Source organism: Vibrio ostreae (assembly GCF_019226825.1).
GTDB classification, from domain to species: Bacteria; Pseudomonadota; Gammaproteobacteria; order Enterobacterales; family Vibrionaceae; genus Vibrio; species Vibrio ostreae.
This window is the reverse complement of record NZ_CP076642.1, coordinates 230,262-345,604: the sequence shown is the minus strand read 5'-3', so window position 1 is coordinate 345,604 and position 115,343 is coordinate 230,262. Positions and strand designations below refer to the sequence as shown.

109 protein-coding genes, 1 tRNA gene and 4 pseudogenes (1 of these 114 only partly in view) are annotated in these 115,343 nt (G+C 49.3%); 50 read left to right on the top strand and 64 right to left on the bottom strand.

The window, feature by feature from the left end; translation table 11 throughout:
* Window positions 1–1,193, top strand: the 3' portion of a protein-coding gene (locus KNV97_RS01595) for a diguanylate cyclase (RefSeq protein WP_218561945.1). 631 nt of this gene lie to the left of the window's left edge; only the last 1,193 of its 1,824 coding nucleotides appear in the window; its start codon lies off the left edge, out of view; the stop codon is at window positions 1,191–1,193.
* Between the two features lie 81 nt (window positions 1,194–1,274).
* On the opposite strand, the gene KNV97_RS01590 is transcribed toward KNV97_RS01595, so the two are convergent.
* The 3 genes from KNV97_RS01590 to KNV97_RS01580 form a co-directional block, all read right to left on the bottom strand.
* A complete protein-coding gene (locus KNV97_RS01590) occupies window positions 1,275–2,069 on the bottom strand; it encodes an EAL domain-containing protein (protein WP_218561944.1) in 795 nt (264 codons plus the stop codon).
* Window positions 2,070–2,328: 259 nt separating this feature from the next.
* Window positions 2,329–3,117, bottom strand: coding sequence for a lipase family protein (locus tag KNV97_RS01585; RefSeq protein WP_218561943.1), 789 nt, complete (start codon window positions 3,115–3,117; stop codon window positions 2,329–2,331).
* A 172-nt stretch (window positions 3,118–3,289) separates the two neighbouring features.
* Entirely contained in the window at window positions 3,290–3,925 is a 636-nt protein-coding gene (locus tag KNV97_RS01580) for a hypothetical protein (RefSeq protein WP_136485723.1), read from the bottom strand.
* Window positions 3,926–4,508: 583 nt separating this feature from the next.
* Here KNV97_RS01580 and KNV97_RS01575 point away from each other — a divergent pair.
* Window positions 4,509–5,048 (top strand): cytochrome b, encoded by a 540-nt coding sequence (locus tag KNV97_RS01575; RefSeq protein WP_218561942.1) that lies wholly within the window; start codon window positions 4,509–4,511, stop codon window positions 5,046–5,048.
* On the top strand, window positions 5,045–5,614 hold the full coding sequence (locus tag KNV97_RS01570) for a YceI family protein (RefSeq protein WP_136485727.1): 570 nt from the start codon (window positions 5,045–5,047) through the stop codon (window positions 5,612–5,614). Before KNV97_RS01575 ends, KNV97_RS01570 begins: the two co-directional genes overlap by 4 nt.
* A gap of 238 nt (window positions 5,615–5,852) precedes the next feature.
* On the opposite strand, the gene focA is transcribed toward KNV97_RS01570, so the two are convergent.
* Window positions 5,853–7,307 carry a formate transporter FocA gene (gene focA, locus KNV97_RS01565; RefSeq protein ID WP_218561941.1) on the bottom strand — a complete coding sequence of 485 codons (1,455 nt, stop codon included), beginning with the start codon at window positions 7,305–7,307 and terminating at the stop codon, window positions 5,853–5,855.
* A gap of 222 nt (window positions 7,308–7,529) precedes the next feature.
* On the opposite strand from focA, the gene KNV97_RS01560 reads away from it, so the two are divergent.
* Together KNV97_RS01560 and KNV97_RS01555 are read left to right on the top strand one after the other, a co-directional pair.
* The gene (locus KNV97_RS01560) at window positions 7,530–8,435 is read left to right on the top strand and encodes a LysR substrate-binding domain-containing protein (RefSeq protein ID WP_136485732.1); all 906 of its coding nucleotides are present in this window, start codon (window positions 7,530–7,532) and stop codon (window positions 8,433–8,435) included.
* A gap of 204 nt (window positions 8,436–8,639) precedes the next feature.
* Window positions 8,640–9,122: a DUF1097 domain-containing protein gene (locus KNV97_RS01555; RefSeq protein WP_218561940.1), complete on the top strand. Its 483-nt coding sequence runs from the start codon at window positions 8,640–8,642 to the stop codon at window positions 9,120–9,122.
* Between the two features lie 17 nt (window positions 9,123–9,139).
* Here the strand turns inward: KNV97_RS01555 and KNV97_RS01550 are convergent, their stop codons facing one another.
* Window positions 9,140–10,771 (bottom strand): ATP-dependent endonuclease, encoded by a 1,632-nt coding sequence (locus tag KNV97_RS01550; RefSeq protein ID WP_218561939.1) that lies wholly within the window; start codon window positions 10,769–10,771, stop codon window positions 9,140–9,142.
* Between the two features lie 334 nt (window positions 10,772–11,105).
* Here KNV97_RS01550 and KNV97_RS01545 point away from each other — a divergent pair, with 334 nt between their 5' ends.
* Together KNV97_RS01545 and KNV97_RS01540 are read left to right on the top strand one after the other, a co-directional pair.
* Window positions 11,106–12,842 carry a bifunctional metallophosphatase/5'-nucleotidase gene (locus tag KNV97_RS01545; protein WP_218561938.1) on the top strand — a complete coding sequence of 579 codons (1,737 nt, stop codon included), beginning with the start codon at window positions 11,106–11,108 and terminating at the stop codon, window positions 12,840–12,842.
* Between the two features lie 538 nt (window positions 12,843–13,380).
* Window positions 13,381–13,611, top strand: a complete 231-nt coding sequence (locus KNV97_RS01540) for a hypothetical protein (protein WP_218561937.1) — start codon at window positions 13,381–13,383, stop codon at window positions 13,609–13,611.
* A gap of 131 nt (window positions 13,612–13,742) precedes the next feature.
* Here the strand turns inward: KNV97_RS01540 and KNV97_RS01535 are convergent, their stop codons facing one another.
* A complete protein-coding gene (locus tag KNV97_RS01535) occupies window positions 13,743–14,306 on the bottom strand; it encodes a PhnA domain-containing protein (RefSeq protein ID WP_168797023.1) in 564 nt (187 codons plus the stop codon).
* A gap of 137 nt (window positions 14,307–14,443) precedes the next feature.
* Window positions 14,444–15,238: a M48 family metallopeptidase gene (locus KNV97_RS01530; protein ID WP_136485742.1), complete on the bottom strand. Its 795-nt coding sequence runs from the start codon at window positions 15,236–15,238 to the stop codon at window positions 14,444–14,446.
* Between the two features lie 194 nt (window positions 15,239–15,432).
* Between KNV97_RS01530 and KNV97_RS01525 the strand changes: the two genes are divergently transcribed.
* From KNV97_RS01525 to KNV97_RS01510, 4 genes are all read left to right on the top strand, one after another.
* Complete coding sequence (locus KNV97_RS01525; protein ID WP_136485744.1) at window positions 15,433–15,885, top strand: hotdog fold thioesterase; 453 nt, start codon at window positions 15,433–15,435, stop codon at window positions 15,883–15,885.
* The gene (locus KNV97_RS01520; protein WP_136485746.1) at window positions 15,886–16,119 is read left to right on the top strand and encodes a DUF3389 domain-containing protein; all 234 of its coding nucleotides are present in this window, start codon (window positions 15,886–15,888) and stop codon (window positions 16,117–16,119) included.
* 74 nt (window positions 16,120–16,193) lie between these two features.
* Window positions 16,194–17,885, top strand: coding sequence for an SgrR family transcriptional regulator (locus tag KNV97_RS01515; protein WP_218561936.1), 1,692 nt, complete (start codon window positions 16,194–16,196; stop codon window positions 17,883–17,885).
* A 1-nt stretch (window position 17,886) separates the two neighbouring features.
* Entirely contained in the window at window positions 17,887–18,138 is a 252-nt protein-coding gene (locus tag KNV97_RS01510) for a hypothetical protein (RefSeq protein WP_136485750.1), read from the top strand.
* Between the two features lie 391 nt (window positions 18,139–18,529).
* Here the strand turns inward: KNV97_RS01510 and KNV97_RS01505 are convergent, their stop codons facing one another.
* Complete coding sequence (locus KNV97_RS01505) at window positions 18,530–20,611, bottom strand: TonB-dependent hemoglobin/transferrin/lactoferrin family receptor (protein WP_218561935.1); 2,082 nt, start codon at window positions 20,609–20,611, stop codon at window positions 18,530–18,532.
* A 251-nt stretch (window positions 20,612–20,862) separates the two neighbouring features.
* On the opposite strand from KNV97_RS01505, the gene KNV97_RS01500 reads away from it, so the two are divergent.
* On the top strand, window positions 20,863–21,750 hold the full coding sequence (locus KNV97_RS01500; protein WP_136485755.1) for a LysR family transcriptional regulator: 888 nt from the start codon (window positions 20,863–20,865) through the stop codon (window positions 21,748–21,750).
* Between the two features lie 52 nt (window positions 21,751–21,802).
* Here KNV97_RS01500 and KNV97_RS01495 read toward each other — a convergent pair whose 3' ends face one another.
* Window positions 21,803–24,517 carry a bifunctional acetate--CoA ligase family protein/GNAT family N-acetyltransferase gene (locus tag KNV97_RS01495; protein ID WP_218561934.1) on the bottom strand — a complete coding sequence of 905 codons (2,715 nt, stop codon included), beginning with the start codon at window positions 24,515–24,517 and terminating at the stop codon, window positions 21,803–21,805.
* A gap of 222 nt (window positions 24,518–24,739) precedes the next feature.
* On the opposite strand from KNV97_RS01495, the gene KNV97_RS01490 reads away from it, so the two are divergent.
* Both KNV97_RS01490 and KNV97_RS01485 read left to right on the top strand, forming a co-directional pair.
* Window positions 24,740–25,324 (top strand): SPOR domain-containing protein, encoded by a 585-nt coding sequence (locus KNV97_RS01490; protein WP_218561933.1) that lies wholly within the window; start codon window positions 24,740–24,742, stop codon window positions 25,322–25,324.
* A 161-nt stretch (window positions 25,325–25,485) separates the two neighbouring features.
* Window positions 25,486–26,491, top strand: a pseudogene (locus KNV97_RS01485) (D-alanine--D-alanine ligase).
* Here KNV97_RS01485 and KNV97_RS01480 read toward each other — a convergent pair.
* On the bottom strand, window positions 26,492–27,460 hold the full coding sequence (locus KNV97_RS01480; RefSeq protein ID WP_136485763.1) for a tyrosine-type recombinase/integrase: 969 nt from the start codon (window positions 27,458–27,460) through the stop codon (window positions 26,492–26,494).
* Between the two features lie 101 nt (window positions 27,461–27,561).
* Between KNV97_RS01480 and KNV97_RS01475 the strand changes: the two genes are divergently transcribed.
* The 3 genes and pseudogenes from KNV97_RS01475 to KNV97_RS01460 form a co-directional block, all read left to right on the top strand.
* Window positions 27,562–27,936 (top strand): DUF3319 domain-containing protein, encoded by a 375-nt coding sequence (locus KNV97_RS01475; RefSeq protein WP_218561932.1) that lies wholly within the window; start codon window positions 27,562–27,564, stop codon window positions 27,934–27,936.
* 9 nt (window positions 27,937–27,945) lie between these two features.
* Window positions 27,946–28,257, top strand: coding sequence for a stress response translation initiation inhibitor YciH (gene yciH, locus KNV97_RS01470; RefSeq protein ID WP_136485767.1), 312 nt, complete (start codon window positions 27,946–27,948; stop codon window positions 28,255–28,257).
* A gap of 661 nt (window positions 28,258–28,918) precedes the next feature.
* Window positions 28,919–29,212: pseudogene (locus tag KNV97_RS01460) on the top strand (phage protein); the annotation flags it as partial.
* A gap of 65 nt (window positions 29,213–29,277) precedes the next feature.
* On the opposite strand, the gene KNV97_RS01455 reads toward KNV97_RS01460, so the two are convergent.
* A complete protein-coding gene (locus KNV97_RS01455) occupies window positions 29,278–29,526 on the bottom strand; it encodes a hypothetical protein (RefSeq protein WP_218561931.1) in 249 nt (82 codons plus the stop codon).
* Between the two features lie 914 nt (window positions 29,527–30,440).
* Here KNV97_RS01455 and KNV97_RS01450 point away from each other — a divergent pair.
* Window positions 30,441–31,166 carry a BUD32 family EKC/KEOPS complex subunit gene (locus KNV97_RS01450; RefSeq protein ID WP_218561930.1) on the top strand — a complete coding sequence of 242 codons (726 nt, stop codon included), beginning with the start codon at window positions 30,441–30,443 and terminating at the stop codon, window positions 31,164–31,166.
* A 511-nt stretch (window positions 31,167–31,677) separates the two neighbouring features.
* On the opposite strand, the gene KNV97_RS01445 is transcribed toward KNV97_RS01450, so the two are convergent.
* The 9 genes from KNV97_RS01445 to KNV97_RS01405 form a co-directional block, all read right to left on the bottom strand.
* On the bottom strand, window positions 31,678–31,839 hold the full coding sequence (locus KNV97_RS01445; protein ID WP_136485773.1) for a YoaH family protein: 162 nt from the start codon (window positions 31,837–31,839) through the stop codon (window positions 31,678–31,680).
* A 43-nt stretch (window positions 31,840–31,882) separates the two neighbouring features.
* Window positions 31,883–33,052 carry a conjugal transfer protein TraF gene (locus tag KNV97_RS01440; RefSeq protein ID WP_218561929.1) on the bottom strand — a complete coding sequence of 390 codons (1,170 nt, stop codon included), beginning with the start codon at window positions 33,050–33,052 and terminating at the stop codon, window positions 31,883–31,885.
* A 61-nt stretch (window positions 33,053–33,113) separates the two neighbouring features.
* Window positions 33,114–33,992, bottom strand: coding sequence for a DUF2861 family protein (locus KNV97_RS01435; protein ID WP_136485777.1), 879 nt, complete (start codon window positions 33,990–33,992; stop codon window positions 33,114–33,116).
* Window positions 33,993–33,994: 2 nt separating this feature from the next.
* Entirely contained in the window at window positions 33,995–34,654 is a 660-nt protein-coding gene (gene vxrB, locus KNV97_RS01430; protein WP_136485779.1) for a response regulator transcription factor VxrB, read from the bottom strand.
* A complete protein-coding gene (gene vxrA, locus KNV97_RS01425; protein WP_218561928.1) occupies window positions 34,629–36,104 on the bottom strand; it encodes a sensor histidine kinase VxrA in 1,476 nt (491 codons plus the stop codon). The genes vxrB and vxrA overlap by 26 nt, the downstream gene beginning before the upstream one ends.
* Before the next feature lie 148 nt (window positions 36,105–36,252).
* Window positions 36,253–37,629 (bottom strand): Re/Si-specific NAD(P)(+) transhydrogenase subunit beta, encoded by a 1,377-nt coding sequence (gene pntB, locus KNV97_RS01420; RefSeq protein ID WP_218561927.1) that lies wholly within the window; start codon window positions 37,627–37,629, stop codon window positions 36,253–36,255.
* 11 nt (window positions 37,630–37,640) lie between these two features.
* On the bottom strand, window positions 37,641–39,188 hold the full coding sequence (locus KNV97_RS01415; RefSeq protein WP_218561926.1) for a Re/Si-specific NAD(P)(+) transhydrogenase subunit alpha: 1,548 nt from the start codon (window positions 39,186–39,188) through the stop codon (window positions 37,641–37,643).
* Between the two features lie 294 nt (window positions 39,189–39,482).
* Complete coding sequence (locus KNV97_RS01410; RefSeq protein WP_136485787.1) at window positions 39,483–39,761, bottom strand: HlyU family transcriptional regulator; 279 nt, start codon at window positions 39,759–39,761, stop codon at window positions 39,483–39,485.
* 144 nt (window positions 39,762–39,905) lie between these two features.
* A complete protein-coding gene (locus tag KNV97_RS01405; protein WP_136485789.1) occupies window positions 39,906–40,277 on the bottom strand; it encodes a late competence development ComFB family protein in 372 nt (123 codons plus the stop codon).
* Window positions 40,278–40,503: 226 nt separating this feature from the next.
* Here KNV97_RS01405 and KNV97_RS01400 point away from each other — a divergent pair, with 226 nt between their 5' ends.
* A complete protein-coding gene (locus KNV97_RS01400; protein ID WP_136485792.1) occupies window positions 40,504–41,760 on the top strand; it encodes a GGDEF domain-containing protein in 1,257 nt (418 codons plus the stop codon).
* Here KNV97_RS01400 and KNV97_RS01395 read toward each other — a convergent pair.
* Entirely contained in the window at window positions 41,751–42,701 is a 951-nt protein-coding gene (locus KNV97_RS01395) for a Solitary outer membrane autotransporter beta-barrel domain (protein WP_218561925.1), read from the bottom strand. The two genes, KNV97_RS01400 and KNV97_RS01395, sit on opposite strands and share 10 nt — an antisense overlap.
* A 258-nt stretch (window positions 42,702–42,959) precedes the next feature.
* Between KNV97_RS01395 and KNV97_RS01390 the strand changes: the two genes are divergently transcribed.
* Window positions 42,960–44,408, top strand: coding sequence for a sensor domain-containing diguanylate cyclase (locus KNV97_RS01390; RefSeq protein WP_218561924.1), 1,449 nt, complete (start codon window positions 42,960–42,962; stop codon window positions 44,406–44,408).
* Window positions 44,409–44,571: 163 nt separating this feature from the next.
* Here KNV97_RS01390 and KNV97_RS01385 read toward each other — a convergent pair.
* A pseudogene (locus KNV97_RS01385) lies at window positions 44,572–45,434 on the bottom strand (DUF5718 family protein).
* 20 nt (window positions 45,435–45,454) lie between these two features.
* Window positions 45,455–46,096 carry a TetR/AcrR family transcriptional regulator gene (locus tag KNV97_RS01380; RefSeq protein WP_136485798.1) on the bottom strand — a complete coding sequence of 214 codons (642 nt, stop codon included), beginning with the start codon at window positions 46,094–46,096 and terminating at the stop codon, window positions 45,455–45,457.
* Window positions 46,097–46,629: 533 nt separating this feature from the next.
* Here KNV97_RS01380 and KNV97_RS01375 point away from each other — a divergent pair.
* The 10 genes from KNV97_RS01375 (at window position 46,630) to KNV97_RS01330 (ending at window position 55,671) form a co-directional block, all read left to right on the top strand.
* A complete protein-coding gene (locus tag KNV97_RS01375; protein ID WP_256611757.1) occupies window positions 46,630–46,851 on the top strand; it encodes a hypothetical protein in 222 nt (73 codons plus the stop codon).
* Window positions 46,852–46,951: 100 nt separating this feature from the next.
* Window positions 46,952–48,427: a xanthine dehydrogenase small subunit gene (gene xdhA, locus KNV97_RS01370; RefSeq protein WP_218561923.1), complete on the top strand. Its 1,476-nt coding sequence runs from the start codon at window positions 46,952–46,954 to the stop codon at window positions 48,425–48,427.
* The gene (xdhB, locus tag KNV97_RS01365) at window positions 48,420–50,903 is read left to right on the top strand and encodes a xanthine dehydrogenase molybdopterin binding subunit (protein ID WP_218561922.1); all 2,484 of its coding nucleotides are present in this window, start codon (window positions 48,420–48,422) and stop codon (window positions 50,901–50,903) included. Before xdhA ends, xdhB begins: the two co-directional genes overlap by 8 nt.
* The gene (gene xdhC, locus KNV97_RS01360) at window positions 50,887–51,768 is read left to right on the top strand and encodes a xanthine dehydrogenase accessory protein XdhC (protein WP_218561921.1); all 882 of its coding nucleotides are present in this window, start codon (window positions 50,887–50,889) and stop codon (window positions 51,766–51,768) included. The genes xdhB and xdhC overlap by 17 nt, the downstream gene beginning before the upstream one ends.
* The gene (locus KNV97_RS01355) at window positions 51,765–52,274 is read left to right on the top strand and encodes a 2-oxo-4-hydroxy-4-carboxy-5-ureidoimidazoline decarboxylase (protein ID WP_218561920.1); all 510 of its coding nucleotides are present in this window, start codon (window positions 51,765–51,767) and stop codon (window positions 52,272–52,274) included. Before xdhC ends, KNV97_RS01355 begins: the two co-directional genes overlap by 4 nt.
* Window positions 52,271–52,618 carry a hydroxyisourate hydrolase gene (uraH, locus tag KNV97_RS01350; protein WP_136485808.1) on the top strand — a complete coding sequence of 116 codons (348 nt, stop codon included), beginning with the start codon at window positions 52,271–52,273 and terminating at the stop codon, window positions 52,616–52,618. Before KNV97_RS01355 ends, uraH begins: the two co-directional genes overlap by 4 nt.
* Window position 52,619: 1 nt before the next feature.
* Window positions 52,620–53,930, top strand: coding sequence for a guanine deaminase (gene guaD, locus KNV97_RS01345; RefSeq protein WP_136485810.1), 1,311 nt, complete (start codon window positions 52,620–52,622; stop codon window positions 53,928–53,930).
* Window positions 53,931–53,933: 3 nt separating this feature from the next.
* Complete coding sequence (locus KNV97_RS01340; RefSeq protein ID WP_218561919.1) at window positions 53,934–54,128, top strand: urate hydroxylase PuuD; 195 nt, start codon at window positions 53,934–53,936, stop codon at window positions 54,126–54,128.
* Window positions 54,062–55,183: a urate hydroxylase PuuD gene (locus KNV97_RS01335; RefSeq protein WP_218561918.1), complete on the top strand. Its 1,122-nt coding sequence runs from the start codon at window positions 54,062–54,064 to the stop codon at window positions 55,181–55,183. Before KNV97_RS01340 ends, KNV97_RS01335 begins: the two co-directional genes overlap by 67 nt.
* A 209-nt stretch (window positions 55,184–55,392) precedes the next feature.
* Window positions 55,393–55,671 carry an EF-hand domain-containing protein gene (locus KNV97_RS01330; protein WP_136485813.1) on the top strand — a complete coding sequence of 93 codons (279 nt, stop codon included), beginning with the start codon at window positions 55,393–55,395 and terminating at the stop codon, window positions 55,669–55,671.
* 142 nt (window positions 55,672–55,813) lie between these two features.
* Here KNV97_RS01330 and KNV97_RS01325 read toward each other — a convergent pair whose 3' ends face one another.
* The 11 genes and pseudogenes from KNV97_RS01325 to KNV97_RS01275 form a co-directional block, all read right to left on the bottom strand.
* A complete protein-coding gene (locus tag KNV97_RS01325; protein ID WP_240798186.1) occupies window positions 55,814–57,028 on the bottom strand; it encodes an allantoate amidohydrolase in 1,215 nt (404 codons plus the stop codon).
* Between the two features lie 45 nt (window positions 57,029–57,073).
* Window positions 57,074–58,306 carry a pyridoxal-phosphate-dependent aminotransferase family protein gene (locus KNV97_RS01320; RefSeq protein WP_136485818.1) on the bottom strand — a complete coding sequence of 411 codons (1,233 nt, stop codon included), beginning with the start codon at window positions 58,304–58,306 and terminating at the stop codon, window positions 57,074–57,076.
* Window position 58,307: 1 nt separating this feature from the next.
* The gene (locus KNV97_RS01315; protein ID WP_218561917.1) at window positions 58,308–59,873 is read right to left on the bottom strand and encodes a gamma-glutamyltransferase family protein; all 1,566 of its coding nucleotides are present in this window, start codon (window positions 59,871–59,873) and stop codon (window positions 58,308–58,310) included.
* Window positions 59,870–61,054: an amidase gene (locus KNV97_RS01310; protein WP_218561916.1), complete on the bottom strand. Its 1,185-nt coding sequence runs from the start codon at window positions 61,052–61,054 to the stop codon at window positions 59,870–59,872. The genes KNV97_RS01315 and KNV97_RS01310 overlap by 4 nt, the downstream gene beginning before the upstream one ends.
* A gap of 67 nt (window positions 61,055–61,121) precedes the next feature.
* Window positions 61,122–62,120 carry a bile acid:sodium symporter family protein gene (locus KNV97_RS01305; RefSeq protein ID WP_136485824.1) on the bottom strand — a complete coding sequence of 333 codons (999 nt, stop codon included), beginning with the start codon at window positions 62,118–62,120 and terminating at the stop codon, window positions 61,122–61,124.
* A gap of 52 nt (window positions 62,121–62,172) precedes the next feature.
* Window positions 62,173–62,988 (bottom strand): MurR/RpiR family transcriptional regulator, encoded by an 816-nt coding sequence (locus KNV97_RS01300; RefSeq protein WP_136485826.1) that lies wholly within the window; start codon window positions 62,986–62,988, stop codon window positions 62,173–62,175.
* Window positions 62,989–63,017: 29 nt separating this feature from the next.
* The gene (locus KNV97_RS01295; protein ID WP_218561915.1) at window positions 63,018–63,746 is read right to left on the bottom strand and encodes an amino acid ABC transporter ATP-binding protein; all 729 of its coding nucleotides are present in this window, start codon (window positions 63,744–63,746) and stop codon (window positions 63,018–63,020) included.
* On the bottom strand, window positions 63,733–64,383 hold the full coding sequence (locus tag KNV97_RS01290) for an amino acid ABC transporter permease (RefSeq protein ID WP_136485830.1): 651 nt from the start codon (window positions 64,381–64,383) through the stop codon (window positions 63,733–63,735). The genes KNV97_RS01295 and KNV97_RS01290 overlap by 14 nt, the downstream gene beginning before the upstream one ends.
* Window positions 64,384–64,395: 12 nt before the next feature.
* Window positions 64,396–65,064 (bottom strand): amino acid ABC transporter permease, encoded by a 669-nt coding sequence (locus KNV97_RS01285; protein WP_218561914.1) that lies wholly within the window; start codon window positions 65,062–65,064, stop codon window positions 64,396–64,398.
* Window positions 65,065–65,097: 33 nt separating this feature from the next.
* Window positions 65,098–65,889, bottom strand: a complete 792-nt coding sequence (locus KNV97_RS01280) for a transporter substrate-binding domain-containing protein (protein WP_218561913.1) — start codon at window positions 65,887–65,889, stop codon at window positions 65,098–65,100.
* 272 nt (window positions 65,890–66,161) lie between these two features.
* Window positions 66,162–67,503, bottom strand: a pseudogene (locus KNV97_RS01275) (NCS1 family nucleobase:cation symporter-1).
* 378 nt (window positions 67,504–67,881) lie between these two features.
* Between KNV97_RS01275 and KNV97_RS01270 the strand changes: the two are divergent.
* From KNV97_RS01270 to KNV97_RS01240, 7 genes are all read left to right on the top strand, one after another.
* Window positions 67,882–68,553, top strand: a complete 672-nt coding sequence (locus tag KNV97_RS01270; protein ID WP_218561912.1) for a GntR family transcriptional regulator — start codon at window positions 67,882–67,884, stop codon at window positions 68,551–68,553.
* 3 nt (window positions 68,554–68,556) lie between these two features.
* Complete coding sequence (locus tag KNV97_RS01265; protein ID WP_136485841.1) at window positions 68,557–69,288, top strand: aspartate/glutamate racemase family protein; 732 nt, start codon at window positions 68,557–68,559, stop codon at window positions 69,286–69,288.
* 21 nt (window positions 69,289–69,309) lie between these two features.
* Window positions 69,310–70,239: an allantoinase PuuE gene (puuE, locus tag KNV97_RS01260; RefSeq protein ID WP_136485843.1), complete on the top strand. Its 930-nt coding sequence runs from the start codon at window positions 69,310–69,312 to the stop codon at window positions 70,237–70,239.
* A gap of 440 nt (window positions 70,240–70,679) precedes the next feature.
* Window positions 70,680–72,086, top strand: a complete 1,407-nt coding sequence (locus tag KNV97_RS01255) for a uracil-xanthine permease family protein (protein WP_136485845.1) — start codon at window positions 70,680–70,682, stop codon at window positions 72,084–72,086.
* Between the two features lie 343 nt (window positions 72,087–72,429).
* Window positions 72,430–74,169 (top strand): ABC transporter ATP-binding protein, encoded by a 1,740-nt coding sequence (locus tag KNV97_RS01250; RefSeq protein ID WP_136485847.1) that lies wholly within the window; start codon window positions 72,430–72,432, stop codon window positions 74,167–74,169.
* Entirely contained in the window at window positions 74,166–75,962 is a 1,797-nt protein-coding gene (locus KNV97_RS01245; protein WP_218561911.1) for an ABC transporter ATP-binding protein, read from the top strand. Before KNV97_RS01250 ends, KNV97_RS01245 begins: the two co-directional genes overlap by 4 nt.
* A 228-nt stretch (window positions 75,963–76,190) precedes the next feature.
* A complete protein-coding gene (locus KNV97_RS01240; protein ID WP_218561910.1) occupies window positions 76,191–76,670 on the top strand; it encodes a peptide-methionine (S)-S-oxide reductase in 480 nt (159 codons plus the stop codon).
* Between the two features lie 220 nt (window positions 76,671–76,890).
* On the opposite strand, the gene cbiB is transcribed toward KNV97_RS01240, so the two are convergent.
* Together cbiB and KNV97_RS01230 are read right to left on the bottom strand one after the other, a co-directional pair.
* Window positions 76,891–77,859 (bottom strand): adenosylcobinamide-phosphate synthase CbiB, encoded by a 969-nt coding sequence (gene cbiB, locus KNV97_RS01235; protein WP_218561909.1) that lies wholly within the window; start codon window positions 77,857–77,859, stop codon window positions 76,891–76,893.
* Window positions 77,856–79,238, bottom strand: a complete 1,383-nt coding sequence (locus KNV97_RS01230; protein WP_218561908.1) for a cobyrinate a,c-diamide synthase — start codon at window positions 79,236–79,238, stop codon at window positions 77,856–77,858. Before KNV97_RS01230 ends, cbiB begins: the two co-directional genes overlap by 4 nt.
* Before the next feature lie 320 nt (window positions 79,239–79,558).
* On the opposite strand from KNV97_RS01230, the gene cobD reads away from it, so the two are divergent.
* From cobD to KNV97_RS01215, 3 genes are all read left to right on the top strand, one after another.
* Entirely contained in the window at window positions 79,559–80,638 is a 1,080-nt protein-coding gene (cobD, locus tag KNV97_RS01225) for a threonine-phosphate decarboxylase CobD (RefSeq protein ID WP_218561907.1), read from the top strand.
* Window positions 80,631–81,494: a GHMP family kinase ATP-binding protein gene (locus KNV97_RS01220; RefSeq protein ID WP_218561906.1), complete on the top strand. Its 864-nt coding sequence runs from the start codon at window positions 80,631–80,633 to the stop codon at window positions 81,492–81,494. The genes cobD and KNV97_RS01220 overlap by 8 nt, the downstream gene beginning before the upstream one ends.
* Window positions 81,495–81,606: 112 nt before the next feature.
* A complete protein-coding gene (locus KNV97_RS01215) occupies window positions 81,607–83,229 on the top strand; it encodes a PAS domain-containing sensor histidine kinase (protein WP_218561905.1) in 1,623 nt (540 codons plus the stop codon).
* A gap of 47 nt (window positions 83,230–83,276) precedes the next feature.
* On the opposite strand, the gene KNV97_RS01210 is transcribed toward KNV97_RS01215, so the two are convergent.
* Both KNV97_RS01210 and KNV97_RS01205 read right to left on the bottom strand, forming a co-directional pair.
* Window positions 83,277–83,714, bottom strand: a complete 438-nt coding sequence (locus tag KNV97_RS01210) for a response regulator (protein WP_136485864.1) — start codon at window positions 83,712–83,714, stop codon at window positions 83,277–83,279.
* A gap of 423 nt (window positions 83,715–84,137) precedes the next feature.
* A tRNA-Gly gene (locus KNV97_RS01205) sits at window positions 84,138–84,212 on the bottom strand.
* Window positions 84,213–84,629: 417 nt separating this feature from the next.
* Here KNV97_RS01205 and KNV97_RS01200 point away from each other — a divergent pair.
* The 3 genes from KNV97_RS01200 to KNV97_RS01190 all read left to right on the top strand — a co-directional run bounded on the left by KNV97_RS01200 (window position 84,630) and on the right by KNV97_RS01190 (window position 88,903).
* Window positions 84,630–86,240: a VRR-NUC domain-containing protein gene (locus KNV97_RS01200; protein ID WP_218561904.1), complete on the top strand. Its 1,611-nt coding sequence runs from the start codon at window positions 84,630–84,632 to the stop codon at window positions 86,238–86,240.
* A 72-nt stretch (window positions 86,241–86,312) separates the two neighbouring features.
* A complete protein-coding gene (locus tag KNV97_RS01195; protein ID WP_136485868.1) occupies window positions 86,313–88,676 on the top strand; it encodes a fatty acid cis/trans isomerase in 2,364 nt (787 codons plus the stop codon).
* Between the two features lie 38 nt (window positions 88,677–88,714).
* Window positions 88,715–88,903 (top strand): hypothetical protein, encoded by a 189-nt coding sequence (locus KNV97_RS01190; RefSeq protein ID WP_136485871.1) that lies wholly within the window; start codon window positions 88,715–88,717, stop codon window positions 88,901–88,903.
* Window positions 88,904–89,154: 251 nt separating this feature from the next.
* On the opposite strand, the gene KNV97_RS01185 is transcribed toward KNV97_RS01190, so the two are convergent.
* Window positions 89,155–90,123, bottom strand: a complete 969-nt coding sequence (locus KNV97_RS01185) for a GGDEF domain-containing response regulator (RefSeq protein ID WP_218561903.1) — start codon at window positions 90,121–90,123, stop codon at window positions 89,155–89,157.
* 138 nt (window positions 90,124–90,261) lie between these two features.
* Between KNV97_RS01185 and KNV97_RS01180 the strand changes: the two genes are divergently transcribed.
* Window positions 90,262–90,699, top strand: a complete 438-nt coding sequence (locus tag KNV97_RS01180) for a DUF3069 domain-containing protein (RefSeq protein WP_136485875.1) — start codon at window positions 90,262–90,264, stop codon at window positions 90,697–90,699.
* A gap of 272 nt (window positions 90,700–90,971) precedes the next feature.
* A complete protein-coding gene (glpD, locus tag KNV97_RS01175; RefSeq protein WP_218562109.1) occupies window positions 90,972–92,519 on the top strand; it encodes a glycerol-3-phosphate dehydrogenase in 1,548 nt (515 codons plus the stop codon).
* A 195-nt stretch (window positions 92,520–92,714) separates the two neighbouring features.
* On the opposite strand, the gene KNV97_RS01170 is transcribed toward glpD, so the two are convergent.
* Complete coding sequence (locus KNV97_RS01170; protein ID WP_136485877.1) at window positions 92,715–93,176, bottom strand: HPP family protein; 462 nt, start codon at window positions 93,174–93,176, stop codon at window positions 92,715–92,717.
* A 127-nt stretch (window positions 93,177–93,303) separates the two neighbouring features.
* Here KNV97_RS01170 and KNV97_RS01165 point away from each other — a divergent pair, with 127 nt between their 5' ends.
* Entirely contained in the window at window positions 93,304–93,867 is a 564-nt protein-coding gene (locus KNV97_RS01165; RefSeq protein ID WP_136485879.1) for a TetR/AcrR family transcriptional regulator, read from the top strand.
* 52 nt (window positions 93,868–93,919) lie between these two features.
* Here the strand turns inward: KNV97_RS01165 and KNV97_RS01160 are convergent, their stop codons facing one another.
* The 9 genes from KNV97_RS01160 to KNV97_RS01120 all read right to left on the bottom strand — a co-directional run bounded on the left by KNV97_RS01160 (window position 93,920) and on the right by KNV97_RS01120 (window position 98,535).
* Window positions 93,920–94,459, bottom strand: coding sequence for a cysteine hydrolase family protein (locus tag KNV97_RS01160; RefSeq protein WP_136485881.1), 540 nt, complete (start codon window positions 94,457–94,459; stop codon window positions 93,920–93,922).
* 92 nt (window positions 94,460–94,551) lie between these two features.
* Window positions 94,552–95,136 carry a DJ-1/PfpI family protein gene (locus tag KNV97_RS01155; protein ID WP_218561902.1) on the bottom strand — a complete coding sequence of 195 codons (585 nt, stop codon included), beginning with the start codon at window positions 95,134–95,136 and terminating at the stop codon, window positions 94,552–94,554.
* Between the two features lie 13 nt (window positions 95,137–95,149).
* Window positions 95,150–95,617, bottom strand: coding sequence for an OsmC family protein (locus KNV97_RS01150; RefSeq protein ID WP_136485886.1), 468 nt, complete (start codon window positions 95,615–95,617; stop codon window positions 95,150–95,152).
* Window positions 95,618–95,705: 88 nt separating this feature from the next.
* Window positions 95,706–96,110: an NUDIX hydrolase gene (locus tag KNV97_RS01145; RefSeq protein ID WP_218561901.1), complete on the bottom strand. Its 405-nt coding sequence runs from the start codon at window positions 96,108–96,110 to the stop codon at window positions 95,706–95,708.
* Between the two features lie 44 nt (window positions 96,111–96,154).
* Window positions 96,155–96,505 (bottom strand): GlpM family protein, encoded by a 351-nt coding sequence (locus KNV97_RS01140; RefSeq protein ID WP_218561900.1) that lies wholly within the window; start codon window positions 96,503–96,505, stop codon window positions 96,155–96,157.
* A 126-nt stretch (window positions 96,506–96,631) separates the two neighbouring features.
* Window positions 96,632–97,006: a hypothetical protein gene (locus KNV97_RS01135; RefSeq protein ID WP_256611739.1), complete on the bottom strand. Its 375-nt coding sequence runs from the start codon at window positions 97,004–97,006 to the stop codon at window positions 96,632–96,634.
* Between the two features lie 58 nt (window positions 97,007–97,064).
* The gene (locus KNV97_RS01130; protein ID WP_218561899.1) at window positions 97,065–97,442 is read right to left on the bottom strand and encodes a SpoIIAA family protein; all 378 of its coding nucleotides are present in this window, start codon (window positions 97,440–97,442) and stop codon (window positions 97,065–97,067) included.
* Between the two features lie 29 nt (window positions 97,443–97,471).
* On the bottom strand, window positions 97,472–97,954 hold the full coding sequence (locus KNV97_RS01125) for a YbaK/EbsC family protein (RefSeq protein WP_218561898.1): 483 nt from the start codon (window positions 97,952–97,954) through the stop codon (window positions 97,472–97,474).
* 173 nt (window positions 97,955–98,127) lie between these two features.
* Window positions 98,128–98,535 carry a VOC family protein gene (locus KNV97_RS01120; RefSeq protein WP_136485896.1) on the bottom strand — a complete coding sequence of 136 codons (408 nt, stop codon included), beginning with the start codon at window positions 98,533–98,535 and terminating at the stop codon, window positions 98,128–98,130.
* Window positions 98,536–98,804: 269 nt separating this feature from the next.
* Between KNV97_RS01120 and KNV97_RS01115 the strand changes: the two genes are divergently transcribed.
* The gene (locus KNV97_RS01115) at window positions 98,805–99,491 is read left to right on the top strand and encodes a tRNA (adenine(22)-N(1))-methyltransferase (RefSeq protein ID WP_218561897.1); all 687 of its coding nucleotides are present in this window, start codon (window positions 98,805–98,807) and stop codon (window positions 99,489–99,491) included.
* A gap of 30 nt (window positions 99,492–99,521) precedes the next feature.
* Here the strand turns inward: KNV97_RS01115 and KNV97_RS01110 are convergent, their stop codons facing one another.
* From KNV97_RS01110 to KNV97_RS01090, 5 genes are all read right to left on the bottom strand, one after another.
* Entirely contained in the window at window positions 99,522–99,983 is a 462-nt protein-coding gene (locus KNV97_RS01110) for a GNAT family N-acetyltransferase (RefSeq protein WP_218561896.1), read from the bottom strand.
* A gap of 151 nt (window positions 99,984–100,134) precedes the next feature.
* Window positions 100,135–100,677 (bottom strand): hydrolase, encoded by a 543-nt coding sequence (locus KNV97_RS01105; protein WP_218561895.1) that lies wholly within the window; start codon window positions 100,675–100,677, stop codon window positions 100,135–100,137.
* Between the two features lie 53 nt (window positions 100,678–100,730).
* Complete coding sequence (locus KNV97_RS01100) at window positions 100,731–101,207, bottom strand: HAD family hydrolase (protein WP_136485905.1); 477 nt, start codon at window positions 101,205–101,207, stop codon at window positions 100,731–100,733.
* Window positions 101,208–101,313: 106 nt separating this feature from the next.
* Complete coding sequence (locus KNV97_RS01095; RefSeq protein WP_136485907.1) at window positions 101,314–101,850, bottom strand: DUF924 family protein; 537 nt, start codon at window positions 101,848–101,850, stop codon at window positions 101,314–101,316.
* Window positions 101,851–101,911: 61 nt separating this feature from the next.
* Window positions 101,912–102,397: a GNAT family N-acetyltransferase gene (locus KNV97_RS01090; protein ID WP_136485909.1), complete on the bottom strand. Its 486-nt coding sequence runs from the start codon at window positions 102,395–102,397 to the stop codon at window positions 101,912–101,914.
* Window positions 102,398–102,911: 514 nt separating this feature from the next.
* Here KNV97_RS01090 and KNV97_RS01085 point away from each other — a divergent pair.
* Window positions 102,912–103,385 carry a peroxiredoxin gene (locus KNV97_RS01085; RefSeq protein ID WP_136485911.1) on the top strand — a complete coding sequence of 158 codons (474 nt, stop codon included), beginning with the start codon at window positions 102,912–102,914 and terminating at the stop codon, window positions 103,383–103,385.
* Between the two features lie 102 nt (window positions 103,386–103,487).
* On the opposite strand, the gene KNV97_RS01080 is transcribed toward KNV97_RS01085, so the two are convergent.
* Window positions 103,488–103,883, bottom strand: coding sequence for a GFA family protein (locus tag KNV97_RS01080; protein WP_136485913.1), 396 nt, complete (start codon window positions 103,881–103,883; stop codon window positions 103,488–103,490).
* Window positions 103,884–103,958: 75 nt separating this feature from the next.
* Window positions 103,959–104,372 (bottom strand): GFA family protein, encoded by a 414-nt coding sequence (locus tag KNV97_RS01075; RefSeq protein WP_218561894.1) that lies wholly within the window; start codon window positions 104,370–104,372, stop codon window positions 103,959–103,961.
* A 237-nt stretch (window positions 104,373–104,609) separates the two neighbouring features.
* Between KNV97_RS01075 and KNV97_RS01070 the strand changes: the two genes are divergently transcribed.
* On the top strand, window positions 104,610–104,792 hold the full coding sequence (locus tag KNV97_RS01070) for a hypothetical protein (protein WP_136485917.1): 183 nt from the start codon (window positions 104,610–104,612) through the stop codon (window positions 104,790–104,792).
* A gap of 343 nt (window positions 104,793–105,135) precedes the next feature.
* Here the strand turns inward: KNV97_RS01070 and KNV97_RS01065 are convergent, their stop codons facing one another.
* From KNV97_RS01065 to thrS, 7 genes are all read right to left on the bottom strand, one after another.
* Window positions 105,136–105,369 (bottom strand): hypothetical protein, encoded by a 234-nt coding sequence (locus KNV97_RS01065; protein ID WP_168797022.1) that lies wholly within the window; start codon window positions 105,367–105,369, stop codon window positions 105,136–105,138.
* A gap of 303 nt (window positions 105,370–105,672) precedes the next feature.
* Window positions 105,673–106,392 (bottom strand): 2'-5' RNA ligase family protein, encoded by a 720-nt coding sequence (locus KNV97_RS01060; RefSeq protein ID WP_256611730.1) that lies wholly within the window; start codon window positions 106,390–106,392, stop codon window positions 105,673–105,675.
* A gap of 61 nt (window positions 106,393–106,453) precedes the next feature.
* A complete protein-coding gene (locus KNV97_RS01055) occupies window positions 106,454–106,678 on the bottom strand; it encodes a VF530 family protein (protein ID WP_136485920.1) in 225 nt (74 codons plus the stop codon).
* Window positions 106,679–106,791: 113 nt separating this feature from the next.
* Entirely contained in the window at window positions 106,792–107,145 is a 354-nt protein-coding gene (gene rplT / locus KNV97_RS01050) for a 50S ribosomal protein L20 (RefSeq protein WP_004401084.1), read from the bottom strand.
* Between the two features lie 41 nt (window positions 107,146–107,186).
* The gene (gene rpmI / locus KNV97_RS01045; RefSeq protein ID WP_005377932.1) at window positions 107,187–107,381 is read right to left on the bottom strand and encodes a 50S ribosomal protein L35; all 195 of its coding nucleotides are present in this window, start codon (window positions 107,379–107,381) and stop codon (window positions 107,187–107,189) included.
* 114 nt (window positions 107,382–107,495) lie between these two features.
* Entirely contained in the window at window positions 107,496–108,047 is a 552-nt protein-coding gene (gene infC / locus KNV97_RS01040) for a translation initiation factor IF-3 (RefSeq protein WP_136485922.1), read from the bottom strand.
* Between the two features lie 3 nt (window positions 108,048–108,050).
* Window positions 108,051–109,979 (bottom strand): threonine--tRNA ligase, encoded by a 1,929-nt coding sequence (gene thrS, locus KNV97_RS01035; RefSeq protein WP_218561893.1) that lies wholly within the window; start codon window positions 109,977–109,979, stop codon window positions 108,051–108,053.
* A 459-nt stretch (window positions 109,980–110,438) separates the two neighbouring features.
* Between thrS and KNV97_RS01030 the strand changes: the two genes are divergently transcribed.
* A complete protein-coding gene (locus KNV97_RS01030; RefSeq protein ID WP_218561892.1) occupies window positions 110,439–112,823 on the top strand; it encodes a putative bifunctional diguanylate cyclase/phosphodiesterase in 2,385 nt (794 codons plus the stop codon).
* Window positions 112,824–113,118: 295 nt separating this feature from the next.
* Here KNV97_RS01030 and KNV97_RS01025 read toward each other — a convergent pair whose 3' ends face one another.
* Window positions 113,119–115,017, bottom strand: a complete 1,899-nt coding sequence (locus KNV97_RS01025) for a DEAD/DEAH box helicase (protein WP_218561891.1) — start codon at window positions 115,015–115,017, stop codon at window positions 113,119–113,121.
* Window positions 115,018–115,343: the final 326 nt, after the last annotated feature.

Sequence of the window (115,343 nt, the reverse complement as noted above, 5' to 3'; positions counted from 1 at the left end):
GTTTTGTCCTGACCTTTGCACTAGCTGCTGCGAGCATGAATGGCATTGCCAATTTGTTGCTGTGGCCGCAAGCCGCGGAAGCAGCAGATAAAGTGCTGCCAACCGGTTTCAGTATTTCCGCGACCCTGGCTGTCATGTTTGCACGTCGCTTTCTCAGTCTGGACAGCTATGCTCCACGTTGGGATAAGCTGTTGCAAGTGGTGACAGTGTTGTGGGGGGGATGTGTGTGTGCCACCATGCTGGTTAACAGCCAGACTGCGATTGAAATCATGTCTGTACAGGCGGTACTAACGACCATCACGCTATTGTCTGCCGGTGTTGCTGCGGTGCGTTTGCATGTTCCGGCGGCCCGGTTATTTGTGCTGGCCTGGAGTCTGCTGCTGGTGGGAACGTCCTTACTTTCTATTCGCAATACCGGTTTGATCCCATCTAACTTTTTCACTGTGTTTAGTATGCAGATTGGCTCTGTGGTTGAGATGCTGTTGCTCTCTTTTGCCTTGGCCGCAAAATTTAACGATATGAAACGACAAAAAGAGCGCGCGCAAGCTGAACTACTGAAAACCCTTACTGAGCAAGAAAAAGTGCTGGAGACCCGGGTCGTGGAACGCACTACAGAACTGGAGCAGGCGAAACGGCAACTGGAAGTGTTTGTGACCCGAGACAGCCTGACCGGTGTACTCAACCGACGGGGCCTGGATCGCTGTTTTGACCAGATGAAACTGCGCTTTAACCGCCCCGGTCATACCATTGCCGTTATGCTGATTGATTTGGATGAATTCAAGCCGGTCAATGACCAGTTCGGGCACCAGGCTGGCGATATACTGCTGCGCGAAATAGCGCAGCGGATGCAAAGCCTGCTCGGGACCACGGTGTGTCTGGGGCGTCTTGGCGGCGATGAGTTTGTGGTTATGATTGACGGAGACGAGATTGAATCACTCGCCGCACTGCAGGTTAAAGGTCGGCAGCTCCTGGAATCGATGGCCCGGCCGGTTTTTGTGGCGCCTGATGTGGAAGTCCAGGTTAAAGCCAGTATTGGTATTTATTACTGTCAAATCGCTAATCATCAGTTTTCGTCTGCTCTGCGAAATGCCGATATGGCGATGTATCAGGTTAAGCATCGCAGCAAAAATGATATTCAGCTAATTAGCGATAACGATGGCGAGGGAATGGTTTTACCTGAGCAAAACGCCTGATTTCTGCTCAGGCATTTTTTGTGTTTCAGCTGGCTTTGTTCACTTACTTAGTGACGGTCGTGTGTCAAGGTATTACGGAGCCTACTGGCCAACAGCAAGTGCAATACGCTGATTGACTGCTTCCGGCAGGCCAAGGTAATACCCCTGATAGCCATAGAGAGCAAGTGCAGTCATTGCCTGAAATTGTTGCTCTGTTTCAATGCCTTCCGCTATGACGATGGCATGATGGTTCCGGGCGGTTTGCACGGCACTCAGCAGTGGCGACTGTATGCCCGCCATATAATCGACCAGTAACTGCCTATCCAGTTTGATAATGTCCGGGTTGAGCAGCTCCACGCGTTCGGCTGTTGATGCATTACAACCAAAATCATCGATCGCTATCTGATATCCGAGATTCGACAGCCATTGAGCGGTAGTTTGTAAACGCTGCTCGTTGTCCGAATCGACTTCAATGAATTCCATCACTATCTGCGAGGGGCTCAGTCCTAATCCCTTTACCTTGTGCGTCAGATCTTTGTGATGCTGCTGTTGCTGAATGGATGAGCCGCTGAGTGGTAAGGTATTCAAAAATAATTTGCCCGATCGGTGTGACGATATAGCGAAGTTGTGGAGGTGCAACATGCGGCTCAGATATTCGATGTTCAATTTATCAGCCAGTGAAACGCGTTCAGAGTGGAAAAACAGATCCGGTCTGAGAGCAGAGCCATCGGGCAGGTAGATTCGTAGCAGAGCTTCGACCCCGATAACCAGATTATGACGGGTCACAATCGGCTGAAAGACGCTTTGTAAAGTGATGTGACGATAATGCGCAATGTAGTGGCCGTCTTCGCAGTAGGACAGGTATTGTTTAAGTGGCGCATCGCTAGGGCTAATCATACTGCTGTTTTTGAATCCTTACTTACTCACGCACGCTTCGTTTTGCCTAGCATAGGGAGGGCTTAGGCGGTTGTTTAGTTTGTGAGTGTCGTTCACTGCTTTTGAACAGTTAATGTTTAATAACTCATCATTAAACAGTTGCTTAGTTGCATTTTTATGAAAATGACACATAAATTGATGAAACGACAGGAGCGCAAGATAGCTACTGTTTGTCAAAGAAATTACTGCTTGTCAAAGAAATCACTGTTTGTCGAAGAAATTACCGCTCGTCGAAGAAATCTTTATTGCGGATATAACGGCTCATTAAATGGTATGAGAACGGGCGGATTAACCACGACACCAGCGAACGGCCGAGGCGGATAAAGGTCGGGGTGTTTTCGTAAATTTTGCCGTTATGCAGCCACAACATCTTGCCGACGTGCCAGTAGTACAAAGGAATCGGCGGTAAAAAAGTGACAATATCGAGGTCGCAGCAAACCCGGTAGGTACGATTGGCCAATTGATAGCGTTGATAGAAACGGTAGCCGCCGATAGCGGGCTGACCAAAGGTGACGATGCGTTTGATCGAGAGCGGATAGCGGGTTTCCAGCATATCCGCCAGAACGCATCCGATGGCGCCACCGGAAGAGTGGCCGGTTATGGTTATCCGTTTGCCTTGCTCTATCAGCGGGATCACATAGCTGAGCAGACGCTCAAATACCGACAGACCGAGTTTATCCTTGTTATAGCCAGGCTGGCTTTCCTGACACATCAAATAATGAAAACCGGCATGGATCGGATAGTTGAGCCCTAAATGGCGGGTGTGTTTTTTCCACATGGCCAGGTTAAGTAACCAGTCTGCGACAGAGTGAGAACCTTTGATGACGACAATCGCTTCTTCATCCCGCTTACTCCACAGCACTCGCATCATGACTTTACCGTGCCGGTTGTAAATGATCCGTTGTCCGTTCGGATCAAACCCATAATTGGTCTGTTTGAACACCCGTGGATAGGCAAGGTTACACAGAACGGCGTAGCGTTCATATTGATAGCGCTTGAGGCTTTTCACTTTGCTTCGGCGATAATGACAGTTCGACTCACTATGCGTGACAAGTGTGAAACTTGTGTGAAAGATGCCACCTCCGGGGCGGCGGTCTCACGGGCAAACCTGACTTCAAAGTAAACAGAATGCTAACAGAAACACGGATACTAATCGTGGCACCTGAGGACGTAACGCACGGTTACGCCCATTGTAGGACTGCATATAGCTGGATATATTTTCTCACCAGTTGCTGATTATTTGAGCGCTTGAGAGGATGACCAAACTTTACGTAACAGGGGCTGATATTGAAATGGTGATCTAAAGCCTGGGTCAGTTGTGATTCGCTCTCATATAAAGTAATGCCCTGCGCGCTGTACTCGTCTATTTCATCGGGCAGTTGACCCGTCCACCAGTGCAGCAGTTCCCGGCTGCGATGGCTGCGGCTTATCCAATGGTCGGTCAACAGCAACAGCAGATCATTTGGCTGAATGGCGAAAGCATACTCCTGTTTCCACTGAATGATGTCGTGCATGAGTTTGTCACGACAGGTTTTTCCTGCGCTGACCATGTGATGAGTCAGAACCCAGACCGTGCCTGCGTCGCTGCTGATGCGGTAGTGATGTGGCTGGTCGGTCTGGAGTACAGACTCAATCGGCGCATAATCACACTGGTGACCGAATTCGGTCAGGGTGCGTGCCAGCCTTCGCGCGAAGGCCAGTCCCAGATGATGCTCACTCATTCCCTGATTGTGAATCGTCGGGTAGTGCTTTTCACACAGCTTTAAACAGTCTGTCTGGAACTCATTGACACTTTGGGTAAGAATGTCCAGTAACAAGTAGTTGTTCTCCTTTACGAAAGCACAGCTAGACTACCACAGTTCCGTATAGTCAATAGTGACAATCCATCACTTCTTGATCTTTTGCCGCTTTATCCATTGTGCTGTAAAGCGTTTGATTAATAATTGACCGACTCGTTGTTATTCCAGATGGGCTATGTGCCATGAGTGAGCCATCCAAAAGCCAACTCTGGTGTCGTAAGGTCAGCTCCCTTAAATCATACTGACGCCTGATAAAGACGCTCACGTCATAACGAAAAATGTGCACACAGAGTTTCACATTATCATTGTTTGTCAGAGTTTGTTACAAATAACCAACCTGGTTTCATCAAAGTAAAGACACATGATACGAATGATGGCGAGGCGATGAAAAAATCAGCGGCAATGAATTAAGTCTATCATTTTGAAATAAAAAGTGATTTCATGGTGTGGTGCGATGGCCCTTTTACTTCAAATAAATTGAACGACTACATCAAAGTACCTGTCTATTCGTGACCCTAATATTCAGAAATACTCTGTTGCGAATATGTTGTAGTTCACTGATTGGGCTATTTTATTCTGATTACCAGTAAAGAGAGACGAAATGAGTACTGAAGTAACCCATTACAACCGAACCTTACAGATAATTCACTGGCTGTCTGCTATCGTCGTGATAGGGATGTTTGCGGCGGGGATCTGGATGGTGGACCTGTCTTACTACAGTACGTGGTATCAGGAAGCCCCACATCTGCACAAATCGGTAGGTATCTTACTGGCGGCCCTGACTATGTTCCGTATTGTCTGGAAAGCAGTGACGCTGTCACCAAAAATAGACGGTGCAGCCTGGGAAAAAGTGTCAGCAAAATTGGCGCATGGCTTTATTTATCTGGACTTAATCGTTCTCTTTGTCTCCGGGTACCTTATTTCGACTGAAGACGGACGCGGTATTGACGTATTCAACTGGTTCTCGGTTCCTGGTGCTGGCGCCCTGTTCGACGGGCAGTCAGATTTGGCCGGGTTAATCCATGTTTATGCAGCTTGGACGCTGATCGGGGTAGCGGTACTACACGCACTGGCAGCATTGAAGCACCATTTTATCAATAAAGATAATACGCTACGCAAAATGATAGGAGCATCAAAATGAAAAAGACGTTATTGGCATCTGGCCTGGCACTGGCTATGGCACTACCATTCGGTGCAAGCGCAGCGGACTACGTGATTGACACGAAAGGCGCTCACGCGTCAATCAACTTCAAAGTCAGCCACCTGGGTTACAGCTTTACTATGGGGCGTTTCAACACATTCAGTGGCGAATTCTCTTACGATCCCGCCAACGTTGAAGCATCAAAAGTGTCGGTAACAGTCGATACGACCAGCTTGGATTCTAACCACGCAGAGCGTGACAAGCACATTCGCAGCGCAGATTTCATTGATGCATCAAAATACTCAACAGCGACATTCACCAGTACCAAAGTGGTTGATAAAGGTGACGGCAAACTGGCTGTAACCGGTGACCTGACTCTGCATGGTCAAACCAAACCAATCACTATCGATGCTGAATTCATCGGTGCGGGTCAAGACCCTTGGGGTGGTGAGCGTGCTGGTTTTGCCGGTACGACACGTCTTGAGTTGAAAGACTTCAACATCGCCGAGATGGGACCAACCACATACGCGGACATGCAACTTTACATCGAAGGTGTGAAGCAGTAATCGTCTGATCACTCAGAGTTGCCATTAAGGTGATTTACGCGTATTTCAAAGCGAGTGACGTGAAATAAAGGCGACTGACGTGAAATAAAGACTAACGCAAATGTAAGATAAAGCCCCTGACGGGGCTTTTTTGTGTAATTTCACACTCATCAAAAAAACTTAAGCTGTCTATCAGCTATTAGTTTAGTAACGATGCGCAGTCTATTAGGCGCGTGCTAACGTTTGCTGTTCGTTAAGGTCATCTTTGCGGGGGGTGATTATGTTTATCTTCAAGTGCGAATGTTTCACTGTAGACCGGACGCAGCGCTGCGAGCACATCGTTGCGCTCCAGAATACCGACAAACTGACCGTTTTCCAGTACTGGCAACATATGGGGTTTACTGACTTTCATGCTTTTGGCGCGTTCTTCGACCGACAGTGAATTAAACTGGGTTGCAATGCCCATATTGGTTGTCGGGAAGAGCTGCTGTTTATCGATACAGAAGAACTCAACCACATCAACCAGTTTGTCGTGAACATCAATAGCAATCACATCGCGAGTCATCAAATCCACTACGGTCTGCTCTGCGCTTGGTAGATAATCCTGACACCAAAGGTCGACCATGATGTCATGGGCTGAAATCACGCCAACCAAGCGGCCATGTTGATCCAGCACCGGCGCGCTGTTCAAATTGTGTCTGACTAACGTTTCAATAGCAGCAGGTGTTGTAACGTCAGTTGTCAGTGTGACTGGTTTGACGTTCATCATCTCTTTAATGGTAGTTTTATGTTTCATAGTAATGGCCTTATCTGACGCGAGTACGGTGGTGTTCGTGATAGTAGCGATAGGAGTGGGAGCAGAATGAGGGCGGCGATAGATAAACCAGTTAGACAAGCCGACTAACACTGCACCGCCGACAATATTGCCCAGAGTCACCGGGATCAGGTTAGCGCTGATGAAGTTGCTAATATTCAGATCCGCATATTGCGCTGAGTCGACGCCCAGATGCTGCCAGAAACTGTCTGGTGCAAAAGCATGGATGGTGATGCCAAGTGGAATCATAAACATGTTAGCGACACAGTGTTCAAAGCCACTGGAGACAAACATGGCAACCGGCATGATTGTCATCACGGCTTTGGTCATCGCATTCGCGGAGCTGAATGTCAGCCAGATAGCGAGACACACTAATAAGTTACAAAGCACACCAAGAGCAAAGGCTTCCAATAGGGTATGGTGCAATTTGTGCTGAGCGATATTGAGCGCATTCAGCCCCCATTGACCATGGTCCATTTGATAAAGTCCGGCAGCGCTGACCAGCAGTAGCAGGAAAGAAGCACCGATAAAGTTACCGATATAAACCTTGCCCCAGATAGAAAGCATTTTCCCAAAACTTATTTGCTTGTTGGCCCAGGAGATACTCGACAACACTGAGCTGGTAAATAATTCACCACCGCAAATCACAATAAGAATCAGGCCCATACTGAAGGCGACTCCGCCGGCCAGCCGGCTCAGTCCCCAACCAGCACCCTCACTGCCGGTGGTGACGGTAATGTAAAACAGAAAGGCCAGGCCGATGAACGCGCCGGCCATCATCGCCAGGCTCAGCGTCATACCACTGGTCTTTTTGGCTTTACTTAGCGCGAATTTTTCTGCCTCAGCCATCATTTCGTATGGCGAAAAATAGTTTTGGTTATCGGAATATGCAGTCGACATCTTAACTCCCTAATACAATCAATATTCAGCGGCAACCTAAGTTACCGTGCCAATAAACCACACACGGAGTGTGCAATAGTGGGGAGAGTAAGGCTCAGGCTAGGTTAGGTAAAATTGATAATTCTCAATACCCTTATAAATTGCACTGATATAGTGATCGCATCAGTGAAGTAAAACTGTTTGCTCATGACTGGAAAGCCATTTAGAGAGATAGGAATATCAATGCGGTACTCATTAAAACAATTAGCAGTATTTGATGCGGTGGCCGACTTCGGCAGTGTCAGTATGGCGGCCGATAAGCTTGCGCTGACGCAATCTGCAACCAGTATGTCGTTGGCTCAGCTTGAAAAAATGCTCGGGCGTCCGCTCTTTGAACGTCAAGGGAAACAGATGGCGCTGACCCACTGGGGAATGTGGCTCAGACCTAAAGCCAAGACGCTGCTGCAAGACGCACAGCGGATTGAAATGGGGTTTTATGATCAGCATTTGTTGAGTGGCGTGATTCGCCTCGGGGCCAGTCAGACTCCGGCTGAACATTTAGTCCCCGATCTCATCAGTATTATTGATAGTGATTTTCCTGAGATTCGGATCGAACTCGGGGTACGAAGAACCCAGGCAGTGATCAGTGGTGTTCTTGATTATCAGTACGATCTGGGCATCATCGAGGGACGTTGTGATGACAACCGTATCCAACAGGAAGTGTGGTGCCGGGACCATCTGATCGTCGTTGCGGCTGCGCATCATCCTTATGCCAAACACTCTGAAGTGAGCCTGGCGCAGCTTGAGCAGGCCAAGTGGGTGTTAAGGGAACCCGGTTCCGGCACCCGGCGAACGTTTGACAGTTGTGTACATAATCTGATGACAGAGCTCAATGTATGGCGTGAGTATGAACATGTACCAGTGCTGAGATCTCTGGTGGCTCAGGGCTCGTATCTCAGTTGTTTGCCGTATCTGGATGTTGAAAAACACATTGAAAGCGGTCACCTGGTCGCACTGAATGTGCCTGAGCTGAAAATGGAGAGAACCTTGTCCTTTGTATGGCGCGCGGATAGGGCGGAGAACCCTCTGGCTGACTGCATCAGACGAGAAGGGTTGCGAATGATGAAAGGGCGTCCTTTGGTGATGTAACCGATGAGATGAGAGCCGAGAGTGACACCGGACGTTAACTTTTCCTGATGGTGTATCGATTGCGTCACACAAAAATAATGAAATAATTTATTGTTACATTATAAGTGTGACAAATGTCTCTTTTGTCCAAAGCGTTTAGCTCTTAGTATTCTGGCTTGATTAACGATGTCACACCCAGCGTGATGTGATTTCTCAGAGGATACTATGAGTACTTTATTTACCATTTCACTGACCACAGGAATCTTATCGGGCATTTGGGGCTGGCTCGCCGTATCACTTGGACTACTGTCCTGGGCAGGCTTTCTGGGTTGTACCAGTTACTTTGCTTCCCCAAAGGAAGGTTTACGTGGTTTGGCTGAGAGCCTGGTGACTAATCTTAGTGGTGTGTTCTGGGCGATGGTGATCATCTATGCGTCAGACTTTCTGAGCCTTGATGTTTTGGGTTACGCTGTCACTGCGCTGATCGCATTCTTTATGTGTATTCAGGCCAAAAAGCAGTGGCTGGCATACATCCCCGGAACATTTATCGGTTCGGCAGCAACATTTGCTGCTCATGGTGAATGGAAAATTGTGATTCCCTCACTGCTGCTCGGTGGCGTCTTCGGTTATCTAATGAAAAGCAGCGGTGTCTGGTTACACCGCCGCGCGCAATACGCATCAGCGCACTCGACTCGTCAGTCAGCCTGAGGCTGTTTTGCTTTACGTTATGTATTCCCGTTTGCCATGGTAATAACCCGTTTTAAGGTCCAGCGCAGTAACACGGGAATACAATCCACGCCGTTCTCCTCACAGTGGGAGACAATAGCCAGCGCCAGATCAGGCTTGGCATGTTTTTTCAGTACTCTGGTAACGACTTTCTTGGCCGGAATTGGATGGTCATGGGGGATTTTCACCATGTCTTTAAAGAAGAATTCGAAACCGTGAGCATAGAGAAAATGCTCAATATCCCGATCCGGTAATTCGGTGAGGCGATGACGTTCCTGGTCATGGCCCAACATCCCCTGAACCGTTGCCGCGTACTTTTTACCGGCGGCATCGCCATCAGTGACGACGTGCCATTCGATACCAAAGGCTTTGGCCACCTTGATTAAAGATTTCAGCCCCGACTGAGCAAACTCAATAATCTGCACACCTTCTGCCGCCAGGTTATAGCCGCATTGGCGCGCCAGTTCGCTGAATAACCATACTTCAGTTTCACCTTCGACCAGCAGCCAGCAACGGGCAAATAATGCGCCGGAGCGATGGAAACGAATGTGAAAGCCGATGCGGCGCAGTTCATCCTGGCCTAAACCTTTGACCGGCATGCTGGTGGCGACGGTGCGGTCGGACTTTCTCACCAGGCGGCGAATCGAATGCAGCGGTACCGAGCCGAGCAGGTCGCCACTGTTCGTGGTGAGGATCTTCTGCATTGGCAGCAGGGCCAGTAAGCTCCACGCGCGGGCGAGGTGTGTCGGGTGCAGACGGCCCTCAGGATCTTCAATGATCAGAATCGGACGCGCAAAACGCCGCAGCTGATGGGGCCCCTTGGCCTGCAGATAGGCGTTCAATAAACCCAGTAGCAGCAAACGAGTCTGGCGGTTTTTGGTTTCATCAACAATTTGAGTCAGATTTTTTTCATTGGTTGGTGTGCCGTAAACCAGGCTTTCCCGCTCTCGGCGCGGATTTTTGCGCCCCTGATCTTTGAAGGAGAAATAGTGCTCTACCAGAGCGTGCATCGCATTGAGGCTACTGCGCATTTCACCTTTATTGACATGACCGGGAATCGCCATCAAACGCCGGCAAGTATTATTGATACGCTTTTCCACCCGGGAGTTTACATCGTGCTTGTTATCAAACGGACGCTCAAACTGACGGGAATCGCGCAGGCGGATGACAGGATGTAAGGTCATCAATTCTTTAGCGAGGTTTTCCGGATGATGAATCGCGATAGGATTGCCATCCAAATCGAGGAATGCGTAGTCAGTGGTAATATTATATTGCACCCGTGAGCCGCTGATGCGATAGATAATCCGGCTCTGGCCCTCCTCATTTTCGCGCCACACCGGTTTGAGACTGCGGTAACGGCCGGCTTTAGGCTCCTTGCGGTCCGAGGCGATAAAACTGAGAATGATCTGGATGTCCTGGGTCTGCGGGTGCGAGATAGAATAGTCGACGTGAAAGTCCTGCAATTCGAACTTATATGGTTCGCCATTGGCTGGCATCATCACCGCAAGTGCGTCGAGCAGCGACGATTTACCCCAGGTATTTTCACCGATCAAAGTGGTAAGGTCATCGAATGTGAGCGATAAACGACGAATGCCACGAAAACCTGATACTTCAATTCGCTCTAAATGCATAGGCTCAACTTCCTTGCTAGATGTTCGTGTTGAGTTCTTTTGTTAAAGAATAAAGGAAAAAGCGTGTTTCGGCCGATGGATACTTCACAAACTCGTTGCAATAGTTAAATAAATGCTTGAAGCAGAATAAAAATTTTCTGTTTTTGTTGCCTAAAACCTATCGATGGTTGTAGTCCTCTGCCTGATTTCCTCCCTGTTTACATCACTTTATACGCGTTAAATGTGATGTACGTCTAAGTGGGTAAGTTTCTTTTCAAAGCCATTTCATAAAAGTCACGTTTCTGTCATGATCACATGGCTAGGATGAAAGAGAGAAAAAAGAGATAAAAATGATATGAATAAAACAAAAGAGATAACGTCCGTCACTCTGGCTCACATCAACGATACCCATTCTTACTTCGAACCAACCTCTCTGCAGCTGACTCTGGAAATCCAGGGTAATAAAATGATGCCTTTCGTCAGTGCGGGCGGTTTTGCCCGCATTGCGACCCGAATTCATCAGTTGCGGGAGGATGCTAAGCGCATGCAACGCAGCTTTTTGTTTGTCCATGCCGGCGACTGTTTTCAGGGTACGCTCTATTTTTCCCTATTCAAAGGCAAAGCCAACGCCGACATGCTCAATGCTCTGAACATTGACGCGATGACCCTCGGCAATCATGAATTGGATATGGGCAACGAACCGGTCGCGCAATTTGCCGAGCGAATCAACTTTCCGTTGCTGGCCGGTAACTGGGATTTATCGGCAGAGCGAGCCAACAAGGCCCATCGTCTGTCTGAGAACCGCAAAGTAAAAGCGTACGATACTGCACGCCGTTGCGCGAACTGGATTACTAAGCCTGCCGGAGATTCCCAGGTTGCACTGTTTGGATTGTCGCTGGATAAAATGGCCGATATCGCCAACCCGGACAGTGATACTCCGTTTGTTGATGCCTTAGAGACTGCGCGGAACACCATTGATGAAATTCATCGTGCTGGCATCAATAAAATTATCCTGGTCAGCCATCTGGGCTATCAGGCCGATAAAGAACTGGCGGCAAAGGTCGATGGCATCAGCCTGATTGTAGGCGGCCACAGTCATGTGTTACAGGGTGACTTTAGTGCGCTGGGATTATCTCGTGAAGAGGCGTATGGTCAGCATATCAATGAGACCTACGTGGTTCAGGCTGGTTTACATGCGCTGTCGCTTGGTCACTGTCATATCGATTTTGATGAGCAGGGTAAGGTGGTCAGTTTTCAGGGGCGTAATGAGCTGTTGTTGGGCCGTCGTCTGTTCCTGGATGCGAGTATGAATGAAGCTGGCAGTGATTCAGCGCACCTTGAAGCCTGCGAATGGGTCAACAACCATCCCAACGTGGTGGTATGTAAAAAAGATCCAGAGGTGCAGGGCATTCTGCTCAACAAATACATTCCCCGCGTACGCGAGTTGCAGAATCAGGTGGTAGCGCAAGCATCACACACGCGCCGCCACGTACGCATTCCTGATGATGAGGGCCCCAGCCAGCTGGCACCCCTGGTGGCGCAATCCTTTGTGCATGCGATGCAAAGCCGCGGATATCCGGTTCAGTTTGCTATCCATAATGCCGGAGGTGTACGTACTTCAATCCTGCCCGGCAAGGTAACAGTGGCAGATATTGCCGGGAAGCTGTTGCCGTTTGCCGTTCCTATCGGGGTCTATCACGTCAGCGGGCAAACCATTGCCGATACGCTGGAAGGGGCGATCAACAATGCGATTAACAACGGCGTCGAAGGAACCGGCTCCGGCAGCTATCCTTATACCTGTCATCTCAAGTTTGATTACGATGCGGAAAAACCGAAAGGCGAGCGCATCAGCCAGCTTAAAATTTTGTTGGGCAGCGAATGGCAAACTGTTGAAGCCCATCAATATTATTGTGGAACGTCGTCCGCTTATACCATGAAAGGCAAAGAGGGCTATGACGCTTTGCTGAACATGAAAGATGAAGGGATAGTGACCAATGTGTCGATGGCCGATGCCTTTATTGAAGTCCTGACTGACTACCCTGATCTACTCAGTCACCATTCGCAGGCGGCGTTGACCAGCAGCTCCCGCTAATGTGGCACACTCTTTGCTCCAGATTATAAGGACTCTGTTTCCAGGTCGACAACGTACCGGAGGAAAGGATGTGGGGTAAAGATTGGTTTGATGCCGCGGTCGTGGCAGCCTGGGTTGGCGTGTGGTCCGTACTTGTCTACGTACTGCCCTTAGCCGGGATATAAGAAAAAGGAGCGCGATTGCGCTCCTTTTTGCTTTCGGACACCGGACGTTATTTAACCGCGCAATATCTGTCAGTATGCAGCTCGTCCAGGTTAGATAGGGTCAAACCATTCTTGTATCAAATTGATATAATTAAGTTGACTAAATCTTATCATTTTTTCATGATTATATCAGTCTGATATAAAGTTGCTAAGGACGTTTAATGGATGAGTAGTTCAGAGCCTTTGAAAATTGCGGAATTTCCGCTTACACCAAAATCAGCAAAACGTATCCTAAGAGACCTGGCGGAAAGTCATACAGCCCGGGTGAAGTTTTCAAACACGCAAGGGAAAGGTTGCTAGAGCGCAAAATCACGATTCAACAGGTTTTGTGTGTTTTGAAAAGTACATCTAATCGTTTTCATGAAGGCCCTTATCAAACCGAAAAAGGTGAAACCTCGATTCCTAAAAACGTCGACGCGACGATGCGGCAACTCTTTTTAGAGTCAATCGATGAAGACAGTAACCTGGGGTTACTGCTGCAAAAACTGGCCGTTGCTGAAGCAGAAGTGATGATGACAGACATTGTACTCGAAGAGCGCGACAATCATTGGTTGAAAGCTTGCTAATGGCTGAAACAGATAAGCTGAATGCGTGACAGCAAAGCGCAAAAAAAAAAAGAGCCTTTGAAAGGCTCTTTTTTGCATTCTGTGAATTTAACGGATTAATCTTCCAAGAACATTAATCTGACCACTCAGACTTATTTCTTACGGCAGTACTCGGCAATGATGAACATTGACTGGCCGTTGACCTTGCCTGAAACGTGCTTAGGATCGTCGCTCAGGCTAATGCCACGAACGACAGTGCCTTGTTTGATCACCATAGAAGAGCCTTTCACCGGCAGGTCTTTGATTACCGTTACGTCGTCACCTTTTTTCAGCTCAACGCCGTTCACATCACGCGGTTTTTCAGCGTCGTCGTCCAGGCCGATTTCTGCCCATTTCTGGGTTTCTTCGTCCAGGTACATCATTTCCAGCAGGTCCTGAGCCCAGCTTTCTGCTGACAAGCGCTTTAGTTGACGCCATGCCAGTACCTGAACCGGCTGCACCTGGCTCCACATGCTGTCATTCAGACAACGCCAGTGGTTTACATCTACTGTCTCTGGCTCTTCAATCTGACCTTTACATGTATCACACAGCATAACCGCGTGATCGACAGTGATTTGAGTATGCGGCGCCACCACGAAAGGAGACAGTGAAGATTGGGCTGCACAAAGTTCACATTTAGATTCGCAGCGCTCAAGTAGTGTTGCTTCAGTAGACATAAGTCCCACCTTATAAATTTTAGTAAGCGCGTATTATCCACGTTACACACAAGAAAGAAAGGGATATTCTGACTTACACTTAAAATCAGTGGGTTATTTACCGATAATTGCTGATAAATAACCCACAATCGCTGTAATTAAGCACTGCCACAGTTAGGACGCGGGGTCGAAAAAGCGGGCATCGACTGGATTTTAGCCGTCAGGTCTTTAATTCGGGTATTGTGTGAAGGGTGGGTAGAGAGCAGTTCAGGCGGTTGACCGCCACCTGAGGCTTTATCCATATTTTTCCACAGTTCAATACTCTGCTTAGGATCAAAACCAGCCTTGGCCATCAATTCCAGGCCTACAATATCGGCTTCAGACTCCTGCGAGCGGCCATAAGGCAGTATTACGCCATATTGCACACCCAGGCCGAGCGCGGCCATGGTTGCTTCTTTATATTGAGCATACTGGGTAGAACCGATCGCAACATCGGTAATTTGCATGCCGACATTGGCTAACTGGGTTTGGGACAGGCGTTCGTTACTATGGTTGGCGAGGACGTGGGAGACTTCATGACCCAGCACGGTCGCCAGTTGATCTTCATTAACTGCGACTTTCAACAGACCGGAATAAACGCCGATCTTACCGCCCGGCAGGGCAAATGCGTTAACTTCATCACTGTTGAATACCACCACTTCCCAGTTATCAAAGCCACTTTGTTTAGGGATCTGGCGGGTAATCGCGTTAGCCACACACTGTACATACGCATTGGTTTTTGCGTCCTGATTAATTGGCACTTCCTGCTTCATCTGGCTAAATGACTGGTCACCCAGGCTGGTCATATCCTGGCTGGAAAAAAGTAGCAGTTGGTTACGCCCGGTTGGTGATGCCGAGCAGGCTGTTAAACCGATAACAGCCAGCGCACAGCAGGCTTTGGTCCATGAACGCATTGGAGTCTCCCGATCAAAACAACACGAATAAAATGTGATAGATTTAAATCCTAACATGACGCAAGAAAAATGGAATGATTTTGCCGGTTTGTCATTATCATTCAGCTCGTTACCATATTTTTTATCGTTAATGTCGCTCGCATGCCTTGCTCCGGGCAGCGCAGACAGCGATTTATCACCGTCAGGAATACTGCATGGAAATTTGGAAAAAGCCGATCAGTCTTGAGATCCTCAATCGCACATCGGCTAATACATTGATTGAACACCTTAATATTGTTTACAGCGAAATCGGCGATAACTTTATCTCGGCCACAATGCCGGTATGCCATTTTACTCACCAGCCGTTAGGCATGTTACATGGCGGGGCATCCGTGGTACTGGCGGAAACTCTGGGTTCGGTTGCGGCAAACTTTTGTGTGGATGATGACTCGTATTGTGTCGGTCTGGATATTAATGCCAACCATATCCGTTCTATGCGTGAAGGGCATGTGACTGGCAAAGCAGAGCCACTGCATTTGGGCGTCTCGACTCAGGTGTGGCAGATTACCATTACGGATCCGCGCGGCCGCCTGGTATGCACCAGTCGTTTGACGATGGCTGTGCAGAAAGCGAAAAACAACAAACAAAAACTAAATAGCGGTGTCTGAATGGTTATTGATTTTAAAAGCGGAAAAATCGTTGTGACGCCCTTTGAACTGGTTGTCCGCCTCAATGGTGAACATCGAGTCACGTTGCAAGCACAAAGCGAGGCTGTACAGCTGATCGGAAAAGGCGCGAATGTTATCTCGGTCAATGGTAGTGAAGCCAAGTGGTCAATCAAGCTGGATAACGAACAGCAATTGCAGCAGATTGCGGCTGAACTAGGGTGTGAAATCCTGTGACACGCCCACTTGTAATATGAGCCTAAAATAAGGAAAATATCTGAACAATATCGATCTAAGAGATTTCCTCCTTTATGAGCAGCCCGCGGTTACGAATCCAGTTTGAAACCCTGTTTGAACACTTCAACGGTCTTGATGCTGAAACCCAGTTAGAGGACGTCACAGAGATTCTGTTCTGTACCCGTCGGAACGCGCGGATAGTGCTCAATAAGATGGAAGAGGCCGGTTGGCTGGAATGGCATCCGGCGGCCGGACGGGGTAAGTTATCGCGCTTGATTTTCAAGCGTAGTCGCTCTGATGTCAGCGAAACGCTGGCCCGCCGTTATCTGGATGAAGGCAAAATTGGTCAGGCTCTCTCTGTACTGGATCAGGATGCGGCTAAGCTGACTCAGGTGATTCAAAGCTACCTTGGCGTTCAGCATCAGGAAGGTTTGCAGGTTGTACGTCTGCCGTATTACCGTCCGCTCTCTATTCTTAACCCCGCCAAACCGATGCGCCGCTCGGAGCAGCACATCGCCCGACAAATTTTCAGTGGCTTAACCCGACTGGATGAAGATGAACAGCTGCAGCCGGATTTAGCTCATACCTGGCAGGCGATCACACCTCTGCAATGGCGTTTTTATTTGCGTCCGGGGGTTCGTTTTCATAACGGCGAACTACTGACTACCGAGGTTGTGAAGCAGAGTCTGTGGGCGCTGCGGTTTGTTAACTTATTTGCTCATATTGACCGGGTTGATTCTCCGGGAGACTGGGTGGTCGACGTGCACCTGCAAAAAGCGGATCATCGTCTGCCGCTGCTGATGGCTGAAGCGTGTGCCAAAATCTTGTTACCCGAAGCAGAACGCCCGGATAATTTCGACCTGATGCCGATTGGCAGCGGGCCTTACAAAGTCGTCGTCAATGACGAGAAACGTTTGGTATTACAGGCTTATGACGGCTATTTCGGATTCCGGCCACTGCTGGACAGAATTGAAGTCTGGGTCATTGATGAAGCGCATTCTTCACTGGTGTTCCCGAGCCTGTCGAATCCAATCAAAACAGCTCGTGGATCGTTTACCGAGGATGTCGAACTCGATCCCGGTTGTACCTATCTGTTGCTTAACCGCAAAAACGGTATCGCTGCGAATGATCAATGGGCGACTTATTTTCAGAATAAACTCAGCACACTGAACCTGTTCCGGCGTCTTCCTGAAGAGAAAGTTGTTGAGCTTGGTGTACTGCCTGCGTACGGGCTGAAACCGGGCTGGTATCATCAGGCTCCGAGCAATAGCAGCATTCAGCCGCCGTCAGCGCACAAAGTCACCGTAGCTTATCATGCCCAGCACCCGATGTTTCCCACCTTGGCACAAGTGATTCGCCAACTGCTTAACGAAGATGGTATTGATGTAGAGTTTATCAAATATGAAGTAACGGTCGCGGAAGTCGAACAGGTGGATATCTGGATAAAAGCCATGGGGATCGCGAACCATCGTGATGACGCGCTAGCCGGCTGGCTGCTCAATTACTCGGATATCGAATACATGAGCCGGGCCGATGACTTTAACAGCTGGTGCGAGCTGGTTGATGAATGGCGAGCAGAGGCGAAGGCGGTATTTCCGGCTAAAGAACTCGGTAAAGCGTTGGTGGAACAGCAGCAAATTGTTCCTATGTTCCACTGTTGGCTCGGTGTGTCGAAAGATCAATGTGGTTCGTTACAAAACGCAAAATGCAATGCGTTAGGCTGGTTTGATTTCAGTCAGGTCTGGGTCAAGCCGGAGTTGGACTGAAATGGCAAAACCACGTAAGAAGTTACCCGAAAAAACCGTCGATATATTCTGCAGTAAATGCCGTACCCAGTTGCTTAAATATCACAAGGGTGGCAAAGGTGCTTTGGTGAAATGCTTTAAAGAGAGGATTAGTCAGGATTTTACTCTGCATGAAGGTATCTGCCCGCAATGTGGCAGTGAATTTGCCCGCTCTACTTTAATTCGAGGTACGCCCGCGCTGAAAATTGCTGGTGGTAAGGTGATGATAAAGTAGCCTTTTTTAGAGTTAAGTGAGTAAAAATTCACAAATACAGCAAAGAAAATATATGTTTTTACCGCTTCCGAAAAGAATTTGATTTTTATCTATAAAAACTGTCATTTTCTGGTTAATAAACTACCATTATGGCGGTGAAATGGTAAACTACGCGCAGTTTATATATTGCTGTTTAAAAATTCTGCCAGGGGGATTCAATGGAACTCGCGTTAATCATTACTTTTATCGTTGCTGCTGTCGTTATGGTCAAAAAAGAGATGGCTGAGAATAAATAATTAACCTATTCGCAATCTTTTTATCCATTTTTGAATAAGTTAAGTTTCTCAAAACGAGTAAAATGTAAAAAGCCAGCTTTCGCTGGCTTTTTTAGTTTAAGTCTTCGTGTACTCAATCAGAACTCGTACTTCGCCGTCAGTGAGAAGTTACGTTTTGGTTGCGTCAGATCTTTATCTTCAGCAGACTGAGCACGAACATCGTTCCAGTGGTAGTACTCTTCATCCGTCAGGTTGAATACACCAGCGCGCAGGGTGAGGTCTTTAATCGGCTTGTAGTAAGCGGTGATATCAACCACAGTAGCGGCTGAAATCGGCTGGTAATCGCCGTTAATATCGCTCTGTTTCTTCTTCGCGGTGTAGTTCACAGTCAGGCTGGTTCCCCAGTCACTGGCGGAATCGTAATTGATACCGGCCACCGCGTTCCAAGGGCTCACGCTGTTAAGCGGGTTACCTTCATCATCTTCACCTTCACTGTATGCGGCAACGATACGGGTGCTGAAGCCCTGAACGGGTAAGAAGCTGTCCCATGATAGTTGGTTAGAGAATTCGATGCCTTTGATTGTTGCTTCGTCGATGTTGATTGACTGATACACCGCATCGCGTGTCGCAAAACTACCGGAAACCAGTTGATTGTCGATGAAGTCATCGTAGTCACTGTAGAATACCGATACTTCGGTGCTGCTGGCATCGGTATTGAACCGCCAGCCCATCTCGTAAGAGAGACTCTTTTCTGATTTCAGATCCGGATTGGGCTTGTTGACATAGCCGAAGGCCGGGTTACCGTAAGAGTAGTACAATTCCTGGAAATCCGGTGCGCGGAATCCCTGGCTGACCTGGGCAAACAAGCGATGTTGTTCAGTCATTTTATAAACGGTGCCCAGACGCGCGGTTACTGCCGAGTCTGAGTACTTGGTATATTCACTGACATCGTTCAGGCTAGGGTTCGCACTGGCGTCACCCGGATTGGTTTCAAATGAATCGTAACGTACGCCTGGAGTGATGATAAAATCATCCAAGGTAATTTCATCCTGAACAAACAGTCCATAGCGGGTTTCGCTCGCTTCTGGAATGTAGAAAATCACCTGGTCAGAACCGACGCTGTTAAACTCTTTGTTGGTATTTTCGATATCTTTATCGCTGAAAGAGGCGCCGTAGACCAAGTAGTGATCGGAACTACCCAGGGCAAAAGACTTATCAAACTGGGCATCCAGCTGAATGCCTTCATCTTTATACAGGTAATCTTTGTGCTGCACATTACCGGTTGAAGAGCTGGTACGGTCAGTGATACCGGTTTCTTCTTTGCTCATCCAGTCCGCTTGCCAGGTGATGCGGTCCGCAATCAGAAAACCTGCATCCCAGATATGCTTAATGCCGATTTGGTACTGTTCGGTTTCGTTCTGGCCGCTGGCATTAGTGTAACCATTATATGCCAACTCTTTCAGGTCATCTTTGTTACGAATAAAGTTGCCTGAGAACTCCAGGCGATGCTCCGGATTGAGTTGATACTGCAGTTTTACCAACAGGTTATTTGCGCTGTGGTCGGTTTCATCCGGGCTACCAAAGTTGTCTTGTTGCTCTCCATCACGGCGAGTGTAGGCAACCAGAGACTCCAGATCGCCGGTTTTATTAGCCAGAGCGATCGACTCGCTGAAGGTTTTGTCCGCGGAGCCGTATTGCAGTTTGGCATAACCACCAAAATGGCGACCTTTGAGTATATCGGCCGGATCTTTGGTTTCGAATGCGACAATACCACCAATTGCATCAGACCCTTGTAAAGAGGAGGCCGCGCCTTTGACAATCTCTACCGATTTGAGCATATCGGTATCCACTTCAACACGCGAAGAGTTTACAAAAGAAGAGCCTGAGTTGAACTGGTTGGCCTGTGACACACCGTCCACAATTACCTTAATACGGTTGCCTTCAATACCACGAATATTGATACTCTGAACACCTTGTCTGGCGTTCGTCTCCAAAGTTACCCCCGGGGTATACTTGAACAGGCTATCGAGATCCGAAACCAGATTCTTTTCAATCTCTTTATCGTCAATCACCGTGACAGACGCGGCGGTATCGGTAATTTGAGTGTTTGTCCGCGTCGCGGATACCACAATTTTTTCTGTTGGGGCATTATCATCTGCATAAGCAGTAGGAGAGAGCGCAAGCAATATAGCAATAGACAATAAGGATCGATTATACATCTGCTTTACCTTGTTATAGTTCATTAACGTTGTCGGCGGCAGAGTTTATTGGATCTAAATAATAATTACTATCATTTGCATTTGTATTATTGCGATTTTTTGTGATCCTCTGCGAATAAATGTATGTTTATTTTGATATTAATCAATTGGTTATAAAGCTAGACTGGCAAGTTGTAAAGTTTTTACTTTATTAACTAAGTGTGACGAAGATCACTGTGAGGTATGCCATTCTGTAATGAGAGGATAATAATTTGCAAAGTCCAATTACGTTAGAGGCGCTCCATATTCTGGATGCCATTGACCGTCGGGGCAGTTTTGCGGCGGCAGCAAATGAGCTCAATCGCGCGCCGAGTTCACTCAGTTACCAGATTCAAAAGCTCGAGCAGGATCTGGATATCATGATCTTTGATCGTTCAGGACACAAAGCCAATTTTACCGATGCGGGTAAGCTGATCCTGGAACGGGGGCGTGGCATTCTGAACGCGACCGAAAAACTGGTCAATGACTCCACTCTGCTGGCGAATGGCTGGGAACTTGATATTACTTTAGCGTTCGACGGCATTATCCCTATTGCTAACTTTTTTCCGCTGGTCGAAGCTCTGGGAAATGTCAGCAAAACGCGGATTCGTCTCCAGGAAGAGATTCTGGCCGGCTGTTGGGAGTCTTTGGCTGACGATCGCGCTGATTTGTTAATTTGTCCACGTATCGAAACTTTGCCACAAGATGTCAAAGCAGAAACGCTGGGCAGTATGGAGATGGTGTGGGTGGCAGCAACCCATCACTATGTGCATAAACGCACTGGTGGGTTTGATGCCGAAGCACGGCAAAAGTACCGCGCTATCGCGATTGCTGACACCGCACGTGACCAGCCGGCAATGAGCGTTAACATTCTGCAAAAGCAGCCCCGTCTTACCGTAACAAACTTTAATGCCAAATGTCAGGCGTTGTTAAGCGGCCTAGGGATCGGCACTATTCCGAAACACGTCGCCGAACCGCTGATTGCCGAAGGTAAGCTGAAGATTATCGAGGGCAGTCCGGAAAGTCATATGGAACTGATTATGGCCTGGCGCCGCAACAAAATTGGTGAAGCCAAATCCTGGTGCATCCAGTATCTCAAAAAGCACTGGTCTCTGGTTTAACCCGAAACATCGTTGAGGTATTGGCGGCATAATGATGACGCAGCCCGGCAGGCTAAATGGCTTGGCGGGCTTCATTTTCTTGCACCGCTTCAAGCTTGAGGACCATATCGGCGGTCCCGTCTTCAAAATGAACGTCCACGGCAAATCCCAATCCTTTTGCCAGCCCTAACATTCCACGGTTGGTTGGCATTGTCATGCCTGACATCTGCAGGGTGCCTTTACTGCGGCAGTAATCGATGATTTTACCCATCAGAATTTTACCCAGGCCTTTCCCCTTAAGATCAGAGCGGATCAGGATCGCAAACTCGGCATCGGTATTTTCCGGGTTAATCAGCGCGCGTGACACGCCGATAATTTCTGGCTTGTCGCCCTGATGAGTCACAGCGACGAAGGCCATTTCCCGGTCATAATCAATCTGAGTCAGATTGGCCAAGGCTTCATGGTTGAATTCGCCGACATCAGAAAAGAAGCGTTTGTAGAGATCTTCCTTGCTGACCTTTTTAATAAACGCGGCATGGTCTGGTTCATCTTCAGGCAGAATAGGGCGTATCGTGACAACGTCACCATCTTTTGCCGTTACTTCTTCCGCCATCTCTGATGGGTAAGGTCGGATAGCCAACCGGCCCTGGGCATCACCCTTAAAGCGCTTGAGCGTTAAATCCGCATCGAGAATAGTAAATTGGCTGCCGTTGACCAAAACTGGATGAATATCCAGTTCGTGTACTTGCGGGCATTCGACCACCATTTGCGAGATTCGGACCAAAAACTCCGACAGACCATCCACATCAATCGGGACGGGCAGTTTTTGCAGCCGTATCTTGCCTCCGCGAATGGCCCGCACAATCAGATAGCGGGCCAGGGTCATATTAAGCGGCGGCAGCGCGGCAGCCGCATCGATCGCCTCATTCCATTCCGAACCGCCCTGGCCGAGCAGAATCACCGGCCCGAAGGTGTTGTCATGTTTGACTTTAATTCGCAGCTCTTCACCACCGGCTAATTTGGCCATGCCCTGAACCAGCAGGCCGTGGATATTAGCCGAAGGATAGGTGAGTTGGGTGCGGTCGAGAATCGCCTGGGCGGCATTGGCCACTTCGGTGCTGTTACGCAGGTTGAGCATGACCCCCTGAACATCGGATTTGTGCGTAATATCCGGAGAACGTAATTTCACCGCGACCGGATACCCTATGGTTTCCGCAATATGAACCGCTTCACTGGCATCGGATGCAATCCAGGTCGGCAAGACGCTGAAATTAAAACATTTGAGCAGGCTGCCAATTTGGTGGGTATCCAGCTCGACCTGATCACTGTCTTGCAGATGCTCGTCAATCCACTGTTTGGCACTGTTCACTTCTGAGACGTGAACGGCTTCTGCTGTGGTGGGCGTTTCCATCAGTTGCTTCTGGTTTCTGCGGTATTCGACCAGGTGCATGAAGGCGACCACCGCGCTTTCCGGAGTCCGGTAAGTGGGGATCCCGGCCTGGGCAAAGATTTGTCGCGCCGGACGGGCGGTTTGTTCTCCGGACCAGTTGGTCAGAATATTAAACCGACGAGAGCGCGGGTGTGATTTGATTACATCCACAATCGCTTGTGCGGTCTGCTCTGACTGAGCAATCGCAGAAGGACTGTGCATGATCAAAATGGCGTCAATGTTGTCGCCATCAAGCACCGCTTTTAATGCATTCACGTAACGCGTGTGGTCACCATCGCCGACGATATCAATCGGATTACTGTGCGACCAGCTTTGTGGCAGGCACTGGTTAAGCTTCTCATACACGTTCTCTTCCAGTTCGGCCAGCTTGCCACCGCGTTCGAGCAGGGTATCAATCGCCATAATCGCAGGCCCGCCACCGTTGGTGATGATCGCCAGGCGTTCACCGCGCAGCGGTACCGAGTGGGTTAAGGTCTCTACAGCCGCGAATAATTCGTGGCTGTTGTTGACCCGCAGCATACCGGAACGCCGAATCGCCGAATCGTAAATGATGTCTAACGTATCATCACCGCCGGTGTGCATTTGCGCCGCCTTACGACCAGCGGCAGTGCGGCCACCTTTGAGGACCAGAATGCGGCGGTTACGCGACGCTGCACGAGCAGCCGAGATGAACCGACGTGCGTCCTGGATGGTGTCGACGTAGAGCAGAATAGCATCAGTGTGTTTGTCCGTACTGAGGCAATCGAGCAAGTCTGAGAATTCAATATCACTGGCGTTGCCGAGGGAGACAAAGGCTGAAAAGCCAATTTGTTTATCGTTCGCCCAATCTAGAATGGTGGTGCACACGGCGGCTGACTGGGAAATGAAAGCAATATTACCTTTCAGGGCGGTAACTGGTGAGAACGAACCGTTAAAATTTATCCATGGCAGAATGAGCCCCAGGCTGTTTGGGCCGAGAATACGCATTCCGGCTCTTTTGGCGATCGACTGGCACTGCTGCTGAATCTCGTTACCTTGCGCATCCAGCGTATGCATATCTGACGAGAGCACAATGACGCAGGACACACCTTTTTCAGCCAGTTGCTGAAAAATAGCCGTGTTGCGTGAAGCGTGTGTACATAGAATCGCAATGTCAGGAACCAGCGGCAAAGCCTCAATCGTTTTATAGGCCAGAACGCCGCACACTGAAGGATAATAAGGCGTAACGGGCATAATCGCACCATCAAAGCCGCCCTGAAGCAGGTTCTTCATCACGATATTGCCGGCCCGGAACGGGCGAACCGATGCACCGATCACGACAACGGATTTCGGTTTCAATAACTGGCTTAAATTATTCATGAATTAGGCTCACACGCGCACAGATGACGTGGATATATCTTAACCAATAACCTATACCTCTGTTACTGTATTTAATCTGGTTGTGATCCTGACAGCATGCGGGTGATGCGACTTTGTGTCATAAATCACAGGATATCGATGATAATTCTACTGCTGCGCTTGATTCTGAGCGCTGCTATCGGCATGATTTAATTACTTTCTACTCAGAGTGTTTAAGATTCCATGAAAAAAATTGCAATAGTCGGCCTGTCAGCGCTACTCGGTGCATGTTCATCGGGGAGCTACATTACAGACGTAACGACCGAAAGTCATACTGAAGAGTACGCTGCCGCACCGGTTTCTCAGCCTGTTGTGTCTGCACAGGGCACCGCACAAGGCGTGACAGAGCAAAATGTTGAAATGAATGTTGTCAGAACGGCTCCGGTTGCCGCGCCAACCAACACAGTTCAGACAAGACCTGCTGCTCAGCAAAAACCAACGGTTTCTATCACACCCCCATCTGCGAAACAGGTGGCGATGAACCCGCGTTACGGGTTCACCATTCAAGTGGTAGCGGTTGGCACTCAGAATAAAGTCGACGAGTTTGCGAATAAACTGCCTGGCAACGGCCAGCCTATCTGGGAAAACTACAAAGTCGTAAACGGCACCAAATGGTATACCGTGCTATTTGGTGATTACGCCACTCGTAAAGAAGCGGAGGCCGCAATCGCAACTCTGCCGGGCGAATTTAAGTCCCTTAAACCGTTCGTGAAGAGCATCGATACGATTAAAAATTCACAGTTCCCGACGCTGAATAAACTGAACTAACTCTGACGAGTCATGATTAAAGGGGCAGGAAGCCCCTTTATTGTTTGTTCTATGACCATTTAAACCATGATTGTGTGAGAAATTCGCAGGAACGGTGTAAGTTGAGCGCGAATTGATTATCATAGCCAGCTAATAATTCCTGATGTCACGGAAAGATTTCAATGACAAAAAACACTATCTTACTGTTGTGTGGCGGTGGCTCTTCTGAACATGAAGTGTCACTTGTTTCTGCAAACTACCTTCAGCAGCAATTAGCTTTGACTGCAGATTTCGATGTTATTCGCGTCGAAATGAAACAAGACGGCTGGTTTACCGACGCCGGTGAGATTGTTTATCTGGATACCAATTCGGCGACACTGAACGGTGAAGCGCTGTCAGTTAAGATCGACTTTGTGGTTCCTTGTATTCACGGCTATCCGGGCGAGACCGGCGATATTCAGTCGATGTTCGAACTGGCCGGAATTCCTTACCTAGGCTGTGGTCCGGAAGCGAGTTCTAACAGCTTCAATAAAATCACCTCCAAACTCTGGTATGACGCGTTAAACATTCCGAACACGCCTTATCTTTTCTTGTCTGAAAACAGTGAGCAGGCGTATCAGGATACATTAGCGGCCTTTCGTCAGTGGGGGAAGTCTGTTTATCAAGGCTGCACGCCAGGGCTCTTCAGTAGGTTGTTACAAGGTCACTAAAGAGCATGAAGTTGCTGATGCTATCCAGAATGCATTTAAGTTTTCTGAACAGGTATTGGTTGAAAAAGCCGTTAAACCACGCGAACTGGAAGTGGCCGCGTATGAGCTGAACGGTGAACTGTTTATCACCAAGCCTGGTGAGATTATCGCACCGGAAGATGTGTTCTACACCTATGAAGAAAAATACAGTGCTTCAAGCCACTCGAGAACTGAAGTTGAAGCACAAAATCTAAGCGATGATCAGCAACAACTGATTCAGGATGTCGCGCGTAAGGTGTTTACCCACATGAAGCTACGTCATTTGTCTCGGATTGATTTCTTCCTGACACCGGAAGGTAACGTGTACCTGAACGAAGTGAATACCTTCCCGGGCATGACACCAATCTCTATGTTCCCGAAAATGCTGGAACATAACGGCCACAAATTTTCAGAATTCCTGGCCGATTGCGTACGCTCATCACTGAGCGCAAAAGCGTAATCAATCCAGCGGCTTAAAGCTGACAAATTTCAGCTTTTCTTGTTCCGCGGTGTTCTTACTCCCTATGTACTGGTAAGGCATCGCGGCACTGAGCCAGCGTCCGAATTCTTGAATATCCCTCGCTTTATACCCTTGTTTTGCCAACTGACGTGCAGCACCAATTCGCGCCGAATGGCCGGAGAATTTCAACTCAGGCTGCTGCAGATATTCGCCAGCATTTCTCAGAATTCTGAAGATAGATGAGTCATCCAAAGCTCCAGCGGAGATATTGCCGTGGCGATCGATAGCACGGAATAACACACCTTGTTGCTGGGGCAGTAATGCCACCCAACGTGATAGCGTCACTTTGGCCTGCGACGATAAAGCATAGGTCGTTTCACCAAACTGAATCGCATAATCATCGCTGTCTTCACTCAGGCAAACCAATTGCTCAAAGCTGAGTTTTTTCAACTCCGACCGCTTCAATGCGCACTCAAACATAACGTGATAAATGGCCAAATCGCGGATAACTCGGGTCGCCGGATTATCATTGAGCAGTTCAAACAGGTCATCCAGGTGATGTTGATCAAAGCTGGCTGCCTGAGTATCGTCACCATGTTTCTCAAGTCGTAATGAGGTGAGTGTCGTTTTTACCTGGCTGGTCGCTGTCGGATCCTTCTGATTAAGCAAGGTATGAATCAGGCTTATTGTGACCGCGTAACGCTTTATCGTGCTGTATTTTCTGGAACGAGCCTCAAACTCAAGGAATTGACGAACAGCCGTCGCAGAAGCAGGAATAGGGCGTACCGAACGAGAAATGCAGAATTCCAGGAAGATATTCCAATCTTTCGTGAATGCCAGTAACGAGTTTGCACTGTACTGGTGCTGAGTCAGCTCATTCAGTTGGTCACGAGTGACTAGGCGACCGAATTCATTAACCTTCTGTTTTACAATGGCTTGATCTGTGATCACAGTTAGATTTTTTTTCATTCTCACGCACTATAACTAACTTGTTTGCCAATAAATATACTTGCTAACACGAAATATACAATTATTATTTAATTAACCGTAACCAAAAGAAAAAGATGCTTATGCCAATAGCGACTTATCGAGGATTTAACCTCCAATCTGCGAACAATTCTACGGAAATATGGCAAGTTAAGATTAAGAACCATCTTTTAACTGGTAACTTAGCCGCGGTAAAAAAGAGCATCGACTGGTGGTGTGAAACCGCTTCGATCATCGACCCGAAAGAGTTCGATTCGGTTGGACGTAAACGGGAAGCTGCTGCCGGAATTCAGGAGAACTTTAACGGATTTGCTCTGAAGAACGACACTGGTGAAGCGAATGGTTGGTATTGTTTTTTCAATGGACGCTTAATTAAAGGCTCAAAAGTTGCCATTCAAAAGCATATCGAGGCATACTTACTCGCTAGACAGCGCGCTGAAGCCCAACAAAAAAAGTAGTAGATTGTTATGACACTTGTATATTCGACAGAAGTCGGCCGAATTCAACAGGAACCAGAGAAAACCGAACGTCCTAAAGGTGATGGTATCGTTCGTATTCACAAAGAAACCAAAGGCCGTAAAGGCAAAGGCGTTTGTATCGTCAAAGGTCTGGACCTGGAAGACGCGCCACTCAAACTTTTGGCAGCGGAACTTAAGAAAGTCTGCGGTTGCGGCGGTTCAGTAAAAGATGGCGACATCGAGATCCAAGGCGACATGCGCGACAAAATTAAAGCGCTGCTGGAAAAGAAAGGTTTTAAGGTCAAATTAGCCGGCGGTTAATCGGCTAATAACCAGGTTGATATCGGCAGATAGCAAAGTAGTTATTAGCTATTTTATGGTAAATACAGTTATGTTCAATAAACCATGCCGTAAACCGCATAAAGCTTTCCACCAGAAAAGAGAGAAGAGTACCTCAGACAGGTACTCTTCTTAATAGCGAATATAATTTAACATAACGTACATAATGCGCACTGTAGTAATTAATCTAAAGAGGTGTAAGCCACCAACATTAGTCCGTCCAAAGCCATTGATAAGATCACCCAGCCAATGAACTTGGTATCGACTGGGATTTCCGAACGCAGTTTGACTCCAGTAAATTTGGCTCTTTCATCGTTTCAACCCATTCATTCATTAACGCGCCAGCTTTGACACCGACACGATGACCGAAGTGTCTATCGAGTGCTGCGCAGAGTTAAGCTAAGTGCATGGCCATCATCGCGGTTAAAGGCCCGAGTTTGTCGTAGAAGATCACCACAGCATCTTCAACTTTGGTGCGGGACGTCAGCTCCTTTCTTAGCACAGTTGTCCGGTTTACCCTGGTTACATTCAATGTACGTTAGCTTATCAAAGTTTCCCTTTGGATTTCATGCGCACTCCAGTTATCTTTACGTGCTTCATCAACATTTGCTGGCGCTGAGCAACCGGTCACCAACGCTGACCCAATGGCTCTGTCGTCATTAATCCCATGGCGGAAAAGCTGCTGATCAAAACGCTGGGTTATCTGCCCAACGACATCTGCTGGTCAGGCTTTCGCATTGACGAACCGCGTGGCGTACTCATCACGCCGACCGGGCGCGAATTCAATCCCAAAGAATTAGCGTCCTTTGCCATCTGGCGCGATGAATACCAACAATTGCTTGAGTTACACGGTCACATTTAATACGCCAAGATTTACCCGACCAAGCCGAACTTACTGCCGTTTCGTAGTGGTCCCCGTATGACCGCCGCACCTTAGATCCCGACTAAATTTAAATAGCAAAAAGCCCGCGTTGTGCGGGCTTTGAATATTCAGCAAGCTAATTAGAGATAACGAGGAATCTTGTTGTCATCTACTTTATCTAACCAGATATCAACTTCTGCAACATCCAGGCTACTAGCCGCGGATTCACCTTCAAAAAAATATGTATGCAGAACGTTCTTTACTTCGTAATAACCAGTGAAAGCTGAATCCGATAATGCAATCCATTCACCTATGCGCGGCACGACGTCAGACTCAAATTGACTAATTGGACTTCCGCTACCATCTATGATGTTTATTGTTTGTTTCATGATTTTTCCTTCTAGGTTGGATTCGCCAACGAGGTTACTCATTACGAGTCTAACTTTTATACCAAAGTTACTAAGCAGCGGGAATAGGAACAATAGTTGGCACATTAGTTTAACCACCTGTTTTTAATGAACTTTTTTGGACGTCAAATTGTTCAATGATTTTCTTTATCCAACCAATATCCGTTTTAAGGGCAATCACCGTGGTGTAACTCGACGTACCCCATTCGACCGGCCTGTTATCACCTGCTCCACCATCTATTTAAACTCTTGACCACTTCCCACAGGCCCAGCAGTACAGGGATGGCCGTACCAATCAGGCCACCATATTGGTCACACTGGCGGTGAGTAAGTCCGGGTGGTCTATGGCTAGTACCGAACTCGATAATGCCATCATTAATCGTCAGCCAGCCGACGCCACTCTAGGATCGTTGCAATCATTACTACAAACGTTTCAGTGTACGAACTAGTTTTGCTATCAAAATCAACTATCTACTACAGTTTTTGCCCAGCTTCGCCGTGCTTGTTTCTGTTTGAAGCTATTAGTCTGGTGCCACTGATATGAAGTCTATTGGGATACTCATGATGATTTCGCAAAGCATGAAATTAGTTATAGTGCACTAGGTATACATTGCTGGTATTCAGTTAAGCACGGTTTGTCACTTTGCGTAGTTCCGCGAAAATACCAAAAGTTTACGGTCGGTTATCACCGATAAGATAGGATGCGACGAGATAAATAAAGGGTTACAGATCGGCTACCTTTGAGTGACTCCGTCACAGATAAGGTTACCCTCAACGAAAGACACTCCAGGTTTTATTCCCCTATTCAAAGTGTTGTGAAATTTTCTTATCTTGCTGCAATTGTACACTGTTTTATAGTTTCACGACTCAACACAAAGTACGTGATCATAAGTAAAATGAAAAAACAAAATTACGTCTATCACTTTCGCTGGGCAGAGCAAACCTTTTGGCTTAAAAAACGCGGTGAGGACAAACGAAACCTTCTCAACCGAACGCTGAGCACTCTGGCACGTGTTAACAAACGTTTTCGCAAGCTGGCATTACATAGTGCCGATACGCCGGAGCAGCGATTCTTACATGAAGTGAAAGCGTATCAATATGCCATGGCGCACCAACTACCGGTCGCCCGACTTCGCTATGTCAATAAATCCTGGTTTATTACCGAAGATGGCGGCTCCCCAATCAATAAAACAGACGCCAATTCGCCTAAGTTACTCTTCCGCCGGGCGATGTGGGCATTAAATGAGATGCATCAAAAGAACTTTATCCACGGCAGGCCGGCAATGCGTGACATTCTGGTCAATCAAAATGGTAAAGTCACGTTTGTCGACCTGGAAGAAGCCCAGATCAGTAGTGACCCGGCGCGAAAAGTTCGAGATGTCGTACTGTTTCTGCTCGACTCATACCGTCTACACAGCGTGAGTCAGCAAACGCGTATGCGCGCCGTAGAAGCCTGGATTGCCGGAAGTAATGAGTCGGTTCGCGCTGAGTTCAAACGTGTCAGCAGAAAATTGAATCGTTATATCTGGCTTGCTCATACTGTCTTGCTGTTCAAGCCCAATCGACTGTCTAAACAGTTGGTGCTGTTGGCGCGCTTTCTTGCTTGCGTCGACCTTAATTAGTCGTCACCAGCGCCATAGCGTCTTGTCGCACCTGAAAACATCCAATGCCATCATCAGGAGCCTGTATACTGAACACATTCAGGCAGGCTCAACATCCCGGATTCACTACCCGTACCGCGTCTATAACCCCGTTGGAAGATTATCTGGTTCTTACACACACTGGTTCTTATTTTACGTTGAATCTGGCTTGCGGGGCGACCTCTGCCGCACGCCAGGATTCAGATTAAACACAACACCTGCCTAAACCCTCTCAATCCCGCTGCGACTTTGCATCTGCCAAGAGTAAGCAATCACACCGTCACGTATCAGCATAAAATACTGGCTTATTTTTTAACCTGAATCCAGGTTGTAATAAAATTACAGGAAACTTTCAGGCGAAGAAACGGGCAGCATTTTACTCTGCGGTAACTTTATGTTTATTAAGGGTTATACTGGGCCAGATCTGAAATGTGGCGGGTAGACACAGTGATGGGGAGTTTTGAAAGGCAAAAAAAAGAGCACGTTACGTGCCCTATTCTTGGTTGTCTGCTTGTTGCTGCTGCTCCTTGCGGATTTGCTGCGCTACGATTTTAATTGCTTCTGCAGTACTGATGCCCTGCGCCATCAACTGCTGAATTTTTTCGACCGCCGCCTGTTGCTCGGCGTGGCTTAAGGTAGGTAAATCATCAAACATAAAAAAGGCTCCTTAATTAAGGAGCCCAACTATAGAGGTTCGTTTAGTAACTCGCAAGGAAGTTTACGTATCCACCCATGGCATTTTCATTGGTGTAGCTGGCACCGATATCAAGCTGGAAGAAATTAAGTGGCGATAAACCAATACCCGCGGTCACCGTCCCTTCACTGCCACTGTATGCCAGGTTCTTGTTATAACCGGCGCGCAATTTTAGCTGACGCATCAAATCGATTTCACCACCGACGCGAATCATCTGGGTGTTATCGGCAAAGTCATCAAAGCGTTTGTCTTCATTCAGATCGTAATCAACACTCAGAGTAACGTAGTCAGCAACGATGCCCGCCCCTACGGTGTATTGCGGACGAATCTGATACGAGTACTGCAGGTTTGGATTACCGGCTACCTGCGAAACCACGCTCCGCGTTTCGATATCACGGCTGATCAGATTGCTGGCAGCCAGACCAATACGGAACGGACCATGAAACCACAGAGCACCAGCATCGATGTTAAACGTAGTTTCGCCACGGCTGTTTTCACGTAAGTCAGAAATATCGTAGTTGTCGATGCCCGCTTCATACACATAAGTGTAGATACGTTGTAATTTCGGGCTGATACCAAACGACATGTGTTGGCCAAGGAAGGTTTGATACTTGGCCAGTGAAATACCGACTTCCGTCACTGCAACCGATACCGCATTAACGGTACTGTTCTGAGCATTCTCAAGGGTACACAAGTCGGTGTTCGCCGGTGTGCTGCAATTGTCAGCAATGTGCGGCGTGGCAAAAGTTTCAGCATAGGCCTTGCCGAACAGGTTCATAGACAGGTACTGGTTCGGAATACCAAAGGCGACGACACCGCCAACGTTGGCATTGACTACATCGCCGTTCACTTCATCCATTTTAGCCTGCAGCTCGGCAGCGCGGGAAGCATCACCGCTGTCGATCAGATCAGAAATGGCATCCATATTATCGACCAGATTGTCCGGGTCGTTGTAGTTGATACCAACGCTGGGAAGAATCATACCGGCATCATCGTTGCGACGATAAATCGCCACAATCGCCGGATTATAGAAAGGAGCTGTCAGGTAGTTTGCCGCCACTACTCCGACACCACCCATCGCATCACCACGCGCTTCAATCGCGTAGTTGGCTGCGAATACGCCCGGAGCTGTCAGAGAGACAGCCAGCGCGAGAAACTTTAATTTAGTATTCATGCCGTTACCCAACCATTGTATCCATTCGGTTATATAACGGCGTATTTTCCATGAACTTTAGTTATTCATCTAGCGAAACGTCATATGTTTTGCTGATAACTTGAGATTGCTCAATAACTATTGGACCTTGCCAGCGATGATGGGTCATCGAAACCGCTAACACATAGCGATCATTGGGCAAGTCTTCCTGCTCCAGTTTGGTCGGATAGTCTGACTCATAGGTCTGTTTCCAGATCTCTTTGTACTTACCATCTTCGTAATCAAACAGGGAGACACCCAGTTTAGGTAGCGGGCAATAGCGGTTCAGCAGCGCATTTTTCTCGACTACCCATTGGTCTTTCGAAGCCCAGCGCACAGTCTGTTTTGCTTGCGGGTGACCGAAAATAATCCACGAGCTCCAGGTTTCTTTATCCGCAGCGGTGATATCCAGACGGTAAAGGCCCATGTTGAGTTTGGTGTTGAGATTGTAACGTTTCAAATACGATTGCGTGCTTGATGTGACACTGTCACGATCGGTTCGGGTAAAGGTACTGTCACTGGAAAGTGGTTTATCGACCCACTGCGTCAGCTTGATGTCGCTGATCGCTTTGGTCACTTTGGCATCAATCAGAACCTGGTACGCATCACGCCCCGGGCTTTGAATATCAATTCTGCGCAGAGTTACTCCCGAAATCCAGTCCGGAAATGCTTTGTTATCTAACCCTTTACCGCAATCGACAGTCAGTGATTGCAGCAATAGTTCATCGAGGTGTGAACGAATGTTTTTGTTGTGATCGAGCTGCCAGACTTCAACCAGAGAAGCGAACATGCTTGCCAGATCGTTGTTGAGCAGGTTTTGATGCGCCTGAGTCAGCGGAGTGCTTTTTTGAAACCACTCCACTGCCTGGGCAGATAAAGGCACGCTGAGCAGCGTGCCAATCAGTAAAGCCGATGATCGCATTGTTATGCTTTCATTTTATATCCGACGCCGCGTAGCGTCTCGATATCCAGGCCAGGTAGTTTCTGACGCAGCTGCAGTACGTGTGTATCCACGGTACGAGTCGTTGGAAAATGGTTGTAGCCCCAAACGTGGTCAAGCAGTTCATCACGAGTGAACACCCGGCCCAGGTTGCTGGCCAAAAACAGCAGCAGATCAAACTCAGTACGTGTCAGAGTCACAGACTCACCGTTAAAAAACACTTCACGCGTTGCTTTATCGATGATCAGATTGTCAGTCACAACTTTGCTGTCATCCATCTCATCGTTATCCGGCAGGCGAAGCTGCGCACGAACGCGGGCAAACAGTTCTGCTTCAGCAAACGGTTTAGTCAGGTAGTCATTCGCACCTGCATCCAGACCGGTTACTTTGTCTTTCACTGTGACCAGTGCGGTCAGAAGAATAACAGGAATATCTTTAATTTCTTTCCAGCCGGCAAGATGCTGAACTGAGTCACCATCCGGAAGCTGTCGATCGAGAATAACCAAATCGGCTTGATCCCAATACTGCTTTACCGCAGCGATCGTTTCTGCATGTAAACAGTCATATCCTGCTTGCTCCAGACTGACCAACAGGCCGTCAGCGAGGTTTTTGTCATCTTCAACAAGAAGCAATGTCTGTTTCACAGGGTATCTCCAATATAAATGTGGTCGGTGGTCCAACGAGGTTCATTGTTCCCCCCATTCTTCCGACCATCGATTCTACTATAGTTAAACCAAGTCCTAAGCCACTTTTACTGACGAAAGGCTTGCGTAAATGACGCCAATCCTTATTGGTGAGCGTTCCCTGGTCCTTAACCTTAATGGTCACAGCATCCGCTCGGGTGATGACTTCCAGCGTCACCGGTGCAACGCCATACTTTACCGCGTTGCGTATTAAATTGTCGACACATGTACCAAGCCAGTACACATTCAGCTTAGCAGCAATGTCCTGGTTGATGATCAGTTCTACCGGTTCGGCGAACTCTTCCTCAACCTTAAATCTTAACCATTCTTCTACGGATGGAACCCAGTCTGTCGCTAGCGGTTTATTATCCGATTGCAGATAATCTTTACTTGCTTCAGCGAGTTGGCGTAAACGACGTGAATCTTCACACAGGCGACGAAACTCATCGTATACAGACTCCGGTAAATGTTCGAATTCACGTCGGAAGCCTTCCACCGTCAAGGACAAACTGGCGATTGGGGTACGCAGTTCGTGAGTCAGGATTTGCAGAATCAACATACGGCTCTTCATATCCTGACGCTTTGAATTCCATCGGTAAACCGACCAACCCATCACCAGCAGGATGTTGGCTATGACCAACACCACCATACTTATACGTAACAGGTCAGAATGGTCCTCAATATTCCAACAGATATTACCACGCTGCACAAAACAGGTGTTTTCCGGTGACGCTATGCTGAAAGAGAGTCCGGCCTTGTCGGCGTTTTCGTTCCAGGTATCGTCATCAAAGACATAGTATTCGTCACCTTTACGCAGCCAAAGTTCCCCATCATCACCAAACATAACGGCGCCGGCAATCAATGCCGAGATGGTGTCTTCGCTCATACTCTGCAAACGGCCCAGTAACGTACCAGCTGCCGCTTTCGGGCGCTCCTGGATATGCATGTATTGAGTCAGCTTGTTCATCAGTTCAGGATGCACTTCTGCATACCGTGACGCATAAGTACCGCCACCAGGATGAATCAATGCACTGCGCCCGAACCAGCGCAATGGTAATTGGGTGCCTTTACACAGTGCCCGGGTAAAGACCAAAGGTTCCGTCACTAAAGGGTTGAGTGGCAGTTTACCTGAGCACGTTCTAGCTAGCTGATACAGCTGCTGGATGTCCCGGATTGGATACGATGATGTTTGCGGCAGCATCGTATCCGGTGTCAGTAACCGGGTTGGATAGTCATTCTGTATTGCACGTATATCGTAAGATACCACCGCGGATTTATAGTCAAACAGCGATATAAACAGATCGATACGCTCAGGTAACGAATCTGCATAAGTCGCTGAGGAGAAAAAAATCCCCAGTAACGCTATGGTATTTAGTATCGCTTTAATCAATTTGAATCTTCGGTAGATCATAGGTTTACAAAACTATATCGTATTATCCGAAAAAGATACATTTACCGTGTTATATTGTTGTCAATAATGCATAGATCACAAACAAAGAAGCCAGCTAAATGCTGGCTTCTCAATTAAATGCGGGATTTTTCCCCGTATGCTGAACGGTTTACAGTGCGCGGGAAATCGCGTCAACGCTCTCTTTTGCGTCACCAAACAACATATGTGTGTTGTCTTTGAAGAACAGCGGATTTTGCACACCGGCGTAACCTGTGTTCATTGAGCGTTTGAATACAATGACGTTTTTCGCATTCCAGACTTCCAGTACCGGCATGCCGGCAATCGGACTGTTCGGATCTTCTTGGGCCGCCGGGTTAACTGTATCGTTAGCACCGATAACCAGTACGGTGTCGGTGTCGCTGAAATCATCGTTGATTTCATCCATTTCCAACACGATGTCATACGGTACTTTGGCTTCTGCCAGCAGTACGTTCATATGACCAGGCAGACGACCCGCAACCGGGTGAATACCAAAGCGAACTTCAACACCCAGTGCGCGCAGTTTTTCGGTAATCTCATGCACCGGATACTGAGCCTGAGCCACCGCCATACCGTACCCCGGTGTGATGATGACTGAGGTTGAGTTTTTCAACATATCCGCCACATCTTCAGCGTTGATTTCCCGGTGCTCACCCTGCTCTTCATCACTGCTGATCACCACATCCTGACCAAAGCCTCCTGCAATGACGCTGATGAACGAGCGGTTCATTGCTTTACACATGATGTAAGACAGAATCGCACCGGAAGAGCCAACCAGGGCACCGGTCACGATCAACAGGTCGTTGGCCAGCATGAAACCTGCCGCGGCTGCCGCCCAACCGGAGTAGGAGTTCAGCATAGAAACCACAACCGGCATATCCGCACCACCGATCGACGCCACCAGATGGTAACCAAATGCAAACGCGATCAGTGTCATCACGATCAGCGCAAACATACTGCCATCAGCATTAACAAACTGAACCATCAGCAGCGCGGAGATAACCACCGCCGCCAGGTTAAGCTTATGTTTGTGCGGCAGGTTGAGCGGAGATGACTTGATCAGGCCACGCAGTTTACCAAATGCAACGATAGAACCGGTAAACGTCACCGCACCGATGAATACACCAAGGAACACTTCAACCAGGTGAATCACATGCTCGGCGTGCGTTGCCGCTTCAGGCGCATCCAGGTAGCTGTTATAGCCAACCAGTACTGCCGCCAAACCTACGAAGCTGTGCAGAATCGCAACCAACTCCGGCATTTCGGTCATTTCCACTTTTTTCGCAAAGTGGATACCGATCGCCCCACCAATCAGCATCGCTATGATGATCCAGACGAAACCTTCTGAACCCGGGCTGAAAATAGTCGCCAACAGCGCTATCGTCATCCCCGCGATACCATAATAGTTACCGTTTTTGGCCGATTCCTGTTTAGACAGCCCGGCCAGACTTAAAATGAAAAACAGAGCAGCAACAATGTAGGCCGCCTGTACTAATCCTGCAGACATTGTGTACTCCCTTAGTTTTTACGAAACATTTCAAGCATACGTTTGGTCACGGTAAAGCCACCAAAGATGTTGATGCTGGCAATTAATACCGCGATAAACGCGAGGAAGGTAACGACTCCGTTACCCTGGCCGATTTGCAGCAGTGCCCCCACCACGATGATGCCTGAAATCGCGTTAGTGACCGACATCAGCGGGGTATGCAAAGCATGGGTCACGTTCCATACCACGTAGTAACCCACCACACATGCCAGAACGAAGACCGTAAAGTGACCCAGGAATGCAGCCGGAGCAACAGAAGCAATCCAGGCAAATACTCCCACGCCAATCACCAGACCAGCCAGCTTTTTCACCGGAGAGACTGGCTCGGGCGCTTTTTTCTCAGCCTTAGGCTGCGCTTTCGGTTTTTGTTGTGGTTGTGCTGAGACTTGAATTGGCGGGGCCGGCCAGGTGATTTTACCGTCTTTGACCACGGTCACGCCACGCACGACCACATCTTCAAAATCGATATTGATGTTGCCGTCTTTTTCTTTACACAACAGCTTCAGCAAGTTAACCAGGTTGGTCGCAAACAGTTGGGAAGATTGAGTAGGCAGACGACCGACCATGTCGGTGTAGCCAATCACTTTGACGCCATTCGGAGTAACAAACACCTGATCTTTGACCGTATATTCACAGTTACCGCCGTTTGCGGCCGCCAGATCGACAATCACACTGCCCGGTTTCATGCTGTCGACCATCTCTTTGGTGACCAGTTTTGGCGCAGGTTTGCCCGGGATCAGCGCAGTGGTAATAATGATGTCGACATCTTTCGCCTGAGCCGCATACAGTTCAGCCGCTTTACGGTTGAAATCATCCGACATCTCTTTGGCGTAACCGTCACCTGAGCCTGAGTTTTCCTGATAATCGACTTCCAGAAACTCAGCACCCATTGACTGAACCTGCTCTTTTACTTCAGGTCGCACGTCGAAGGCGCGCACGATAGCGCCCAGGCTACCTGCCGCACCGATGGCTGCCAAGCCCGCCACACCGGCACCGGCGACGAATACTTTCGCTGGCGGCACTTTACCCGCCGCAGTGATCTGACCGGTAAAGAAACGGCCGAATTCATGCGCCGCTTCTACCACCGCACGATAACCGGCGATATTGGCCATTGAAGAGAGAGCGTCTAATGCTTGAGCGCGAGAAATACGCGGTACGCAATCCATCGCCATAACATTGATGCTTTTCACGGTCAGTTTTTCCATCAGCTCTGCATTTTGTGCAGGCCAGATAAAGCTGACCAGTGTAGCGCCTTCCTTAAGCAAAGCAATTTCATCGACATTGTCGTCGCTAAGCGGTGCATTGACTTTAAGGATAATGTCCGATTGCCAGGCTTCATCTTTAGTCACTACTTTTGCACCGGCAGCTTCGAATGCAGCATCTTCAAAACTTGCCAATTCCCCTGCGTGAGATTCAACGACAACCTCAAAACCTAGCTTGATTAACTGTTCAACCGACGAAGGTGAAGCAGCAACTCGCGTTTCCCCGGCGAGTATTTCCTTTGGTACACCAATTTGCATAGCTTATCCTTGACTATTGGCACAATGAATATTCTTTTTTTATCTAACGACTGACCTAACTTCAAGCTATTTGTTATATAAATACAAAGTGTTATTTCATATAACGTCAGGTATTAAAAAGATGTGATTAACTCTACACCGATAGCAACTTCACCGACAACATGGCAGAGGCGCAACCAGTATAAGCATATCCATCTGTAAACTGGAATTTGCAATGTGCTCAAAAAACAAAAGAGCCACCAGCATATCGACTAATGGCTCTTTTATTTATGATTTTTGTCAATGACTTGAGGGTTAGGAGAAGATATTACCGCTCATTTGATCGATGAACATCTGCGCTTTTTTCAGCATCAGTTCTTTCGCATCTTCTTTACTTGGCAGAACATCGGAACGAATGAAGCGATGGGTTTTCAGTTCACCGTCTATTTCTTTGGTAATCCGACCGGCAATACGATACTGGCCGCCTTCCGCCTGTGGCTCCTGATAAATAAGAAAGCCTTTGTATTCGACAGGCTGGACAACTTCAATTTGGTTCTCTGACTTACCGCCAAACAAACGAGAAAACAATCCCACAATGACTCCTTTGGCTCATGTATTTTGTGATTGATATCGGGGCGAATGAAACACAAGCTCAGACGCAACACAGCTTTGCGGCTCATAGCGGTAATGGCCGACCAGTCTTAATTACCGACTAGCCTTAATTACCTGGCACCCGGCTTAAACATCCGGTTTCGGATGACGCAGAATCGGCTTTTCATACCATTCCAGTTCTGCGTCTTCGTCAAAATGGGTCTGCGTCATCACTACCGGTACATCATCACGGTTTTTACGGCGATCATCAAGGATCATTGATTCAGCAGCTTCGACAGCGGTCTCGGCCCGTTTTTTCAGCGTCAGCAAACGGGTTTCCGGCAACGCAGCGAGAAAGTCAATATCGTGGCGGATATAAATCGGCCTGATTTGGCTCAAAGCCAGGCAGGCCAGGTCAGCCAGTTGTTCTTGAGAATATTGCCGTATGTAATGCTCTTCTGCCAAAACATGGCCCACCAGCACTTCCATATAGTTGTGCACATCAACACTGATTTGCATGTTTCCACTCCTGATCATGAACAATCGTCGCCAAAACGTCCTGATTAATGATTTTCAACTTAACGCGCCTTGTTAAAACACACAAGCACTGCTGATAATTTCGCCTTTAATCTATGCCTTACGCTCGGTTTACGAGATAAGTTTAGCAAAAAGCTTGGAAAATCATTAAATAGAAGTATGCTAACGATCATAATAATTTTTAAACTATCAATAGTCACCTTGTAGCATGACATCGAGTTTAGTTAACTCTTATTGGTTTCGCTTTTTCTTTCCAATCGCATTGCTGTGCGCCCTGTGGCTGGGAATGAACAACGTTATTTTGCTCACCCGCGCCAACTTTGGTATCGCGGGCAGCTTGCCCTACGTGTTATTCATCACCGCCATCGCTATTGCGCAGCTATTCAAACAAAGCCGGATCGGCATGATCGCCAGTGCGATGATGCTTGGTTATTGGATCATCCAGACTCGTTTGCAAACCTCTCTCGATCACGGTTCTGCGCTACTGGAACTCTCCTTGCTGGCCACCCTGCTGCCTGTTGCGTGCCTGCTGGCGTATACCTTCAAGAATACCGGATTAGTCAGTCGTGGCTTTACGCTTTATCTGGCGATATTAGTCATGTTTTTAGGCTGGAGCAGCCTGATCATAACCCAGTATCAAGCTGGAGAATTTAGTCTGGGCGGTGGTGATGGCATCTTGTTTGCCTTGCCGGGCATTTCAAAGCTGCCGTTTATTGTCGTTCTCTATCTTTTGGCACTGACCGGCCTGACCGGAATCTTCGTGCTGACCCGTAACCACCTGATGGACGTGGTTATCTATAGCTCGATCCTACTCGCCAGCAATACCTTTATCTTTTTCCAGGTTCAATTTGTCTCCTGCACCATGTTTTCTCTGGCAGGAATTCTGCTGATCCTGCATCTGCTGTCCGCTAGTCATGAGATGGCGTTTATTGATCGTCTGACTCAACTTCCCGGTCGTCAGGCGCTTGATCTCGATATTCGGCACCTGCGCGGCAATTTTGCTGTCGCGATGATCGATGTGGACCACTTCAAAAAGTTCAATGACACCTATGGGCACGATACTGGCGATGATGTGCTGAAACTGGTTGCCAGTCGCCTGAGTTTAATTCAGAACAAAGCACGAGTATATCGTTACGGCGGCGAGGAGTTTACCGTGGTGTTCAAAGGCAAAAGAGCCCGCGATGCGATGGAGTATCTGGAATTATTGCGCTCCGATATTGCCCAGTATGATTTAGTAGTGCGAAATCTGACTGCTCGCCCGAAAGATGATAAAGACGGCGCAAAACACCGCAAAGGCGCAAAGAGTCAATCCGTCAATGTCACAGTGAGTATTGGCGTGTGTCACAGTGCACAGCAATCCGACCCGTTTGCAGCATTAAAGCTGGCCGACAACGCTCTGTATAAAGCCAAACAATCGGGGCGTAATTGCGTTAAAAGCGCCGAGCCAAAGGTGCATCACTCCTGATTAAAGAACAGAACAATACTGCCGCCTTTAAACGCACTGCCGTAATTAAGCGAAAGACCAACGCCGACATTGTCTATCCAGTCAGTGTCAAAAGGCGGTGTCATCAGCCAACCGAAGGTTGTTTCGTAATAAACCGGTGTCCCCAGTGGATGCCTGATATCTCCGCCGACATCCACACGCCGCAAGCTGGCATAGACGGATTGCACCGAGGGTCCCAGTTGCGAAAAGTCATACACCCCGGTGATGCTGTTGGCACCGTACCATCCTTCCGGATTACCGACATCTCCCTGGTTGGCCTGCCCCCATCCAAAACCGTAAAAATAATGCCAGGCAGAGCTGATATACCAGTGGCCCCAACTTTGCCGCGATTCATATTTCACTCTCACCTGAGGCTCTAAAACCGATGCCCAAGCGCTGGTGTTAAACAGTAAATCATCCAGATAAGGTTGCAACATCCGTCCGGTCGGACTGTGGTAATCGACATGGTTTTCGTAATGCATCAGATGATGTCCAAGACCGGGTTCCAGCGACCAGTGTTGGTCAAACCGGTGCTTAATCCGGTAAGCGGCATAAAAATCAATCACTGTCTGATGAAAATCATCAGCAGGCTCGTCCTGATTAAAGCGCAGGGTTTCATCACTGATCATACCGGATAAGCGCAGCATGACACTATGTTGATCAACCGCATCTTCGTCACTCAACTCCATCCTATACGGCAGCGCAGCAATGGCATAGGTCTTGCGGTTATCTAACGATCCCTCGGTTCCCCAGTTCTCATTCTCAGTATTGAGAATTTCATTTGGGTTAAAATCGCTGATACCAACGCTGAATACGTCACTGTCGCTGAGTACAATACTGGCAGCAAAGTTATTCTCTAGAAATTTTTCCAATTCGGGATAACCGGCATAGGCGGTAACAACATTGGTAAAAAAAAGTACCATATAGTAGGTAACGTAATGCGACAACGCGCGGCTCGGACATGCATGCCTCTTTTTTAACGGGATATGGATAAACTACACCACACGTGGTGAATTGAATAGTAGTACCCAACAAATGACACTGAAACCGGGATGTGGTCACTTATTTCGCAGTACCATCAGCTCACAATGGTGTAATGTTAATTGTGGAAATACACAATAAGATTAATTATGAAAACAAATAACAAGAGCAACAGATTACGATGAAGCCCAGGAGGATATTTGGCTGTTAATCAAGAGGCACTGGCCAAGTTTGGCCCTCTGGTTCGTACCGGTTGGATTCGTCCTTTAATCGTGGCACTGATCTGGCTGTTATTGTGGAGAGCCGCTTCACTGATGGAATATGAACCGCATGCCAGCATCTGGTTTCCACCGGCCGGTGTCACTTTCGCTATTTTCCTGGTGTTGGGCTGGTCTTATCTGCCGGTATTGATCGTCTGTTGTATTGGCTCCACATTTTGGGAAAACAGTCTTTACCAGGCACAGCAGTCAGCGTCGACCCTTATCTCGACTGGCTTATTGTTTGCCGCCATTCACAGCTGTTCCTATTGGGTCGGAGCCACCATACTGAAACGGTCCAGTGAGCGCAGCGGCTATCTGAAGGTTCCGCACCTGATCCTGATTTTCCTTCTGGTCGCCGTATTATCATCAATACTGGCTGCGCTTGGCGGTTCCGCTGCACTCGCACTGACCGGCATTATCTCAAACAACGAAATTGCGTCGTTGTGGGTACCCTGGTGGATTGGCGATTTAATTGGTGTTGTGGTCGTTACACCGATTATCGTGACACTGCTTGGCGGCATTTATCCGGAAGAAGGTCGCTGGCTGACTCAGTATTTTAAACCGCTGATCACCAATGCACCGCTAGGACAATTTCTGCTTAAGCTCGCAACTTCCATGGTCATGTTAACTGTGATTAGCCTGCTGGTTGCCTACTATCCGTCCTCGCATATTGTGTTTACGGTTTTCTTCCTCGGTATCGCCCAGATGTGGATTGTCTTTACCGAAACGGCCACGCGCTCTTTTCTTAGTCTCGCTCTGCTCAGCACCCTGACTGCACTATTGATCGCCTGGCTGGGATTATCCGAGAAAGCCATGGTCTACCAATTCACTATCTATCTGCTGGCGGCAAACACCTACTTTGGCTTATGGGTACCGCATATTCTGGTCGATAATCAGAAACTGCGCCGTTTATCCGAGCAGGACATGTTGACAGAAGTGGAAAGCCGCGGCTATTTCATTCGTAACGCTAAAGAGGAAATCGTACGCGCCAAACGCTACAACCAACCCATTTCTTTGCTGCTGTTTGATGTCGATAATTTCAAAGCGATCAATGATACCTATGGCCACAGCGTCGGTGACAAGGTGTTAACCCATATCGCACGCTTAGTGGATGAAACCATCCGGGCATCCGATAAAGTCGGCCGCTTTGGCGGCGATGAATTTATGGTGTTACTACCGGGTGATGACGAACAGCAAGCTTTGCTGCTGGCAGAACGCCTGCGCCACGTTGTTGCCTGCGCAGATTTCGATGAGCTTGATTACCCTGTCACCTGCAGTTTTGGTATCGCCGAAGTGCACGAGAACGATACGTTCAGCAGCGCATTTGAGCAGGCGGATAACTGTTTGCTGGAAGCCAAACGTGCCGGACGCAACCAGGTTAATGCCTGAGTCACAAGTTAAGCTTAAACCGGAACCGTACAAATATTCTGAGCACTCACGACCTGTCCCCTGAAAACAAACAAGGAGCCTCGATGGCCCCTTGTTACGTGTCGTTGGCTTTACCTGCCAATCATCATCAGATCGTTGCCATCATCCACTGACTGCCATCACATCAGCTCCATGCCTGACAAGTCTGACGCAAGACGATTTGATTTTGCGCCAGCTCTTCAAACTGCCCGCTCTCAATCAGATCTGCAATCTGCTCTGCATCGATGCGGGTTGCATCGTAAAGCACTGCACACAACTCATCGCCATCCAGCAACTGATGCTGCTCGCCATATTCAGTGTAACGTGACGAGCCCAATGAAATGATCATACGTTCTGGATAACCGGCTTCAGCAACCAGTTGACGCAGGTCATGCAGTGCACCTTGATCTCGCTGGGTATTAAACTGACTCATTACCCAGGTAATCAGCTTTTCATAACTGTAGCTGTAGTCTGACAACGAAACGTCTTTACAGCAGGATGCCCATTGACCATCACGATGGTGGAAACTGCAGAAGCGATATTTATCGAGATTGTCGAGTGCGCCAAAACGCTCAAGCGGCCACACTTTTTCGCAATCCCTTTCGAGGCCTGGCCCCAGTTCTTTTTCTCAGCCAGCTTCGTCACTTTGGCGTTGCGGTACGTAACGTCATTGAGCAGAGTCATCGACTCCGGCTCGATACCTATCACCGAATCACCCAGATATTTGATCCGGGCCACCAAAGCAATTTCCGGTTCCATCTGCACTTTGGCAGACGGTTCTTGTGGCAGACGCACCGTATCAAATGAATACGGATTGACCGTCAGGTAGGCTTCGGAAGCGCCGGAGACATAAAATGGGAAAATAGCCTGAGGGCTGCTTGCGTCGATCTGGCCTTGTAAACCATTGGCTTCACCCGTTTGCTGCAGGTGGCCGGCAAAATTTCCTGCGATACCGACCCCAAATAACGGGACTTTCTTATTATTTTTCGGGCTCAATCTGTCCTCCATGAACCTGATGTGTTAATGAGTTACACTGTCACTTGCAACCCGCGTAATACCATGCCGACCAAAAACTCCTGCGCCTGCTCAAACTCTTGCTCAGTCATAGGTGCGCCTTTAATCAACTGAATTTCCGTATCAAAATCGGCATAAAACTGGGTTGCGCCCCAAATCAGAAACAGCAGGTGCAGCGGCTGAATCGGACGAATTAATCCCTGTTTTATCCATGCTTCAATGATGGTCGCCTTACCGGCTGCCCAGTTGACCATCGGGAATTGAATCGCATCAGCAATCACCGGTGCGCCCTGAATGATCTCCTGGGCAAAAATTTTCGATTCCTGCGGATGCGTGCGGCTGTATTGCATTTTCCCGACAATATAATTTCGCAAAACCGTTTCCGGAGGCAAGCTGGCCGCCTCGGCTGAAAACCCATCGTTCCACATGGTGAGAATTTCTTGCAGCAGAGCCTTATACAGCCCTGTTTTAGATTTGAAATAATACAGGATATTCGCTTTGGGTAAATTCACCCGGTCGGCAATCGCTTGTACCGAGGTCCCTTTATAACCATGTTTTACGAATTCATCGGCCGCAGCCTGCAAGATCATTTCCTGATTACGACGTCGGATCTCGCCTGAAATAGATCGTTTTTTCTGTCCCTGTTCCGTATCCAAACCGGCTCCTTATTCATGTGCCTTTTGGTGTAATGCTATGTGACAACGGCGCTGGCCAAAGACAACGACCTCAGTTGCCTCAAACAGCGTATGCCTGAATAGCTAAATTAAGTAACGCTTGGCTACCACTTGTCAAGTGCTGCGCGCCAATCCCGCCCTATATCCCTGTTTTAGAACAAATGCACTGCATTAGTACAGTCGGACTGCCCGTCATATCTGGTATCACTTGTCTGCCCAGCATGATTCTGTTCTGCTTTAGAAAGCGCACCGACATGGTGCAATTGCATACCGCACAGCACTCATTTGGATCAAAACAGTTCAGCGTCCGGTAAAACCGCGCACAGTATCAACATTCAGAACTTGCCGTTATCCCTTATCATTAAAGGGATGAACTGGAAACGAAAAATAATTTTTCAAAATCCAACCACTTGGTCAGGTTTTTGCTTTATCTCAACTTGGATGAGGTGCACATAGAGCAATCTCGCTCGTGACACTGCGCGTCTGCACCCATACTAAAACCAAAAGAGGATTTATTGCAGATCGTCTCTATCAATCCTAATCTTCCAGAAGAGAGCAATAAAGTGATTGAGAGCACCGAACAGAAGATCAAATCCGGAGAAATCGTTCCGTTTACCGGCCTAATGAAGGACAAACAGGGCAAAGAGGTAATCGCAGCGGGTCATTGGTTGACTGACCAAGAACTGGCCGCAGTCAACTGGTACGTTGAAGGTATCGACGCCAAGATTCCAAATTAATTCAACTCAGGCTCGCGTTTCCGGTGGGATTCGGTTCGCGAGCTGTTTTTTGGTTATTAAGTTGACCATTTGGACAAGTTTTAGCAACACAGAGGAAGTTATGTTAGAGCTCATGATTAACAGCGAAGTCGTCAAAGTAGCGTCGGTACAAGCCGATACCATGCTGCTGAATTACCTGCGCGAAGAAAAGCAAATGACAGGCTCTAAAGAGGGTTGTGCCAGCGGCGATTGCGGCGCTTGCACCGTGGTGATGGTGGATCTCGATGACAATCAGAGAATGCGCTATCGCCAGATCAACGCCTGTATTACCCCCATTCATGCACTGCACGGTAAACAAATCATCACCGTGGAGCACCTGAAACAACACGACCAACTGCATCCGGTTCAGCAAATGGTGGTCGATCGTCACGGCTCACAATGCGGTTTTTGCACGCCTGGTATCGTGATGTCGCTGTATGCGCTCTCTAAACAGGAGCAGCCGCCGCACAATCCGAGTGATTTTCTCGCCGGTAACCTGTGCCGCTGCACCGGCTACGGCCCGCTGATTGATGCCGCCAACGCCATTGCCGAGTCTCACATTGACGATCCGCTCAGTCATAACGATGCTGCGGTAAGAACCTGGCTCCATTCAGTCGAATCCGGTAGCGAAGCGTTAAAACTAAATAGCGAAGCGTTAAAACTAGGTAACGAAGCGTTAAAACTGGCCAGCGAAACGGGTTACGCCCGTCCGAAAAACCGGACCGAGCTGGCCGCGGCTATCGCTGCCATGCCGGACGCCAAACTGATTGCCGGTGGCACTGACCTGGCACTGGAAGTCACCCAGCAACACCATCAGCTCAAGCAACTGATCGATCTGTCACAGGTTGATGACCTGCTGACCATCACCCCGACTGACACCGGCTGGCGTATCGGTGCCGCTGTACCGATGAACCAAGTACATGCCTTTTTCAAGCAGCACTACCCGAGTGCCGATGAGGTGATTGAACGTCTCGGCAGCCTGACGATACGTAACCGTGCCACTTTGGGTGGCAGCCTGGGCCACGCGTCCCCGATTGGTGATATCGCCCCGCTGCTGATCAGCCTGCATGGCGAGATTGAAGTCGATGACGGCAAGCACCAAACCCGCTTTGCACCGGAGGCGTACATCACCGGCTATCGTCAGACCGCATTGAAAGCCAACCAATGGATCAGCGCCATTCACCTGCCCCATATGGCCGACAACGAGCGTCATGCGATCTACAAAATCAGCAAACGCTATGAAGACGATATCGCCACCGTCACGCTCGGTCTTAACATGACGTTTGATGAGCAACAAACCGTGACCGGGTGCATCATTTCCGCCGGCGGCGTTGCCGCCAAATCGGTACGCCTGAGTGAGCTGGAAGCGCTGTTTATTGGTCACCCGCTTTCCCAGTCAGTGGTAAAGAAAGCCCAGGACAAAGTGCCTGAGGTGATTCAGCCACTCAGCGACGTGCGCGGCAGCGCGGCGTACCGGGTAAAACTGGTACAAAACCTGCTGCAACGTTTTTATCTCGAGTCCCGACATATCGAAACAAGGCTGGTGCAAGATGCGTAAATTAACTTCTGTTACCACCAACCACACGGCCAGTCCGTCCGTGAAAGCCGATCCGTCAGCGAAAGTCAGTCCAACGGCGACGGTTAGTCAACCGGTAAAACCGGTCAGCCAGGATACAACTGCCAGCCACTCGGTGGTTGGTCACTCATACAAACACGAGAGCGCGAAGAAACAGGTGGCTGGTGAAGCCCTGTTCGTCGATGACTACGTCATACCGCGTGGCTGTCTGCATGCTGCCGTGGTGACCAGTACCATTGCCAAGGGTAAAGTGAAACAGTTGGATCTCTCCGCCGTCTCAGCCGCACCGGGTGTGGTTAAGGTCTTGACCGATGAGAGTATTCCCGGTGAGAAAGACATCGGCACGATTTTAAAAGGCGATCCGCTGCTGACCATTCATAACGAAGTGCGTTATTTCGGTCAGCCGCTGGCCTTGGTACTGGCCACCAGTCATGAACTGGCGTGGCGGGCGGCGCGTTTAGCGCAAATAGAGTACGAAAAAAGTGACACCGTCACCCTAACCCATGCTCAGGCATGCCAAAACCCACCGCTGTTACCAACTCACCAGATGGGTCAGGTGGTCGCCCAGGATGTGTTTAATCAGGCGCCAGTGCATCTCAGTGGCGATATTCACGTTGGCGGCCAGGAACACTTCTATCTCGAAGGTCAGGTCAGTCTGGCTGAACTGACCGAAGATGGCGGGATTTTCCTGCGCACTTCTACCCAAAATCCCACCGAAGTGCAGAAACTGATCGCCGAAGTACTCGCCATCGATTTTAACCGCGTTACGATCGATATGCGCCGCATGGGCGGCGGTTTTGGCGGTAAAGAGAGCCAGGCGGCGCAATGGGCTTGTCTGGCGGCGCTTGGCGCCCATCACACCAAACGAGCAGTGAAAATTCGTCTGCCGCGCAGCATTGATATGACCGCAACCGGAAAACGCCATCCGTTTTATAACCGCTACCAGTTAGCAGCGGATGCCGAAGGCAGACTCATCGCCGCTAATATGGAAGTGAATGGTCTGTGCGGCCACTCCGCCGATCTCTCGGATGCGATTGTCGACCGGGCGATGTTTCACGCCGATAACGCCTACGCCCTTGGTAAGGCTTGTGTCATTGGTCACCGCCTGCAAACTGACATGGTCTCGCATACGGCCTTTCGTGGCTTTGGCGGCCCGCAAGGTATGATGGTAGTAGAAAAAGCATTGCAGGCGCTGGCGCTCAGAGTCGGCAAAGATGCGCTCGATGTGCGCTATACCAACCTTTACAGTGCCGCTCAGCACACCACACCTTACGGTATGGACGTTGAGCAGCATGCCGAGATGCGTGACATCATGCAGCAGCTGGAAAGCAGCAGTGACTACCGCAAACGCCGTGCGGCGATTACACAGTGGAACCAGACCCATCCGGTGCTGAAAAAAGGCCTGGCACTGACGCCGGTCAAGTTTGGTATCTCGTTTACCGCAACGCACCTTAACCAGGCCGGTGCGCTGATCCATGTTTACACCGACGGCACGCTGCAGGTTTCTCACGGCGGTACCGAAATGGGTCAGGGTCTGCATACCAAAGTCCAACAAATTGTGGCGCAGACCTTCGGAATTGAGATAGACAACGTACTGGTGACATCGACCCGGACCGATAAAGTACCGAATACTTCACCAACCGCCGCTTCATCAGGAGCCGACCTGAACGGCATGGCCGCGCACAATGCCGCCATGATCATTAAACAGCGTCTGCTCGAGTTTGCCTGTCAGCATTTTCAGGTCGAACATGCCGACATCATCCAAGGCAAACTGATCGGTATCGAATCGTCACCATTATATGAGCACCCTATTGCCTGGGCAGAGCTGATTCAGATGGCGTACCTGAACCGCGTGTCGCTATCTGCGACCGGATTCTATCAGACACCGAAAATCGGCTATGACCGCAAAACTGCCTCCGGCCGACCATTTTTCTATTTCGCGCTCGGCGCCGCCTGCTCTGAAGTGACTATCGATACCTTAACCGGTGAAATGCGCGTTGATCGCGTCGATATCCTGCACGATGTCGGCAACAGCCTTAACCCGGCTATCGATCGTGGCCAGATTGAAGGCGCGTTTATTCAGGGCCTCGGATGGCTAACCACCGAAGAGCTGGTCTGGGGTGAAGACGGCCGTCTGCTCAGCAACAGTCCGATGAATTACAAGATCCCGACCATCGGTGATTACCCGAAACAGATGCACATCGATCTGTATGACAAAGCGAACCCGGAGCACAGTATTTATCGCTCCAAGGCTGTGGGCGAACCGCCGTTTATGCATGCCATCAGTGTGTGGTGCGCGGTTTACGATGCGGTTGCGTCACTGAGCGGCTATCGCTGTGAGCCACTGCTGCACGCTCCGGCAACCGGTGAAGCGATTCTCACTGCCTGTGAGCATCAACTGCAGTGGCTGAATGAACACAACGCAGCGGAGGACAGTGCCGATGTCGCCAACGAATAACACGTTCTTATCCAGCCCAGACCTCAACTGGCTGAGTGCCTGTCAGCAACTTGAACAGCAGGGCGAAGCGTATTGCATCGCGACCGTAGTCGCCTATGTCGGTTCAGTACCAAGAGCCAGCGGTGCCAAAATGGTGATTACCCGCCACAGCCAGTTTGACACTTTAGGTGGCGGTAATCTGGAATATCAGGTGATTGCGAAAGCGCGTGACAGCCTGAGCACGCATCGCAGCGAACTGATGATCGAGCGCTTTAGCCTTGCCGCGGACCTTAGTCAGTGCTGCGGCGGTGCGGTGCAGGTGATGTTTGAGTTCTTCCACACCTGCACACCGCAAGTGGTGATTTTTGGTGCCGGCCATGTGTGCCAGGCGCTGACCAGCGTACTGGCAGAGTTACCGTGTCACGTAAAAGTGATCGACAGCCGCAGCGAGTGGCTTGAACCACTGCAAAACAAAGGTATTGAAACTGAACTTGCACCGGCTCCGATTGAATGTATCGCGACCCTGCGCGACAACGCTTATGTGCTGATCCTGACTCAGGATCACGCACTGGATTATGACCTGACGCTGCGCGCGCTCGAGCAGCAGCGCTTTGCCTATGTCGGCCTGATTGGATCGCAGGGCAAACGTCAGCGCTTTGAATTTCGCCTCAAAGAGAATCTCAGTCACCCGCAGCTGATTGAGCAGCTTACCTGCCCGATTGGTGTTCCGGATGTGCAGGGCAAACTGCCGATGCAGGTCGCGGTCTCGGTGGCGGCGCAGCTGATACAGAAATTTGCACAACACACCGCCACTGAGCCAGCGGGCGAAGCGCAGTGGAAGCAAGTCAATAGCGCCCGGCAGCAATTAAAGGAGAAGCATGAATGAGTTCAGAAGTGCCGGCTATCGGTTTAAACGGACCTATCGATCTGGACGACCAGCAACTGGCCAGGATTTGTACCAGCCAACGCTGGCAGCAGTATATGAAACAAGCGATGCCGGTGGCCGGTGGCCAGGATTTACTCCGGGCAGCAGAACACGCCTTCGGGCAACTGGAAGAAGCAGACTGGCTGGAAGCGTTTGCCGGCCACCCGATGATCGGCGATCTCGCCAGCCTGGAGAAGAAATACGCACAGGGCAAAGCACTGAGCGAACAGGAGCAAGGTCAGGTCAAACAAGCCTCAGCCGAGGTATTGCAGGAACTGCTGACGCTCAATCAGCACTATCGCGACAAGTTTGGCTTTATCTTCATCGTGTGTGCCAGCAACAAGAGCGCCGACGAGATGCTGGGCCTGCTCAAAGCGCGCATTGACCGTTCGCGCGCGCAAGAGCTGCAACAGGCAGCCACAGAACAACAAAAAATCAGTCATATCAGAATGGAAGTATATTTATGAAGCAACTCAGTTGTCATGTGCTTGATACCGCTAACGGCAGGCCGGCTGCCGGTATTGCCGTCAAACTTTTTACTTTGCAGAGCCCATCAGGCAACGATTCATTCCACCTGGAGTGTCTTGCTGAAGGTGTCACCGACCAGGATGGTCGCGCCAGATTCGGTGATGTCAGCCTGATAGCACAAAATTACACCCTGCGTTTTATGGTTGCGCCTTACTGCCAAGAACAATTCGGTCAGGCTTTCTTCCCGTTCATCGACGTCAATTTCACTGTCAGTGATGAACGCAACCACCATATTCCTCTGCTGCTGTCACCCTTCTCTTATTCCAGCTATCGAGGAAGTTAATATGTCGATTGCGGTACATCGCGGCCGTTTGCTGCACTTTCCAGAGGTGACATTGTCACCAAAAGATCATTACCATTACTGGGAAGATGGCGTTCTGGTGGTAGAAAACGGCCGGATTCGACATGTCGGTGACGCGGCGCAGTTTTTCTCTGTTTCCGCCAATAAAGCCTTGTTGATTCAGGGCAACGTGACTGAGCATCGCGGCCTGTTAATTCCGGGCATGATCGATGCGCACGTGCATTACCCGCAGGTCGAAATGATTGCCAGTTATGGCAAGCAACTGCTGGACTGGCTCAACAGCTACACTTTCCCGGCAGAGCTGCGCTACAGTGACGCGCTCTATGCCACAGTGCAGGCTGACTTTTTTTTGCAGCAGCTGTTTGCGCACGGCACCACCACAGCCAGCGTATTTGCCACCGTGCACCCACAGTCAGTGGATGCCTTTTTTGATGCGGCACAGAAATATGATGCGCGCATGGTGTGCGGCAAGGTTCTGATGGATCGCTTCAGCCCGGACGAACTGCAGGACACGCCGGACTCAGGCTACCGCGACAGCAAGGCTCTGATTGAACGCTGGCACAAACAAGGCCGCGCTTTATATGCGATTACACCACGTTTTGCACCGACCAGCAGCCCGGAACAACTCGCCAAAGCAGGTCAGCTGGCCAAAGAGCACCCGGACACCTTCATTCAGACGCACCTGAGTGAGAATCTCAATGAGGTCGCCTGGGTCAAAGATCTGTACCCGGACAGTGACGATTATCTCGATGTCTATCAGCGCAATAACTTGGTGCGGGAACGGGCTTTGTTCGGTCATGCAATCCATCTTAGTGCGCGCGAGCAACAAGCCCTGGCCAAAAGCGGCGCAGCGGTAGCGTTCTGCCCGTCATCAAATCTGTTTCTCGGCAGCGGGTTACTGCCTTATGAGCAGCTCAAACAGGCGCATATTCCGGTTGCCATCGCCAGTGATGTCGGCGCAGGCACCAGCCTGAGTCTGCTGAAAAACCAGAGTGATGCTTACAAGATTTGTCAGCTGCAAGGCTATAGCCTGGATGCGTTTGAATCTTTATACCTCTGTACACAGGGAGCCGCCGCGGCCATGGGGCTCGAACACCTGATTGGCAACTTTAATATCGGCACTGAAGCCGATTTTGTCGAACTCGATCTTGCTGCATTCCCGATGCTCAAGCAGCGTTTTCTGCGTTGCAATGATTTAGCCGAGCAGCTTTTCGCCCTGATGACCCTGGGCGACGAGCGTACGATCGAGCGAACTTATGTTCATGGAAAATTAGTCTATCAAAAGGATATATAACTTATGTGGCCTCAACTGTACGAATGGTTAGCACTGTTTATCAAATGGTTTCATGTCATCTGCGGTATCGCATGGATTGGCGCCAGCTTTTATTTCACCTGGCTGGATAACAGCCTGGAAACCCCACCCAAATGGAAAAAGACAAAGGCATCAAAGGTGACCTGTGGGCCGTACACGGTGGCGGCTTTTATGAAGTAGCTAAGTACCAGGTCGGCCCGGAAAAAATGCCGGAAAAACTGCACTGGTTTAAATGGGAAGCCTATACCACCTGGCTGACCGGCTCAGCCCTGCTTATCTGGATGTATTACTTCAACGCTCAGGCCTATCTGATTGACCCGCGTGTGATGGAGCTGACCTCGCTGCAGGCGGTCGGTCTGGGTGTCGGCGGCGTTATGCTTGGTGTGGTGGTGTATGAAATTCTGATGCGCTCACCACTGAGCCGCAACACCGTCTTGTTTAGTGGCGCAGTTGTACTATTCGGCGCCCTGTTCTTCTATGGCTTTACTCATCTGTTCAGCGGCCGCGGTGCCTTTATTCATATGGGCGCGCTAATTGGCTCGATCATGGTCAACAATGTGTTCCATAAGATCATTCCTGGTCAGCGTAAAATGGTGGCCCAGGTGGCTGCCGGTGAGCCGGTCGATCCGGCGCCGGGCCTGGAAGGCAAGCGCCGCTCGATTCACAACAACTACTTCACCCTGCCGGTGATCTTTCTGATGATCAGTAATCACTACCCGATGATTTACCAGCACGCCAACAGCTGGCTGATCGGTCTGCTGATCATGGTGATCAGTGCCTACATTCGTCACTACTTTAACCTGAAACATACCGGCCAGCAAAAGCCAGCGGTCATGTTTATCGGCGCCGCTGCCATGTTCCTGCTGGCTGTGGCGATCAGCTGGCAAACGACAGCGCAGATGCAAGCCAAGAAAGAGCTGGCGCAGCACAATGCCGCCCAGCCTGCCGCCGCTCAACCAACAGCTCAGTTAGTCGGTCTGAATGAAGATCAGCATATCGCGCAGCAGATCATCAAAGATCGTTGTAGCCAGTGTCATAGTTCCGCACCGACCGACGACGTGTTCAAGGTTGCACCAAGCGGAGCGGTGTTCGATAACTGGCAGGATATTGAACGTTGGAAAGCACGCATTCTGGCCCGCGCGGTGGAAAGTGCCGACATGCCGTTCCTGAATAAAACAGACATGACAGACACCGAACGTCAGTTGTTAAAGCAGGCATTAACTCAAACCCATTAACCGCGGTTAATTAAATCTGAGCTTATAATAAAAGTTGCGTTCCCCCCAACGCACTCAAGCCACCAGTGGCTCCGCTGGTGGCTTTTTTATCTTCAGTCGCCTATTCCGGCATGGTTTTTTTAACCCTTTGTAAAGTAATGTAAAAGCCCGAACCACTTCATGATTAGACGCTCCAATGCTGCGTCAATTCAATCACCAAGAGGTTACCAATGAAATACAGATCACTCTCGCTGGCAGTAAGTTGCACACTGCTTACTTCTTACTCGTTCGCCCAGCCAGGGCCATCCGGCGATCACGATATGGGGCGACCACCTTCCTTTGCAGAACTAGACAACAATGGTGATGGCATACTGACCCAGGATGAACTGCAAGGGCCGATGCAGCGTGATTTCTCACAAATGGACAGTAATGGCGATGGCGAAGTGACTGAACCGGAACTTGACAGCTTTATGCGCAGCCACAAGCCACCGCAAAAACCACAGGACTGATTTAATATTGGCTCTGAGGTATTGATTCTCAGGAGCCTCAAATCACCGCACCTTAAGGCCTAATTTAAAGGGACAGTAAAAAGCCCGGCTCAACGGGCCGGGCTTGAATTACAAAATTGAGTCAGGACAAACCGAAACACTATCAGACAAAGCTTTTCAGCATCTCGATAAAACAGTGTAAGCCCACTGCGACATCTGACGGGGTCACCTGCTCGCGCGGGTTGTGGCTGATGCCCTTCTCGCAGCGGATAAACAGCATGCCGACATCGGTCATGGTGGCCATTGCCAGTGCATCATGACCGGCGCCACTGGGCAAAAAACGCGGTTTCGTCTGAGTGACCGTTTCCACCACTGAGGCCCACTTTTGCTGCAGTGATTCATGACACGGCACGGCTGCCGCTTGATAGATGTTCTGCGAACTGAATTTCAGGCCGCGTTTATCGGCGATCTTATTCAGCAGAGCCAGAAGCTGGGTGGTACACGCTTCCAGCGTGTCCTGCGATAAGCTGCGAATATCAATGGTAAAGCGGGTTTCACCCGGAATCACATTGACTGCGCCTGGCAGTACTTCACACTTACCGACCGTCGCTACAATGCCTTTATCGGCGGCGAATTTCTCGATGTAAGTGATCATCTCAGCGGTCCCGCACAGGGCATCATTGCGCAGATTGACCGGAACCGTACCGGCATGACCGGCCATCCCTTTAACACCACACTCAAAACGTTTTGCCCCGGCAATACCGGTAACAACACCGACCGCGAGATCTTCGGCTTCCAGCACCGGGCCCTGCTCAATATGCGCTTCCAGGTAAGCCAGCGTCTCTTCAGCGCGGCGCGCATCGCGACCCGCTTGTTCCGGATCCAGACCAAATGTACGCATCGCCTCCGCCATACTGATGCCGTCAGCATCTTTCACATCCAGCCAGGCCGGATTAAAACAGCCCGCTACACCACTTGAACCAATCAGCGTGGTATTAAAACGGGTGCCTTCTTCGTCAGCAAAAGCGACCACATCAATATGAAACGGAAACTCCTGCTCAGACAAAGCCGCCAGGGCTTCAATTGCCATGATGACACCCAGATTGCCATCATACTTACCGGCATTACGCACCGTATCACTGTGCGAACCCAGAATCAGGGTTGGCTGAGTCGGGTTCAACGACACCTTACGTCCCCACTGGTTACCGACACTGTCTTGCCAGGTTTCGAGACCGGCTTGCTGCATCCACACAGCCAGTTGATCATGGGCCAGACGGTGCTCAGGCGTGAGGTAAGCCCGGGTCACTTGCCCGGGCGTTTCGGTAAACGAGCCAAGCACGTCGGCTTGTTCCATCAAGCGCTTTGCACGATCTTCCATTGTGATTCCATTCATCGTCGCCATTGGCGCTCCTTAACCGTTTGCTTAACCAAAGTATTCCATTGCTGCCACCACTGCCTGTCCAGGCACGATTGCTGCTTTGTGCTTGATAAGAACCGCTTCCAGAGCAGCCAGAGTAGACAACACACATTCCTGACGCGCGTTGTAACCCATGGTACCGATACGCCAGATCTTACCGTGCAGCGGACCAAACGAGGTACCGATCTCGATACCAAAACGGTTCAGTAGTTCCATACGGACGGCATCGCCGTTGACGCTGGCCGGGATATAGACACCAACGACGTTATTCATCTTATAAGCCTGGTTACCAAACAGTTCCAGACCCATCGCACGCAGACCAACCGCCAGTGCATCACCGGCTTGCTTATGACGAGCGACAACATTATCAACCCCTTCTTCCAGGAAGATGCGCGCGCATTCACGTGCTGCATACAGCATGCTGGTCGCTTCGGTGTGGTGGTTAAGCCGTTCCGGTCCCCAGTAATCCATGATCATCGCCAGATCAAAGTAATTCGACTGGATCATCGCATCTTCACCCTGCGTGTGGTGATCGGCGCGGATACCGGCCTCTACGTGTTTGCGACGGTTGATCACTTCTGCACAGCGATCGCTCAGCGTGATGGGTGCCGAACCTGAAGGGCCGCCCAGACATTTCTGCAGACCGGCAGAAACCGCATCCAGATGCCACTCATCAACTTTCAGATCGTTACCTGCGATTGACGCTGTAGCGTCACAATAAAACAACACCCCATAACGCTGACAGATGTCGCCCATCTCAGCCAGAGGCTGATTCATTGTGGTTGACGTATCACCCTGTACGGTTGCCAGCATTTTAGGCTGGAAGGATTTGATCGCGGCTTCCACTTTATCCGCCGGGCACACTTCACCCCATTCTATATCGATGGTTTTTACCACAGCACCGACACGCTGCGCGATTTCACACAACAGGTGGCCAAAACGGCCAATCACAGGGATCAGGACTTTGTCACCAGGTTGCAGAACAGAAACCAGTACCGCTTCAATACCGGAACGCGCCGTGCCATCCACCAGCATGGTTTGCTTATTGTCAGTCTGGAATACACCACGGTACAGTGACTGTACCTGGTTCATGTAACCAGTCATCACCGGATCGTACTGACCAATCAGTGACTGAGAGATAGCCTGATGAACACGTGGATAAGCATTGATCGGACCCGGGCCCATCAACAGACGTTGTGGCGGGTTCAGGGTTTCAAATAGTTCGTTTTGGGCTTTCATCTCATTCTCCAAGTATACTGCGTCCATCACTACGAGGATCGCTGGTTGCGCACGCTTTTCCTTCGCTATTCAATACGATAGCGCCAGCATGTCCCATTAATTCGTTCACATCGGCAACGTAAGTCACATCGTGACCGCGTTGCATCAGTTGCTCGCCGTATGCGTCATACAGCGAACGTTCAAGTCGTAAGTTGTTGGTACTGTTTCCCCAGGTACGTCCCAGCAGCCAGCGCGGTTTCGCCACCGCATCAGCCAGCGTGTCACCCTGATAATGGTAACGGCTGAACAGACAAGCCTGAGTCTGTGGCTGGCCTTCTCCGCCCATGGTGCCGTAACTCATGCGGCTGCCATCATTAAGCTCGGCATAGGCCGGGTTAAGGGTATGGAACGGTTTTTTGCCCGCAGCCAGTACGTTGTGATGGCTGGCATCGAGCGAGAAACTCTTGCCGCGACAATTCCACAAAATACCGGTCTCAGGCAGGAACAAACCGGAGCCAAACTCCCAGTACACACTCTGGATAAAGCTCACCATGGTGCCGTACTGATCCGAGGCGCCCATCCAGATGGTGTCACCCGGTTTCGCCTGGTGTGGCCAGGGCAGCGCTTTTTGCAACGACACATTGCTAACACATTCATCAATCACAGATTCAGTCAGCCACTCCTGCAGCGGCTGAGTAAGATTCTCTTCGTCGCACACTTCACGGTCACGGATGATGAAGGCCTGTTTGGTGGCTTCAACCAGCAGGTGGATGTGGTCAATTTCACTTTCCGCCTGCGCTGCCAGACGATCATAAATCGCCAGGATCAGCAGTGATGCCACGCCCTGAGTCGGCGCACCAAAGTTATACAAACGCCCTTTAGATGTTTGTACGCTGAGCGGTGCCAACACGCGAGCCTGATGGGCATGAAAATCTTTCAGGCCCAGCGGGCTGCCGGCCTGTTGCAGCTCTTTCGCTGCCAATTCGGCAATCTCACCACGGTAGAAATCATCCAGGCCAGACTCGGCAAGACGGGTCAGGGTGTTGGCCAGCGCTTCGTTAATCAGCGTATCGCCCACCTGCAGTGTTTTGCCCTGTTTAAGGAAACGCTCAGCAAACGCTGGTAAAGAAGCCAGCCGCTGGTAAGTTTTTTCACTGGCATTGACCAGACTTTGTGTCACTTCAATGCCCGAGCGCGCAGCGTCAATCGCAGGTTGTAACAGTTGGATCAGCGACAGATTGGTGGCATCCATTTCCAGCGCTTTTTGCCAGGCTGCAACCGTACCGGCCATGGTAATTGAAGCATCAGCCCCCGCTTCCGGCAGCTCACTGCCTTTGGCACGGAATGCGTCCACGTCGATATTGAGCGCCGCAGCGCCGCAGCCGTCGATGGCAACCGGAGTCTGGCCTTTCTTGGCAATCAGCCAGAAGCTGTCGCCGCCAATCCCATTCATATGCGGGTACTGCACAGAAATCATCGCTGCCGCAGCCACCATGGCTTCACTGGCGGTACCGCCTGCATCGAGAATTTGCTGGCCTACCTGGGCGGCCTTATAGTGAGGGGCAGTAAACGCCGTTTGATGCTTCATTCACGTTCTCCTTGGCTCAGTTTATCACCCGTTGCCAGCAGATCTTCTTCCTGATCAGGCTGTCCCATCAGGGAAACGCCGCACGGGCCTTCTAATAATTTGTTCATCGGCAGATGAAGCTGAGGCAGACCGGATAAACCGGCAATACTGGTCAGCCCCATTAACTGACTACGGTAGACCGCCAGTTCAACGGCCGGCATGGTCAGTGACGGCGGACCGGATGGCGTGGTCGGAATCGCCCACAGACACTGATTTTTCTGCAGATGGCAGACTAATTTTTGCATCAGTCCGGTTTGTTCTTCTCTGGCGTGATGATATTGCTCACGCGTAATGGTGCGGGCCCACGCCACGCGCTCGCCAATCGCAGGATCGATACTGTTAACGTGTTCACTCAGCCATACATCGTGTTCACGGATAATGTCGAAGCCCTGAATCGTGCGGAACAAAAGGCTCAGTTCGGTCAGACTCCAGCCCAGATCGGCAAGGAAATCGCCTTCCAACAGCGTGAAACCATTTTGCTCACACCACTGTTGCAAACGTACCAGACGCGGCTCAGACATGATCGCCTTACACTGACCATCCAGATAAAGGGTTTTGCACTCTACGCCCGACTTGTCGCGACCGGAAAGTATCGACCAAACCTGACGCATCAGCCCGAGATCACGGGTAAAAATACCCGCTGTATCAAAACTTTTTGCCAGTTCAAACGCATGCGACAGATCCAGGCTGCCCAGGGTCGGACGCAGACCGTACAGACCACAGTAACTGGCCGGTACGCGAACCGAACCACCGGTATCCGTGCCGATAGAAAACTCACAGTCACCGTTGGCTACCGCCACGGCACTGCCGCTCGAAGATCCACCCGGAATGCAATCCGCTGCCGCCGGGTTAACCGGTGTACCGTAATGGACGTTCTGGCCGTTGAGGCTATAAGCCAGTTCGTCAGTTTGCACGCGTCCGCTGCACTCGGCACCCGCTTCGAGCAACGCACTAATCAGAGGTGAAGTATGAGTGGCTTTCTCATGGGTGGTCAGCCAGGTCGGGTTGCCCGCTCCGGTCACGAAACCGGCTACATCGAACAGATCTTTGAACACAAAATGTGTACCCGACAGCACACCCTGCGCAGTGGCAGGCAAAAATTGCGGGCCTTGTTGGCAGTAAACTCGAGCGTCCCTACTCATAGCATTTCCTTTGTCGCATTCGTTTTAGTTCGTTCAGCGCCACACTTTCAGAGTGTGGCGGCTTTTATCAGTTGGTTGCCGCTTTTAAGGTTTCATTCTGGCGCGCATAACGGTTAGCCAGCACGGCACAGTAGAAGATCTGAATCGGGTGATACAGCATGATTGGCAACAGAATCATACCCAGGGTCGGATCGGCACCGAAAATAACTTTTGCCATCGGGATACCCGCCGCCAGTGTTTTCTTGGTGCCACAGAACACCGCCGCCACTTCATCCGGCAGTGCAAATTTAACCCGGCGTGCGCCCCACTGAATCAGGTGCACCATGATGACCAGAGTGACCACACAAATCGCGATAGACGTCGCCAGCAGACCAACGGAGAATTCGCTCCACACACCGTTAACCACTGAATCACAGAACGCGTTGTAAACGATCAGCAGGATGACGTATTTGTCTACTTTGTTAACCACTGACTTATGACGGTCCACGAAAGAAACCAGGTAAGGACGCAGCAACTGACCGACTATCATCGGAACCAGTAGCAGCTTAGCAATCGAAGTGACCGAATCCATCAGATCCAGTTGTACTCCTTCAAAGCCCATAAACAGTTGGATCAACAGCGGCGTAATAAATACACCCAGCACGCTTGACAGAGAAGCGTTAAAAATCGCCCCCGGTACGTTACCTTTGCCCACACTGGTCATTGCAACCGAAGAAGAAATCGTACTTGGCAGCACCAGCAGGTAACAGAAACCAAACGCCAGAGCCGATGGCATGTAAGCCAGGAACGCTTCGCCAAAAATCACCCACAGCAGCGGGTAAATCACAAACGTGGCCATTTGAATATAAATATGCAGGCGCCAGTTAGTCACACCCGCTTTAATCGCTTTTGGTGACAGGCCCAGACCGTGCAGGAAGAAGACAATGGCGACACCAATACCCGTGATTTGATCCAGATGAATCACACCACCGGAACGACCGATTTCAGACGTCATGGAAGCCAGCACGATGGCGGCGACCATGCCGACCAAAAACCACTCTTTTTTAAGTTTTGCTAATACATTCATATCGTAAGTTTTGCTCTTGGTTGCTTTATTAATATCGAAGACCAACTCGCAACTATTCCACTTCACTAAGCAGCGAATAGCTGTGAGAAATATTCCGGCTTAATTGAGCCGCATTCTGACCAAGGTGTCGGTACACCTTGTTGACCAGGTATGATATTAAGCTCATAGGCACCGCATAGCTATCTAAAGGTGCCTGATTATTCATATAACACAGCAGAAAATGCGTTACTTCAGACGCGTATTTCTGACCCGATTGATCGGTGATCAATAAACAGGGTTTGCCATTCAAATGCTGAATTATCTTTTCAAACTGGCTGATACGGCGGCGAATACCAATCACAATCACAAAATCGTCGTCACCTATCGAAACCAGATCTTCGCCCAGCGTTTGTCCCGGCAGAGGCAGCAGTTCGACGTCACTGCGGCACTGCATCAGTTGCTGGCGAAAATGCATCGCTAACGGATAACTGTTGCGATAGCCGATGATCTTAACGCGTTTTGCCCGCGCTATTGCATCAATCAAACCAGTCACATCAATCGCTGCCAACTGGGCCCAGAGCTGCTCCAGGGCACGCATATCATTCTGAATGCCCGGATCATCGATGTTAGAGGTCAGAACCGGGATACCTTTATCGCGTTCCTGCATCAGTTCCTGACGGAGCGCGAGATGATCGTCATAACCTAACTGTCTGATAAAACGACTCACGCTGGTTTTAGACACCGAACAGGACTCGGCAATTTCAGCGGTCGACAGCATGAGGATCTTCTCCGGATTGAGCTGCAGATAGTCTGCCACCCTGCGGCTGCTCTCCGTTAAACGCGAATACTGCTGCGTAATACGTTCGCTCAGTGAGTTGTGATTGGTCATTCGCACTCCCTAGTTTCGATTAGCTGTTGTTAGCGAACCGCCGACAAAAAGCTTTGCAGCTCTGGCGTCTGTGGCGCAGCAAACACTTCTTCGCTGGGACCGGTTTCCCACACTTTACCCTGATTCATAAACACCACGCGGTCGCCCACATCGCGGGCAAAGTTCATCTCATGGGTAACCAGAATCAGTGTCATGCCTTCCGCTTTTAACTGCTCCAGCACTTTAAGCACTTCACCCACCAGTTCCGGATCCAGCGCCGAGGTGATTTCATCACACAGCAGGACTTTCGGATTCATCGCCAGTGAGCGGGCAATCGCGACGCGCTGCTGCTGACCACCGGACAGATTGCTCGGATACGCCTCAAACTTATCTGCCAGCCCGACTTTAGCCAGTAGTTCACGCGCCTGGGCTTCACACTCTTTGCTGTCTTTTTTCAGCACCAGTTTGGGTGCCAGCATCACATTCTCGCCTACGGTCATGTGCGGGAACAGGTTAAAGCTCTGAAACACCATACCAACGCTGCGGCTCAGCAGACGCAGTTTGTATTCATCGTTTTCCACCGACTGACTGTCAACGATGATGGCACCTTCCTGATAATCTTCCAGGCCATTCATACAACGCAGTAAGGTACTTTTCCCTGAACCACTGCGACCGATGATCGAGACCACTTCACCACGTTTGATTTTCAGGTCGACGCCTTTCAGGACGTGGTTTTCACCATAATATTTATGAACTTGTTCAACACTAACGAGTGACATGATTGCGAGTCTCCAGGTATCGGGCTAACACAGAAAGCGGAAAGCAAATAGCAAAGTACAGTACAGCAACCAGCGCAAACACCTTGAACGGCTGGAAGGTCGCGTTGTTTAACATGGTGCCGGCTTTAGTCAGCTCGACAAACCCAATGATGGACGCCAGTGCCGTGCCTTTAACAATCTGCACGGAAAAGCCCACTGTTGGTGCAATGGCCATACGGGCCGCTTGCGGGGCAATAACATGACGCATGGTCTGAAGATAGGTCATCCCCAGCGTGCGACACGCTTCCCACTGCCCTTTTGGCAACGACTCAATACAACCGCGCCAGATATCATGGAAAAATGCACTACTAAATAGTGTCAGAGACAAAATCGCCGCCGTCCACGGGCTGACTTCAATGCCAACCAGCGATAAACCAAAGAAGGCCAGAAATAACTGCATCAGCAGCGGTGTGCCCTGAAACAGTTCCACATACAGTTTGACGATAGCTGTCATCACCGGACTGCGGGTACTGCGTAATAAAGTAATGATAAGACCCAGCAGTCCGCCACCGACAAAAGCAATCAGGGATAAAGCAACCGTCCAGCGCGCGGCCATCAGCAGGCTGCGAAAAATATCCCAATCGGTAAATTGCATCATATTCCGGCTCTCCTACAACGATGGGTTCTTGAACGTTTTGCGTTTGACTAACGCAAACATCTGTCGCATCACAATCGCCAGTACCAGATAAATCGCCGCGGTCAGCATGTACGATTCAAAACTAAGGAAACTGCGTGATTGCACAAAGTTAGCGGCAAAGGTTAAATCTTCGACCGAAATTTGCGAGACCACCGCGGAGCCGAGCATCACAATAATGCACTGGCTGACAATCGCCGGGTAAACGCGCTGATACGCCGGTGGAAGCACGATACGGGTAAAGATCTGCATTCGGGTCAGGCCCAGTGTTTTGCCGGCTTCCCACTGTCCTTTCGGTGTGGCTTCAATACCGGCACGAATGATCTCCGCTGAATACGCCCCCAGGTTGATGACCATGGCAATCAAACCGGCTTGCCAGGCACTGAGCTTGATGCCCAGCGCAGGCAGGCCGAAAAAGATAAAAAACAGTTGCACAATAAACGGGGTGTTGCGAATCACCTCGATATAACACGTGCAGACAAACTTAAGCCATTTCACCTGGCTGGTTTTGGCACCGGCGCAAACAGTGCCAAGCAGTAACCCGCCAAGGGTTGAGATGACCGTCAGTTCAACGGTCGTTTCAAGCCCTGCCACAAACTGTGGCAGGTAAGGAGTCAAACCGCTAAAATCCAACTGATAACTCATGCTTCGTCCTTAAAGTTCTTGGTTCGAAACCGCTTATGCGCCCAGGTCCGCAGGAAATGGTGCTTTGAGCCATTTTTGCGAGAAACCTTCCAGGACACCCTCTTCTTTTGCTTGTGAAATCAGACGATTGACTTCTTTCAGCAGAGATTCTTCACCTTTCATCACGCCGACAAAACATGGCGAGTTTTTCAGCAAGAACTTGGTCTTCGGTGCTTTGGCCGGATAGCGGGTTGCAATTTCAGTCACCACCAGGTTGCCGGTTGCGATCAGGCTAACCTGACCCGACAAGAACGACGACAAGGTTGCGTTGTTGTCTTCAAAACGTTTAATCACAGTATCAGCCGGTGCAATCTTGCTCAGCTCAAGATCCTCAACCGAGCCGCGTGTCACACCAATCGTTTTACCGCTCAGATCCTTCGCATCACCGACCGCTTCATCGTCAGAGCCGAATACACCCAGATAGAAAGGTGCATACGCTTCACTGAAATCGATCACTTTGGCACGTTCCGGGTTTTTACCCATGCTGGAAATCACCAGATCCACCTTACCGGTTTGTAAGTAAGGAATACGGTTAGCACTGGTTACCGGCACCAACTCCAGTTTCACGTCCAGTTTGTCCGCCAGATAACCCGCCATATCAATGTCGTAACCTTGCGGTTTCAGGTCGATACCAATTGAACCAAACGGAGGGAAATCCTGAGGAACCGCCACTTTAAGTACACCTTTCTGATGAACCGAATCCAGTTGGTCAGCCTTCGCTGCCGTTGCGCCAACCAGTAAGCTGGCAGATGCGAGTACACTCGCCATAAGGCCAAATAATTTCATCGTTAATCTCCTTTTAAAATGAAACGCTTGAAACATCTGACTTACACTTTGCAACGATCGCGCCAACTTTAATTAAAAATATAATCGCATTAATAACAACAAGTTAGATATCAATGCGATTTTTACAACTGACTTCATACTGAAACTAGTGGAACTTTTGGTGCACAACCGATCACTTGTGGTGCAATCGTTTCAGCCTTTACTGCCTACGGTTAAAAAACACCGGGTAAATTCGGGTCACCATCCTGATGACCCGTCTAACCACGATTTACTTATGCCTTTTCATCACGCAGGCGCAGCGCTGCAACCGATGATGAGTTGTCCATCATGTAACGGTAAGCAAACGCCGATACCAGACCACCAATGAAAAGTGCATAGTTGGCGAGTTCAGCCACGACGAACGTTGCCACAATCGCAATCAGGCTGGCAAAAACCAGGGCATAAATACTGTTCATGTTGAAACCATTACGGTACCAGTACAGACCCTCTTTTGACTCGGTGTACAGTGACGGTACATCGATATGGCCTTTCTTAATGATGTAGTAATCGACGATGATAATGCCGTACAGAGGACCAATCATCGCTGCCAGTACATCCACCGTGTAATGAATGACTTCCGGGTTGTTGAACAGGTTCCAAGGTGTCAGCAGCACTGAACCGAACGCCGCGATAAAACCACCCATTTTGAAGCTGATTTTTTGTGGTGATACGTTAGAGAAGTCAAACGCAGGCGCCACAAAGTTCGCAACAATGTTGATACCAACGGTCGCGAAGATAAACGTCATCGCACCAAGCACGGTAATCATGCCGGAATCAAGACGTTTTACCGTTTCAACCGGGTCAGTAATCATTTCACCAAATACCGGAATTGAAGCTGATACAATCACCACGCTGAACACAGAGAACAACAGGAAATTCAGCGGCAGACCCAGCAGGTTACCCAGTTTCAGTTTTTGGTAACTGCCACAGTAACGTGAGAAGTCACTAAAGTTCAGCGTCGGACCAGCAAAGTAACCCGCAACCAGAGCAATCGCGATCACCATTTGCGTTACGACTTCCCAGCCCTGCAGGTTTTGTGAGCTCAGATTAAAGCTGATGTTATCCCAGCCCGCCAGATCAACCATGTAGACACACAGCGCGAACATCGCCACGTAAATGGCCGGACCAGACCAGTCAATGACCTTACGAATCATATCCATGCCGAACATGAACACAATACCCTGCAGGATCCACATCGAGACAAAGCCAACCCAACCCAGGTAAGACAGGCCCAGGAAGCTTGCATCCGCCAGACTTTCCATGCCCGGAAAAAAAGTACAGCAGCAAAATAATAAATGAGCTGGAAGCCAGGTAAGTTTGAATACCGTACCAAACCACCGCAATCAGACCGCGAATCACAGCTGGAATATTGGCACCAAAGACACCAAAAGACATACGCGCGATAACCGGGAATGGTGCACCAGCTTGCTGACCCGGTTTACCCATCAGGTTGGCAAACACCAGCACAATGGAAATCCCCACTAACAAACTGATGAAAACCTGGATACCGTTCAGGCCTAACGCAAACAGACTGGCCGCAAATACGTAACCACCGACGCTGTGTACGTCTGACATCCAGAACGCGAAAATGCTGTACCAACCCCACTTCTGTTCTTTCTCAGGGAGCAAATCAGCATTGGCTAATTTGTCGCTAATTGGCAATTCCTTTTTCATAGTATAACTTCCTTGCACTTATATTGTATACAATCACAAATACAAGTAGCGTGCCAATTTGTTAAAACCCCGTTTTTATTGACTTCAGCCTCATTAAGCCGGTGAGAACTTACTAGGTGGCGCACCATCATAGTTCATGGCGCAACAAGATAGTGCACAGTTTGCGGTGATTTTGGTGAATAAAATCACCAAGCCCCGCGGTTTATAACTTGCTTCATTCGATTAACATGGTATACATATTGCAGCCGTAAGTTGTATACAACTATTTAGAGAATGCTCATGTCTAACGACGAAAAAATTTATCAAAAGATGCTTAAAGCCATCGTTGAACATCAACTTCCGCCTGGTGAAAGGTTACCTGAAGATAAACTTTCAGAAGTGTTTGGCGTCAGCCGCACCGGCATTCGTAAAGTACTTCAGCGCCTCGCACTGGAACGTTTCGTGGTGATTCAGCCCAATAAAGGCGCGCAAGTGAATCGTCCCAGCCGCCAGGAAGCAGAGGAAGTACTCGATAGCCGTATTCTCCTTGAACCATTATTAATGCAAGAAGTCAGCGAAAACTGGAACCTTAAAGTGTCTAAGCATTTTCGTGACATCGTTGCTCAGGAAAAGCAGGCTGAACGCGACAATAACCTGACCCGTTCCATTCAGTTGACCGCCCAATTCCACTATGAACTGGCCCGAATCGGTAACAATCGGGTGCTGGCAGAATTTATAGAACAACTCTGCTACCGCTCCTCTTTAGTTATCGCTGCCTACGGTACCCGGGAGAGTGTGAGCTGTGACTGTGGTGATCACATCGAACTGATTGATCTGCTCGATCAACGCAAAGTCGCGCAAGCCCAGCAATGGATGCGCCATCACCTGCAACATATTAAGCAGTCGATTTCACTGACTGGAAAACAAGAAGCGCAAATCGATTTCAATTCACTTTTTGCCCAAATGGATTAATGGATGAAAATTCAGTTAATAAACCCAAATACATGCCAGGGTATGACTGACAAAATTGCCGTGTCAGCCCAAACTATCTGCTTACCTGATACAGAGATTATTGCCCGATCGCCTGCTCATGGCCCGGAAAGTATTGAGTGTGCGGTGGATGAAACCATCGCAGCAGCCGCCATGCTGGATGTGATTGCCCAAGGTGAAGCGGAAGGTGTTAATGCGCATATCGTGGCTTGTTTTGGTGATCCGGCCATCGATGCGGCGCGCGAACTGGCCAAAGCGCCTGTGATTGGTATTGCGGGTGCAGCATTTCAACTGGCCAGCCTGGTTTCGCATAAATTTGGCGTGGTAACAACTATGTCCCGCACCCTGCCTGCCGCTCATCACCTGTTACACCGTTACGGCTACCACCATCTGTGCACCGGCGTACGTGCAACCGATATTGCAGTACTGGATCTGGAACACATTCAAGCCGACGTATACAAACAACTGGTTGATGAATGCCGCGCCGCTATCGAACAAGATGGCGCTGAAGCGATTGTGCTCGGTTGTGCCGGTATGTCGGATCTGGCCAATGAAATTTCTTCCGAGCTGCAGGTGCCGGTCATTGATGGCGTTGTGGCGGCGGTTAAACTGGCTGAATCTCTGCACGCCCTGAACCTGACTACATCCAAAAGCGGCCAGTACGCGACCCCGTTTGGTAAAGCATTCCACGGCCGTTATCAACACTGGAGCCGTTAATTCTGTTTTAAGGAACCCGATATGGAAGTCTCAAATCCACGCGATTACATTGGCTACGGACGTAACAACGTTCCGGATGCAAAATGGCCGGGCGGCGCGAAAATCGCCCTGCAATTTGTGATGAACTATGAAGAAGGCGGTGAAAACTGTGTTCTGCACGGCGATGAGCACGCTGAAACCTTTTTGTCGGAAATTGCCGGCGCTGCACCGTATCCGACCCGTCATATGAGTATGGAATCCCTGTATGAATATGGTTCACGAGTGGGTGTCTGGCGTATTCTGAACGAATTTAACAAACGTGACCTACCGCTCACCGTATTTGGCGTTGCGACCGCGTTACAGCGTAACCCTGAAGTCACCAAAGCGATCATCGAACAAGGTCATGAAATTGCCTGTCACGGCCTGAAATGGATCCATTATCAGGATATGTCACCAGAGCAAGAGCGTGCCCATATGGTAGAAGCACTGGATATTATCGAGAACTTAACCGGTAAACGCCCGATTGGCTGGTATACCGGCCGCGATTCTCCCAATACCCGTGAGCTGGTTGCCGAGCAAGACGGTCTGCTGTACGACTCCGATTACTACGGTGACGACCTGCCTTTCTGGATGCCGGTTAACGATGTGAAAAATCCGGGGCAACAGCGCCCTCATCTGGTGATCCCATACACACTGGATACCAATGACATGCGTTTTGCCTCACCTTACGGCTTCAGCCACGGTGAAGAATTCTTCCAGTACCTGAAAGAGAACTTTGACTGCCTGTATGAAGAAGGTCAGGACAAGCCGAAAATGATGAATATCGGCCTGCACTGTCGCATCATAGGTAAACCAAGCCGCTTTATGGCACTGAAAAAGTTCCTTGATTACGTGCAATCGCACGAAGGCGTCTGGATCACAACTCGCGAGCAGATTGCCCGCCACTGGATTGAACATCATCCACCAAAATAGGCGGCTGGCTCAATTAAGCCAGCAGCAACGCCGCAAAACAGTGACTGATTAACAGCATATTTGCCACTGATTGAACTGACTAGTTACAAGCCGTCGGGGTTCCTTCTAGCCCGGCGGCTTTTTTATGGTTCGCCGCGCAACAAGCAAAGTTGCCTCGCTGCATTGTCAGACACAACACCTCAGAAAAAAGCGCCTTTCCTAACAAAAAACATCGTCTCTCAAGTCAACATCCGTTTTCGCACGCCGATATGTCCTGGTTTGCCTATGCACCAAAGTTAACCTTTTTGCACCATCAGGGGACAGCGTACGCTTTAATTTTTCAGGCGTAGTTTCATAACCCAATGAAATAACTTGACTATTTAGTCAGGAAATTAGTGGCACACTGTTTGCTCTATTGTCTGTATCAGAATGTTAACAATAATGTATACAAGGAAGTCAGTATGTCTCAACCACACAACCATGACCTCGTTTATGGCTTGGACGACAAGCCAGCACCGGGGGCTGCGTTCTATGCGGGACTGCAACACGTGCTCGCCAGTTTCGTTGGCATCATCACGCCAACGCTGATCATTGGCGGTGTGCTCGGATTAGGAGACCATGTGCCTTATCTGATCAGCATGGCATTAATTGTATCCGGTATCGGTACCTTTATTCAGGCACGTCGCATCGGGCCTATCGGTGCCGGTATGGTGTGTGTGCAGGGAACCAGCTTTGCGTTTCTCAGCTCAGTACTGGCTGCCGGATTCATCGCCAAGTCTAATGGCGGCGGTCCTGAAGATATTCTTGCCATGATTTTTGGGGTCTGTTTTGTTGGTGCCTTCATCGAAATTATTCTCTCGCAGTTTATTGGCAAACTAGGCAAAATCATCACCCCAATCGTCACCGGTATTGTCGTCACAACGATTGGTATCTCATTGATTAAAGTCGGTATGACTGACTTAGCCGGTGGCGTTAAAGCTCCCGACTTTGCTCAGTGGCACAACCTGGCGTTGGGCGCTGTCGTCCTCGTGACCATTATTGCCCTGAACCGCTCCCGCAACCTGATGGTACGTCTGTCATCAATTCTGATTGGTATGGTAGTGGGCTACATCGTCGCGGCCGGTATGGGTATGGTGCATATAGAGAATGCGTTTAACCAACCACTGGTGAGCATTCCGGTGCCGTTCAAATATGGGTTTGACTTTGACTGGTACGCCTTTTTGCCAATCGCGGTGATTTACGCTATTACCGCGATTGAATCAACCGGAGACATCACCGCAAACTGCATCATTACCAAGCTGCCTCTTTCCGGGCCTAAGTATCTGAACCGGATTAAATCCGGGATCCTTGGTGATGGAGTGAACTCTATGATTGCTGCCGTGTTCAACACTTTTCCTAATACCACTTTCAGCCAGAACAACAGTGTGATTCACCTGACGGGCATTGCCAGCCGACATGTCGGCTACTTTGTGGCGCTGATTCTGTGCGTGCTGGGATTGTTTCCTATCATCGGCGGGATCCTGACCACCATTCCTAAACCTGTGATTGGCGGTGCGACTCTGGTGATGTTTGGTACTGTGGCCGCAGCTGGTATCAAAATCATTGCCAACGAGCATCTGGATCGTCGTAACCTGATGATTCTGGCCGTCTCTTTTGGTATTGGCCTCGGCGTTATGCTGGTTCCGGAAGTGATGCAAGAGATGCCAAAACTACTGCAAAGCGTGTTTGGTTCACCCGTCACGACCAGTGGTATTGCAGCAATCATCATGACACTGGTGCTGCCGGAGGGCAAAGATCAGACAACCGCCAATCAACATCCAGCGGCGACAGTCAGCACGCCTCATCGGGAAAAACAAAGCATTGCATAAACACAGCAAGACTCGCGCTTATGCTTCCCCTGCCGCAACAAACAAAGGATGACCTCGGGCATCCTTTGTTTCCTATCTGCGCTGATTTGATATCAGCGCTCACTTCGCTTGTAACCGAACATTTTCCTTCTTCAGATTCCGTCACAACCAGGGTGTGCCTTTTTTGCTATTATTCGCTTTGATGCATTATCATCAGCAGGGTTCAGGATAAACCGCCAGGTCGGCCACACTCCCATTGAGCCCTGTCTGAGTACCGCTCAGCCCTGTTGCGCTTTTGCGGCTGGTTATCACTCAGTGACCGCCATATTTAATCCGTTTCTATGTCTTATCCGGTCAGTATTTCATGAAGTTATTCAGACAGTTAAGCTGGTTTTTCCGCCAGCATAAGTTTACTTACTCTATTGCCTTGCTGATGCTCTTTATCGTGGCCGTTCTCAATATGGCCATTCCATGGTTTATCGGCAACGCAATAGACAAACTATTGGCAACCAGAGATTTTTCACAAACAGAATTCTACCTGTTCGCTTTGCTTGGCGTCAGTATCCTGGTCTACCTGCTGCGCTATGGCTGGCGTCGTATGCTGTTTGGTACGTCTTATCAGCTTGGTAATATTTTGCGCGAGCGTTTTTACCAGCGTTTACTGCGCCAGGGACAAGCTTTTTACAACCTGCATTCCACCGGCGATCTGATGGCAAGAGCCACCAATGATATTGATGCGGTTGAAATGGCCGCCGGTGAAGGGATACTTTCAGGGTTCGACGGTCTGATGACTTTCATCCTGGTGCTAATCATGATGTTTGTCTTCATTGACTGGCAACTGGCTATCCTGGCCATTATTCCGTTTCCCTTTATGGGTTACGGTTTTTACCGCTTGTCGAATCGGATCCACCATCAGTTCAAGCAGACTCTCGATTCATTCTCAACCCTGAACGATCAGGCACAGCAGTCGGTTTCCGGCATCCGGATGATCAAATCCATGGGACGCGAATCTATCGAGAACGATAAATTCGCCAGTATTGCCGAGCAGGCCGCACAAACGACCTATAAAGTGCAGCGCTCTGAAGCCCTGTTTGATCCGATTATTCAGCTCAGCCTCGGCTCTGCACTGTTAATTGCGCTATTGGTCGGCGGCTGGCAAATCAGTCAGGAACGTCTCAGCGTGGGTCAGTTGACCAGCTTTACCCTTTATCTGTCCGAGCTGATTTGGCCGATGTACGCCTTTGGATGGCTGATGAATATTCTACAACGTGGTAACGCCGCCGTCGGCCGACTGGAAGCGTTACTTAATCTGCCTGATTCCATCAGCGATCAGGGCAAGCAGGATGCCGCAGGGTATGATATTCACGTCGATCAGATGACCTTTCAATATCCGGATACGACTCAGCCTGCACTGCACAATATCTGTCTGCAAGTGAAGGAGAATCAGGTACTGGGCATTGCCGGTTCGACCGGGTCAGGCAAATCGACCCTGTTACAGTTGCTGATGCGCTACTGGGAAGCAGGTGAGGGAAGACTGGCAGTCGGACACACAGCGATTCATTCAATTCCCCTCACCCAATTGCGCAGCCTCTATGCTTACGTCCCTCAGGATGCTTTCCTGTTCAGTATGAGCATCATGGAGAATATTCGTATTGGCCGCTCTGACGCCAGCGATGAAGACGTGTATCAGGCCGCGCGCCTGGCCGCCATTCACGATGATATTCTGCAATTTCCCGACGGCTACCAGACTCTGGTCGGCGAACGCGGTGTCACCCTTTCCGGTGGTCAGCGTCAGCGTTTGTCCATCGCACGCGCGCTGATCAGCAACGCGCCGATTCTGGTACTGGATGATGCACTGTCAGCCGTCGATATCAAGACTGAAAAGGTCATTATTGAGCACCTGCAGCAGCGCCGTGAGCAGACGTTAATCATCGTCAGCCATCGCCTTTCTGCTATCGAGCAAGCTGACCAAATTGTCGTTATGGCGCATGGCGAAATTGTCGAACACGGCAATCATCACAGCCTGCTTGAACAGGATGGCTGGTACGCTCGGATGGCGGCCTATCAACAGATGGAACAAGCGCTGGAGAATGATCTGAAATGAGCACAGACCATAAAAAATCCGTCACCAGTTCCGGCTCTCTGCGTATGCTGATGAGTTATGTTTTTGCAGAAAAAACACTGTTTATCAAAACTTTACTTCTGGTGGTACTCGCTACGGCTTTCGACGTACTCGGCCCGATGCTGAGTAAAGTCTTCATCGATGAATTTGTTATGCCTAACCACTATCCTACCGGACCTGTGGCTGGCGTCATTGCCCTGTTTATTTTCTCGGTTCTGGCCAGCACCTATCTGAAATACAAACAGACGCTGCGTTTTCTCGATATTGCCCTCAATGCGGTACTCGATATTCGCAAACGTCTGTTCAAACATGTGCTGACCCTGCCGGTAGCGTTTTTTGACTATGCCCGCACCGGCCAACTGGTCAGCCGGATCACCAATGACACCGAATCGATCAAAGATATCTATGTGCAGTTTCTGTCGAGCATTCTCGGAAACTTAATCATGCTGCTCGGCATCCTGACCGCGATGGCGATTCTGGACGTTGACCTGATGCTGGTCGCCCTGACGCTGATACCGGCCGTTGTGACCCTAATTTATTTGTATCAGAAGTTTAGTGTGAAAGCGGTGACCGACAGCCGTCAGCTGCGCTCGGACATCAACGCCAATATGAACGAGTCCATCAGCGGTATGGCGGTGATTCAGTCCACCAACCAGCAAGGGGCGAAATATCAGCAGTTTCATGCCATCAATAATGCATATTACACCACTCGTCTGAAAACGGTCACCGTCGGCTCACTGCTGTTGCGTCCGGCGATCAACCTGCTGAGCATTCTGATCCTCGGCGGCGTGGTGTGGTTCTTTGGGCTCAAAGTCGTAGAAGGTGTGGCTGAAGTCGGCGTCCTGTACGCCTATCTCAACTATCTTGGCCGTTTTACCGAACCACTGGTGGAAATTACCCAACGTTTCAGCCTCTATCAGCAAGCCATTGTCGCAGGTGATCGGGTCTATGAATTGCTGCAGCAACCGCCACACGCTCATCAACAGGCCCATCTTGATGCAATACCAAAAGGTGACCTGAGTGTAGACCAACTGGTGTTCAGTTATCAGCAGGATAAACCTGTGCTGCATGATGTAAACTTCACGATTAAATCGGGCGAGTTTTATGCCATTGTCGGCCATACCGGCAGCGGTAAATCGACATTGCTCAATTTGCTGCTCAGCTTTTATCAGCCACAATCAGGTTCGATTCGGATTGACGGCCACGAGCTGGAAGAATATCACCAGCACGCGTTGCGCCAGGGTATCGGCTTCATTCCGCAAGAACCGTTCGTGCTGGCGACGACTGTGTTCGATAACATTGATATGGGTCGCGGTCTGTCTCAGCAAGCCGTCGAGCGCGCGGCACAACAAGCTCACTTACATGATGTAATCATTGAAATGCAGGATGGTTACCAAACTCAGCTCGGTGAGGGCGGATTAAGACTCTCCACCGGTCAGCGGCAGCAGCTGATCATCGCCCGCGCTCTGGCCGGCTCGCCGAAAATCCTGCTGCTGGATGAAGCGACAGCCAACATCGACAGTGAAACCGAGCAAGTAGTACAAAGAGCGCTCAATGAACTGCGCGGACAGGTCAGCATGATTGTGGTCGCGCACCGTCTGTCTACCATTCATCACGCCGACAGCATCATGGTGCTGGATAAAGGTCACCTGATAGAGCAAGGTAATCATCAGCAACTGATGCAGATTGAACACGGCCGTTACCGTGCGATGTACCAGTTACAGCAACAGGAACAGCGTGTGGCACAGGCCGAACAAGCGACTTGCCCTGGCTGAATGATGTATGGATGACCGGCAAAACCGAACAGCGGCAACGAACAAATGTCCCGGCTTTACACTGTAAAAGCGAGTCACTCGCAACCCTCAGAGGCTCGGTCAGCCGCAACTCCCTCAGCAAGCCCTTGCCTGTACAATAATACCGCATTCAAGGGCTGTCCCCATTGCGGCCGTGCCAGTTTTTGATACAGTCTGTCGACCAAATCCATGACTCAGTGTATCCAAACAATGGAAGAAATTTATTTCGCAGGCGGCTGTCTGTGGGGCGTGCAGGAATTTATTCGTCACCTGCCGGGCGTCATTCATACCGAAGCCGGTCGTGCGAACGGCACCGCCAGCGATACTGCCGGCGAGTATGACGGTTATTCAGAGTGCGTGCGCACCCAATTCGACCCGTCCCAAGTATCAGTCACGCAGCTGATGGGCTATTTCTTTGAAATCATTGACCCTTATAGTGTCAATAAACAAGGTATCGATGTCGGTGAAAAGTATCGTACCGGCGTATACAGTGTCAATCCGCAGCATTTAGAGCAGGCGGCAGAGTTCATCGCAGCACGGGAGGATGCCGATAAGATTATGGTTGAAATTCTGCCACTGACCAACTTCGTCAAGAGCGATGAGGAACATCAGGATCGTCTCACCTTGCATCCTGGTGACTACTGCCATATTCCGCTCGATCTGCTGCATAAATACCGAAAAGCGGATTAAGCAATAAAAGCTTATTAAATCAGTAACATTTGTGTAAGAGAGCAAGGATAAATTGGAAACCGCTTAAGCATTCGTCTTGTTTACGCATACTCCATTAAAGGTCCATGTCCTTTTCCACACCACTATATTCGGTACACGCCAGTTTTCACTGGCGTTTTTTTTGCCGTTTTCTGTTCGCGGAAAACAGTCCTCTCTGCACACATACCGAACGTATGAAAGGTCAATTGACTGGCAAAAATGACCACAGCAGATAACACGCGCTGAACAGCACCAAAGCAATCCAGGCCGCTGCTTTCATCAAACGAATTGACCGTACAATATCCTCAGCTTCAATGGCCCGTTTGGCATCACCTATCCAAGGTTTAGCGACCCATTCACCAAAATATTGATTCGGGCCACCAAGACGAATACCGAGCGCACCGGCAACCGCTGCTTCCGACCAGGCGCAGTTCGGGCTTTTATGTTGATAACGGTCACGCCAGCCAATGACAAACGCCGCTTTATAATCCTGTTTCTGTAACCAGGCCGCAGCGCTGAACAACAGCCAGGTTAGTCGGGCCGGAATGAAATTGGCCACATCGTCAATCCGGGCCGACACGCAGCCCAATTCACGATAACGCTCATTTCTATACCCGACCATGGAATCCAGCGTATTCACTGCTTTGTAAGCCATTGCCAGCGGTACGCCGCCGATAAACAGGTAAAACAGCGGTGCGATAATACCATCTACCGTATTTTCCGCGACGGTTTCTACTGTGGCCCGGGTCATTTGTTCGTTATCCAGCGAACGCGTATCACGCCCCACAATATAAGAAAGCTTTATTCTTGCTTCAGCGATATCACCGCGCCGTAACGGTTCGAGCACATCCAGTGCGCAGTCCTGCAAACACTTGCCAGCTAATACCGTAAACGCCAGCCACAATTGCAGCACGCTGCCCGCTAACCAGTGAATTTGAAACGCTGCCCAGATGGCAAACCAGGTGACCGCAGCACTGGCTCCGACCACCATAATCCACAGCAGTCCACCCGCTATATAGAGTTGCGCCGGGCTGGTAAACCAACGCCGCAGCATTTTCTCACTGCGACTGATGGTGTTGCCAATCCAGCGGATGGGATGCGGCCAGTTGACAGGATCGCCCAGCAGCACATCCAGAACAAAAGCGCCAATACAGACCGCCAGCGAAATCATTGCTTGCGACCCCGCGCGATCCACTGTTTGAGAATATCGGGCGACTGGGCAAAATGCAGATGCAAATACATGGCTAATGTATTGCCTTGCTGATAGCCGCCATGCCATTCAGATAAGATTTCACCCTCGCGACGTTTACTCAGTACAAACGCTGTTGGCAAGTCCGATTCAAAGTCGGAGTAATGAAACTCGTGACCGCGTAACTCCTGCCCGGCTTTACATAGTAAAGTATCCGTTTTCGCCGCAGCGCAGCAGTACCCGAAGCGCTGCAACCTCGCCGTCATATGACTGTGACCATCCAGTACGCCAGCCATCGCGTGCACGTTGTCTTCTTTGTCACGTAAGCTGCTGCCCAGATACATCAGGCCGCCACATTCGGCATAAATGGCCACGTTGGCCTGATGGGCACGTAAAATAGATTCACGCATCGACACGTTGGCAGCCAGCGTTTCGGCATACAACTCCGGATACCCACCGCCCAGATAAACCATGTCGCACTCAGGCAATTGCGCATCATGCATCGGGCTGAAATAACACAGCGTGGCCCCGGTTTGTGCCAGCAGATCCAAATTGGATTGATAATAGAAGTTGAACGCCTGATCGCGCGCAATAGCGATAGTCAGCCCCGCACCAATCCCTGCCACACTAGCCAGCACACCGGGCTCTGTGCCCGCCTCATCCGACTGCGCTGTGGCCGCGGTTTGCGCCACTTCCAGCAACGCATCCATGTCGATGTACTCTTCCACCGCCGCTGCCAGTCGGTTCCACATCTCCGTCATGTCCGGTGATTCGTGTACCGTGACCAGGCCAAGGTGACGTGAAGGCAGTTCGACTTCCGCCAGTTTCGGCAAACGGCCCAATACACGCACATTACAATAAGTCTCCACCGCATTTTTCAGCAATTGGTAGTGGTTTTCGGTATTGACCTGGTTAAAGATGACGCCAGCAATATTGATGTCCTCAGCAAACGACTCAAAGCCTTTGACAATCGCCGCAGCCGAAGTCGACATAGCTTTGCCGTCCAGCACCAGGATTACCGGACAGCCCAGAGTACGCGCCATACCGGCACTGCTGCAGTAATAAGGATCAGTGCCAAAGCCATCATAAAAGCCCATAACACCTTCGATAACAGCAATGTCTTTATCCACCGTTTGCTGCTGATAAAGAGCCCGCAATTCGCGCGGCGGCAGCATAAATTCATCCAGGTTGTGAGATTGCGTTCCCACCACTTTACTGTGCCACGCAGTATCAATGTAATCGGGTCCGACCTTAAACGGCTGGACTTTCAGTCCGCGCAGACATAACGCTTTGAGGATACCGAGTGTGGTGGTTGTTTTGCCGCTACCGCTGTTGGTTCCGGCAATTAAAATTGCTGTCATAATTATGTTCCAGGATCATTACTTGTCCGCTAACGCCTTGTCGTATCAGCGATAAAGCCATCAGAAAGTGGCTAAACTACAGAGTTCAGGTAACGAGTTCAATCTTAAATACTGTACCGCGGGCGAAACTGCATCACATCAATACCATTGTTCATCTCTGGTCCGCTATATCACGCTTTAAGCCGATAAATTCTTTTCTTCCGCCAGTGGCAGTTGTACGCTACGCCGCTCAGGATTGAGCCGTTGGTGGAATCCCGGTTGTGCTATCCGGTACAGCTCCACATCCATGACAACGGATAAGATAAAGATTGAAGGTAAGTATGGCGAAAAGCGGACAACATGGTGGTAACGTACTGCAAATGGCAGAACAATTTGATCTCGACCCGACGAAGGTGATTGATTTTAGCGCAAATATCAATCCGCTCGGTATACCGCCGCAGGTTCGTGACGCGATTGTCAGCCAGTTGGATTGCCTGCAGCATTATCCGGACATCGAATACCTCAAGCTACACCAGTCACTCGCAACCCACCATGACTGCCCTGCTCACTGGGTGCTACCCGGTAACGGTGCGACCGAACTGATCTTTCTCTGGGCCCAATACGTCAAGCCTAAAACAGCGCTGCTGATTGAACCCAGCTTCGCCGAATATCGCCGCGCCCTGAGCCGGGTTGGCTGTGCGATCGACAATTATGTCTTACGTGAAGAGGACGGTTTTGCCGTCACTGAGCGCGTGCTGGATGCGCTGCACGGCGAACTGGACTGCCTGTTCATTTGCACGCCGAATAATCCGACCGGGCTGATGCCCGATCGTGAGTTATTAAGCGCGATTGTTGACCGCTGCCGGCAGCTCAATATACGCCTGTTCGTTGACGAGTCGTTTATTGATTTCATGCCAAATCAACCAAGCCTGAGCCAGTGTCTGGCAGATAATCCGCACCTGTACGTGCTGCGCTCGCTAACCAAATTTTATGCGCTGCCAGGCCTGCGGCTTGGCTATCTGCTTTCTGCCGATCAAACTTTGCTGGCTGAAATCAGGGACGAACGCGAACCGTGGACCATAAACGCTTTGGCTGCTCTGGCCGGCGAGATCTTGTTTGAAGATGACACCTATTGCCAGGCTACCTATCAATGGCTGGCACAAGAGCAGAAATACCTGCAAACGGAACTGGCCCGGTTTAAGCCGCTGCAACTGTTTGCGCCCAGTGCCAACTACCTGTTTTTCAAACATCTAAACCCTACTTCGTCACTGCAGCACGACCTGATGCGCCACGGCATTCTGATTCGCAGTTGCGCCAACTATATTGGCCTGAGTGATGCTTTTTATCGCGTTGCGATTAAATCCCATGCAGATAACCAGCGTCTGATTCACGCGCTGCAGAAGGTATTATCCCATGGCTGAAGCCCGTTGCCCGGCGTCGTGCGGTGAATTTATTCAAGGCTGGATTGGTGGCAGCGAAAAACTGATTTCCTGCCCGATTGACTGGTTCAGCACCGTGAGCGTCACTCAAGGCAATGCCGCCAGCAGCCGTCAGCGCCCGCGGATGAGACAAGCGCTTGAGCTCGCCCTGCAATCTCTTGATATTCCGGCCAGTGAGAGTGATGGCCTTAAAATCGAATTCGACTCCACCATTCCGGTCGCCAAAGGCATGGCAAGCAGTACGGCGGATATTGCCGCCACCATCGCCGCCACCTATCGTCATTATCGCCAAGCCATATCCGAATCCGAACTGGCCGCGCTGTGCGTGCAAATCGAGCCCAGCGACAGCACCATGTTCAGCCGCTTCACCCTGTTTGATCATCACCGCGGAGCCGTGACTGAACAGTTCGATACGGTAAACAATCTTGATGTTCTGGTGCTGGAAAGCACACATCAGTTGTGTACCGCCAGCTATCACCGAATCGCGCGCCAGAACCAGCTGCAACGCTCCGGCGCTCAGCTACAACACTCGGTCGTGCAATTTGCACAAGCACTGCGCTCTCAGGATCTCTATCAACTTGGCCACGCCGCGACCACCAGCGCGATAGAAAGCCAACATATCATTGCCAAACCACAATTTTCTGCGCTATTACAACTGGTGGAAAAACATGATCTGTACGGGATCAACATTGCCCACAGTGGCACCACCGTCGGTCTGCTGTGCCATCGCTCAACGCACAATGTCGAGGCCGTGTGCGCCGAACTGAAAAACATGCCGGGGAACCGCGCCTATCCTCACACCCATTTGTGTAAAGTAATTGCCGGTGGAATCCGCTGATTTGCAGTTCAATACCCCCTCTTTTGCAGCGGTTTATATGAAATTCTGTTCTTTCTTTGCTAGCTTGATAAGAGTCAACCACCGCAATTCTGCGCTTAAGGATTAAGGTAATATGAATCAGGTAGACATGCAGCAAACCGGGTTTGAAACCGTATTCAGACATTCCAAAGATGGCCTTGCCATCTTTAAAGACGGCGTCTTCGTCGATTGTAATCAATCCATGCTGGAGTTGGTGGGCTTACAAACAAAAGAACAATTTCTTGGCCTGACTCCATTCGACTTCTCACCGGAATATCAATTTGATGGCCGAACTTCGGTAGAAAAAGGCATGGAATACATCAACCGCTGTTACGAGGAAGGTAGTGTACGTTTTGAATGGATACACCAAAAATTAACTGGCGAGCCATTTTGGTGTGAAGTCATAATCACCAAAATGGTATTGAATGGTGATGTGGTTGTCCATGCTAACTGGCGCAATATCACTGAGAAAAAAGATCTTGAATTAAAACTGGCGGAACAGAAAAAAACCTTTGAAACCCTGTTTAATGAATCCTTGGATGGTCTGAGCATTTTCGACGCCAACCAGCACTATATCGATTGTAATCAAGCCTTTCTCGACATGCTCGGTTTTACCAGGAAGGAAGAGGTCATTGGCCTGCACCCAACGGACATCTCACCAGAATTTCAGGCCAACGGTCGCTCCTCAAAAACGATGGCAGACGCAAAGATACAAAATTTAATGAACGAAGGCAGCGATAGGTTTGAGTGGATACACCGCAAAGTTGACGGCAAGCTGTTTTGGACAGAAGTCATCATCACCAAAGTGAGATTAAATGCCTCAGACGCAGTTTACGCCGTTGTTCGGGATATTTCTGAAAAAAAACAGTTAGAACTGCAGCTTTATGAACGCAATGCCGAACTAGACCAATCCAATAACGAACTTGCACAGATGCTCAAAGACCTGCAGCAAACACAAGATCAACTGATTGAGTCCGAGAAGCTGGCCAGTTTAGGCGCTCTGGTGGCTGGAGTGTCACATGAAATCAATACGCCGGTCAGTGTGGGACTAATGGGAATTACCCAGCTAATGGAAGAAAATGAAGCCATACGCAAGCGGTATCAAAACGGCGAACTGGATGAATCTGTCTTTGAGGAGTTTCTTGCCACCAGTAGCGATCTGTCTAAAATCGTGCATAAAAACCTGGACCGCACCGCACAACTTATTCGCGGATTCAAACAAATTGCCGTTGATCAGACCAGCCAGGAAGAACGTAGCATCAACCTCAAGCAGTATCTGGAAGAAATTGTCTTCAGCCTCAGTTCCGTTACGCGCAAGGCGAATGCGACCATCACTATCGACTGTGATCCGCACTTTAATGTCATTACCCATCCCGGCCTTATTTCTCAGGTACTCACCAACCTGATTGTCAACTCGATACAACATGGGTTTATTGGCAGAGATCACGGCAAGATTGCGATAACGGTCCGTGATAACGGCGACAACACTTTTGTGCTGACATACCAAGACGACGGCAAAGGGATCAGCAAACAAAACTTATCTAAAATTTTTGATCCATTCTTCACGACCAGTCGCGCCAGTGGCGGCACGGGGCTCGGGCTTAATGTTACCTACAATATCGTCAAAAACGCACTGCATGGCTCTATCGAGTGCTGCAGTCAGGAAAATGAAGGCGTCAAGTTTACCATTCACTTTAAAGTCAAAGAAAGAGTGTAGGGCCGGCCCCAAAGCGTGGTCGGCGAAAGCAAGCAACACGACTAACATCAAACGTATGTAGCAACGTAGACATCCAAATAATCATTGATATCATAGTCACGAATCACTTCTTCTTCCGGTGCTTCACCGGGTTGCCCGGTACGCAACACCAGGCGCGTTGAGGTATTACGCTCTCGAATCCACTTAACCAGCTCCAGTCCGGCATGATCACTCTCCATCACCACATCCACCAGAGCAAGGGCAATATCGGAATGCTGCTCAAACAAATGCTTCGCTTCTTGCGCCGAGCGCGCTTTCAGAAACTCCAGAGGCCGGCTATCGACTAATACCCGCTTTAACACCATTTCAGATACGGTGATAACGTCATCCTCATCATCAATCAACGCCACTTTCCAGGGCAACTGCGTAGCTTCCTGTCTTGCATTACTTATCTGAGTCGATGAATCATCAGCAAGGGCTTTTTTCGAGAACAATGGATTCGGCATAACGTGCACCTGAAACGTCAATTACAACCAGCTAAAACTTCCTAAATTATAGTTTGCCCAAGAATAAGCGTCTAACTATCGCCACTACACTAAATACGCACCTGTTGTACCAGGCAACGATGCTAGCTCTAGATGAATAGCTTGGTGACATCAGTTCAAGCGACTGATCACGATGTGAAAAAGCCAGAAGTCGTTGATTTCCTGCGCAATGATATCGTAGTAGCAATGAAGGTACGCCCTAGTAATACGTATACTTAATTGGGCCAGGGCGTGACGTCACCGCGGGGTGATCGGTACCGCGTGTCAATCAACAGCATCGGTTTTTATGCCAGTCAGCCAGAACGAAAAACGAACAGATGAGGATACACATAGGAGTGTATATTGTCACAATTGAAAGGTATAAATTGTAAAGAAGGAAAAGCTTGGAGCGGGCAGCGGGAATCGAACCCGCATCATCAGCTTGGAAGGCTGAGGTAATAGCCATTATACGATGCCCGCGCATCGAAGTGATGGAGTTACTATGCCACAACCATGGAAAAAGAAAACCGTTTTTTATCAAATCCAGACTGTTTGCATAGTTAATAATCAATTAAACATCAATTGGTTAGCTTTTAGACGTACCGCACAGTTTTTCTAAGATTACTGATTTAAAGCTTAGTTACCGGTTTAGAACTTAATCACCGCTATACAGATGAGTCGCCACTTTTCTTTGCCACTCCAGAGAGCGGTTCCGTAACACTGAAGGCAAACGTGTTCGCTCATCGTTACCCTAATATTTCATCTGCATACCCTTCCGGCTTCCTGCCTCCCCAGATATTTCATCTGCATACCCTTCCGGCTTCCTGACTCCCCAGATATTTTCATCGCTAACAAATAGGGATACTCTAGATTTACCCATTGACTGCCTGACTGATTATGCAACCTTTACCTGTTCTGCCTGACGATTACTATCTGACTAACTTCCATAAGCTGCTCTCACATGCGCTGGAGTGGTATGCGGACTTACTGCGACCGGCAGAGCTTGAATGGTGTCACGACTTTCACCGTCTGAGCCACGACGCACAGTGCATGCTGGTTCGCCTGCTATCTCGAAAGGGGCAGTGGTTTCGCAGCGATAAGCTCAACTATGCAGAAATAAGTCACCAGGCAAATGCACTGAATGAACTTGCCCGGGCAGGTTTTATCAGCCTCAATCCTGAGCTAGATGCCGTGGTGGTCGCCCGGGAGCTCCTCACTAAAGCGGACATTGTGACGCTCTATCCACAGCTGGGCAGATCATTACGCAAGCCGCAGCTTATCGAAGCCTTGAAGGTAGCGCCGATCGAAAATGTACCAGAACTGAACTTTGACATTATCCATCTCAATCAGAGTGACATTATTGAGCTGTTGTTGATCTTGTTTTTCGCCAATACACGACAAACCTTCGCGCAATTTGTCCTCGATGACCTGGGTTTAAACAACTTTGAGAGTTATCCGCTGAGTAAAGAACGTCGCTTCTTTCAAACCCGTCAGCAGGTAGACCACCTGTTCGTATTACGCCGTATCCAGGCACATTACGATGCACACCCCAAGCCCGATGAAACGATGTTAGACAAGCTGTTATCGCAACTTCCTCAACCTGGTATACATGCTTATATCGAGCGGCGCAGACAGCACCAGTTAAACCAGATCGCACGCGACTATGAACGTCAGCAATGTCTGGATAAAGCACTCGCCATTTACCAGCAAACCGAAGTGATTCCATCACGTGAGCGTCAGGCTCGTATCTATGAAAAACTTGAGCAAACGCAGCCAATGCGCGACGTTGTTGAAACCATGTTTGCACAACCGCTCAATTACTCTGAATACGAAATCGCTCTAAAACTGCACAAACGCCTGCTGCGCCTCGAAGGCCATAAAGTGGCGCGGGAAAGTAAACCTGTCTACCCTACCCGCCAGTTACAACTCGACCTGACACAGCAACGGGTCGAATTAGCGGTCAAGCAACAATTAGAGAGTGAAGGTTATCAGGTTTATTATCTGGAGAACCAGTTTCTGAATACGCTGTTCGGCCTCACGTTCTGGGACGCGATATTTGCTCCTGTAGAGGGCGCTTTCATCAACCGTTATCAATATCGCCCGCTCGACCTCTATCACAGCGATTTTGTCAGCAAACGTAAATTCTGGATAGAACAGGCCATCACCCGCCTGCGTAATGAAGGCGTCATGCCATTGTGGGCGCTTTGGCAAACTAAATTCTCGCTGGCTAACCCATTTGTGTTTTGGGCCGGATGGGATAAGACCTTGTTTGAACTTACTGATCAGTGTATTGAACCTGACATCCTGGCCGGATTATTCGAGATAATGCTCAGTGATTTAAAACTCTATCGCAATGGCATGCCCGACTTGATTGCCTTTAAAGAAGGTCAGTTTGAATGGATTGAAGTGAAAGGCCCGGGCGACAAATTGCAGGACAATCAATGGCGCTGGATGGCCCGGTTTGAGCAACTCAAAGTGCCGTTTTCTGTCTGCTACGTAAATCACTAAATGCAGAAAAAAATGGTGATCTTTGTCGCTTTTTGCTTTAATTACTGCACGATTAATCAATAAGTTAGCCGAATGAAATTAAGAAAATTATTCGTCGTTGCGTTGGTGCCTTTGTTCTACGGCTGTGCAGTGTTGGCCGGTTTTAACTTCGATCAGATGTTTGGTGATGAAGAGGTCCGCGCTCGACAAGCGCCGATTGAATCAGCCCAGGCGCATTTCTTTCTCGATCAGGTCAAACCGATCATTGATAAACGCTGTGTGGTTTGTCATGCCTGTTACGATGCTCCCTGTCAGCTTAAAATGTCTTCTGTCGAAGGTATCGACCGTGGTGGCAGTAAAGACATGGTTTACCATGGTACCCGTCTGACGGCAGCGACACCGACCCGTTTGTTTGAGGATGCCCAACTGACCGAAGAATGGCGCGACTTCAACTTTCATCCGGTGCTTAATGAGCGCATCCAGTCACCTGAGGCCAACATTCAGGCCGGTCTGATGGCTCGTATGCTCAAGCAAAAAGAGCTGCATCCGTTACCTCAGCAGGATCAATTGGAAGGCTTCGATTTCTCAATTGATCGTGAGCAACAATGTGTCACACTTGAAGAGCACGAGGCTTACCAGAAAGATTATCCGAACTGGGGAATGCCGTTTGGTATGCCAAACCTGGAGTCCTCGGAATACAATACTCTGATGACCTGGCTGAAAAATGGCGGCGTGATGAATGAACATATCCCGCTGACGATGGAACAACAGGCATTGGTCAATCATTACGAAAGTCTGTTTAATCAAGATTTGCTTAAGAACCGTGTTGTCGGTCGTTACATTTACGAACACCTGTTCCTGTCACACCTTTATTTTTCCGACATCACCAAACCAGGCGAAACCCCTCGCTTCTTTAATCTGGTCCGCTCTGCAACACCACCCGGACAACCGGTTAAACGTATCAGTACGCGGCGCCCATATGACGATCCGGGAGTTGACCGTGTTTACTACCGCCTGATCCCAGAACAAGGTACCACGGTGGATAAAACCCACATGCCGTACGCACTGAACATGGAACGCATGAAACACTGGCGTGAATGGTTTATCGATGCGGATTATAAAGTCACCGCGTTGCCAAGCTACGATCCTTCTGTGGCTGCCAACCCGATGACTTCATTTATCGAATTGCCGGTAAAAGCACGCTTTAAGTTCATGCTCGATAATGCACAGAACACCATTATGTCCTTCATCAAAGGCCCGGTGTGTCGTGGTCAGTTGGCGCTTAACGTGATTAATGATCGTTTCTGGGTCTTCTTCCTTGACCCGGACAAAGCAGACATGCCGGAGGTCAATGAGTTTTACCGCGATCAGGCTGAAAACCTCAAGCTGCCGGCAGAACTGGAAAGTAATACTCTGCCGCTGAGTAACTGGATCCGTTTCTCTAACCAGCAAGCCCATTATCTGGAAGCCAAATCCGAGTTTACCAACCGCTGGTTTAAAGACGGTAAACACCTGACGACCGATGTGATCTGGGATGGTAACGGCACGAACCCGAACGCTGCACTGACCATTATGCGTCATTTTGACAGTGCGTCGGTTGTACAGGGCCTGGTTGGCGAAAAACCCAAAACAGCCTGGGTGATTGACTACGCTCTGCTGGAACGTATCCACTACCTGCTGGTGGCAGGGTTTGACGTTTACGGTAACTTCGGACATCAGTTGATGACCCGTATGTTTATGGACTTCCTGCGTATGGAAGGCGAAAGTAACTTTGTCGCCCTGCTACCGCGCAGCATGCGTCACAAAGAGATGTCGAGCTGGTATGCGGACCAGAGCAAACAATTCTCAAACTTCCTGCTGCGTAACGTGAAACCGTTCGACCAGCCGACTCAGGTACAGTACAAGACCACTGACTACAAATCAGAGCTGTATGACAAGCTAATTGACAAAGTGCAGCCGGTACTGAGCCATCGTTACGATATTGTTGATACCGGATTTACATCTGCGCATGAAAAAGCGCTGGCCAGCATCAGTCATATCAAGGGAGAAGGTCTGCGTTCGATGCCGCAAATCATCATGGCGATGATTGATACTGACAACGGCCCGTCGCAACTTTTCACGATTCTGCACAAAAACGCGCACAGCAATATCTCTAGTTTATTTGACGAAGAGAACAATCGGGACTACAAAAATGATGATCTCACGATCGTACGCGGTGTGATCGGAAGCTATCCGGCTGCGTACCTAAGTCTCAAAGAAAGCGAGATTCCGGAACTTGTGCAGCGCTTACAGACACTAAATAGTGAAGACGACTACATCAAGCTTCTGGATCGGTTTGCAGTTCGTCGTAGTTCGCCACGCTTCTGGCCGTTCAGCGATAGAGTTCATGCCTGGTACAAACAACACCAGCCTATCGAATTCGGCCTGCTGGACTACAATAGATTTGAGAACCGATGATGAATCTCAACTCACGTTTAACTAACAGGAGGTGCGAGATGAACATTCGAGACAGTATTGATGCGCTGGAGCAGCAAATCTACGTGGCATGCTCTGAAGGGGATTTTGATACCGTCAATATGCTGGAACAAAAGCTCGAACGCCTGCGTGGCAAAGTAGAGCATCCATTTGACGAAGATCCCTATTCGCTTGAAGGCCGCACCTTTATGGATGATGACTGGCGTTAACTTTGCTGGGGCTTATTATCTCAATTAGCGGATATTCAGCTCACCAGCCTGTCTGGTAAGCATTCAGAGTAAAAATCCAGGTGTAGCGATACACCTGGATTTTTTATGCGCCTGAACTGTGCATCCATGGTTTGGATAGACCGGAACTTATGTTTACTTATGTTTAACTGCTGTCGGCTAACTTATGTTTAACGGCTTTCGGCTATTGGCGGCTTTGGGATGATTAGAGTTATTCGCAGTATAACCCTGCGTTAACCCGCTCCCAGCACAGTCTGAACGTAACGGTTACGGCCCTGGCTTTTGGCCTGATACAGCGCCTGATCCGCTCCTTGATAGACTTCGGTCAGGGTTTCACTGCCATTAGGCGTCACAGTCACTACGCCCTGAGATAAGGTGATATGGCTGGCCACCGGGCTGAAATTATGTGGATAGTGAATATGTTCAATCGCGTCCTGCACCCTTTCCGCCGCAACGCGTGCGCTTTCCTGGTCGGTGTTGCTCAACATGATCACAAACTCTTCCCCGCCATAACGGCCAACGAATTCACCACTGCGACAGAACAGCTTGTTGGCTGCCTGAGCCAACGTGTGTAAACAGCGGTCGCCTTCAATATGACCGTAGTTGTCATTAAACAATTTGAAGTGATCGACATCAAACAAAATCAACGACATTGGCATATTATGACGCCCGTGCCAGGTCAGCATTTCACCCAGTTTTTCGTCCATAAAACGGCGGTTAAACACTTTGGTCAGGCCATCTTCGTTAGCCTGATGCTGTAATTGCAGGTTCAGCTCTTCGAGCTTGGCTGACGTTCGCTTTAATTCCCGGCGCATACTGGCAATGCGCTGCATCGCCAGTAGTTTGGAGCTTAACACCAGTTTATCAACGGGTTTGATAAGATAGTCATCGCCACCGGAGTCGATTCCTTTAGCGATCATGGAGGGTTCGTCATGACTACTGAGGAAAATAATCGGTACCCAATCCTGTTGATAGCGTTTCCGCAGCTCCTGAGCCACTTCAAATCCATCAATGTCCGGCATAGTGACATCGAGTAAGACCAGCTCGGGATCAAAACGCGCAAAAACCTCCATCGCTTCACGGCCGCTGGATGCAACTTCGACAGAGTGGCCCAGTTGCTTGAGGCGAATCGCGAGCTGCATGCGTTCTAACTGCACATCATCTACCAGTAGAATTCTCATCGATGAACCCGTGCTCACCATATTAACCTCTGTGCAATACCATTCAATGCTTAGCTATAACATAACTTTGTCACGCTTTCACTGCTTTATTTAGAGACTTGTATTGACATTTCGCCATAAGTTTTTAGCATTGCGGTTTTCATCAATGAGAACTTTTTCATGTCAGACACTACACAAACAGAAGCCCCACAAGTGGATCTGGATTCCATTTCTCCAGAATTGCGCCAGGTACTGGAATTTGATCAGGTACCAGAAGGTATGTTCCACATGGTGACTTCTATTCACGAAGTTTCCGAAGAAGCGGTGCGTGAAGCTTGGGATAGTCTGCCAGGCAGCGCGCAGAATATTCTCGATAACTTTGAACAGTTCCACGCGCTTATCTCTGTAAGCCAGGCATTTGCCGGCATCAACGTAATGGAAGAGTTCCCGACTCTGAACCTGCCTAAAGATATGACCGAGCAGGACAAGGAAGAGTACCGTGCCCAGTTGCTTGACCAGGTGCTGCATAACTGTGTGAAAGACATGGTTAAACAGATCAAAAAAGCACGCCGCGATCCAATCCTGAAACGCGACTTCAAAGAAGTATTCGACAAGTAAATTCAGCGTTTTCAGATGTAAATCGTTCCAAGCCCGCCACTGAGCGGGCTTTTTCATTGCATCGCTCTCTTTTTCATTGCAACACTATTTAGCGCTCGCCCTGCAAAACGGTGTCTGGCAGGCCGGCGAAATTTAGATTGTCAGCTCTCAAAAGCAGATCTGTTTGTTCGATCCAGATCAAAACTCTTTATTCTCAGGCTAGCATTCACCACAGAGCATGCTTTGCTAGCGATAAAGGTGAAAAAGTCGCAACGTACATGGAGAGCACATTGATGGAACCTATCCCGGGCTCAGCTCCTCAATCCCATAATAAGGTCCTCGATCTCATCGTAGTCGGAGGCGGTATTAATGGTGCAGGTATCGCTGCCGATGCTGCGGGGCGCGGGCTGAACGTGGGTCTTTACGATGCACAGGATTTTGCCGGCGCAACCTCATCAGCCAGTTCGAAGCTGATTCACGGCGGTCTGCGTTATCTTGAACAGTATGAGTTTCGCTTAGTGAGTGAGGCCCTTAGCGAGCGTGAAATTCTTTTAAAAAAAGCGCCGCACCTCATTAAGTCGATGCGCTTGCGCTTACCCCTGCGTCCGTCTCTTCGGCCTTCCTGGTTGCTGCGTGCCGGGCTGTTTTTGTATGACAGCCTCAGCCGCCGCAGTTCTTTGCCAGGTAGCCACAAAGTGCGTTTACCGGCCGGTACCGTCACCAAACCGGAACTCACAACCGGATTTGAATATTCCGACTGCTGGGCGGACGATGCGCGCCTGGTACTGGCCAATGTTATGCAAGCCAAAGAAATGGGCAGTGAAGTGATCAACTATTGCCGGGTCGTCGGTGCGAAACGTAACGGCTCCATATGGGAAGTTGAACTGTTCGATGAACGTCATCAGCGTTCATTTAACCGCGAGTGCCGGGTATTGGTGAATGCAACCGGCCCTTGGGTACGCAGCTTTTTTCATGATCACCTGCACCTCAGTTCCCCTTACGGTATCCGACTGGTGAAAGGGTCGCATATTATTGTCCCCAAGATTCACTCCGAACCCTACGCCTACGTGCTGCAAAACCTCGACAAGCGACTGGTTGTGGTGGTCCCTTATCTCGACAAATATTCGATGATTGGCACGACCGACGTGGAATACCAGGGCGATCCGCGTCAGGTCAGGATTTCCGACGATGAGAAGCAGTACCTGATCGACGTCGTGAACCAGCACTTTGTTAAAAGCATCTGCAAAAACGATATCATTCATGAATTTAGCGGTGTGCGTCCCCTGCTGGATGATGAGGCTGTCACACCACAACGCATCACCCGTGACTACACCCTGGCATTTGATAACAAGGACAACCAGGCCCCGCTCTTATCTGTTTTTGGTGGCAAGCTAACCACTTACCGTAAGCTGGCTGAAATCGCGATGCATCAACTTCAACCCTGTTTCCCACACATGAAACCGGATTGGACCAGCCTGGCGCCACTGCCTGGTGGAGAAGAGTTTAATTTCCATCGCCTGCTGAGAGAATGCAAACAACGCTATCCGTTTATCGGTGAAAGTGTACTGGAACGTTGGCTCAACGCTTACGGCAGCCGTATCCGTAGTTTACTGGCCGGAGTCTGTCAGCCAGAAGATCTGGGCCAGGCTTTCAGCCCGTCCCTGTATCAGATAGAAGTCGATTATCTGGCGGAACATGAATGGGTGTTCAGCGCAGAAGACCTTTTCTGGCGCCGCACCAAGCTCGGGTTGGATCATGATGAACAAACCATTGAGCTGGTTGAACGTTACCTGAAAAAGCGCCGTCATCGGTTAAGAACCAATCTCAAGGCCGTCAGTTAAATCTGGCTCTGAAGTGTCCCACCTTTAAGCCTTTCCACCAGGCTTCAGAAACAAAAGACCTCACTGTCGAAGAAAACAGTCACTGTTGAAGCAAACAAGCAGTGAAGTCTTTCGCTTTTTAGGGCGATACAAATTCAGCCCTCCAGGCCTGCACCGCTATCGTATTACTTTAGCGACACGGCAGCTGGCCACATATCAGGCTTTACTCGCCGCCAGAGTGCGGTTTTGGCACAGTTTGGCCAACTTGCCACACAACACAATAATCACAGCGCCCAGCAGCACAGGTGTAATCAGGAATGACCAACTTTGACCTGTCAGCATGATCAACAGCGGATTCGCTCCAGCAGGCGGATGCGTGGTTTTGGTCACCAGCATCGCAGAGATGGCCAGCCCGGTTGCACACGCCAAGCTCCAGGGCTCAACCGGTACAAAATGCACAAATACTAAGCCAATCGTTGCCGTGATCAGGTGGCCAATAATGACGTTTTTTGGTTGCGCTAACGGACTGTCCGGTACCCCAAATACCAACACTGCCGTTGCACCAAATGGTGCCATTAGCCACAGACCATGACCACTCCATGCATCTGCATAGGATAAGACTCCAATCGCGAATGTCGCCGCGATACCAGCCAATAACGCTGATTTTATATGATTCATTTTTTGCTTCCTTTAGGTAGACCACTCTGTCTGCCAGCAAGAGTAGACAAAGTGGTCTACCTGTGTCAAGATACTTTTATCCACAAATTTGGTGCTGATTAATCAGGACATTAAAAGGAAATCTCCGATGAATGATAAACGAGAGTTGTTAATTGAAACCGCTCTGACCCTGTTTTACCGCCACGGGATCCGCGCGGTAGGCATCAATGAAGTGCTCAAACAGTCCGGTATCGCCAAAAAAACGCTTTATCACCATTTCGCTGGTAAAGAAGAACTGATCGCAGCCGCACTGGAGCATCGTGACACGTTATTTTTTGACTGGTTAAGCGCAGAAATGGCACAGTACTCACCGGGGCTGCCTGCCATCAGAGGATTATTCACTGCCTTGGATCGCTGGTTACATGGCGAGGTTGAGCAGCTGAGTCCCTTCCGTGGCTGCTTTTTTATCAATACCGTAGTGGAGTATGGGCAGGAAGCTGAAGGGCTCAGAGAAACTTGCCAGCAGCATAAACAGAAGGTTCGCACCCTGATTCAATCCTGCCTTACACAACAACAGCAAGCGCAGCCAGGTCTGCTCGATACTCTGTGTCTGTTGAAAGAAGGCGCGATAGTGACTGCTCAGGTCAATAACGACAGCAACGCCGCCCGTGCCTGCCTGCCGTTATTAGAAAGTCTGCTGAGTGAAGCCTGAATCTTGAACAAGCAGTAAAGATCCGCCTTCCAGCAGGCGGTTAAGCCCGGCCTCAGTGACAGATTTCGTAGGTGGTCATCGCTTTGATCGGGACCCGAAAGCTGGAGATGTGCGACAAAACATAAGAGTGGTGATGGCGAATCAGCTCTGCCGAAGCATGCGGTTTATCGTGCGTGGTATGGGCATCGGTGGCCACAATGATCGAGTAACCCAAAGCTGCCGCACGTCTGGCACTGGTATCGACACAAAAATCAGAAGCGTAGCCGCACACAATCAACTCATCCACATCCTGCTCTTCGAGCAGAACCCGCAGATCGGTATGGTGAAATGAATCTGGCGTGGTTTTACGCACAAACAGATCGCCGTCTTCGGTCTGGATATCATGCTGGAGTTGCCAGCCTTCACTGTCATACTTCAACTGGGCATACTCCGGCTCTTCGTGCTGAACAAAGATAACCGGGTAACCTTTCGTTCTGGCCCAGGAACTCAAAGTATTAATATTACGCACCACCTCTTTCGCGGCATACGGCTTGGGCTCCTGCTCAAACAGAGACTCCTGAACATCAATAATCAATAGCGCTTTGTTTTTCATTTTCCACCCCCTGTCACGGGCATTCCCCTCGCCTTCATGTTGGCAAGTAATACAAACTTCCATCTCAAGCATACGCTACGCAGAGGATTTCTTCACGGCTGAGTTTTATTCCAGTCATACTCCATCTGGTGCGCCGTTTGCTCTGCCAGTGCCAGCGATGCCAGTTTCGATACCAGATACAAACTCATATCAATGCCAGCAGATATGCCCCCCGACGTGGTAATCCGCTCATCAGCAACAACCCAGCGGCACTTTTGTTTGACATCCAGTTGCGGAAACCTCGCTTTAAGATCAGCGATGTCTTCCCAATGGGTGGTGACCGGATGGTCAGTCAGAACTCCCGCCTGAGCGAGCAGAAATGCGCCGGTACACACGGAGGCCACCTGGCTGGCCTGTGCAGAGACGCGTCGAATCCAGTCGATCACTGCCGGCTTTTCCAGTTCAAAAGTGTGCACCCCACCGACCACGATCAATAAATCAATCGGCGGATGATCCGCAAAACTGTAATGAGGGTTAACCAGAAAGTTGCCGCGCGCATTCACTAGCGCATCATTCTGAGCCACAAAAAAAATATTCCAGTCATTCCCGGCCAAGCGTTTAGCCGTGCTGAAAACTTCAAACGGGCCGGAGAAGTCCAATACTTCGGCCTCATCATAGATGTAGATACCAATATTCATTCTGACAGCCTGCTTAAAGGAGAATTTCGGTGGTCACTTGCGTTTTGACCGAGTTGGCAATGAAACAGTTCTCGTGAGATTGATGATGCATTTTTTCCAGCATCTCGATACTGGGTTGTGATTGACCGGAAAAGACAATTTTGGGCCTCAGCACCACTTTGGTCAGAGCTTCCCGACCCTGCTCGTTTTTTTCCAGTGTCCCGACTGCATTATCCTGATACGACTCGACCACAAAGCGCTTTTTTGCCGCAATCGACAAAAAGACCAGCATATGACAACTGGATAACGCCGCAATCATCGCTTCTTCCGGGTCAACGTTGGCGGCAACCGAATACGGCAGCGGCACCACATCCGGTGACGCGGAAGCGGCGACCTTGGCTCCCCCGTCAAACTGCCATTCATGGCCGCGACTGTATTTATTATCACTAAAAATTTCATCAGCTTGACGCTGCCACGTAACTGTAGCGGTGTGTTGAGACATGAATACTCCAAAATAATGATGATATGCAACCTTTCCATCGTCGCACTGTGTTCACCATATACCCATTCCGGTGAAATGTTAAATAAATTCAGGCCGATAAAATACCGGTTTGAAAGAGACGCAGATATTCTGCCAGAGCCAGCTTGTCTGCGCGGGTATCGACCCAATCCGGATTGATCGGGCGCCAGAATACCTCATCCGCTTCATGACAACCTATTTCGCCCTGCCAGGCAGGAATGACATAATAGTGCAGTAATTGCAGTTCGTTGGTTGGATGGTACAGGGAACAGAGATAGACAGACTCCATTGGCGTTATCGCCAACTCCTCCAGCAACTCTCGAGCCAGCGCCTCTTGCTGGCTTTCCCCCGCCTCAATGTGTCCGCCTGGTATTGCCACCAGGTTAGGGTCACAGGTTTTTTCTGCCGAACGTTTTTCCAGCAGCACCTGATTGTCTTTCACGACCAGAAAAGAGACGCATTGAAACACTTCCATGACTTTGTCCGTCCCATAGTCAATAGAGAATATACAGATCTGGCTCACGCCATCCCGGGTTGAAAACGAGTCCATCCAAACAGGAGCATGGCAGCAAATGACGCCCAGACGAATGTCGCCAGACTGAGCGTCCAAAACAGGTTGTAACGATAACTGAAGTAATAAGCCGACAACAAGTATGCGGCGTAAGGGATGAGAGAATATAATCCAAACAGTATAGTAACGCGCAGATCATCCATACTGCGCTCTGTGCCAACAATATAATGGGCAATCAGAGCAAAGGTCGGAAACAGCGGTACCAGGCCGGAAATAAAAAAACTTTTACTTTTCGACAACAGAGCAATCAACAGAACAGCAAATGCTCCCAATAAGCACTTAACGAACAACGCCAACATCCTACATCCTTTTACCCAACTGAGTTACCGTCAATATAAAAGGTGCTGACACAATCACCATCCCCAATTCTCATCAGGTGAGAAAATATTGCCTAAATCCTGAGCCGGCGAAGATACGTCAAAACGTCAGTACTTCCACTGTCCGCGCTCATCAACCACGAGTTTGCCCTTGTGCTTCACTCGCAGAACTCCAGAATCAAAAACCTGGTATTCGTACCCTTTATTCTGAAAATGATAGCCCAGGAAACGGCACGGTGTTTTCTTGTCACCACACAGCAGATGCATCGTCTCTCCCGTAAGCTCAATTTCTTCAGCGCTGCGTTTAGAACGGCCATGATAAGTGACATTGTCACAGGCCACTTGTCCTTCTTCACAATGGGAAGTAATCGTCACGACGTAATTTGTCGTGGTCAAAGTACCGGCCAAAGACGGCAATGAGATTGAAAGCAACAGCGCTCCCACCATGCCGGCACACTTACCTAAACGGGCTTTTCGCGCCATATCCGCCACCTAATTCTCACTTAATTTGCCACCGGAGCAATACCACTCTGGCCGGTGGTTATTTCAGCCAATCCAACGCCTGTTGGTAATCTTCAAAAAATTTCACTTCACCGGACATAAACCAGCCCGCCAGTTTGGCAGCTTTTTCCTGCCAGCCAGGCCTGCCGTACAGTGCGATCTTATCAAAATCAGCGCCATGGTTGAGGCCCAGCTTAAAATCATCCCAGGCGGCTCTCAGCTCCCAACCATCCAACTCAGTGGCATCGAGCAATACTCTGACTTTCGGTTCATTGACCTTAATCAGCGCGGCTTCTAACATCGGGGTCATTGCCTGGTAATCACGGTGTGTTAATGTGCCAAACGCTTTGATGGTGACAAAAAATTCGTCATCCACGCGATCCAACCCAATTGAAATACCGTGTCTTTGAACATTCATAACGCCCTCCCGCCGTGAAAAAATCAGCATTATTTGGCCAGCTCCACCCAGGTTCCCTGAGTTAACAGCTCTAAGTCTTTAGAGTGTAGTTCAAACAATGAATTAGGCGTGCCCGCTGCGGCCCAGATGGCTTCGTAACATTGCAGGGAAGGATCCAAAATCGTGGTCACTTTAGCGTGGTGGGCAACAGGCGGTACACCGCCGATGGCATAGCCGACCTTTTCGCGTACAAAATCGGCATCCGCTTTTCCCAGTTTGATGCCGGTCGCCTGTTCTACTTTCTTGGTGCACACCATATTGGCGCCTGAAGCCACAATCAGAACCGGATCTCCGGTTTGCTTGTCTTTAAAAATAAGAGATTTGGCGATCTGCCCAATTGCGCAACCAACCGCTTCTGCAGCCTCGGCAGCGGTACGCGTGGAAGCCGGCATCTGTTTCACTACAAACTGCTGCCCGTGCTGAGACAGAAAATCCTGTACTCGCTGTGACGAGGCCTTTAACTCGAGACTCATAACCCTTTCCTTGTTGATATGAACCTACACAACATAACGCGGGAATAAGTCGCGGGCAAGCCGTGAGCCATGTTAGTTTTTCGTCAAACGATACAATGCTTTGTTCCTGATATCAGGAACTTGGCCAACAGATCGTTTCAGTCTATGACGGACAAAGCATGACCGCCATTATGCTAAGGTACAGGAACCCAAGGCTTGAGTTCCACCACATTGCCCTCAGGATCGTGCAGATAGATCGAGCGCCCGTAACCCTGAGCGCCATAGCGCTTGGCAAAATCAGAATGCTGCACACCATGGTTGTCTAAATACGCCACCAGCTCTTTTTCATTACGCGGCGTAATCTGCAGACAAAAATGGTCCATATTGCGTCCGTCTTGTTGCGGTGGTTTACCGCCCTCTTTTCCTAATGGACTGTCGACCGTCACAATGTCAATTAACGCGTTTCCGGCGCGCAGTTGAGTCAGTCCCTCAGGCAACTCACGCTCAACCGGACAACCAAGCACATCACGATAAAAATTCAGCATCTGCTCCAGCTGTGTGGTTCGTAGCACGACATGATCAAGCCCTTGTATCTCTATCATGGTCAATTCTCCGTTCCGTTCTCAGTGTTATTGTACGTATACCTGCGGCACACCTAGCTGTATTGCAATCAAGTATTAGGTCAAAGTGAACAAGCAATCGTTCAAAAAAAACAAGCAACAGATTAAGTAAAGCAGAGAAAATTCATTCGCCAAACTGGCCGAAATCACTACAATATCAGCTCACCGAAACAAGCTCCGCCTATCGAGCATTTATTCACGGCTGGTAAGACTCATTAGTCACTTACGATGAAACAAATAATTCACTTACGATGAAATTAAGTAAACGCCTCAAACGACTGGAAAGCCAGGTACACCATCACTACGACCACATCTGGGATTGCTGCTGCGACCATGGTCTACTCGGTGCCGCGCTGCTTGAGCGCCAGGCTGGCGGACAAATACACTTTGTTGATATCGTGCCGGACTTGATGACGTCATTACAGCAGCGCCTGACTACTTATTTTGGTCAAGAGTTGCCTTGTCAATGGCAGACCTACTGTATGGACGTTGCGCGGATTCCGGTAGCCGACATGCCCGGCTCACACCTGGTCATCATTGCCGGTGTCGGCGGTGACCTGATGTCAGATTTGATTGCAGCCATCTGCAGTGCCAATCCAAACACGCCGCTTGAGTTTCTGTTGTGTCCGGTTCACCACACGTACACGCTCAGAGAACAGCTACGCCATCTTAAATGTCATGTCATTAAAGAAACTCTGGTTGAAGACAACCAACGCTTTTACGAAATATTGCACCTGACGACGCACCATCAGCACGGCAATCAACCCCTGGTCAGTCTGACCGGAGACAGCTTATGGCGCACTGAGTGTGAATCCAGCCGACAGCTTGCCCACCGTTATCAACAAAAATTACTGACCCATTACGGGCGCATGCAACAAAGTAATCCGCAAAAAGTCGCGCCTATTTTAACCGCCTATCAATCGGTTGAAATTGCATGAGCGAACTCAACCGACTTGACTGTATTTGGCTCATTGCTCTAGCACAAGGGTCATAAATTTGCTGTTGGGATCCGGTTGGTAATCGCCGAAAGGCTCACAATCAACAAAGCCATGTTTGGCGTACAAACCATGCGCTGCGCTAAAAAATGCTTGAGTGCCGGTTTCCAGGCTGAGCTGTTTAAAGCCTCTGGATTTCGCATCGGCTATAAGATGATTGAGGAGCTTCGTCGCTACCCCTCTGTTGCGCGCAGCACCGGAAGTACGCATCGATTTAATTTCGCCATGATCACAACTTAATGATTTGAGTGCCACACAACCAAGTACACTATTGCCTTCCGCTGCTGACCAGAAAGTAATGGAAGGGTGTTGTAACGCTTTGACATCGAGTGCATGGACACTTTCCGCCGGTGAGGTGGCATGCATATCGGCTAAATGCTCTTCCAGCAAACGAATGATGCCTGAGCCTTGTAAATCATCGATTTTTATTTCCACTATCACTTCCTTACAACTCTGGGCTTCGGATCGGATTACTTGCCCGGTTATCGGTGACTCACAACGTTTGGTCTATTCAGATGCCTGTGCCTGATATTAACGCATGTTCCTATATGCGCTATATATCGAAACATGCTGCTACCAGAACCTGTTATTTGATCAGTTGTAAAATGGGCTTAAAACTCTCGTTGCGACAATCTTCCACCAGCTCGTACAAACACATTTCCACAGACGTTTTATGCGCACCAAGCGCGCACATCTTTTCGATACCTAACTGACGGTTAGCCTGACTGCGTGAAGAGATACAGTCTTGCACTACTTCTACCTGATAACCGCTTTGCAGTAAACCGGCCACTGTCTGATACACACAGATATGACTCTCGATGCCACACACCAGCCAGTATGATACCCCCGCGTGCATAATCGCTTCTGCAAACGGAGCTTCAGTGCCTGCACAAAAATGGAATTTTTGAATCGGATGCTGACCCGGCGCCAATAACTCACGAATTTCCGCAACGGTTTCGCCGAGTTTATCGGGGTTCTGCTCCAGCCATATCACGGGCAGCCCCAGAATTTGCGCCCCTTTAATCAATTTGGCTGTTGCGTCCAGTACCGCTTGGCTATCGTCAACCAGTCGCGCCAGCCTGCCTTGAACATCAACCACGATCAAACCGGTATTTTCTTTGACTAGCATGATTTAACTACCTACTGAAACATTCATCCAACACTGATTCCCTTATGGCTGGGTCACAAGTCCAGGATATCCGTAAGACAATGCACCACCGGTCCGGCATAAGTGCTGGTAAATGGCTGATGACCCGGGTTGTACCAGATGGTCTGCAAACCAGCTTCAGCGGCGGGTAAAATATCATTTTCCAGCGTATCACCGACCATGGTGACAGCAGCGGGAACCGCGTTCAAACGCTCGATAATCATGTGGTAGAACAGCGGCGTTCCTTTCGAAACGCCGAGAGTCTGTTTACAGAAATAGCCCTGGATATAATCATCCAGACCAACACGTAAAAATGCATTTCGAACATCTGCTTCAACCGAGTTCTCTGCGTTGGTGGCAATATAGATCTCCGCGCGCTGACTCAGACGGCGCAACGTTTCCAACGCATGCGGCGTTGCTTCTACTTGTGGCCAGTCACACATTTTTCCCGGCAGAGAGGGGTTATCAATCATCAGAGTATCCCCCCAGTCAAACAGATAAATTCTACTCATCACTTTACCCTTGTCGCTTCTTACTCTGTACTCTTTTTACTCTTTTCCCTTCATCTTGCAAGCCTGCCCTCTGGACACCTAAAGCGGTTAGCTAAAGGCAGCCCGGCTAAAAGACTTCACCGCCCTGTTCAAGATACTCAATCTCTTCCGTGGTCGAAATCCGGCCAAGAATAGAGTTACGGTGTGGATAGCGACCGAAGCGGTCAATCACAACTTTATGTCTCACTTCAAAGTCCAGATTACCTTGCTGACCGAGTTCAGAGTACAGATCGACCGCAGCAGCATGTATCAGGCGCGATTCACTATGCATAAACGGCATATAGAGAAAAACCTGCTCATCCCTGGTGAGCTGCTTATTGTAGCCTTTTTCTATCGCAAATTGAGACAATGCCAGAGCCAGCGGATCGTTAACAAAAGCTTCTCGCCTTCCCCGGAAGATATTTCGAGAAAACTGATCCAGTACGATCACTTCAGCCAGCGCGCCCTGCGGGCACTGGCGCCAATGGAATAACTCACCTTTCACAGCCTGCTCATGAAGCGGTAAAAAGCGGTCTCGGATTTGATCATCCAGTGCTGTATCTTTCTGCCACCACATTTCCGGCGTGATTTCATGAAACCAGAATGTCAGAACACTTTGATACATATCGAACTCCTTTAGTCACAACTGAAAGTATAGAACGTGTACAACTGTTCGCATTCACATGCTAATCACGTCTGTTAAGAGAAAAATTAAGAATCATAATCTGCTGTGGTCCTGCATCACCACCCAGATAAAGTTCACCTGTGTCACGAAATCCACCCAGCTCGTAACATCTTTTCGCCGCCGGATTTTTGCAGTTCACCGTGAGATAGATGGTATCGTACTGTGGATAATGCGCCGGTAAATAAACCGAGAGTAGTTGGACGGCCTGTTTGCCAAACCCCTGGCCCTGAAACAGTTCCGACACAAAGAATGCGCGTAATCCCAGACTGCCTGGCGCGGCAAACTGATACTGGGCGCTGTAGGTGGTATCAATCAGGAAGAAACCCACCACAGTGTCATTGAACAACATGACATGAGGATGAATGAAGTTATCAATATTCACCATGATATCTTCGATACACCCCACAAACTTGATCTGCTCGGGTGCCACCTGCAATTCGGCCACCTCAGCGAGGTGTTTCGGTTGCATCGGATGAAGGTTTAACACGTCTGATTACCGCCTACTTAACGTATGTTTATATAAACACTGTAGCCTAAACAATCAGTTAACATAACCCCACTATCCCATCAATGCGTTGAGCTGCGGGGTCACTTCACATAAATAACATTCTTTTCCAATCCGGTTGACGGTCGCCAAAACCGCACCCGAGTTCATTACCGCGCGGGCAAAAGCGTGCCGTGCTAAGGCGCTGAAAGTGCCTGATAACATAACGAGTATCAAAGCCACGCCAGGTATCAAAGCCAATGTACTCACTCACCGACCAGACATTAACCTCAGTTGATTGGAGCTGTTCTGATTCTTAAAGTGAACGCTTCTCCATGAGTAAACTAATACCCATAGAGATTCTCTGTTTTTAGTTCATTGAATTAGGGCTAGACTGTGGTTATGCCCGACCAAGCGGGTCTTAGAGGCGGTTGAACTTTCGGGCTTGTACAGAGTCCGAATAATTATCCCGAAAATTCAACCGCTTTTATAATGTCCAATAAACTAAGGAATCATCATGATTGAACAAGGACAAAACCTTCCTCAAGCCACTCTGAGCGAGCTGACTAAAGACGGAATGGTGAATCACGACGTCACAGAACTGTTTGCCGGCAAAAAAGTTGTGCTGTTTGCAGTACCAGGTGCCTTCACTCCGACCTGCTCTGAATCTCACCTGCCTGGTTACGTCGTACTGGCTGACAAACTGAAAGAAAAAGGCGTTGATCTGATCGCTTGTGTTGCCGTTAACGATGCGTTCGTTATGAAAGCATGGGGCGAGGCGCAAAATGCATCTGAGCTACTGATGCTGGCTGATGGCGATGCAAGCTTTACTAAAGCTCTGGGTCTGGAAATGGATACTGGCGCGTTCGGCGGTGTTCGTTCACAGCGTTACGCGATGATTGTGGAAAACGGTGTGGTCACGACTCTGAATGTTGAGCCACCTAAGTCGTTTGAAGTCAGCAAAGCAGAAACGATTCTTGCCGCGCTGTAATGACGCTCAGTGATGACAAAACACCAGGTCACTGACCTGGTGTTTTTTATTGCTTTCAATGGTTATGCGCTATGACAACCTGCATCACCAACCAAAGATCCTTTATTGATCTGCAGGATGATGAACCCCGTCATATGTCTTTACATTGCCCAGTTCAAACGGGTTAACGCCTTCCAGACACGCCACATTGTAGCCATACTGAGTCGGATTTGAGCGGCGCTGGTGATGCGTATAAATACCACACACAGAACAGAAGAAGTGCTGAGCAGTTCGCGTACCAAACTGATACAGACGTAACGCTTCCTGACCCTTTACGATGCGCAGGTTCTCCAACGAGACCGACGCGACAATCGCACCACGACGCCGACACATTGAACAATCACAGCGACGTGGCTCCTCTATGCCGCGGGGTAAGGTCAACTCCAGCTCCACCGTGCCGCAATGGCAGCTTGCCGTGTGTTTCTCCCGGATCTGCGTTTCGCCAACTTGCTTAATCATCTGGAATTTCAGGCTCCATCATCCAACAGTTCAAGGCTGTATTATCCAGCAGCTCAAGGCTGTATTATCAGAAACTCAAGACTGCTTATCAAAAACCGCTACGCCTGGTGGCAAAGTCAGCCAACTCATTTTCTCACTGACCCACACATGCGCAGTCGGCTCGAATAAACGATCATCATCGAGATCAACCGGTCGTAACTTGAGTTTGATGACCTCCGGCTGCGCCGGATTGAGGTGATAAATGCGATTGCTGCAGCGAACGCAGGAGAACCCTAAATTATGATTACCACTTTCGGCAACTCGGCCCCATTTTGTCATTTCACCATTAAATTCAATATCTTTTGCCGCCACAATGGCCGTAATGCTGTACGGTGCGGTCGATAGTTTCTGGCATTCTTTACAGTGACAAGCCATGACTTTCATCGGTGCTGCGTGTAACTGATAAGTCACCTGACCACATTGGCAGGAGGCGTGAATCGGAAACTGCATAATCTTCTATTCCTTTGAGATGCACCTGGCGAAGCACGTCATGTGATGCCTGAGTGACGGGTAACGTAAAATTGAAGCACGTTATCATGGCGCAAAAGTTCCAATCCAACGACGGCTAATCGGTAAAAATAATGTTTCATTTTTAACAGATGCACAACCAGCAAAAACGCAATATTGTAAAAGCAAGCCCGCAAAGTGTGAGGCTAAGCATAAAAATAACGATTCAGAGGAAGTTTTATGAAAATATTGATTCAATATACACAGACTGGTATGTACAAAGACGATGCATGGGAAACACCAGCGTTACATCTTAAAGGCCAGCTGCATGCGGTTTCTCCTTCATACGCCGCACAGTTAATTAAACGTAACCAAGCAAGCCTGTTTACCGATGAAAACAAAAACGTGGTGATTAGCGCATAGTACAGAATAGTGCCCGACCGACCCTCCACGGCATCTGCATCGGCTCAGTGTAGCAACGACGCTCAACCGTTTAACGCTGCATTCCAATTAGCCTGCCGATATCGACAAAGCACTGGGGTTCGATTGAGACCTCAGATAATGAAGACTTTCCAGGCAATATCAGCGTGTAAAAGTACCGCTCAGCAGCTGATATTGCCTTGCTTACCTCACTACTATTTCGCAGCAACCTCAACCTTCTTTCACCTCAACACGACTGCGCTTCATCACCATTTCGCCACGAAACCATTTCATTACTAAACTATTCCACGACGAAAGAATGTCCACGACGAAAGAATGTCCAAGACTAACGAATGGCCTCGCTGATATTATTCCACATCGATACGATCCCAAACGACAGATAGTAAAACGCACCACCATGATGGCAGTGCGTGACAGGTATTTGCTTTAAAAGGCTGCTTTCGGAAGCCAGAAAATGACTGGCATCTGGCGTGTCGTTTCGGCAGTCCGGATTAACAGTTACCTTTTTTGGCTTGACCCGGAGGACAAAATTGGCCGTGACCATCATGATGTCTGCCATCTGAGCCGACTCTGACGTCGACATCGTCTACCCGGCCTTCAACTCGAGTCAGCTGACAACCAAACAGTGTAAAAGATACCATTGCGATCAGTAGATAGTTTCTCATTTCAAACTCTATTTGTTGTTATGGGGTTTAATACGAATCTTAGTACTGTATACGCAACAGTGAGTAGAATTGTTCTTTTTATGAAAAAAAATGGTGTTAATTATGAAAACAATAACTAAGCAGGGTTTGTGGTCACAATCGCTCATCAGGCAACACCATCGGGCAGCACGCTGCAACGATTAATCATCCTGCCTAGACTAATAATCTGCTCTAGAATACGAAGGCTGACCACCCAGGCAATACCTGGCCAAATGATGGGTCTCTGCAAGAGTCTGGTACCAGTTGTTAAACACTAAATCGCACTGATTCAAAATCACTGAGCCAAACGGGTAGTGGCGATACTCAGCACACAGCACCTGCAACTGCTGCGGATTCTGTAAAGGCTGACGAAATCGCATCGCCGTCAGATGAGCAGTAATTAGCTTATAGCGGGCATCGATGCTGGTTTGAAGGCCGGAAGCCTGCAGACTATCCCTTAATCTTTGGCGCAGAATGTCTAACTCATTACCGACCGGGTAACCTTGGATAACAATGCATGAAGGCGATGCAGTCACGCCGCGCAGTTCTAGCTGAATCGGATCCAGGCCGCGCAAAGCCCGATGAAACACGTCAACATAGGCTTGCGGGTCAATATCGCTGAGCTGAAAACCTTGCAGGCAAGAGATGACCGACAGCAAGGTAACATGCAGTTCATCGTTCGGATAATAGTATTGTTGTGGCTCGTGTTGACTAAGGTGATCAAGAAACTGACCAATCCGAGCCGCAACATCCGGGCTGTTGTCCGCTAAATAAGCCAGAGCGGTAATACCACGACGCGTGTCCGGCTGGCCATTCAGATAAGGGTCGCATTGATACGAATTGCTGCTCACAGCGTCAGTAAACTGCTGCCACATCTGTTCGTATATGTCATTAACCACCCTGTTCTCCTTAAGCTCACGGCCTACTTACTTTTACCTGCTTACTTTAAGCAGCTCACCGTTAAGAGCGATAAAAGGTATCGATATATAACGCTTCAACTTTATCACGTGCCCACTGGGTTTTGCGCAAAAACTTCAGTGATGACTTGATGGAGGGTGAGTTGTAAAAACAGTTGATATTGACTTGTTCATACAGCTCCGGCCAACCGTAATGTTCGACCAGCTGTACTAAAATTTTTTCCAGAGTTACCCCGTGTAAAGGGTTATTAGGTTGAGCTTCACTCATGAGATATTTTCCGGCTAAAGGCAGGGATTGGTACACTATTGACGACGAATCGGCAATCAGCAGATATAAAAAGGAGAGCATAAGCTCTCCTTCTCTTAAACCTGAACTGCTAATTACAGAGCAGCTTTCGCTTTTTCTACAAGAACAGCAAATGCTGCTTTGTCGAATACTGCGATGTCAGCAAGAATCTTACGGTCGATCTCGATAGATGCTTTCTTAAGACCGTTGATGAAACGGCTGTAAGATAGACCATTTTGACGAGAAGCCGCGTTGATACGTGCAATCCACAGTTGACGGAATTGACGTTTCTTGTTGCGACGGTCACGGTAAGCGTATTGACCAGCTTTAGTAACTGCTTGGAAAGCTACGCGGTAAACACGTGAACGTGCACCGTAGTAACCTTTAGCTTGTTTCAGAACTTTCTTATGACGTGCACGAGCTTGTACACCACGTTTTACGCGAGGCATTATGTCTCTCCTAAACTAAACGATAAATAAACTAAAAAGAATTAAGCGTATGGCAGCATACGGATTACTGCAGCCACTTCACATTTAGGAAGGATTGCATTAGGACGTAGCTGACGCTTGTTCTTAGTAGTACGCTTAGTCAGGATGTGACGTTTAGTAGCGTGCTTGTACTTAATACCACCAGCAGTTTTCTTGAAACGCTTAGCAGCACCTTTGTTGGTTTTCATCTTAGGCATGATGAATAACTCCGCATTGTAGTAGTTTAATAAACAACGTAATCAGGGCGAATAAAACCCAACCGTCTTACCCTTCTCAGGGGACGGCTGAGTCAATTACTTGTAAGCCGTTAATTACTTCTTCTTAGGGGCTAGCACCATGATCATCTGGCGACCTTCAATACGCGACGGGAAAGATTCCACAACAGCAATTTCTGCCGTGTCTTCTTTTAGTCGGTTCAGAACGTCAACACCGATGTCTTGGTGTGCCATCTCTCGGCCACGGAAGCGAATCGTTACTTTCACTTTGTTGCCTTCTTCAAGGAAACCAGTCAGGTTGCGTAGTTTTACCTGATAGTCTCCAATATCAGTCCCAGGACGGAATTTAACTTCCTTAATCTGGATCTGCTTTTGCTTCTTCTTCTGCTCTTTCTGAGCTTTACTCTTTTCGAAGAGGAACTTGCCATAGTCCATCACACGACAGACTGGTGGCTCGGCGTTAGGGCTGATCTCTACAAGATCCATACCAGCTTCTTCGGCCGCTGCTAGTGCTTCTTGGATCGAAACGATACCAACAGATTCACCGTCAGCGCCTGTTAAACGAACTTCACGAACGCCACGAATTTCACCGTTTAAACGGTGCTGGTTTTGTTTGGCCGGTACTTGGCCACGTCTTCCGCCTTTAATAGTTTATTCCTCCAGATTTAACTTACGGCTAGCAATCTCGGTCTGGATATAAGATACGAAGTCATCCAGTTTAAATTTACCAAGATCTTTACCTTTACGAGTACGTACTGCAATTTCACCGGCTTCCATTTCTTGGTCACCACAAACTAACATGTACGGTACACGCTTCAGAGTGTGTTCGCGAATTTTAAAGCCAATCTTCTCATTTCTCAAGTCCGCTTTTGCGCGAATGCCACATTTTTGTAGCTTTTGGGCCACTTCTTGAGCGTAATCAGATTGTTTGTCGGTAATATTCACAACAACAGCCTGTTCTGGTGCCAGCCAGGTCGGGAAGAAACCTGCATATTCTTCGATAAGAATACCAATGAAGCGTTCCAAAGAGCCCAAAATAGCTCGGTGAATCATAACCGGAACCAAACGCTCATTGTTTTCGCCGACGTAAGTCGCGCCCAATCGAGTTGGCAGGTTGAAATCGAGCTGCACAGTACCACATTGCCACGCACGGTCAAGACAATCATACAAAGTAAATTCAATCTTAGGTCCGTAAAACGCGCCTTCACCCTCTTGAATTTCGTAAGCAATGTCCATTGCTTCCAGAGAATGTTTCAGTGCTTCTTCAGATTTATCCCAGATTTCATCGCTACCCACGCGTTTTTCAGGGCGAGTAGACAGTTTTACTGCGATGTTTTCAAAACCAAAAGTGGTGTATGTGTCGTAAACCATCTTGATGCAAGACGTCACTTCCTGTTGAATCTGATCTTCAGTACAGAAAATGTGTGCGTCATCCTGGGTAAAGCCACGCACACGCATAATGCCGTGCAGTGAACCCGATGGCTCGTTACGGTGACATGAACCGAATTCCGCCATACGCAGCGGCAGGTCACGGTACGATTTCAGACCTTGGTTAAAGATCTGTACGTGGCCAGGGCAGTTCATTGGCTTGATGGCGTAATCACGGTTCTCTGAATGGGTAGTAAACATCGCATCAGCGTATTTATCCCAGTGACCTGAACGTTCCCACAGAACGCGGTCCATCATCAGCGGGCCTTTCACTTCCTGGTAATCGTACTCAGTCAGTTTTTGACGAACGAAGACTTCCAGGTCACGGAAAATCGACCAGCCATTGTGGTGCCAGAACACCATACCCGGTGCTTCTTGCTGCATGTGGAACAGGTCAAGTTGCTTACCGATCTTACGGTGGTCACGCTTAGCAGCTTCTTCCAGACGTGTCAGGTGCGCTTTCAGCGCCTTCTTGTCATGGAAAGCAGTACCGTAGATACGTTGCAGCATCTTGTTGTTGCTGTCGCCGCGCCAGTAAGCACCTGCGATGTTCAGCAGCTTGAAGTTCTGACAGAAACCCATGTTTGGTACGTGAGGACCGCGACACATGTCGATGTATTCTTCATGGTGGTAAAGACCAGGACGGTCATCACGAGCTACGTTTTGGTCCAGGATTTCCATTTTGTATGGTTCCTGACGCGCTTCAAACGTATCACGCGCTTCCTGCCAGCTGACTTTCTTTTTCACAACCTGGTATTTGGTCTTTGCCAGTTCCAGCATGCGAGCTTCGATCTTTTCCAGGTCTTCCTGAGACAGAGATTCTTCCAGATCAATATCGTAGTAAAAACCACTGTCGATCGTTGGACCAATCGCCATTTTTGCTTGTGGGTACAGCTGCTTCAGTGCATGACCAAGCAGGTGAGCACAAGAGTGACGAACAATTTCCAGACCGTCTACTTCATCTTTCGTGGTGATGATTTCAAGGCTTGCATCGTTTTCGATCAGATCGCACGCATCAACGCGTACGCCATCTACACGGCCGGCAATGGTCGCTTTCGCCAGACCAGGACCGATAGATTGAGCAACTTCAAAAGTAGAAACCGGGTTGTCAAATTGACGCTGACTGCCGTCAGGAAGAGTAATAATAGGCATGATATATCCCTACAGTGGTGTTGCATACCAAGCAACACTTGTTTGAATTTTGTGCTTTAAAATCAATAAATAATAAATCCAAGCACGCGAATTTTAAAACTTTGAGTCCCCATTTTGGCACAAATACGGATGCACCAGCCTGAGCACGAAAAAAGCATTCTAACTAATACAGATGAAATCTCAATGATATTCTGCGCTTAAGCGTCAATTTCATCCTATTGTCATCTGGTCAATGATGCCTGGTTATACCTCTGCCTGCCAGGCTCTTTACCCGGAGCTGAAGACTCATTAATTCAATTGTTCTATGCAAAACGTATCAAATGTTATACCCGTTCCTGATAGAACTTTCACAGTGTTGACTTTGAAAGAAACTACACTAAAGTTCGACCCTTCAAAATACGACAGGCAGACCCAACATCCATGCTCGGACTCTTCGCACTCCAGGTGACACTTTTTTCATTGTTTCCACTCTACTTCCTGTCTCAGGAAGGTCCCCTGCGCCGGGTCTCTTTTTACGTCTACATTTCACTGATACTGCTGATAGGCGGCTTCCTCGGTAATGTTTATTCGCTGTCGGTGTACCCGGGGATTGAAGTCTCCGGTGGCAGTTTGTGCTACGGTGCACTGATGATGACATCAGTGCTGTTTGTACTGATAGAGAAAGACTTACTGATCCTGCGTCATCTCATCCGCCTGGTGATCATCGTTGATCTGTTTAAAGTGTCGTTTTCGATGCTGGCTGAAAAAAGCCTGCTCAGTGATGGCATCATTAACCCGCACAACGTCTCTGCGGACCTGTTTGCTGTCTCGACGCCTTTTATTATTTTGGGTGGCATCCTGATCATCAGTGAGCTGTTTGTGCTGCTGTTTGCGTTTGAGCAGCTCAAGCGCCTCAACTTCAATCATCTGACCACGACTCTGCTCTACATCGCACTGTTTATTCTGGTGTTAGCGGCAGACGGAGTAGTGTTTCCGCTGATCGCATTTGGCTACAACGACCACGTTGTCGCCGTCATCGTGGGCAACCTGGCCGGAAAGCTGCTGACCGCCATTGCATTTAGCCTTCCCATCCTGCTGTTTGCGCTGTTTAAACGTCAGTCTTTTATTCATTACCTCGAGTCTGATAGCTTTCGCTGGAATTTGATGTTCAAAACCAGTACTCAGTTAATGGAAGAAATGTCGGAGAAAGAACATGAACTGAAACAGGCAGCAACCGTATTCCATAATTCGAACGAAGGCTTAGCGATCGTCAGTGATAACGGTCATCTGCTGCAAGCGAATGAAGCGTTCTGCCATATGGTTAGCATACAGAATCCCGGAGCAGAACTGGATAAAATTTCCGCCGCCAGCCTGTTTTACACGGACGGGCAACCTCTGGCATTAAACGAACTGTTACGGGACGACTGGCGGGGTGAAGTTATCTTCGGGCCGGAAAGTCAGAATCAGGGCCTGCTGTCGATCACTAAGGTGCATTCAAACCAGGCAACGATGGCCACCTATGTTTTTTCGCTGGTTAACATCGACGAACAGAAGCGCATCCAGAATCAGTTGAATCATCTGGCGACCCATGACCCGTTGACTCAGTTGCCCAACCGCCGCGTGCTGGACACACAGTTGGCCGGGGTTGAAGGCAGTCCGGCAACCCTGGTCGTCATCGACCTGGACCATTTTAAGGATGTCAACGACAGTTACGGCCATACTGCCGGCGACAAAGTACTGGTCCAGGTCGCACATCGCCTGCTCGCCTCGCTCGGCACAGAAGCGCAGCTTGAATCGATCCTGTACCGTACCGGCGGCGATGAATTCGCGCTATTAGTGCAAGACAACGACATCAATCATATTCAGGCCATCATTGCTGCAATTCAGAAGCACCTGACTCAGGCCATCTTGATTGGCAATAATACCTCCGTGTTCATATCAGCCACCTTAGGTGTCAGCTTTCAGAACAGCGGCGAACATCGCGATATGTTCCAGGAAGCCGATGCAGCCATGTATGAAGCGAAGCGTAACCAGCGCGGTACTTACGCCATCTATGAAGACAGACTGACTCAGCAGAGCCAACGCAAGTTACTGCTGAGTACCAAGCTTAAAGCCGCATTAGAGCAGCATCTGGTTCAGGTTTATTATCAGCCGCAATATAACACCACCCACCAGCAGTTGATTGGCGCAGAGGCTTTAGCACGCTGGCATGATGAAGAGCTAGGCTGGGTTTCCCCTACGGAGTTTGTGCCAGTTGCAGAAGAAACCGGACTGATTGAAACGCTGGGCGATTATGTATTAGAACGAGCCTGCCTGGACGCTGCGCAATGGCAGGCGCAGGGATATCGGCTGGATAAGATGTCGGTGAATGTCTCAGCCCACCAATTACGCTTTGGTCATTTTGCCGCTACCCTGCAGCGGGTGTTGAACAGCACTGGCTTTCCGGCCGCTAAACTTGAGCTGGAACTGACTGAATCAGCCTACATTGAGCGTAAAAACGATGCGCTTCATCTGCTGACTCAAATTAAGGCACTCGGTGTCAGACTGGCCATCGATGATTTTGGTACTGGCTACTCATCGCTCTCTTACCTGTCAAAGATGCCTTGCGACACATTGAAGATCGACCGCAGCTTTGTTATTCATGTGACCGATGATGAGGAGCAGGCGAATCTGACTTCCACCATTATCAAAATGGCACATGACCTGTCGCTGGTCATTGTGGTCGAAGGCGTCGAGACTGCGGAACAACTGCAATTTTTTGTCCAGCAAGGGTGCCAGCTTATCCAGGGGTACTACTATTCACCGCCGGTCGCGAAAGACAATTTCAGTGCTCTGCTCAGTAAACTGAACGTCGCATCTTATTAAAACTCAGGGCAAAGTCACGCACACTAAACCGGCTAATTTTTACTTAGCAACTCGGTTTAGTACTCCACAGTTCGAGACGTACTGAAAAGATCAAGAGGATCTGAATTGCCGCGCCGGCCTTAACAAGTTGGCGCCAGCAGATTCGCACTGTCCTGCCTACTGGACCCTATCTGCCCTGTTCTATCTGCAATAGCCATCGTAGCTGCGATTCTCCTGAACCGTTTTGTACAGGCAAAAAAAGTCCGGAGCAAGGCCCCGGACTTTCTATACAAACTTAACAGATGATAAGCGCAGATTATGCGTCGTTACGACGACGGCTGTGACCACGTTCACCACGGTAGTTACCACGGTCATCGCCACCACGGTTGCGATCAAAGCGACGCTCGCCACCTTCACGGTTACCACGATAACCACCACCTTCACGACGAGCACCGTTACCGCCTTCACGGTTACCACGGTAACCACCGTCACGACGACCACCACCGTTACCGCCTTCACGACGGCCACGAGACTCACGGAAGTCATCAAAATCACAAACTACCGCACCCACTTCTTTCTGACGGATACGCAGTTTACGCAGTTTTGAACTCACTTCGCTGGTCATGCTCTTAGGCAGCTGAACGAATGTGTGGCCCTGAGCCAGTTTGATCGCACCGATAGAACCTTTGGTCAGACCCAGTTCATTTGCAAGTGCGCCAACGATATCTTTAACCTGAACGCCTTGGTCACGGCCCACTTGCAGCTGGTAAGTATCCCATTCAGTGTTAGCGAATTCACGACGGCCACCACGCTCACCGCGGTCACCACGATCGCCATTCTCACGACGCTCACGACGACGCAGCTTGTCACGCTCAAGCGCTTCCAGCATTGGGTCTTCACCAACGTAGAACAGCGGACGCTTACCTTGCTGACGTTTCAGCAGGATAGCCGCCAGAGTCGTTGCATCAATTTCCAGAGAAGCTTGCAGTTTTTCAACCAGCTCAGCGAATTTCTCCAGAGAAGAGTGTGCTTTCTCTGCTTCCAGTTCGACTGCCAGCATGCTCAGGCGTGCTTCAGCAACCTTGTCACGGTGTGGCAGCTGGATTTCTTCCATTGAAGAACGAGTCACGCGCTCGATAGTACGCAGCATACGGATCTGGTTGGTACGAACCAGTAGGATCGCTTTACCTTTACGACCAGCACGGCCAGTACGACCGATACGGTGAATGTAAGATTCTACATCGAACGGGATGTCGTAATTAAATACGTGCGTGATACGCGGCACGTCCAGACCACGAGCAACAACGTCAGTGGCAACCAGAATATCAATCACACCTTGTTTGATATGGTCAACCGTACGCTCACGCAGTGACTGAGGGATATCGCCGTGCAGTGCCGCCGCTTTAAAGCCACGTGCACACAGCCAATCAGCCAGACGTTCGGTATCCTGACGAGTACGCACGAATACGATAGATGCGTCAGTTTCTTCGGTTTCAAGCAGACGAGCCATCGCTTCGTCTTTCTCTACGCCCTTCACTACCCAGAATTGCTGCTCTACTTTAGCAACAGTCTGGTTAGAACCGGCAACGTCAACACGCGCTGGTTCACGCAGGAAGCGATCAACGATGTCTTTAACCATTGGAGGCATAGTGGCAGAGAACAGAACGCGTTGTGCTGTCGCAGGAGCTTGTTCCATGATCCAGGTTACATCGTCAACGAAGCCCATTTTCAGCATTTCGTCCGCTTCATCCAGAACGAAAGTATGACATTCGTCCAGGTGCAGGCGTTCACGAGTAATCAGGTCTTTAACGCGGCCAGGAGTACCCACAACAATGTGAGCGCCTGATTTAAGAGCGCGCATTTGATCAACGATAGAGGCGCCACCGTAGATCTCAAGAACTTTCAGGCCTTTGATGTTTTGGCCAAGGTTTTTCACTTCTGCTGCAACCTGGATAGCCAGTTCACGAGTTGGTGCCATCACAATAGCCTGTGGCTTATGTTGTGACAGATCCAGTTTGTTCAGCAGAGGCAGAGAGAATGCCGCTGTTTTACCAGTACCGGTTTGCGCTTTACCCAGAGCATCACGGCCTTCCAGAAGCAAAGGAATTGCAGCAGCCTGAATTGGAGTCGGAGAAACGAAGCCCATTTCGTTCAGGGCGGAAAGGATGGCACTGTTAAGTGCTAAGTCACTAAATTGAATGACGTTTTCTTGCATGGGGATCCCACTAAAATAATGAATAACTAGGTCCCACGTGCTTTACCATTCCAACCAATCCAAGAAGTTGCTGATTCCGTTCAGTTGCTGATTCCATTCAGATGAGGACAAGTATTAAAAAGCAACAAGCCACTAGGGACATCTAAGGGAGGCGGATTATTCCCTAAATGCATAAAAAAAGCTACAAAAAATTGAAATTCATCACATAAATTTCTCTGTAGTGATAAAACTCTCGACAACTCGCGCGCTAATCGTCTCATTTGCAACCAATTCGTTTGTTTTTACATCGCCACAGACCATGTAAATCGGCACGAAAGGCACGTTTT

Bases quoted from the DNA above. Each gene is read 5' to 3' on its own strand.
- KNV97_RS01570 (WP_136485727.1), top strand. From the start codon at position 5,045: ATGAAAAAGACGTTATTGGCATCTGGCCTGGCACTGGCTATGGCACTA.
- KNV97_RS01535 (WP_168797023.1), bottom strand. From the start codon at position 14,306: ATGTCTACTGAAGCAACACTACTTGAGCGCTGCGAATCTAAATGTGAA.
- KNV97_RS01395 (WP_218561925.1), bottom strand. From the start codon at position 42,701: ATGGTACTTTTTTTTACCAATGTTGTTACCGCCTATGCCGGTTATCCC.
- KNV97_RS01055 (WP_136485920.1), bottom strand. From the start codon at position 106,678: ATGAGTGAAGCTCAACCTAATAACCCTTTACACGGGGTAACTCTGGAA.
- KNV97_RS01505 (WP_218561935.1), bottom strand. From the start codon at position 20,611: ATGTATAATCGATCCTTATTGTCTATTGCTATATTGCTTGCGCTCTCT.
- KNV97_RS01220 (WP_218561906.1), top strand. From the start codon at position 80,631: ATGGCTGAAGCCCGTTGCCCGGCGTCGTGCGGTGAATTTATTCAAGGC.
- KNV97_RS01080 (WP_136485913.1), bottom strand. From the start codon at position 103,883: ATGATTAAGCAAGTTGGCGAAACGCAGATCCGGGAGAAACACACGGCA.
- KNV97_RS01130 (WP_218561899.1), bottom strand. From the start codon at position 97,442: ATGAATGTTCAAAGACACGGTATTTCAATTGGGTTGGATCGCGTGGAT.
- KNV97_RS01355 (WP_218561920.1), top strand. From the start codon at position 51,765: ATGAGTTCAGAAGTGCCGGCTATCGGTTTAAACGGACCTATCGATCTG.
- KNV97_RS01125 (WP_218561898.1), bottom strand. From the start codon at position 97,954: ATGAGTCTCGAGTTAAAGGCCTCGTCACAGCGAGTACAGGATTTTCTG.
- KNV97_RS01400 (WP_136485792.1), top strand. From the start codon at position 40,504: ATGACATCGAGTTTAGTTAACTCTTATTGGTTTCGCTTTTTCTTTCCA.
- KNV97_RS01070 (WP_136485917.1), top strand. From the start codon at position 104,610: ATGAAAATATTGATTCAATATACACAGACTGGTATGTACAAAGACGAT.
- cobD (WP_218561907.1), top strand. From the start codon at position 79,559: ATGGCGAAAAGCGGACAACATGGTGGTAACGTACTGCAAATGGCAGAA.
- glpD (WP_218562109.1), top strand. From the start codon at position 90,972: ATGGAACCTATCCCGGGCTCAGCTCCTCAATCCCATAATAAGGTCCTC.
- KNV97_RS01290 (WP_136485830.1), bottom strand. From the start codon at position 64,383: ATGATGCAATTTACCGATTGGGATATTTTTCGCAGCCTGCTGATGGCC.
- KNV97_RS01530 (WP_136485742.1), bottom strand. From the start codon at position 15,238: ATGCGTTCATGGACCAAAGCCTGCTGTGCGCTGGCTGTTATCGGTTTA.
- yciH (WP_136485767.1), top strand. From the start codon at position 27,946: ATGACACTTGTATATTCGACAGAAGTCGGCCGAATTCAACAGGAACCA.
- KNV97_RS01545 (WP_218561938.1), top strand. From the start codon at position 11,106: ATGAATAAAACAAAAGAGATAACGTCCGTCACTCTGGCTCACATCAAC.
- KNV97_RS01195 (WP_136485868.1), top strand. From the start codon at position 86,313: ATGAAATTAAGAAAATTATTCGTCGTTGCGTTGGTGCCTTTGTTCTAC.
- xdhA (WP_218561923.1), top strand. From the start codon at position 46,952: ATGTTAGAGCTCATGATTAACAGCGAAGTCGTCAAAGTAGCGTCGGTA.
- KNV97_RS01550 (WP_218561939.1), bottom strand. From the start codon at position 10,771: ATGCATTTAGAGCGAATTGAAGTATCAGGTTTTCGTGGCATTCGTCGT.
- KNV97_RS01210 (WP_136485864.1), bottom strand. From the start codon at position 83,714: ATGCCGAATCCATTGTTCTCGAAAAAAGCCCTTGCTGATGATTCATCG.
- KNV97_RS01495 (WP_218561934.1), bottom strand. From the start codon at position 24,517: ATGAATAATTTAAGCCAGTTATTGAAACCGAAATCCGTTGTCGTGATC.
- thrS (WP_218561893.1), bottom strand. From the start codon at position 109,979: ATGCCTATTATTACTCTTCCTGACGGCAGTCAGCGTCAATTTGACAAC.
- KNV97_RS01475 (WP_218561932.1), top strand. From the start codon at position 27,562: ATGCCAATAGCGACTTATCGAGGATTTAACCTCCAATCTGCGAACAAT.
- KNV97_RS01140 (WP_218561900.1), bottom strand. From the start codon at position 96,505: ATGTTGGCGTTGTTCGTTAAGTGCTTATTGGGAGCATTTGCTGTTCTG.
- KNV97_RS01450 (WP_218561930.1), top strand. From the start codon at position 30,441: ATGAAAAAACAAAATTACGTCTATCACTTTCGCTGGGCAGAGCAAACC.
- KNV97_RS01100 (WP_136485905.1), bottom strand. From the start codon at position 101,207: ATGAGTAGAATTTATCTGTTTGACTGGGGGGATACTCTGATGATTGAT.
- KNV97_RS01065 (WP_168797022.1), bottom strand. From the start codon at position 105,369: ATGGCAGACATCATGATGGTCACGGCCAATTTTGTCCTCCGGGTCAAG.
- KNV97_RS01185 (WP_218561903.1), bottom strand. From the start codon at position 90,123: ATGGTGAGCACGGGTTCATCGATGAGAATTCTACTGGTAGATGATGTG.
- cbiB (WP_218561909.1), bottom strand. From the start codon at position 77,859: ATGATTTCGCTGGCGGTCTGTATTGGCGCTTTTGTTCTGGATGTGCTG.
- KNV97_RS01320 (WP_136485818.1), bottom strand. From the start codon at position 58,306: ATGAAAGCCCAAAACGAACTATTTGAAACCCTGAACCCGCCACAACGT.
- KNV97_RS01435 (WP_136485777.1), bottom strand. From the start codon at position 33,992: ATGCGATCATCGGCTTTACTGATTGGCACGCTGCTCAGCGTGCCTTTA.
- vxrA (WP_218561928.1), bottom strand. From the start codon at position 36,104: ATGATCTACCGAAGATTCAAATTGATTAAAGCGATACTAAATACCATA.
- focA (WP_218561941.1), bottom strand. From the start codon at position 7,307: ATGTCGACTGCATATTCCGATAACCAAAACTATTTTTCGCCATACGAA.
- KNV97_RS01455 (WP_218561931.1), bottom strand. From the start codon at position 29,526: ATGAAACAAACAATAAACATCATAGATGGTAGCGGAAGTCCAATTAGT.
- KNV97_RS01405 (WP_136485789.1), bottom strand. From the start codon at position 40,277: ATGCAAATCAGTGTTGATGTGCACAACTATATGGAAGTGCTGGTGGGC.
- rpmI (WP_005377932.1), bottom strand. From the start codon at position 107,381: ATGCCTAAGATGAAAACCAACAAAGGTGCTGCTAAGCGTTTCAAGAAA.
- KNV97_RS01575 (WP_218561942.1), top strand. From the start codon at position 4,509: ATGAGTACTGAAGTAACCCATTACAACCGAACCTTACAGATAATTCAC.
- KNV97_RS01075 (WP_218561894.1), bottom strand. From the start codon at position 104,372: ATGCAGTTTCCGATTCACGCCTCCTGCCAATGTGGTCAGGTGACTTAT.
- KNV97_RS01180 (WP_136485875.1), top strand. From the start codon at position 90,262: ATGTCAGACACTACACAAACAGAAGCCCCACAAGTGGATCTGGATTCC.
- KNV97_RS01255 (WP_136485845.1), top strand. From the start codon at position 70,680: ATGTCTCAACCACACAACCATGACCTCGTTTATGGCTTGGACGACAAG.
- KNV97_RS01025 (WP_218561891.1), bottom strand. From the start codon at position 115,017: ATGCAAGAAAACGTCATTCAATTTAGTGACTTAGCACTTAACAGTGCC.
- uraH (WP_136485808.1), top strand. From the start codon at position 52,271: ATGAAGCAACTCAGTTGTCATGTGCTTGATACCGCTAACGGCAGGCCG.
- KNV97_RS01170 (WP_136485877.1), bottom strand. From the start codon at position 93,176: ATGAATCATATAAAATCAGCGTTATTGGCTGGTATCGCGGCGACATTC.
- KNV97_RS01520 (WP_136485746.1), top strand. From the start codon at position 15,886: ATGGTTATTGATTTTAAAAGCGGAAAAATCGTTGTGACGCCCTTTGAA.
- KNV97_RS01145 (WP_218561901.1), bottom strand. From the start codon at position 96,110: ATGGAAGTGTTTCAATGCGTCTCTTTTCTGGTCGTGAAAGACAATCAG.
- xdhB (WP_218561922.1), top strand. From the start codon at position 48,420: ATGCGTAAATTAACTTCTGTTACCACCAACCACACGGCCAGTCCGTCC.
- rplT (WP_004401084.1), bottom strand. From the start codon at position 107,145: ATGCCTCGCGTAAAACGTGGTGTACAAGCTCGTGCACGTCATAAGAAA.
- KNV97_RS01240 (WP_218561910.1), top strand. From the start codon at position 76,191: ATGGAAGAAATTTATTTCGCAGGCGGCTGTCTGTGGGGCGTGCAGGAA.
- puuE (WP_136485843.1), top strand. From the start codon at position 69,310: ATGGAAGTCTCAAATCCACGCGATTACATTGGCTACGGACGTAACAAC.
- KNV97_RS01150 (WP_136485886.1), bottom strand. From the start codon at position 95,617: ATGTCTCAACACACCGCTACAGTTACGTGGCAGCGTCAAGCTGATGAA.
- KNV97_RS01490 (WP_218561933.1), top strand. From the start codon at position 24,740: ATGAAAAAAATTGCAATAGTCGGCCTGTCAGCGCTACTCGGTGCATGT.
- KNV97_RS01285 (WP_218561914.1), bottom strand. From the start codon at position 65,064: ATGAGTTATCAGTTGGATTTTAGCGGTTTGACTCCTTACCTGCCACAG.
- KNV97_RS01310 (WP_218561916.1), bottom strand. From the start codon at position 61,054: ATGAGTAGGGACGCTCGAGTTTACTGCCAACAAGGCCCGCAATTTTTG.
- KNV97_RS01115 (WP_218561897.1), top strand. From the start codon at position 98,805: ATGAAATTAAGTAAACGCCTCAAACGACTGGAAAGCCAGGTACACCAT.
- KNV97_RS01510 (WP_136485750.1), top strand. From the start codon at position 17,887: ATGGCAAAACCACGTAAGAAGTTACCCGAAAAAACCGTCGATATATTC.
- KNV97_RS01590 (WP_218561944.1), bottom strand. From the start codon at position 2,069: ATGATTAGCCCTAGCGATGCGCCACTTAAACAATACCTGTCCTACTGC.
- KNV97_RS01315 (WP_218561917.1), bottom strand. From the start codon at position 59,873: ATGAAGCATCAAACGGCGTTTACTGCCCCTCACTATAAGGCCGCCCAG.
- KNV97_RS01250 (WP_136485847.1), top strand. From the start codon at position 72,430: ATGAAGTTATTCAGACAGTTAAGCTGGTTTTTCCGCCAGCATAAGTTT.
- KNV97_RS01165 (WP_136485879.1), top strand. From the start codon at position 93,304: ATGAATGATAAACGAGAGTTGTTAATTGAAACCGCTCTGACCCTGTTT.
- KNV97_RS01295 (WP_218561915.1), bottom strand. From the start codon at position 63,746: ATGTCACTCGTTAGTGTTGAACAAGTTCATAAATATTATGGTGAAAAC.
- KNV97_RS01415 (WP_218561926.1), bottom strand. From the start codon at position 39,188: ATGCAAATTGGTGTACCAAAGGAAATACTCGCCGGGGAAACGCGAGTT.
- KNV97_RS01335 (WP_218561918.1), top strand. From the start codon at position 54,062: ATGGAAAAAGACAAAGGCATCAAAGGTGACCTGTGGGCCGTACACGGT.
- KNV97_RS01245 (WP_218561911.1), top strand. From the start codon at position 74,166: ATGAGCACAGACCATAAAAAATCCGTCACCAGTTCCGGCTCTCTGCGT.
- KNV97_RS01135 (WP_256611739.1), bottom strand. From the start codon at position 97,006: ATGGCGCGAAAAGCCCGTTTAGGTAAGTGTGCCGGCATGGTGGGAGCG.
- KNV97_RS01515 (WP_218561936.1), top strand. From the start codon at position 16,194: ATGAGCAGCCCGCGGTTACGAATCCAGTTTGAAACCCTGTTTGAACAC.
- KNV97_RS01560 (WP_136485732.1), top strand. From the start codon at position 7,530: ATGCGGTACTCATTAAAACAATTAGCAGTATTTGATGCGGTGGCCGAC.
- KNV97_RS01525 (WP_136485744.1), top strand. From the start codon at position 15,433: ATGGAAATTTGGAAAAAGCCGATCAGTCTTGAGATCCTCAATCGCACA.
- KNV97_RS01200 (WP_218561904.1), top strand. From the start codon at position 84,630: ATGCAACCTTTACCTGTTCTGCCTGACGATTACTATCTGACTAACTTC.
- KNV97_RS01160 (WP_136485881.1), bottom strand. From the start codon at position 94,459: ATGAAAAACAAAGCGCTATTGATTATTGATGTTCAGGAGTCTCTGTTT.
- KNV97_RS01340 (WP_218561919.1), top strand. From the start codon at position 53,934: ATGTGGCCTCAACTGTACGAATGGTTAGCACTGTTTATCAAATGGTTT.
- KNV97_RS01555 (WP_218561940.1), top strand. From the start codon at position 8,640: ATGAGTACTTTATTTACCATTTCACTGACCACAGGAATCTTATCGGGC.
- xdhC (WP_218561921.1), top strand. From the start codon at position 50,887: ATGTCGCCAACGAATAACACGTTCTTATCCAGCCCAGACCTCAACTGG.
- KNV97_RS01085 (WP_136485911.1), top strand. From the start codon at position 102,912: ATGATTGAACAAGGACAAAACCTTCCTCAAGCCACTCTGAGCGAGCTG.
- KNV97_RS01325 (WP_240798186.1), bottom strand. From the start codon at position 57,028: ATGGAAGATCGTGCAAAGCGCTTGATGGAACAAGCCGACGTGCTTGGC.
- KNV97_RS01300 (WP_136485826.1), bottom strand. From the start codon at position 62,988: ATGACCAATCACAACTCACTGAGCGAACGTATTACGCAGCAGTATTCG.
- KNV97_RS01190 (WP_136485871.1), top strand. From the start codon at position 88,715: ATGAACATTCGAGACAGTATTGATGCGCTGGAGCAGCAAATCTACGTG.
- pntB (WP_218561927.1), bottom strand. From the start codon at position 37,629: ATGTCTGCAGGATTAGTACAGGCGGCCTACATTGTTGCTGCTCTGTTT.
- KNV97_RS01155 (WP_218561902.1), bottom strand. From the start codon at position 95,136: ATGAATATTGGTATCTACATCTATGATGAGGCCGAAGTATTGGACTTC.
- KNV97_RS01280 (WP_218561913.1), bottom strand. From the start codon at position 65,889: ATGAAATTATTTGGCCTTATGGCGAGTGTACTCGCATCTGCCAGCTTA.
- KNV97_RS01445 (WP_136485773.1), bottom strand. From the start codon at position 31,839: ATGTTTGATGATTTACCTACCTTAAGCCACGCCGAGCAACAGGCGGCG.
- KNV97_RS01215 (WP_218561905.1), top strand. From the start codon at position 81,607: ATGAATCAGGTAGACATGCAGCAAACCGGGTTTGAAACCGTATTCAGA.
- KNV97_RS01480 (WP_136485763.1), bottom strand. From the start codon at position 27,460: ATGAAAAAAAATCTAACTGTGATCACAGATCAAGCCATTGTAAAACAG.
- KNV97_RS01440 (WP_218561929.1), bottom strand. From the start codon at position 33,052: ATGAATACTAAATTAAAGTTTCTCGCGCTGGCTGTCTCTCTGACAGCT.
- KNV97_RS01270 (WP_218561912.1), top strand. From the start codon at position 67,882: ATGTCTAACGACGAAAAAATTTATCAAAAGATGCTTAAAGCCATCGTT.
- KNV97_RS01305 (WP_136485824.1), bottom strand. From the start codon at position 62,120: ATGAATGTATTAGCAAAACTTAAAAAAGAGTGGTTTTTGGTCGGCATG.
- KNV97_RS01265 (WP_136485841.1), top strand. From the start codon at position 68,557: ATGAAAATTCAGTTAATAAACCCAAATACATGCCAGGGTATGACTGAC.
- KNV97_RS01120 (WP_136485896.1), bottom strand. From the start codon at position 98,535: ATGATAGAGATACAAGGGCTTGATCATGTCGTGCTACGAACCACACAG.
- KNV97_RS01230 (WP_218561908.1), bottom strand. From the start codon at position 79,238: ATGACAGCAATTTTAATTGCCGGAACCAACAGCGGTAGCGGCAAAACA.
- KNV97_RS01105 (WP_218561895.1), bottom strand. From the start codon at position 100,677: ATGCTAGTCAAAGAAAATACCGGTTTGATCGTGGTTGATGTTCAAGGC.
- KNV97_RS01330 (WP_136485813.1), top strand. From the start codon at position 55,393: ATGAAATACAGATCACTCTCGCTGGCAGTAAGTTGCACACTGCTTACT.
- KNV97_RS01095 (WP_136485907.1), bottom strand. From the start codon at position 101,850: ATGTATCAAAGTGTTCTGACATTCTGGTTTCATGAAATCACGCCGGAA.
- guaD (WP_136485810.1), top strand. From the start codon at position 52,620: ATGTCGATTGCGGTACATCGCGGCCGTTTGCTGCACTTTCCAGAGGTG.